The 111,710-nt window shown below is 71.8% G+C and carries 110 protein-coding genes and 1 riboswitch (2 of these 111 cut by a window edge); of the genes, 51 read left to right on the top strand and 59 right to left on the bottom strand.

All coding sequences use genetic code 11. The annotated features are described in order from the left end of the window. Positions 1–136: the 3' portion of a carbamoyltransferase HypF gene (hypF, locus tag ACFQSB_RS12020; protein ID WP_380826304.1), read on the top strand. It extends 2,249 nt beyond the left edge of the window; the window shows 136 of its 2,385 coding nt (coding positions 2,250–2,385); its start codon lies off the left edge, out of view; it ends in the stop codon at positions 134–136. 55 nt (positions 137–191) lie between these two features. Here hypF and ACFQSB_RS12015 read toward each other — a convergent pair whose 3' ends face one another. Further along, positions 192–905, bottom strand: coding sequence for a lysophospholipid acyltransferase family protein (locus ACFQSB_RS12015; protein WP_354843380.1), 714 nt, complete (start codon positions 903–905; stop codon positions 192–194). A gap of 189 nt (positions 906–1,094) precedes the next feature. Here ACFQSB_RS12015 and ACFQSB_RS12010 point away from each other — a divergent pair, with 189 nt between their 5' ends. Continuing rightward, entirely contained in the window at positions 1,095–1,856 is a 762-nt protein-coding gene (locus tag ACFQSB_RS12010; protein ID WP_380826302.1) for an alpha/beta hydrolase, read from the top strand. A 150-nt stretch (positions 1,857–2,006) separates the two neighbouring features. Further along, entirely contained in the window at positions 2,007–2,459 is a 453-nt protein-coding gene (locus ACFQSB_RS12005; protein ID WP_380826300.1) for a hypothetical protein, read from the top strand. A gap of 34 nt (positions 2,460–2,493) precedes the next feature. Here ACFQSB_RS12005 and ACFQSB_RS12000 read toward each other — a convergent pair whose 3' ends face one another. The 7 genes from ACFQSB_RS12000 to ACFQSB_RS11970 all read right to left on the bottom strand — a co-directional run bounded on the left by ACFQSB_RS12000 (position 2,494) and on the right by ACFQSB_RS11970 (position 8,883). Then, complete coding sequence (locus tag ACFQSB_RS12000) at positions 2,494–3,687, bottom strand: beta propeller repeat protein (protein ID WP_380826299.1); 1,194 nt, start codon at positions 3,685–3,687, stop codon at positions 2,494–2,496. A gap of 220 nt (positions 3,688–3,907) precedes the next feature. Further along, on the bottom strand, positions 3,908–4,627 hold the full coding sequence (locus ACFQSB_RS11995) for an endonuclease/exonuclease/phosphatase family protein (RefSeq protein WP_380826298.1): 720 nt from the start codon (positions 4,625–4,627) through the stop codon (positions 3,908–3,910). An 87-nt stretch (positions 4,628–4,714) separates the two neighbouring features. Further along, a complete protein-coding gene (locus ACFQSB_RS11990) occupies positions 4,715–5,659 on the bottom strand; it encodes an ROK family glucokinase (protein ID WP_354843394.1) in 945 nt (314 codons plus the stop codon). 16 nt (positions 5,660–5,675) lie between these two features. Beyond that, positions 5,676–6,365 carry a hypothetical protein gene (locus ACFQSB_RS11985; RefSeq protein WP_380826296.1) on the bottom strand — a complete coding sequence of 230 codons (690 nt, stop codon included), beginning with the start codon at positions 6,363–6,365 and terminating at the stop codon, positions 5,676–5,678. After that, entirely contained in the window at positions 6,365–7,549 is a 1,185-nt protein-coding gene (locus ACFQSB_RS11980; protein WP_354925067.1) for an ArsA family ATPase, read from the bottom strand. Before ACFQSB_RS11980 ends, ACFQSB_RS11985 begins: the two co-directional genes overlap by 1 nt. Beyond that, the gene (locus ACFQSB_RS11975) at positions 7,546–7,983 is read right to left on the bottom strand and encodes an SRPBCC family protein (RefSeq protein ID WP_354843402.1); all 438 of its coding nucleotides are present in this window, start codon (positions 7,981–7,983) and stop codon (positions 7,546–7,548) included. Before ACFQSB_RS11975 ends, ACFQSB_RS11980 begins: the two co-directional genes overlap by 4 nt. Before the next feature lie 132 nt (positions 7,984–8,115). Next, a complete protein-coding gene (locus tag ACFQSB_RS11970; RefSeq protein WP_380826294.1) occupies positions 8,116–8,883 on the bottom strand; it encodes a metallophosphoesterase family protein in 768 nt (255 codons plus the stop codon). Positions 8,884–9,122: 239 nt separating this feature from the next. On the opposite strand from ACFQSB_RS11970, the gene ACFQSB_RS11965 reads away from it, so the two are divergent. Together ACFQSB_RS11965 and ACFQSB_RS11960 are read left to right on the top strand one after the other, a co-directional pair. Beyond that, positions 9,123–10,922 carry an AMP-dependent synthetase/ligase gene (locus tag ACFQSB_RS11965; protein WP_380826293.1) on the top strand — a complete coding sequence of 600 codons (1,800 nt, stop codon included), beginning with the start codon at positions 9,123–9,125 and terminating at the stop codon, positions 10,920–10,922. Between the two features lie 117 nt (positions 10,923–11,039). Beyond that, positions 11,040–15,287, top strand: a complete 4,248-nt coding sequence (locus tag ACFQSB_RS11960) for a HAMP domain-containing protein (protein WP_380826292.1) — start codon at positions 11,040–11,042, stop codon at positions 15,285–15,287. Positions 15,288–15,350: 63 nt separating this feature from the next. Here ACFQSB_RS11960 and ACFQSB_RS11955 read toward each other — a convergent pair whose 3' ends face one another. The 5 genes from ACFQSB_RS11955 to ACFQSB_RS11935 all read right to left on the bottom strand — a co-directional run bounded on the left by ACFQSB_RS11955 (position 15,351) and on the right by ACFQSB_RS11935 (position 22,668). Further along, positions 15,351–17,735, bottom strand: coding sequence for an ATP-binding protein (locus ACFQSB_RS11955; RefSeq protein WP_380826291.1), 2,385 nt, complete (start codon positions 17,733–17,735; stop codon positions 15,351–15,353). Positions 17,736–17,838: 103 nt separating this feature from the next. Continuing rightward, positions 17,839–19,008, bottom strand: a complete 1,170-nt coding sequence (locus tag ACFQSB_RS11950; RefSeq protein ID WP_380826289.1) for a glycosyltransferase family 4 protein — start codon at positions 19,006–19,008, stop codon at positions 17,839–17,841. Continuing rightward, on the bottom strand, positions 19,005–20,387 hold the full coding sequence (locus tag ACFQSB_RS11945; RefSeq protein ID WP_380826288.1) for a M48 family metallopeptidase: 1,383 nt from the start codon (positions 20,385–20,387) through the stop codon (positions 19,005–19,007). The genes ACFQSB_RS11950 and ACFQSB_RS11945 overlap by 4 nt, the downstream gene beginning before the upstream one ends. 30 nt (positions 20,388–20,417) lie before the next feature. Continuing rightward, positions 20,418–21,347 carry a gluzincin family metallopeptidase gene (locus tag ACFQSB_RS11940; RefSeq protein WP_380826286.1) on the bottom strand — a complete coding sequence of 310 codons (930 nt, stop codon included), beginning with the start codon at positions 21,345–21,347 and terminating at the stop codon, positions 20,418–20,420. 721 nt (positions 21,348–22,068) lie between these two features. Continuing rightward, complete coding sequence (locus ACFQSB_RS11935) at positions 22,069–22,668, bottom strand: C40 family peptidase (RefSeq protein ID WP_380826285.1); 600 nt, start codon at positions 22,666–22,668, stop codon at positions 22,069–22,071. Between the two features lie 82 nt (positions 22,669–22,750). Further along, a riboswitch (cyclic di-AMP (ydaO/yuaA leader) is annotated at positions 22,751–22,909 on the bottom strand. A gap of 498 nt (positions 22,910–23,407) precedes the next feature. Between ACFQSB_RS11935 and ACFQSB_RS11930 the strand changes: the two genes are divergently transcribed. From ACFQSB_RS11930 to ACFQSB_RS11920, 3 genes are all read left to right on the top strand, one after another. Next, entirely contained in the window at positions 23,408–23,983 is a 576-nt protein-coding gene (locus ACFQSB_RS11930) for an ArsR/SmtB family transcription factor (protein WP_380826283.1), read from the top strand. Next, positions 23,980–25,269, top strand: a complete 1,290-nt coding sequence (locus ACFQSB_RS11925; RefSeq protein WP_380826281.1) for an MFS transporter — start codon at positions 23,980–23,982, stop codon at positions 25,267–25,269. Before ACFQSB_RS11930 ends, ACFQSB_RS11925 begins: the two co-directional genes overlap by 4 nt. 331 nt (positions 25,270–25,600) lie before the next feature. Continuing rightward, complete coding sequence (locus tag ACFQSB_RS11920; protein WP_380826280.1) at positions 25,601–26,488, top strand: class I SAM-dependent methyltransferase; 888 nt, start codon at positions 25,601–25,603, stop codon at positions 26,486–26,488. A 197-nt stretch (positions 26,489–26,685) separates the two neighbouring features. On the opposite strand, the gene ACFQSB_RS11915 is transcribed toward ACFQSB_RS11920, so the two are convergent. Then, positions 26,686–27,606, bottom strand: coding sequence for a C40 family peptidase (locus ACFQSB_RS11915; protein WP_354843435.1), 921 nt, complete (start codon positions 27,604–27,606; stop codon positions 26,686–26,688). A gap of 295 nt (positions 27,607–27,901) precedes the next feature. Beyond that, the gene (locus tag ACFQSB_RS11910) at positions 27,902–29,224 is read right to left on the bottom strand and encodes an NYN domain-containing protein (protein ID WP_354925089.1); all 1,323 of its coding nucleotides are present in this window, start codon (positions 29,222–29,224) and stop codon (positions 27,902–27,904) included. A gap of 289 nt (positions 29,225–29,513) precedes the next feature. On the opposite strand from ACFQSB_RS11910, the gene ACFQSB_RS11905 reads away from it, so the two are divergent. Further along, complete coding sequence (locus ACFQSB_RS11905) at positions 29,514–31,265, top strand: DEDD exonuclease domain-containing protein (RefSeq protein WP_380826278.1); 1,752 nt, start codon at positions 29,514–29,516, stop codon at positions 31,263–31,265. Positions 31,266–31,372: 107 nt separating this feature from the next. Here the strand turns inward: ACFQSB_RS11905 and ACFQSB_RS11900 are convergent, their stop codons facing one another. From ACFQSB_RS11900 to ACFQSB_RS40475, 3 genes are all read right to left on the bottom strand, one after another. Then, positions 31,373–31,774 (bottom strand): PIN domain-containing protein, encoded by a 402-nt coding sequence (locus ACFQSB_RS11900; protein ID WP_380826276.1) that lies wholly within the window; start codon positions 31,772–31,774, stop codon positions 31,373–31,375. Further along, positions 31,771–32,112 (bottom strand): ribbon-helix-helix domain-containing protein, encoded by a 342-nt coding sequence (locus ACFQSB_RS11895; protein WP_380826274.1) that lies wholly within the window; start codon positions 32,110–32,112, stop codon positions 31,771–31,773. The genes ACFQSB_RS11900 and ACFQSB_RS11895 overlap by 4 nt, the downstream gene beginning before the upstream one ends. 402 nt (positions 32,113–32,514) lie before the next feature. Continuing rightward, the gene (locus ACFQSB_RS40475) at positions 32,515–32,688 is read right to left on the bottom strand and encodes a DUF397 domain-containing protein (RefSeq protein ID WP_459117330.1); all 174 of its coding nucleotides are present in this window, start codon (positions 32,686–32,688) and stop codon (positions 32,515–32,517) included. Here ACFQSB_RS40475 and ACFQSB_RS11885 point away from each other — a divergent pair. Beyond that, positions 32,666–33,646 (top strand): threonine ammonia-lyase, encoded by a 981-nt coding sequence (locus ACFQSB_RS11885; RefSeq protein ID WP_459117329.1) that lies wholly within the window; start codon positions 32,666–32,668, stop codon positions 33,644–33,646. The genes ACFQSB_RS40475 and ACFQSB_RS11885 overlap by 23 nt on opposite strands. Before the next feature lie 109 nt (positions 33,647–33,755). On the opposite strand, the gene ACFQSB_RS11880 is transcribed toward ACFQSB_RS11885, so the two are convergent. The 4 genes from ACFQSB_RS11880 to ACFQSB_RS11865 all read right to left on the bottom strand — a co-directional run bounded on the left by ACFQSB_RS11880 (position 33,756) and on the right by ACFQSB_RS11865 (position 38,471). Further along, positions 33,756–35,462, bottom strand: a complete 1,707-nt coding sequence (locus ACFQSB_RS11880) for an ABC-F family ATP-binding cassette domain-containing protein (RefSeq protein ID WP_380826268.1) — start codon at positions 35,460–35,462, stop codon at positions 33,756–33,758. Between the two features lie 34 nt (positions 35,463–35,496). Beyond that, entirely contained in the window at positions 35,497–37,134 is a 1,638-nt protein-coding gene (gene abc-f / locus ACFQSB_RS11875; RefSeq protein ID WP_380826266.1) for a ribosomal protection-like ABC-F family protein, read from the bottom strand. Between the two features lie 313 nt (positions 37,135–37,447). Next, complete coding sequence (locus ACFQSB_RS11870) at positions 37,448–37,657, bottom strand: DUF397 domain-containing protein (RefSeq protein ID WP_380826265.1); 210 nt, start codon at positions 37,655–37,657, stop codon at positions 37,448–37,450. After that, entirely contained in the window at positions 37,647–38,471 is an 825-nt protein-coding gene (locus ACFQSB_RS11865) for a helix-turn-helix domain-containing protein (protein WP_380826263.1), read from the bottom strand. The genes ACFQSB_RS11870 and ACFQSB_RS11865 overlap by 11 nt, the downstream gene beginning before the upstream one ends. Positions 38,472–38,644: 173 nt before the next feature. Here ACFQSB_RS11865 and ACFQSB_RS11860 point away from each other — a divergent pair, with 173 nt between their 5' ends. From ACFQSB_RS11860 to ACFQSB_RS11850, 3 genes are all read left to right on the top strand, one after another. Continuing rightward, a complete protein-coding gene (locus ACFQSB_RS11860; RefSeq protein ID WP_380826262.1) occupies positions 38,645–39,043 on the top strand; it encodes an ATP-binding protein in 399 nt (132 codons plus the stop codon). 470 nt (positions 39,044–39,513) lie between these two features. Then, on the top strand, positions 39,514–39,834 hold the full coding sequence (locus ACFQSB_RS11855) for an NIPSNAP family protein (RefSeq protein ID WP_354843463.1): 321 nt from the start codon (positions 39,514–39,516) through the stop codon (positions 39,832–39,834). Between the two features lie 73 nt (positions 39,835–39,907). Then, positions 39,908–40,195: an Lrp/AsnC family transcriptional regulator gene (locus ACFQSB_RS11850; RefSeq protein WP_354843466.1), complete on the top strand. Its 288-nt coding sequence runs from the start codon at positions 39,908–39,910 to the stop codon at positions 40,193–40,195. A gap of 145 nt (positions 40,196–40,340) precedes the next feature. Here ACFQSB_RS11850 and ACFQSB_RS11845 read toward each other — a convergent pair whose 3' ends face one another. The 3 genes from ACFQSB_RS11845 to ACFQSB_RS11835 form a co-directional block, all read right to left on the bottom strand. Next, on the bottom strand, positions 40,341–40,760 hold the full coding sequence (locus ACFQSB_RS11845) for a nuclear transport factor 2 family protein (RefSeq protein WP_380826259.1): 420 nt from the start codon (positions 40,758–40,760) through the stop codon (positions 40,341–40,343). A 236-nt stretch (positions 40,761–40,996) separates the two neighbouring features. Continuing rightward, positions 40,997–42,073, bottom strand: coding sequence for an anthranilate phosphoribosyltransferase (trpD, locus tag ACFQSB_RS11840; RefSeq protein WP_354925103.1), 1,077 nt, complete (start codon positions 42,071–42,073; stop codon positions 40,997–40,999). Between the two features lie 12 nt (positions 42,074–42,085). Further along, a complete protein-coding gene (locus ACFQSB_RS11835; RefSeq protein WP_354843872.1) occupies positions 42,086–42,484 on the bottom strand; it encodes a response regulator transcription factor in 399 nt (132 codons plus the stop codon). Between the two features lie 182 nt (positions 42,485–42,666). Between ACFQSB_RS11835 and ctaE the strand changes: the two genes are divergently transcribed. From ctaE to qcrB, 4 genes are read left to right on the top strand one after another with little or no spacing between them, the layout of a single operon-like run. Beyond that, complete coding sequence (gene ctaE / locus ACFQSB_RS11830) at positions 42,667–43,290, top strand: aa3-type cytochrome oxidase subunit III (protein WP_354843474.1); 624 nt, start codon at positions 42,667–42,669, stop codon at positions 43,288–43,290. Between the two features lie 17 nt (positions 43,291–43,307). After that, a complete protein-coding gene (qcrC, locus tag ACFQSB_RS11825) occupies positions 43,308–44,138 on the top strand; it encodes a cytochrome bc1 complex diheme cytochrome c subunit (protein ID WP_380826258.1) in 831 nt (276 codons plus the stop codon). Next, positions 44,131–45,204, top strand: coding sequence for a cytochrome bc1 complex Rieske iron-sulfur subunit (qcrA, locus tag ACFQSB_RS11820; RefSeq protein WP_380826257.1), 1,074 nt, complete (start codon positions 44,131–44,133; stop codon positions 45,202–45,204). Before qcrC ends, qcrA begins: the two co-directional genes overlap by 8 nt. Beyond that, a complete protein-coding gene (qcrB, locus tag ACFQSB_RS11815) occupies positions 45,201–46,871 on the top strand; it encodes a cytochrome bc1 complex cytochrome b subunit (protein WP_354925105.1) in 1,671 nt (556 codons plus the stop codon). The genes qcrA and qcrB overlap by 4 nt, the downstream gene beginning before the upstream one ends. Before the next feature lie 139 nt (positions 46,872–47,010). Here qcrB and ACFQSB_RS11810 read toward each other — a convergent pair whose 3' ends face one another. From ACFQSB_RS11810 to ctaC, 4 genes are all read right to left on the bottom strand, one after another. Further along, on the bottom strand, positions 47,011–48,162 hold the full coding sequence (locus tag ACFQSB_RS11810; RefSeq protein ID WP_380826254.1) for a L,D-transpeptidase: 1,152 nt from the start codon (positions 48,160–48,162) through the stop codon (positions 47,011–47,013). Positions 48,163–48,507: 345 nt separating this feature from the next. After that, positions 48,508–48,903: a cytochrome c oxidase subunit 4 gene (locus ACFQSB_RS11805; protein WP_354843487.1), complete on the bottom strand. Its 396-nt coding sequence runs from the start codon at positions 48,901–48,903 to the stop codon at positions 48,508–48,510. Continuing rightward, positions 48,900–50,570 carry an aa3-type cytochrome oxidase subunit I gene (ctaD, locus tag ACFQSB_RS11800; RefSeq protein WP_380826253.1) on the bottom strand — a complete coding sequence of 557 codons (1,671 nt, stop codon included), beginning with the start codon at positions 50,568–50,570 and terminating at the stop codon, positions 48,900–48,902. Before ctaD ends, ACFQSB_RS11805 begins: the two co-directional genes overlap by 4 nt. Further along, positions 50,567–51,328 (bottom strand): aa3-type cytochrome oxidase subunit II, encoded by a 762-nt coding sequence (ctaC, locus tag ACFQSB_RS11795; RefSeq protein ID WP_380826252.1) that lies wholly within the window; start codon positions 51,326–51,328, stop codon positions 50,567–50,569. The genes ctaD and ctaC overlap by 4 nt, the downstream gene beginning before the upstream one ends. A 246-nt stretch (positions 51,329–51,574) precedes the next feature. Here ctaC and ACFQSB_RS11790 point away from each other — a divergent pair, with 246 nt between their 5' ends. Both ACFQSB_RS11790 and ACFQSB_RS11785 read left to right on the top strand, forming a co-directional pair. Next, the gene (locus ACFQSB_RS11790) at positions 51,575–52,711 is read left to right on the top strand and encodes a cysteine desulfurase family protein (protein ID WP_380826250.1); all 1,137 of its coding nucleotides are present in this window, start codon (positions 51,575–51,577) and stop codon (positions 52,709–52,711) included. A 92-nt stretch (positions 52,712–52,803) separates the two neighbouring features. Beyond that, complete coding sequence (locus tag ACFQSB_RS11785) at positions 52,804–53,079, top strand: sulfurtransferase TusA family protein (protein ID WP_380826248.1); 276 nt, start codon at positions 52,804–52,806, stop codon at positions 53,077–53,079. Positions 53,080–53,198: 119 nt separating this feature from the next. Here ACFQSB_RS11785 and ACFQSB_RS11780 read toward each other — a convergent pair whose 3' ends face one another. Then, entirely contained in the window at positions 53,199–54,185 is a 987-nt protein-coding gene (locus ACFQSB_RS11780) for a carbohydrate kinase family protein (protein WP_380826247.1), read from the bottom strand. A 350-nt stretch (positions 54,186–54,535) separates the two neighbouring features. Further along, positions 54,536–54,889 carry an iron-sulfur cluster insertion protein ErpA gene (erpA, locus tag ACFQSB_RS11775; protein ID WP_114031177.1) on the bottom strand — a complete coding sequence of 118 codons (354 nt, stop codon included), beginning with the start codon at positions 54,887–54,889 and terminating at the stop codon, positions 54,536–54,538. Positions 54,890–55,093: 204 nt separating this feature from the next. On the opposite strand from erpA, the gene nadA reads away from it, so the two are divergent. Further along, positions 55,094–56,281: a quinolinate synthase NadA gene (nadA, locus tag ACFQSB_RS11770; RefSeq protein ID WP_354843504.1), complete on the top strand. Its 1,188-nt coding sequence runs from the start codon at positions 55,094–55,096 to the stop codon at positions 56,279–56,281. Between the two features lie 112 nt (positions 56,282–56,393). Here nadA and ACFQSB_RS11765 read toward each other — a convergent pair whose 3' ends face one another. The 7 genes from ACFQSB_RS11765 to ACFQSB_RS11735 all read right to left on the bottom strand — a co-directional run bounded on the left by ACFQSB_RS11765 (position 56,394) and on the right by ACFQSB_RS11735 (position 64,311). Then, complete coding sequence (locus ACFQSB_RS11765; RefSeq protein WP_380826246.1) at positions 56,394–57,215, bottom strand: SIMPL domain-containing protein; 822 nt, start codon at positions 57,213–57,215, stop codon at positions 56,394–56,396. 72 nt (positions 57,216–57,287) lie between these two features. After that, positions 57,288–59,612 (bottom strand): protein kinase domain-containing protein, encoded by a 2,325-nt coding sequence (locus ACFQSB_RS11760; protein WP_380826244.1) that lies wholly within the window; start codon positions 59,610–59,612, stop codon positions 57,288–57,290. Between the two features lie 129 nt (positions 59,613–59,741). Beyond that, on the bottom strand, positions 59,742–61,571 hold the full coding sequence (locus ACFQSB_RS11755; RefSeq protein ID WP_380826242.1) for a phosphatidylglycerol lysyltransferase domain-containing protein: 1,830 nt from the start codon (positions 61,569–61,571) through the stop codon (positions 59,742–59,744). 162 nt (positions 61,572–61,733) lie between these two features. Then, positions 61,734–62,294 carry a PspA-associated protein PspAB gene (gene pspAB / locus ACFQSB_RS11750; protein WP_380826239.1) on the bottom strand — a complete coding sequence of 187 codons (561 nt, stop codon included), beginning with the start codon at positions 62,292–62,294 and terminating at the stop codon, positions 61,734–61,736. 5 nt (positions 62,295–62,299) lie between these two features. After that, positions 62,300–63,208, bottom strand: a complete 909-nt coding sequence (gene htpX, locus ACFQSB_RS11745) for a zinc metalloprotease HtpX (protein WP_380826238.1) — start codon at positions 63,206–63,208, stop codon at positions 62,300–62,302. Between the two features lie 9 nt (positions 63,209–63,217). After that, positions 63,218–63,496 carry a PspA-associated protein PspAA gene (pspAA, locus tag ACFQSB_RS11740; protein WP_380826236.1) on the bottom strand — a complete coding sequence of 93 codons (279 nt, stop codon included), beginning with the start codon at positions 63,494–63,496 and terminating at the stop codon, positions 63,218–63,220. After that, positions 63,493–64,311, bottom strand: a complete 819-nt coding sequence (locus ACFQSB_RS11735; protein WP_380826234.1) for a PspA/IM30 family protein — start codon at positions 64,309–64,311, stop codon at positions 63,493–63,495. Before ACFQSB_RS11735 ends, pspAA begins: the two co-directional genes overlap by 4 nt. Positions 64,312–64,544: 233 nt before the next feature. Between ACFQSB_RS11735 and ACFQSB_RS11730 the strand changes: the two genes are divergently transcribed. After that, on the top strand, positions 64,545–65,168 hold the full coding sequence (locus ACFQSB_RS11730) for a DUF3043 domain-containing protein (RefSeq protein ID WP_354843528.1): 624 nt from the start codon (positions 64,545–64,547) through the stop codon (positions 65,166–65,168). A 165-nt stretch (positions 65,169–65,333) separates the two neighbouring features. Here the strand turns inward: ACFQSB_RS11730 and ACFQSB_RS11725 are convergent, their stop codons facing one another. Beyond that, positions 65,334–66,482, bottom strand: a complete 1,149-nt coding sequence (locus ACFQSB_RS11725) for an SMI1/KNR4 family protein (protein WP_380826233.1) — start codon at positions 66,480–66,482, stop codon at positions 65,334–65,336. A gap of 56 nt (positions 66,483–66,538) precedes the next feature. On the opposite strand from ACFQSB_RS11725, the gene ACFQSB_RS11720 reads away from it, so the two are divergent. Continuing rightward, positions 66,539–67,543, top strand: a complete 1,005-nt coding sequence (locus tag ACFQSB_RS11720; protein ID WP_354925926.1) for an aldo/keto reductase family protein — start codon at positions 66,539–66,541, stop codon at positions 67,541–67,543. 126 nt (positions 67,544–67,669) lie between these two features. Here ACFQSB_RS11720 and ACFQSB_RS11715 read toward each other — a convergent pair whose 3' ends face one another. After that, positions 67,670–67,876 carry a hypothetical protein gene (locus ACFQSB_RS11715; RefSeq protein WP_354843537.1) on the bottom strand — a complete coding sequence of 69 codons (207 nt, stop codon included), beginning with the start codon at positions 67,874–67,876 and terminating at the stop codon, positions 67,670–67,672. Between the two features lie 358 nt (positions 67,877–68,234). Here ACFQSB_RS11715 and ACFQSB_RS11710 point away from each other — a divergent pair, with 358 nt between their 5' ends. Together ACFQSB_RS11710 and ACFQSB_RS11705 are read left to right on the top strand one after the other, a co-directional pair. Then, positions 68,235–69,338: a bifunctional adenosylcobinamide kinase/adenosylcobinamide-phosphate guanylyltransferase gene (locus ACFQSB_RS11710; RefSeq protein WP_354843540.1), complete on the top strand. Its 1,104-nt coding sequence runs from the start codon at positions 68,235–68,237 to the stop codon at positions 69,336–69,338. A 115-nt stretch (positions 69,339–69,453) separates the two neighbouring features. Beyond that, positions 69,454–70,236 (top strand): adenosylcobinamide-GDP ribazoletransferase, encoded by a 783-nt coding sequence (locus ACFQSB_RS11705; protein ID WP_380826231.1) that lies wholly within the window; start codon positions 69,454–69,456, stop codon positions 70,234–70,236. Between the two features lie 25 nt (positions 70,237–70,261). Here ACFQSB_RS11705 and ACFQSB_RS11700 read toward each other — a convergent pair whose 3' ends face one another. Both ACFQSB_RS11700 and ACFQSB_RS11695 read right to left on the bottom strand, forming a co-directional pair. Further along, positions 70,262–71,248: a hypothetical protein gene (locus ACFQSB_RS11700; RefSeq protein ID WP_380826228.1), complete on the bottom strand. Its 987-nt coding sequence runs from the start codon at positions 71,246–71,248 to the stop codon at positions 70,262–70,264. After that, positions 71,245–71,598 carry a GntR family transcriptional regulator gene (locus tag ACFQSB_RS11695; protein WP_354843548.1) on the bottom strand — a complete coding sequence of 118 codons (354 nt, stop codon included), beginning with the start codon at positions 71,596–71,598 and terminating at the stop codon, positions 71,245–71,247. Before ACFQSB_RS11695 ends, ACFQSB_RS11700 begins: the two co-directional genes overlap by 4 nt. Positions 71,599–71,706: 108 nt before the next feature. Here ACFQSB_RS11695 and ACFQSB_RS11690 point away from each other — a divergent pair, with 108 nt between their 5' ends. The 9 genes from ACFQSB_RS11690 to ACFQSB_RS11650 all read left to right on the top strand — a co-directional run bounded on the left by ACFQSB_RS11690 (position 71,707) and on the right by ACFQSB_RS11650 (position 81,701). Next, positions 71,707–73,245 (top strand): leucyl aminopeptidase, encoded by a 1,539-nt coding sequence (locus ACFQSB_RS11690; protein WP_380826226.1) that lies wholly within the window; start codon positions 71,707–71,709, stop codon positions 73,243–73,245. A gap of 174 nt (positions 73,246–73,419) precedes the next feature. Beyond that, positions 73,420–74,799 (top strand): dihydrolipoyl dehydrogenase, encoded by a 1,380-nt coding sequence (gene lpdA, locus ACFQSB_RS11685; RefSeq protein WP_354843555.1) that lies wholly within the window; start codon positions 73,420–73,422, stop codon positions 74,797–74,799. Positions 74,800–74,832: 33 nt separating this feature from the next. Further along, a complete protein-coding gene (gene sucB, locus ACFQSB_RS11680) occupies positions 74,833–76,296 on the top strand; it encodes a 2-oxoglutarate dehydrogenase, E2 component, dihydrolipoamide succinyltransferase (protein ID WP_380826223.1) in 1,464 nt (487 codons plus the stop codon). Between the two features lie 129 nt (positions 76,297–76,425). Next, positions 76,426–77,418, top strand: a complete 993-nt coding sequence (locus ACFQSB_RS11675) for an epimerase (protein WP_380826222.1) — start codon at positions 76,426–76,428, stop codon at positions 77,416–77,418. A 109-nt stretch (positions 77,419–77,527) separates the two neighbouring features. Then, complete coding sequence (locus ACFQSB_RS11670) at positions 77,528–78,262, top strand: Type 1 glutamine amidotransferase-like domain-containing protein (protein ID WP_380826220.1); 735 nt, start codon at positions 77,528–77,530, stop codon at positions 78,260–78,262. 94 nt (positions 78,263–78,356) lie between these two features. Continuing rightward, a complete protein-coding gene (gene lipB, locus ACFQSB_RS11665; protein WP_354925951.1) occupies positions 78,357–79,025 on the top strand; it encodes a lipoyl(octanoyl) transferase LipB in 669 nt (222 codons plus the stop codon). Between the two features lie 75 nt (positions 79,026–79,100). Further along, positions 79,101–80,030: a lipoyl synthase gene (gene lipA / locus ACFQSB_RS11660; RefSeq protein ID WP_354925911.1), complete on the top strand. Its 930-nt coding sequence runs from the start codon at positions 79,101–79,103 to the stop codon at positions 80,028–80,030. Between the two features lie 187 nt (positions 80,031–80,217). After that, positions 80,218–80,898: a DUF4191 domain-containing protein gene (locus tag ACFQSB_RS11655; protein ID WP_354843570.1), complete on the top strand. Its 681-nt coding sequence runs from the start codon at positions 80,218–80,220 to the stop codon at positions 80,896–80,898. Next, a complete protein-coding gene (locus ACFQSB_RS11650) occupies positions 80,895–81,701 on the top strand; it encodes a class I SAM-dependent methyltransferase (RefSeq protein ID WP_380826218.1) in 807 nt (268 codons plus the stop codon). The genes ACFQSB_RS11655 and ACFQSB_RS11650 overlap by 4 nt, the downstream gene beginning before the upstream one ends. Before the next feature lie 28 nt (positions 81,702–81,729). On the opposite strand, the gene ACFQSB_RS11645 is transcribed toward ACFQSB_RS11650, so the two are convergent. Further along, a complete protein-coding gene (locus ACFQSB_RS11645; RefSeq protein WP_380826216.1) occupies positions 81,730–82,188 on the bottom strand; it encodes an RDD family protein in 459 nt (152 codons plus the stop codon). Positions 82,189–82,332: 144 nt separating this feature from the next. On the opposite strand from ACFQSB_RS11645, the gene glnA reads away from it, so the two are divergent. Beyond that, complete coding sequence (glnA, locus tag ACFQSB_RS11640; protein ID WP_354843578.1) at positions 82,333–83,757, top strand: type I glutamate--ammonia ligase; 1,425 nt, start codon at positions 82,333–82,335, stop codon at positions 83,755–83,757. A 27-nt stretch (positions 83,758–83,784) separates the two neighbouring features. On the opposite strand, the gene ACFQSB_RS11635 is transcribed toward glnA, so the two are convergent. Together ACFQSB_RS11635 and ACFQSB_RS11630 are read right to left on the bottom strand one after the other, a co-directional pair. Beyond that, the gene (locus tag ACFQSB_RS11635) at positions 83,785–84,876 is read right to left on the bottom strand and encodes a site-specific integrase (protein WP_380826215.1); all 1,092 of its coding nucleotides are present in this window, start codon (positions 84,874–84,876) and stop codon (positions 83,785–83,787) included. Further along, positions 84,851–85,438, bottom strand: coding sequence for a helix-turn-helix domain-containing protein (locus tag ACFQSB_RS11630; protein ID WP_380826214.1), 588 nt, complete (start codon positions 85,436–85,438; stop codon positions 84,851–84,853). Before ACFQSB_RS11630 ends, ACFQSB_RS11635 begins: the two co-directional genes overlap by 26 nt. A 95-nt stretch (positions 85,439–85,533) precedes the next feature. On the opposite strand from ACFQSB_RS11630, the gene ACFQSB_RS11625 reads away from it, so the two are divergent. The 11 genes from ACFQSB_RS11625 to ACFQSB_RS11575 all read left to right on the top strand — a co-directional run bounded on the left by ACFQSB_RS11625 (position 85,534) and on the right by ACFQSB_RS11575 (position 94,711). Next, positions 85,534–85,755: a helix-turn-helix transcriptional regulator gene (locus ACFQSB_RS11625; protein WP_380826213.1), complete on the top strand. Its 222-nt coding sequence runs from the start codon at positions 85,534–85,536 to the stop codon at positions 85,753–85,755. A 111-nt stretch (positions 85,756–85,866) separates the two neighbouring features. Next, positions 85,867–88,392: a YfjI family protein gene (locus tag ACFQSB_RS11620; protein ID WP_380826211.1), complete on the top strand. Its 2,526-nt coding sequence runs from the start codon at positions 85,867–85,869 to the stop codon at positions 88,390–88,392. A gap of 182 nt (positions 88,393–88,574) precedes the next feature. Further along, positions 88,575–89,060, top strand: coding sequence for a hypothetical protein (locus tag ACFQSB_RS11615; protein WP_380826209.1), 486 nt, complete (start codon positions 88,575–88,577; stop codon positions 89,058–89,060). Positions 89,061–89,092: 32 nt separating this feature from the next. Further along, entirely contained in the window at positions 89,093–89,434 is a 342-nt protein-coding gene (locus ACFQSB_RS11610) for a hypothetical protein (RefSeq protein ID WP_380826207.1), read from the top strand. Continuing rightward, a complete protein-coding gene (locus tag ACFQSB_RS11605) occupies positions 89,431–89,781 on the top strand; it encodes a hypothetical protein (RefSeq protein ID WP_380826206.1) in 351 nt (116 codons plus the stop codon). Before ACFQSB_RS11610 ends, ACFQSB_RS11605 begins: the two co-directional genes overlap by 4 nt. Continuing rightward, positions 89,778–90,041, top strand: a complete 264-nt coding sequence (locus tag ACFQSB_RS11600; protein WP_380826204.1) for a hypothetical protein — start codon at positions 89,778–89,780, stop codon at positions 90,039–90,041. Before ACFQSB_RS11605 ends, ACFQSB_RS11600 begins: the two co-directional genes overlap by 4 nt. Next, positions 90,038–90,415: a hypothetical protein gene (locus ACFQSB_RS11595; RefSeq protein ID WP_380826202.1), complete on the top strand. Its 378-nt coding sequence runs from the start codon at positions 90,038–90,040 to the stop codon at positions 90,413–90,415. The genes ACFQSB_RS11600 and ACFQSB_RS11595 overlap by 4 nt, the downstream gene beginning before the upstream one ends. A gap of 6 nt (positions 90,416–90,421) precedes the next feature. Then, entirely contained in the window at positions 90,422–91,087 is a 666-nt protein-coding gene (locus ACFQSB_RS11590) for a hypothetical protein (RefSeq protein ID WP_380826201.1), read from the top strand. 17 nt (positions 91,088–91,104) lie between these two features. Continuing rightward, positions 91,105–91,845: a hypothetical protein gene (locus ACFQSB_RS11585; protein WP_380826200.1), complete on the top strand. Its 741-nt coding sequence runs from the start codon at positions 91,105–91,107 to the stop codon at positions 91,843–91,845. A gap of 2 nt (positions 91,846–91,847) precedes the next feature. Further along, a complete protein-coding gene (locus ACFQSB_RS11580) occupies positions 91,848–92,135 on the top strand; it encodes a hypothetical protein (RefSeq protein WP_380826199.1) in 288 nt (95 codons plus the stop codon). After that, positions 92,126–94,711, top strand: a complete 2,586-nt coding sequence (locus ACFQSB_RS11575) for a phage tail tape measure protein (RefSeq protein ID WP_380826198.1) — start codon at positions 92,126–92,128, stop codon at positions 94,709–94,711. The genes ACFQSB_RS11580 and ACFQSB_RS11575 overlap by 10 nt, the downstream gene beginning before the upstream one ends. A 61-nt stretch (positions 94,712–94,772) precedes the next feature. Here the strand turns inward: ACFQSB_RS11575 and ACFQSB_RS11570 are convergent, their stop codons facing one another. From ACFQSB_RS11570 to ACFQSB_RS11560, 3 genes are all read right to left on the bottom strand, one after another. Then, positions 94,773–95,261, bottom strand: a complete 489-nt coding sequence (locus ACFQSB_RS11570) for a hypothetical protein (protein WP_380826196.1) — start codon at positions 95,259–95,261, stop codon at positions 94,773–94,775. 197 nt (positions 95,262–95,458) lie between these two features. After that, on the bottom strand, positions 95,459–95,824 hold the full coding sequence (locus tag ACFQSB_RS11565) for a hypothetical protein (protein ID WP_380826194.1): 366 nt from the start codon (positions 95,822–95,824) through the stop codon (positions 95,459–95,461). Further along, a complete protein-coding gene (locus ACFQSB_RS11560; RefSeq protein ID WP_380826193.1) occupies positions 95,821–96,072 on the bottom strand; it encodes a hypothetical protein in 252 nt (83 codons plus the stop codon). The genes ACFQSB_RS11565 and ACFQSB_RS11560 overlap by 4 nt, the downstream gene beginning before the upstream one ends. A gap of 180 nt (positions 96,073–96,252) precedes the next feature. On the opposite strand from ACFQSB_RS11560, the gene ACFQSB_RS11555 reads away from it, so the two are divergent. Then, positions 96,253–96,513 carry a GntR family transcriptional regulator gene (locus ACFQSB_RS11555; RefSeq protein ID WP_380826192.1) on the top strand — a complete coding sequence of 87 codons (261 nt, stop codon included), beginning with the start codon at positions 96,253–96,255 and terminating at the stop codon, positions 96,511–96,513. A gap of 93 nt (positions 96,514–96,606) precedes the next feature. Here the strand turns inward: ACFQSB_RS11555 and ACFQSB_RS11550 are convergent, their stop codons facing one another. From ACFQSB_RS11550 to ACFQSB_RS11535, 4 genes are all read right to left on the bottom strand, one after another. Next, on the bottom strand, positions 96,607–98,397 hold the full coding sequence (locus ACFQSB_RS11550; protein ID WP_380826190.1) for a hypothetical protein: 1,791 nt from the start codon (positions 98,395–98,397) through the stop codon (positions 96,607–96,609). A gap of 83 nt (positions 98,398–98,480) precedes the next feature. Further along, entirely contained in the window at positions 98,481–99,221 is a 741-nt protein-coding gene (locus ACFQSB_RS11545) for a DUF2637 domain-containing protein (RefSeq protein ID WP_380826189.1), read from the bottom strand. Further along, a complete protein-coding gene (locus ACFQSB_RS11540; RefSeq protein ID WP_380826186.1) occupies positions 99,218–99,544 on the bottom strand; it encodes a hypothetical protein in 327 nt (108 codons plus the stop codon). Before ACFQSB_RS11540 ends, ACFQSB_RS11545 begins: the two co-directional genes overlap by 4 nt. A 79-nt stretch (positions 99,545–99,623) precedes the next feature. After that, positions 99,624–99,896: a DUF6907 domain-containing protein gene (locus ACFQSB_RS11535; protein WP_380826184.1), complete on the bottom strand. Its 273-nt coding sequence runs from the start codon at positions 99,894–99,896 to the stop codon at positions 99,624–99,626. Between the two features lie 161 nt (positions 99,897–100,057). Here ACFQSB_RS11535 and ACFQSB_RS11530 point away from each other — a divergent pair, with 161 nt between their 5' ends. After that, the gene (locus ACFQSB_RS11530; protein WP_380826182.1) at positions 100,058–100,258 is read left to right on the top strand and encodes a hypothetical protein; all 201 of its coding nucleotides are present in this window, start codon (positions 100,058–100,060) and stop codon (positions 100,256–100,258) included. A 305-nt stretch (positions 100,259–100,563) separates the two neighbouring features. On the opposite strand, the gene ACFQSB_RS11525 is transcribed toward ACFQSB_RS11530, so the two are convergent. After that, positions 100,564–101,682, bottom strand: a complete 1,119-nt coding sequence (locus ACFQSB_RS11525) for a Gfo/Idh/MocA family protein (protein ID WP_380826180.1) — start codon at positions 101,680–101,682, stop codon at positions 100,564–100,566. Between the two features lie 111 nt (positions 101,683–101,793). Continuing rightward, on the bottom strand, positions 101,794–102,375 hold the full coding sequence (locus tag ACFQSB_RS11520) for a TetR/AcrR family transcriptional regulator (protein ID WP_380826178.1): 582 nt from the start codon (positions 102,373–102,375) through the stop codon (positions 101,794–101,796). A 199-nt stretch (positions 102,376–102,574) separates the two neighbouring features. On the opposite strand from ACFQSB_RS11520, the gene ACFQSB_RS11515 reads away from it, so the two are divergent. Next, on the top strand, positions 102,575–103,408 hold the full coding sequence (locus ACFQSB_RS11515; protein ID WP_380826176.1) for a helix-turn-helix transcriptional regulator: 834 nt from the start codon (positions 102,575–102,577) through the stop codon (positions 103,406–103,408). 23 nt (positions 103,409–103,431) lie between these two features. Here ACFQSB_RS11515 and ACFQSB_RS11510 read toward each other — a convergent pair whose 3' ends face one another. After that, positions 103,432–103,599, bottom strand: coding sequence for a hypothetical protein (locus tag ACFQSB_RS11510; RefSeq protein ID WP_380826175.1), 168 nt, complete (start codon positions 103,597–103,599; stop codon positions 103,432–103,434). 304 nt (positions 103,600–103,903) lie between these two features. Between ACFQSB_RS11510 and ACFQSB_RS11505 the strand changes: the two genes are divergently transcribed. Beyond that, positions 103,904–104,086, top strand: a complete 183-nt coding sequence (locus ACFQSB_RS11505; RefSeq protein WP_354843592.1) for a hypothetical protein — start codon at positions 103,904–103,906, stop codon at positions 104,084–104,086. Between the two features lie 4 nt (positions 104,087–104,090). Here ACFQSB_RS11505 and ACFQSB_RS11500 read toward each other — a convergent pair whose 3' ends face one another. The 4 genes from ACFQSB_RS11500 to ACFQSB_RS11485 all read right to left on the bottom strand — a co-directional run bounded on the left by ACFQSB_RS11500 (position 104,091) and on the right by ACFQSB_RS11485 (position 110,421). Beyond that, positions 104,091–105,143 carry a polysaccharide deacetylase family protein gene (locus ACFQSB_RS11500; protein ID WP_354843595.1) on the bottom strand — a complete coding sequence of 351 codons (1,053 nt, stop codon included), beginning with the start codon at positions 105,141–105,143 and terminating at the stop codon, positions 104,091–104,093. A gap of 160 nt (positions 105,144–105,303) precedes the next feature. Continuing rightward, positions 105,304–106,326: a hypothetical protein gene (locus ACFQSB_RS11495; RefSeq protein WP_380826174.1), complete on the bottom strand. Its 1,023-nt coding sequence runs from the start codon at positions 106,324–106,326 to the stop codon at positions 105,304–105,306. Between the two features lie 249 nt (positions 106,327–106,575). Continuing rightward, positions 106,576–109,575 carry a bifunctional [glutamine synthetase] adenylyltransferase/[glutamine synthetase]-adenylyl-L-tyrosine phosphorylase gene (locus ACFQSB_RS11490; RefSeq protein WP_380826377.1) on the bottom strand — a complete coding sequence of 1,000 codons (3,000 nt, stop codon included), beginning with the start codon at positions 109,573–109,575 and terminating at the stop codon, positions 106,576–106,578. A gap of 81 nt (positions 109,576–109,656) precedes the next feature. Then, entirely contained in the window at positions 109,657–110,421 is a 765-nt protein-coding gene (locus ACFQSB_RS11485; protein WP_380826171.1) for a type 1 glutamine amidotransferase, read from the bottom strand. Positions 110,422–110,791: 370 nt separating this feature from the next. Here ACFQSB_RS11485 and ACFQSB_RS11480 point away from each other — a divergent pair, with 370 nt between their 5' ends. Together ACFQSB_RS11480 and ACFQSB_RS11475 are read left to right on the top strand one after the other, a co-directional pair. Beyond that, on the top strand, positions 110,792–111,556 hold the full coding sequence (locus ACFQSB_RS11480) for a nucleotide exchange factor GrpE (RefSeq protein WP_380826169.1): 765 nt from the start codon (positions 110,792–110,794) through the stop codon (positions 111,554–111,556). A gap of 3 nt (positions 111,557–111,559) precedes the next feature. Next, a protein-coding gene (locus ACFQSB_RS11475; protein WP_380826168.1) for an Hsp70 family protein crosses the window boundary here: on the top strand, positions 111,560–111,710 show its start. Its footprint extends 1,433 nt past the window's final position; the window shows 151 of its 1,584 coding nt (coding positions 1–151); it begins with the start codon at positions 111,560–111,562; its stop codon lies off the right edge, out of view.

Here is a 111,710-nt window from a genome sequence, read left to right as displayed (position 1 = left end):
GCGGGCGTGCGCCCTGCTGGAGGACCACGGGTTCACGGTGCTGACGCACCGCCGGGTGCCGCCCAACGACGGGGGGATCAGCCTCGGCCAGGTCGCGGTGGCCGCCGCCCGGCAGCGGCGCTCCGGCGAGACGTGACCCCCGCCGGGCGCCCCGGAAGCCGCGGTGAGCGGCCGGCGGGCGTGGCGGGTCGTCAGGGGGCCGGGGTGGAGCCGGACTTCCTGGCGGCGCGGGCCATCTCGACCTTGGCGCTGGCGGCGTACTTGTCGACGTACTCCTGGCCCGACAGCTCCATGAGCGCGTACATGATCTCGTCGGTGACGGCGCGCAGGACCAGGCGGTCCTCCTCCATGCCGTAGTAGCGGGAGAAGTCCAGCGGCTTGCCGTACCGCACGCCCGGGCGGATGCCGAGCTTGGGGAACGGCCGGCCGGTGGGCATCATCTCGAAGGTGTTGACCATCGCCCAGGGGATCACCGGCACGCGCGACTCCAGCGCCAGGCGGGCCACGCCGGTCTTGCCCTTGTAGAGGCGGCCGTCCGGCGAGCGGGTGCCCTCGGGGTAGATGCCGAGGATGTGTCCCTCGCGCAGGACGCGCAGCCCCGTGCGCAGCGCGGCCTCGCTGGCCTTGCCGCCGGAGCGGTCGATGGGCACCGTGCCGACGCCGGTGAAGAACGCCCGGCTCATCAGCCCCTTCACGCCGCGCCCGGTGAAGTACTCGGCCTTGCCGAGCGAGATGACCTTGCGAGGCAGCGGGAGGGCGCCGAAGAAGTGGTCGGCGAAGGACAGGTGGTTGCCCGCGAGGATGACCGGACCCTCTTTGGGGACGTGGTCGGTGCCCTCCGACCAGGGGCGGAACACCAGATGAAGGAACGGAGCGAGAATGGCCTTCACCACCCAGTAGAACACTCGGGCACTCCTTCTCCGGCTCACGCGGTCGCGACACGCCCGTCTCACAGGCGTGGCGTCATCTTCGCATGCCCACGGCACACCACCTACACCTCGCCGTGCGCCGTCCGCGACACCCTGGCCCGCGGATCTCGCGGGCGGGCCCCGAACATGCGACGATCAGGCGAGCCGCACCAGGAGGGAACCATCATGCCGCTCATGCCCGGTTCCGAGCCGTACGAGCACGAGGGTGGCGAGGTCGGGGTGCTGCTCTGCCACGGCTTCACCGGGACGCCGCAGTCGCTTCGCCCATGGGCGAAGCACCTGGCGGCGGCCGGCCTGACCGTCTCGCTGCCCCGCCTTCCCGGGCACGGGACGACCTGGCAGGAGATGAACCGCACGCGCTGGGAAGACTGGTACGCCGAGCTGGAGCGGGCCTTCGAGAACCTCAGGGGCCGCTGCGCCGAGGTGTTCGTCATGGGGCTGTCCATGGGCGGGTGCATGGCGCTGCGGCTGGCGGAGGTCCACGGCCGGGCGGTGCGGGGCGTGGTGGTGGTCAACCCCTCCATCGTCAACGACGTGCCCCTGCTGAAGCTGGCCCCGGTGCTGAAGTTGGTGGTGTCCTCGGTCGCCGGGGTGGCCAACGACATCAAACGCGAGGGGGTGACCGAGCTGGGCTACACCCGCACGCCGGTCAGGGCGGCGGCCACGCTGCCCAAGCTGTGGTCGCTGGTGCAGTCGGAGCTCGGCCGCGTCACCCAGCCGGTGCTGGTCTACCACAGCCCCGAGGACCACGTGGTGAAGCCGGCCAGTGTCGAGTTGTTGCGCAAAGTGCTCGGCGCGAACCTGACCGTGCGCGAATGCGCCGACAGTTACCACGTCGCCACACTGGACAACGATGCGCCTCTGATATTCGAGGGGAGCCTGGACTTCATCAGGGCCCACGCGTCGGTACCCTTGCAGAGAGACTGATCCGGCCCCCTGCCCCGGCCCGCGTCAGGCGGCGAGACGTGGCGGCGGCCCCGAGCGATGCGATCCAGGAGCCACCCACCGAGCAACGGTCAGCAGCACGAGCAATCCAGCGAGCGCGCCCATGAGCATTGGAACGAATCGAAGTGACCGGTGACGCCACAGAGCGATGAGGACGAGGTCTGGCGTCAGATCGTCGCCTCCTTCAACGAGACCGCCGAACCGACCTCGGGCGCGCAGCCGTGGCCGGATCGTGAGAACGTCCCCGTCGACGACGCCCCCCAGGCGGTGAAGGCCGAGGTCCCCGCGGAGGTCCGTGAGGACGAGCGGGACGACGCCGTCGCCGAGGACGACGACGGCGACCATTACGTTCCCCCGCCCCCTCCCCCGCTGCCGAAGATGGACTCCGGCACCAAGATCGCCTGGCTGGCGCTCTTCGGCGGCCCGGCCTATCTCCTGCTGGCCGCGCTCCTGTCGTGGCCGATGGAGGGGTGGATCATCTTCGCCGCCATCTCGGCGTTCATCGGCGGCTTCGTCGCGCTGATCGTCCGCATGGGCGACGGCTCACCGCCCGACTCCGGCTGGGACGACGGCGCGGTCATCTGAGCGGCCCCTGCCGGGTGGTGCCGCGCGGCGCCGGTCACCGCGCCGTGGGAGCACCGGTGGTGCGGACCGGCGCGGCGGCGTCGCTCTTGGCCTCCGCGGGCTGGAAGCGCTCGATCACGTCGGTGTAGCGGTCGGCCGCGTCCACGACGTGCCCGACGGCCATGGTGAGGTCGCCGACGTGGGTGACCGCCTGCAGGCGCATCGTGCGCGGCCGGGCGGACTCCTCCCCGCGGACGACCCGCCAGCCGGACCCGCCGCGCAGCAGATAGGCCTCGCCCGGGTGCGCGGGGTCGAACCCCGACACCCAGAAGTGGCCCTTGCCGTCGCCGGTGACGCCGTAGAGCTCGGCGTAGCGGTCGGGCGCCTCGGCCCGCCGCCAGCGCTTGCCGTTCCACTCGAGGATCAGCGGGGAGATCTTGCCGCCGTCGTGGTAGACCCCGCCCACGGCGACGGCCTTCTTCGGCCCTTGCATGGAGACGTCGCGCAGGTAGCCGCCGGCGATCGAGGGCGTGGGGACGCTCTTCCACGCGCCGTCCGACAGCCGCATGACCAGCGGCTGGGACCCGCCGTCGCCGACGGCCCAGCCGTCGCCCTTGCGGGTCAGCGCGACCCCGTACAGCATGCCCTTGCTCTTGCCCTTGACGGTGGTCCAGCCCTTGGCCGTGGAGGTGGCGATCAGCGGCTGGCCGCCGCGTCCGCCCACGGCGACCATGCGGCCCGGGACGGCGTCCACCCCGCCGAGCCAGTCGCCCGTGCCGAGCTGCGGCACGCTCACGCGGTCGAACACCGAGCCGTCGCCCCGCACCACGTAGGGCAGGCCGTCGTGGCCCTCGCCGACCGCCCAGATCTCGCGCGGCGTGGCCGCGGCCACCGACCTCAGGTGACCGGCGCTGGAGGCGTCGTTGCGGATGCCCACCTCGGTCCAGGCGGCGCCGTCCCAGTGGGTGATGACGCCGCGGTTCTGCCAGGCCTCCCAGACGTCCTCCTGGCCGACGGCCCAGATGTCGGTCTTGGACAGCCCTGCCACGTCGGACAGCGAGCCGTCGCTCTGGAGCCGCGCGGTGGCCGACTCCTGGAACATGCCGACCGGCCCGCGCTCGGCGGCACGCGGGCGGGGCGGTTCGGCGTGCGCGTGGGCCGCGGGCATGGTGCGGACGAGCGCACCGGTCAGCACTCCGGTCAGCAGCACGCACAACGGCAACGCACGCCTCGGCAGGCGGCGGGACATGACCAAATCGTACGTCTCCCGCCATCCCGCGCGCGGAAGCTACCCGAGTGTTGACCAAACGGTCACCTGAACACAGTCCGCCCGTCGACGCGATCACACCGCCAGGCCCCCGCTGCCCTCGCCCACGGGCCACGGCGGCGCGGTCATCCCCGGCGTTCGCCATCGGGCCGGGTGACGCGCGGTCATCCGGCGTTCGCCGCCGGGCCGGGGTGGCGCGCGGTCATCCCGCCAGGCGTTCGCCGCCGGGCGGGGCCGCGAGGAGCTCGGCCAGGACGGGCAGGTGGTCGGTGGCCGCCCGCAGGTCGGCGGCGGCGGCGTCCACTCCCCCGCACGAGCGCACGGCGACGCCGGGCGCGGCCAGCACGGCGTCCAGGCGCTTGCCCGGCCGCCGGGCGGTGAAGGTCAGACCATCGCCCCGGGGCGCCAAGGGGTAGCAGTCGGCCAGCGTGCGGGTCAGGTAGTCCCAGGTGGGCCCCCCGGGCTGCTCGTTGACGTCGCCGGCGAGCACCAGCGGCGCGCCGAAGCGGCGGGAGACGTCCTGGGCCAGGCCCATGATCTCCACCGCGTGGCACAGCCGGGCGGCGGCGCGCAGGTCCAGGTGGACCGAGGCGACGGTGAGCGCCACGCCGTCGCGCTCGACCACCGCGATGGCGACCCCGCGCCGTTCGAGCCCGGCGAACGGCCGCAGCAGGTGGCTCTCGGCGTGGACGGCCCGCGTGCCGGGGCCGGCCATCACGGCCACGCCGCCCCAGCGCCGCCCGGTGACGATGCGCAGGCCTGCGGCGCGGGCCAGCCACGCCCGCCTGCGGCGCCATCGCAGCAGGCGGGGGGCCTCCTGGACGCACAGGACGTCGGGCGCCATGGCCCTGACGACCCTCGCCAGAGCGGCGTTGTCGTCGTACATGGAACGCACGTTGTAGGTGCCGACGCGGATCACCATGGAGCGCGGACGCCTCCGGAACGGGTCTGACGGACCGGGCGGGCGGGGATGGCACCCGGCCGCGCGGGAGGCGGCCGGGTGGCGTGGTCAGGGGTGGCGGGCGAGGTCGGCGGCGCCGACCAGGCCGGCGGAGGGCCCGAGCTCGGCGGGGCGGATGTCGGCGTGCGGGCGGTGCTCGCGCCCGGTGAGCGCGCGCCGGAACGCCGCGCGGGCGTGGTCGATCCACAGGTCGGCGGCGCGGGAGACGCCGCCGCCCAGGATGAACCGGCCCGGGTCGAGGACGGCGGCGAGGTCGGCCATGCCCTGGCCGAGCCACTCGGCCATCGTCGAGAACGCCGTGAGCGCCGCGTCGTCGCCGTCCCTGGCGGCCTGGGTGATGTGCGTGCCCTCGATGCCGTCCACCGACCCGCCGGCCAGCTCGAGCAGCCGCCGGGCGCGCCCGGGCTCGGCCTCGGCGAGCAGCCGGGCCTCGTGCACCAGGGCGTTGCCGCTGGCGTACTGCTCCCAGCAGCCGAGGTTGCCACAGCCGCACAGCCGCCCCTCGGGGACGACCTGCATGTGGCCCATCTCGGCGCCCATGCCCCACCGGCCGCGGTACAGGGCGCCGCCGAAGACCAGGCCGCCGCCGATGCCGGTGCCGACGGTCACGCACACCACGTGGCTCTCGCCGCGCCCGGCCCCGAAGCGGTATTCGCCCCAGGCCATCGCGTTGGCGTCGTTCTCCACCACGACGGGGAGGCTCACCCGCTCGGCGACGGCCTTCTGCAAGGGCTCCTCGCGCCAGGCGAGATTAGGGGCGAACCGGACGATCGACCTGGTCTCGTCGACGAACCCCGCCGCTCCCAGCCCCACGGCCTCGACGTCGTGGCGGCCGGCGAGCTCGAGGACGGCCTCGGCGATCGTCTCGGCCACCTTGTCGGGGTCGTCGGCGGGGGTGGGTCGCAGGAGGTTCTCCACGATGTGGCCGTCCTCGTCCACGACCCCGGCGGCGATCTTCGTGCCACCGACGTCAACGCCGATCGTCAGCGCCATTTCTCATCCCTTCACCTCAGCCCAGGTCGATGTGCTGAACCCGGGTGTCCGTGTCGCCGGCGCCCCTCGGCGAGGCCGGTCGCGACACGGCGTCCACCGCCTGGCGGAACGCGGCGAGAAGCTCCCCGCCCGCGGTGATCAGGTGGTCGGTGACGTCGCCGCCGGCCTCGCGGCGGGCGGCCTTGAGCCGGCAGACGGGGCAGGCACGGCAGATGTACTCATCGTCATCGTGCCCCGACACCGCCTCGGCCCACACATCACCGGACGCGCGGCCGGAGCCGCCGCCGAGGGCCTGCCCGAGGCCGTGGCCGAGCCCGGCCACCGAGCCCTTGACCAGCCCCTTGCCGACCTCGCGGCCGACCCGCTGCTGCAGCGCGTCGAAGAGCTTGCGCGCCTCCTCGGCCACCGAGCCCAGCGGGTCGGCGGTCTGGCCGCGCGCGTCGCGGGAGTCCCGCGGCCGGTCGCCTTCGCGCCGCCGGAACCACTCGTCGCGCACGGCGTCGCGCCGCTCGTCCTCGCGCTCTCGCTCACGCCGCTGGAACCACTCGTCCCGCGGCACGGCGCGCGGGCCGGCGTCCTCGCCTCCGGCGGGACGCGGCCGGTCCTGTCCGCCGGGCGCGGCGGGACGCGCCTTCCGGGCGTCGCTGTCGTTCACTTCGATGCCGTCGGCCGGCGTGCCGGCGTCGCGGTCGTTCATTTCGGTCATCAGGCCCCTCCTGCCTCGAACCGTACCCGGAGGCGCCCGTCGAGGAGCACGGCGTCGCTCACGGATCTGCGGGCGAGTGCGGCGGGGAGGGCGAGGACCCTGCGGTAGGAGCCCGCGGTGATGATCAGCTCGTCGCCCTTGCGGGCCAGGCCGACCTCCGACCGGTCGGCGAGGGGCAGCGCGAGGGTGAGCTCGTGGAGATCGTCTTTGGAGCGGACGGTCAGCGGCGGCTCGCCGGAGGGCGGCGCGAACGGGTCGGTGCCGGCGTACAGCCGTTCGGCCAGGCCCGCGAGCGCCTCGGCGCCGACCGGCTCGGCGGGCAGGTAGGGGACGGTGTGGACCGGCAGCGGCGCGAACGACTCTCCGACGGCCGCCAGATGGCGGGCCTGCGCCGCCACCCAGCCGCTGCGCCAGGCGTCGCCGCCGTCCTCGGGGAACACCCGGTTGGCCACGACGCCGTCGACGCGGTAGCCGTACAGGCTGAGGGAGGTGAAGGTGCGCCGCGCCTCGGCGACGACGACCGCCTCGGGGGTCAGCACCAGGCGGACCGAGGCGCCGCCGCCGCTCAGCAGCTCGCGCACCTCCATGAGCCCGGCGTGCAGCCGCTCGCCGGCGCTGACGACGGCGTCCTCGGGCAGGCTGAGCCGGGCGACGTGCCGGACGAGCGGGGCGAGGGCGCGCAGCAGCCGGCGGCCGGCGGGGAGCAGGCGGTGGACATGCCAGTCGAGGGCCTCGGGAAGGGCCAGCAGCCTCAGGGTCTCGGCGGTGGGGGCGCAGTCGACGACCACCACGTCCCATCGGCCGGTGCGCACCTGGTCGCACAGCTCGAGCAGGGCGATGACCTCCTCGGCGCCGGGCAGCACCGTGAGCTCCTCGGAGGTGACCCCGTCCAGGCCGAGCTCGGCGAGCAGGCCCCGCGCGTACTCGCGCAGCTCGCCCCAGTGGCGCTCCAGCGCCCGCTGGGTGTCGACCTGCTGCAGGTACAGGCCGGGCTCGACCTCCGACGGCTCGCCCGAGCCGGGCACGCCGAGGGCGTCGGCCAGGGAGTGGGCGGTGTCGGTGGAGACAACGAGCGTCTTGAGCCCCCGGCGGGCGGCGAGCGTGGCGGTGGCCGCGGCGACGGTGGTCTTGCCCACTCCTCCCTTGCCGGTGAAGAGCAGGATGCGCGGCGCCTCGGCGCTCATCGGCCCTCGACGCGCTTCTTCAGACCCTTAAGAGCGGTGTCGACGATGACCTTCTCGGCCTTGCGCTTGACCATGCCGATCATGGGCACCTTGAGGTCCACGGCCAGCTCGTAGGTCACCTCGGTGGCCTCGCCCGCGCCGGCCAGGCGGTAGCTGCCGGTCAGCCCGGACAGCATCTTGCCCGACTCGACCATCTCCCAGTCGACGGCCTGGTCGCCGTGCCAGCGGTAGCCGAGGGTGTACTCGTCGGTGATCACCCCCGCGTCCAGGGCGAACCGGACGGTGTCGGGGCGGCCGTCCTCGCCCACGGACAGGACCTCGGCGGACCTCACCTGACCGGCCCACTCGGGGTAGGCGGCGAAGTCGGCGATGACGGCCGTGATCGCCGCCGGGGCGGCGCCGATCGTGATGCTGGACGTGGTGCGATCAGCCATGGGCTTACCGTACTCGTTCGCCGTTCCCCAGCGAACGCCCGAGGGGGTGATCTTCGCGGCGGCCGGGAACGCTCCCGCCCGGCGGCGCCCGGAAGCGGGACGGCGCCCCTTTCGAGGGGGCCGTCGCGCCGGTCACAGGTCGAGGGCGAAGGGGCGCCCCCGGCCGCGGAAGTGGCCGACGTTCACGCACTCGGTGCGGCCGATGCGGGTGCGCGCGGCCAGCGGCTGGTGCACGTGCCCGAACAGGGCGTACCGGGGCTGGGTCGCCCTGATCGCCTCCAGCGTGGCCTCGCTCCCCCGCTCGAAGCGCCGCGCCACCACGTCGTACAGCAGGTCGGGCACCGCGGGCGGGATGTGGCAGCACAGCACGTCGACCGCGCCGACCGCCTCGACCTTGCGGGCGAACTCCTCGTCGTCGACCTCGTTCGGGGTGCGGTAGCGCGTGCGCAGGCCGCCTCCGACGAACCCGAAGGTGAGCCCGCCGATCTCGGCGGTCTGGCCGTCGAGCACGTGGTGGCCTTCCCTGAGGTGCTCGCCCCACAGACGGGGCACGTCGACGTTGCCGTAGGTGAGGTAGGCGGGCGTCGGCATGGCGGCGAAGATGCGGGCGTACTGGGCGCGGACCGCCCGCTCGATGTGCTCGCGCGGCTCGCCTCCGAGCGCCTCCCACAGGCGGGCCGACATGCCGCGCGCCTCGTCGAAGCGACCGGCCGTGCGCAGCGCGATGAACTCGGTGGCGCGCTCGTGGCCGAACAGCTCGGCGAAGATCCCCTGGGAGTGGTCGGCGTAGTCGACGAACAGCAGCAGGTCGCCGAGGCAGACCAGCGCGTCGGCGCCGTCGGCGGCGCGGGTGAGGGCGTCGATGCGCCCGTGGACGTCGCTGACGACATGGACCCGCATGACGCACATAGTAAACGGGGCGCCCCCGGGCCGGCCGCCGCGTGGGGGGCCGCCGCGTGGGAGGCGGGCGCGGGCGACACGCCGGACGCGCCGTGCGGGCACCGGGTCCGGGGCCGCGGCCCTGATAGCGTGGTCGGGCCCTTCGGAACGCCGTCTACCGCACCGTCGGCCCGACGCGATAGCGTCCAGGGCGACCACCGGGAAACACCGCCTCCCGGCATGCGTTCGAAGGAGTGACCGTGCGCGAGTACAGCGTTCCCGTGCTGGTGGACGTCCCGCTGTCGGACAACTGCGCCGACATCGTCTTCGAGCGGGGCGAGCAGGAGCCGGGCACGGTGGTGATCAACCGTAAGTCCGGCGAGTCCTGGACGCCCGTCACCGCCGCCGAGCTGCGCGACCAGGTCGCGGGCGTGGCCAGGGGGCTCATCGACGCCGGCGTCGAGCCGGGCGACCGGGTGGCGCTGATGTCGCGCACCCGCTACGAGTGGACGGTCGTCGACTACGCCATCTGGGCCGCGGGCGGGGTGAGCGTGCCCATCTACGAGACCTCCTCCCCCGAGCAGGTGCGCTGGATCCTCACCGACAGCGGCGCCAAGGCCGTCATCGTCGAGTCCGAGGCGCACGAGCGCACGGTCCGCGAGGCGCTTTCCGGCATCGCCGGGGAGCCGTCGGTGTGGTGCCTGGACAACGGCGCGCTCGCCGAGCTGACCGCGGGCGGCGCGGACGTCTCCGAGGAGACGCTCAAGGAGCGCCGGCTGGCGCGGGGCGGCCTCGACCTGGCCACCCTCATCTACACCTCCGGCACGACCGGGCAGCCGAAGGGCTGCCGCCTCACCCACGACAACCTGCTGTTCACCGCGCGCAACGTGGCATGGGGCCCGCTGGAGGCGCTGTTCGAGCTCGACGGCCGGGCCGCGCTGCTGTTCCTGCCGCTGGCCCACAGCCTGGCCCGCATCATCGAGATCGTGCTGATCGAGACGGCCACCGTCCTCGCCCACACCCCCAACATGAAGAACGTCGCGCCCGACCTGCAGGAGTTCAGGCCCACCTTCCTGCTGGGCGTGCCGCGGGTGTTCGAGAAGGTCTACAACGCCGCCGAGCAGAAGGCCTCCTCCAGCGGCGCGCTCACCGGCAAGATCTTCCACCGGGCGGTGCAGGTCGCGGTGGCGTGGAGCCGCGCCGAGAGCGCCGGCGGGGCGGGCGCGGGCCTGCGGCTGCAGCGGGCGGTGTTCGACCGGCTCGTGTACGCCAAGCTGCGCGCGGCCACCGGCGGCCGGCTCAGCGCCGCGGTGTGCGGCGGCTCGGCCCTGGGCGAGCGGCTCAGCCACTTCTTCAGGGGCGCCGGCATCGAGATCTTCGAGGGTTACGGGCTCACCGAGACCTCGGCTCCCTCGGCGGTCAACATCCCCGGGGCCAACAAGATCGGCACGGTCGGCAAGCCGTTCCCCGGCGTGACGATCGCCGTGGCCGACGACGGCGAAGTGCTGGTCAAGGGCCGCCACGTCTTCGACGGCTACTGGAACAACCCCGAGGCGACCGCCGAGGCCATCGACGAGGACGGCTGGTTCCACACCGGCGACGTCGGCTCGCTGGACGCCGACGGCTACCTGCGCATCACCGGCAGGAAGAAGGAGATCATCGTCACCGCCGGCGGCAAGAACGTCGCCCCGGCCCCCATGGAAGACCGCATCCGCGCCCACCCGCTGGTCAGCCAGGCCATGGTGATCGGCGACGACCGGCCGTTCGTGGCGGCGCTGGTGACGCTGGACCCCGAGGCCCTCGGGCCGTGGAAGCAGGCCAACGGCAAGGCGGGCGTCTCCGACGCCGACCTGTGCGCCGACCCCGACGTCCTGGCCGCCGTGCAGAAGGCCGTGGACGAGGCGAACATCCTGGTCTCCAAGCCCGAGCAGGTGAAGAAGTTCGCCATCCTCCCCACCGACCTCACCGAGGAGAGCGGTCATCTGACTCCGTCGCTCAAGGTCAAGCGCAACGTGGTCGCGCGCGACTTCGCCAAGGACATCGAGGCCATCTACGGCTGAGCCGGGCACTCGTCGCCGCGTTCGGGCCACTTTGCCCTACCGGCGGTTGTTCTCGCTGATGAGGGCCGCTCTATACGATGGTTTGGCCCGGCACTGGACGCGAACTTAAGGGTGGACATGGTTGAGAGCGTCGGCACCGCCAAGCGCGCAAGGACCACCCGCGCGACGGCGGGCGGCCCAGAAGTGGACCTGCGGCAACTGCTGGCGGGCCTGACCGCCGTCCGCGACGGCGACTTCGGGACGCGGCTGCCCGAGGAGGGCGACGGCCTCTACAAGGAGATCGCCACCGTCTTCAACGGCATGGTCGACCAGCTCTCGCTGTTCACCAGCGAGGTCACCCGCGTCGCCCGCGAGGTCGGCACCGAGGGCCAGCTCGGCGGCCAGGCGGCCGTGCCGGGCGTGTACGGCACCTGGAAAGACCTGACCGACTCGGTGAACGCCATGGCGGGCAACCTCACCGACCAGGTGCGCAGCATCGCCCAGGTCACCACCGCGGTCGCCAAGGGCGACCTCTCGCAGAAGATCACCGTCTCGGCGCGCGGCGAGATCCTCGAGCTGAAGAACACCATCAACACGATGGTCGACCAGCTGTCCTCCTTCGCCGACGAGGTCACCCGCGTGGCCCGCGAGGTCGGCACCGACGGCCGTCTCGGCGGCCAGGCGCAGGTCACCGAGGTCGCCGGCACCTGGCGCGACCTGACCGACTCGGTGAACTCCATGGCCGGCAACCTCACCGACCAGGTGCGCAACATCTCGCAGGTGGCGACGGCGGTGGCGCGCGGCGACCTGTCGCAGAAGATCACCGTCTCGGCGCGCGGCGAGATCCTCGAGCTGAAGAACACGCTGAACACCATGGTCGACCAGCTGTCGTCCTTCGCCGACGAGGTCACCCGCGTGGCCCGCGAGGTCGGCACCGAGGGGCGCCTGGGCGGCCAGGCGGACGTCAAGGGCGTCTCGGGCACCTGGAAGGCGCTCACCGAGTCGGTGAACGTCATGGCCGACAACCTCACCGCCCAGGTGCGCAGCATCGCCGAGGTCACCACGGCGGTCGCCAAGGGCGACCTGTCGCAGAAGATCCGCGTCGACGCGCGCGGCGAGATCCTGGAGCTCAAGGAGACCATCAACACGATGGTCGACCAGCTCTCGGCGTTCGCCGACGAGGTGACCCGCGTGGCCCGCGAGGTCGGCACCGAGGGCAACCTGGGCGGCCAGGCGACCGTGCGCGGCGTGTCGGGCACCTGGAAGGACCTCACCGACAACGTCAACGTGATGGGGTCCAACCTCACCAGCCAGGTGCGCTCGATCGCGCAGGTCGCGACGGCGGTGGCCAGGGGCGACCTGTCGCAGAAGATCACCGTCGAGGCCAAGGGCGAGGTGGCCGCGCTCGCCCAGACGATCAACACGATGGTCGAGACGCTGAGCGCGTTCGCCGACGAGGTCACCCGCGTGGCCCGCGAGGTCGGCACCGAGGGCCAGCTCGGCGGCCAGGCGCGGGTGCCGAACGTCGCCGGCACCTGGAAGGACCTCACCGACAACGTCAACTCCATGGCCAACAACCTGACCAGCCAGGTGCGCAACATCGCCCAGGTCACCACGGCCGTGGCCCAGGGCGACCTGACCAAGAAGATCGACGTCGACGCCCGCGGCGAGATCCTCGAGCTCAAGACCACCATCAACACGATGGTCGACCAGCTGTCCTCCTTCGCCGCGGAGGTCACCCGCGTGGCCCGCGAGGTGGGCAGCGAGGGCCGCCTGGGCGGCCAGGCCGAGGTGGAGGGCGTCTCGGGCACCTGGAAGCGCCTGACCGAGAACGTCAACGAGCTGGCCGGCAACCTCACCCGTCAGGTGCGGGCCATCGCCGAGGTGACCAGCGCGGTGACCTCGGGCGACCTCACCCGCTCGATCACCGTCGACGCCTCCGGCGAGGTCGCCGAGCTCAAGGACAACATCAACTCCATGGTGAAGTCCCTGCGCGAGACCACCAGGGCCAACCAGGAGCAAGACTGGCTGAAGACCAACCTCGCCCGCATCTCCGGCCTGATGCAGGGCCACCGCGACCTGTCGGTGGTCGCCGAGCTGGTCATGAACGAGCTGGCGCCGCTGGTCAGCGCGCAGCACGGCACGTTCCTGCTGGCCGAGGAGACCCCCCGCGGCACCGAGCTGCGGCTGGTCGGCGGCTACGGCCACCGGGAGGACTCCCGCCGCTACGCCCTGGGCGACTCCCTGGTCGGGCAGGCGGCGCTGGCCAAGCGCACCATCCTCGTCGAGGACGTCCCGCACGGCTACCTCAAGATCGCCTCAAGCCTGGGCGAGGCGGGGCCGGTGAACCTCATGGTGCTGCCCATCGTCTTCGAGGACCAGGTGCTCGGCGTCATCGAGCTGGCCAGCCTCAACCGCTTCACCCAGATCCACCGCGACTTCCTCGAACTGCTCGTCGAGACCATCGGCGTCAACGTCAACACGATCGTGGCCAACGCCCGCACCGACGCCCTGCTCACCGAGTCGCAGCGCCTGGCCACCGAACTGCAGGTCGGCCAGGAGGAGCTTCAGCGCTCCAACGCCGAGCTGGAGGAGAAGGCCGAGCTGCTCGCCCGGCAGAACCGCGACATCGAGACCAAGAACATCGAGATCGAGCAGGCCAGCCAGGAGCTGGAGGACCGCGCCCAGCAGCTCGCGCTCGCCTCCAAGTACAAGAGCGAGTTCCTGGCCAACATGAGCCACGAACTGCGCACCCCGCTCAACTCGCTGCTCATCCTGGCCCAGTTGCTGGCCCAGAACCCCGCGCGCAACCTCACCGCCAAGCAGGTGGAGTACGCCAACGTCATCCACTCGGCCGGCACCGACCTGCTCCAGCTCATCAACGACATCCTCGACCTGTCCAAGATCGAGGCCGGCAAGATGGACCTCACGCTGGAGCCGTTCCACATCCGCCAGCTGCTGGACTACGTCGAGGCCACCTTCCGGCCGCTGACCACCGAGAAGGGGCTGCGGTTCGACGTGCAGGTCGCCCCGGACGTGCCCACCCAGCTGCTGATGGACGAGCAGCGCCTGCGCCAGGTGCTGCGCAACCTGCTGTCCAACGCGGTGAAGTTCACCGAGCGGGGCACCGTCGCGCTGCGCGTCGAGCGCACCACGATGGACCTGCCGAGCGGCGCCGGCCAGGAGGTCCTGGCCTTCCACGTGTCCGACACCGGCATCGGCATCGCCGAGGAGAACCTCTCCCAGATCTTCGACGCCTTCCAGCAGGCCGACGGCACCACCAGCCGCAAGTACGGCGGCACCGGCCTCGGCCTGTCCATCAGCCGCGAGATCGCCACGCTGTTCCACGGCGAGATCCGCGCGGACAGCACGCTCGGCGAGGGCAGCACGTTCAGCCTCTACCTGCCGATGGACGGCTTCTCCGAGGAGGAGCTGACGGTCCCCGGCACGGGCCGCCCGGCCCTCCGGCAGGCCGAGCCGGTGGAGGCGGTGGAGCCCGTCGAGTTGCCGGCCCCCTCGCCCCTGCAGGGCGAGGACCTCGACGGCCGTCGCCTGCTGGTCGTCGAGGCGCGGCCGAACGGGCTGCTGTCGCTGCTGGCGCAGAGTGTCGTGGCCGACCTGTCGCAGACGCACGGCCCGGTGCGGGTCACCACGGCGAGCAACCCCGACACCGCCATGGCCGCGCTCACGCGCGACGGCTACCACTGCATCGTGCTCGACCTCGGCATGCCGCAGGACGCCGCGGCGGAGTTCCTGCGCCGGCTGGACGACGACCCGGCGCTGCGGTCGCTGCCGGTGCTCGCCCACCACACCCGCAAGCTCACCCGGCCGCAGGAGAACCTCCTGCAGGGGCGCTCGCGCACCCAGCCGCTGGAGCGCCTGCCCAGCCTGGACGAGCTGCGCGAGCGCATCACGCTGCACCTGTCGGCCGAGGGCCCTGGTGACGTGCTGCCGCTGGTGCAGGCCAGCCCCGAGGAGACGCCCCAGGACGTCGAGAAGGTCGACAGCGGCCTGCTCGGCCGCAAGGTGCTGGTGATCGACGACGACGTGCGCAACGTCTTCGCGCTCACCAACATCCTGGAGCTGCACGGCATGCAGGTGCTCTACGCCGAGAACGGCCGCAAGGGCATCGACGTGCTGATGCGCAACGACGACGTCGACCTGGTGCTGATGGACATCATGATGCCCGAGATGGACGGCTACGCCGCCACGGCCGCGATCCGCGAGATGCCGCGCTTCGCCAACCTGCCGATCATCGCGGTCACCGCCAAGGCCATGCACGGCGACCGCGAGAAGACCCTCTCGTCGGGCGCCAGCGACTACGTCACCAAGCCGGTGGACTCCGAGGAGCTCATCGACCGCATGCAGCGCTGGCTAGAGCTCTGACCTCGTCCCTCAGACGAAGACCTCAACCCGGCGGCGGGCCCCCGTCGCCGTGCGACCCGGCGTTCATGCGCCGCTGGTGAGGTGGTTGGCGGCCCAGGAGGCGATGCCGGCGCGGGAGCGGGCGCCGAGTTTGTTCATTATCCGGTCGACGTGCCCCTCGGCGGTCCGCTGGGAGATGACCAGCCGCGCCGCGATCTCCCTGTTCGAGCGGCCCTCGGCGACGAGCGCGGCGACCTGCCGCTCGCGGGGCGTCAGCCGCAGCAGCGAGTCGCCCGGGGCGGACGGGGCCGGGACGCCGGGAAGGGTGCCGGCCGGCACTCCGGGGCGGGCCGCGCCGCCGGACGGCCGGCGCGTCTCGCCGAGGGCGTAGGCCACGGCGGCGTCGAAGGGGATCTCCGCGGCCCGCCGGCGCGCGGCCTCCACGGTGTCCTTGCCCAGCGTCCGCTCGGCCCGCTCCCGGCAGTGGACGCTCCACCCGCGCAGGGTGCCCCAGCCGAACAGCGGCGCGCCGATCGGCTCCCACATCCTCTCGCTCATGGCGAGCATGAGCGAGGCGGCCTCGGCGTCGCCGTTCGCCATGGCGATCCAGGCCAGGAACTCCACGCAGAACGGGATGCCGAGCCGGTCGGTGATGCGCCGCTTGACGCGCAGCGACTCCCGCGCGTACCTCTCGGCCGACCGCAGGTCGCCGCGGCTCCACCAGGTGACGGCGAGGTTCCACAGGGCCCATGACCGCGTCCAGCACTCCCCGTGGGCCTCGCACAGCGCCACGCAGTCCTTGCACAGCGCCATGGCGCGCTCCACGTCCCCGAGCAGGCCGACGACCATGCCGAGCTGGCAGGACACGACGGTGGTCACGGAGGTGAGCTCCCCTGTGGCCCGGTGGTGGTCCAGCGCCCGCTCCAGGTACAGCGCCGCCTCCTCCAGCCGGTCCTGGATCCACATCGCCGTTCCGATCCACTGGGTGGCGTGGGCGAGCGCGGTGTCGTCCCCGAGGCGCCGCGCGAGGTCGGCGCACTCGGTGAGCGCCCCGAGCGCGCGCTGGACGTCACCCTGTCCGGTGGCCACCCAGCCGTCCACCCACAGCGCCTTGGCGCGCTCGCCGCTGGGCGCGGTGTCCAGGGCCAGCGCCCGGTCCAGCCAGTGGCGGCCGTCCCGGACGGCGGAGCCGATCCAGTACCACCAGAGCGCGCCGGCCATCCGCAGCCCGGTGCGGGCCTCGCCGGGTTCGGTGAGGCAGAACTCCAGCGCCGTCCACACGTCGGGCTCGTCGGCCCGCGTGCGGTCCAGCCAGGCGGGCTGGCGCGGCCCGAACCAGTCGGCCTCGGCCCGCTCGGCCAGGCGCAGGTAGTGGTCGCGGTGCCGGCGGCGCACGGCGGTCTCCTCGCCGCTCTCGGCCAGCCGTTCCTTCCCGTAGTCGCGGATCGTCTCCAGCATGGAGTACCGGACGTGGGCGCCATGGCCGATGCGGCAGACCACGGACTTGCCGACCAGGCTCGCGATGCCCGACAGCACCTGCTCGCGCGTGAGGCCCGCGCCGGAGCACACATCCTGGACGGCCTCCTGGCCGGCCTGGCCGGCGAACACCGAGAGCCTCGCCCACAGGGTCTGCTCCAGGCCGGTGCACAGGTCGAAGCTCCACCCGATCGCCGCGCGCAGCGTCCGGTGGCGCGGCTGGTCGTCGCGGTACCCGGTGGCCAGCAGGCGGTAGCGGTCCTCCAGCCGGGTCAGCATCTGGTCCACCGACAGCGCCGGCAGCCGCACCGCCGCCAGCTCGATGGCCAGCGGCAGCCCGTCCAGCCGGCGGCACAGCGTGGCCACGGCGTTCTCGTTGCCCTTGTCCACGACGAACCCCGACACCGCGGCCGACGCGCGGTCCTCGAACAGCGCCAGCGCCTCGTACCCGGTGCCGGCGTCCTCGGCCCCGGCGGCCGGCTCCTGCGTGCCGGGCAGGGTGAGCGGCAGGACGCGCCAGACGTGCTCCCCGGGCAGCCCGAGCGGTTCGCGACTGGTGGCCAGCACCCGCAGCCCAGGCGCCGCCCGCAGCAACGCGGCCACCAGGTCGGCACAGGCCTCGCGCACGTGTTCGCAGTTGTCCAGGACCAGCAGCAGGCGGCGGCCGGCCAGGTGGTCGGCCAGGACGCGCACCGGGTCGCGGGTGGAGACGGTGTCGGGCGCCTCGACCGCCGCGGCCACCGCGCTCGCGACCAGCGAGGCGGTGTGCACCTTGGCCAGTTCGGCGAGGCGGACACCGTCGGGGAAGGTCCGCTGGAGCCGGCGGGCGACGTGGAGCGCCAGCCGGGTCTTGCCGACCCCGCCGACGCCCGTGAGCGTGACCAGCCGCCACCGGCACAGGCATTTCCCGATGTCCGCGGTCGCCTGCCGGCGGCCGACGAAGCTGGTGATCTCGCGGGGCAGGGTCCCCGCCTTCCGCTTTACCGCATGCACTGGCACCACGCCCGCCGGGCCCGAGGGGCTCCTGAGATGGTTCACGGCCATCTGTCGCGCGCAAGACGTCATCACGCGCCCACTGTCCGTATTATCCCATATGTCAGGTTCGCGCGGTCGGGGAGCCCGAGCCGTCCAGCAGTTCGGCGAAGCGCTCGGCGACCAGGTCCCAGCGCCACTCGCGCTCGATCCACTCCCGGCCCCGCTCCCCCATGCGCCGGGCGCGCTCCGGGTCGCGCAGCAGCCCCGTCAGGGCCGCCGCCACCTCGGCCGGGTCGCGGCCGTCGACCACCAGCCCGGTCTCCCCGGGCAGGACCGCGTCGGGCGCGCCCCCGGAGGCCCCGGCGACGATCGGCAGCCCGGTCGCGGACGCCTCCAGGTACACGATGCCCAGACCCTCCACGTCCATGCCGCCAAGGCGCGTGCGGCACGGCATCGCGAACACGTCCCCGGCGTCGTAGTAGGCCGGCAGGCTGCTCCAGGGCACCGACCCGGTGACCACCACCGACCCCGCCAGCCCCCGCTCGCCGATCGCCCGCTCGATCGCCGGACGGGACGGCCCCCCGCCCACCAGCAGCAGGACGGCGTCCGGCACCTCGCGCAGCACCGACGGCCAGCAGCGGACCAGCGTGTCCTGCCCCTTGCGCGGCACCAGGCGCGACACGCACACGACCACGGGCCGCTCGCCGATGCCCAGCGACGCCCGCACCCCCGCGCCGCCGGACCCGGGACGGAACACACCGGTGTCCACGCCGGGCGTCAGCCGCACGAGCCGGCCGGAGGGCACCACGCGCACCAGCCGCTCACGGGTGTACTCGCCCAGGTAGGTGACCACGTCCGCGCGGGCGCCGATGCGCGCGAGCAGGCCGCGCGCCACCGGGACGCCCGCCCAGGCGGCCTCGTGCCCGTGGGTCAGCATGACCACCCGCCGTGCCCCCGCCGCGCGAAGGGCGGGCGCGAGCAGACCGAGCGGGGCCGCCGCGCCGAACACGACGGTGTCGCACCCCTCCGACCGCACCAGAGCGGCCGCCCGCCGCGCCACCTCCGGGACCGGCAGCATCAGCGACCCCCCGTGCCGCACCACGCGGTACGGCTGCCGCGCGTCGAACTCCTCCCACCCGCGCCAGCGCGAGGCGTACACCACCACCGACCCGGGCGGCCGCCGGAGGGCGAGCGCGTGCACGAACGCCTGGATGCCGCCGGGCCGCGGCGGGAAGTCGTTGGTGACGAACAGCGTCCTGGCGTGCCCGGGGCCGCGCCCGTCGGGGATCACGGCTCGGGCAGGCCGTTCAGGCGGGCCCAGGAGCGCGCCAGAGCCAGACGCTGCGGAGCGGTGGGGTGGGAGGCGTACATCAGGTAGTCGAAGCCGCTCGGCGTCAGATCGGAGATGTTGGTCAGCGCCAGCCGCTTCTGCATCGCGGCGAACGTGGCGGCGTCACGGGTCAGATCCAGCGCGTGGACGTCGGCCCTGGCCTCGATCCGCCGGCTGACGAGGTTCTCGGCCGGCCCCGACAGCACGGTCGCCAGGCTCATCAGCCCCAGAAGCACGCCGACCGCCCTCGGGTCGGCCACCGAGGCGACGCCCGTGCGCCGCCTGAGCGCGGGCAGGGACACCACCAGGTACAGCAGGCAGGCCCCCGCGGCGGCGCCGAGCGCGCCGACCATCGTCCCGTACAGGACGTCCCCGCGCTTGGCGTGCCCCAGCTCGTGCGCGACGACCAGCCTCACCTCACCGGCCGGGGCGCGCAGCAGCGTGTCGTAGACGACGATGCGGCGGGTGGCGCCGAAGCCGGAGACGTAGGCGTTGAGCGCCGTGGTCCGGCGGGAGGCGTCGGCGACCAGCACGTCCTGGACGGGGACGCCGTCGCGGCGGGCCATGGCGACCAGATCGTCGCGCAGCCGCCCGGCGGGCAGCGGCGTGAAGTCGTTGAACAACGGCTCGACGACCAGGGGGTAGACGAACGACGCCGCGACGGTGAGCAGGAACGCCCCGGCCGCGGCGGGCGCCCACCAGCGGCGGGGGGCGCGGCGGGCCAGCCAGACCACCGCGAGCACCATGATCGCGATGATCACGGTCTGGACGGCGAAGCTCTTGAGCCGGTCGGCCGACCACGCGGGCCACTGCTGGGTGGACAGGCCGTAGGCGCGCAGCCGCGTCTCGTACCACATGCCGAGCGGCCACTTGATCGCCAGGCTCACCGCCGAGAGCGCGACGACGCCGAGCAGGGCGCGAGCCCACCACGGGCCCGGGAGCCGTCCCACCAGCCAGGCGCCCACAGGCGTCAGGACCAGCACGCCCGCGACGGCGAGCGTCACGGCCAGCGACAGGTACACCGGCACGTTCACGGCCGCGTCGAAGGCGTCGGCGCGCGCGATCTGCGCCGCGGTGAAGTCGCGCGCGGGATCGGGCGCCACGGCGGGCGCGGAGCCCGGCAGCGGGCGCCACGGCGTGCTCACCGCCACCACGGCGGCCAGCGCCACCCCCAGGCCCACCAGCGCGCCCCCCGCCGCCCGCACCCCGCTCACCGCTCGCTCCGAGCCGGCGCCTGGACCGTCGGATGGGCCCGTGCGGGTGTGCGCGTCCGCGCCGGCGCGTGCCCCGGCGTCGCCCGCCGGGCCGGCCACGCGGCCGGTCTCGTCACTTCGCTCCATGCTCTCCCCTGCGCCGCGCCGCCACCGTGGTCATGCGAGCTCGTCTCGGACGTACTCGCGCCAGGCGGCGGTGAACCGCTCCAGGCTCATGCGGAGCGTGCGGGACAGCGCCGCCCGCACGTCCCCGTGCCTGGACTCACGGTAGAGGCTCACCAGAGCGCGTTCGCCGAAGCGCCCCGCGACATACCGGCAGGCGAGCCAGGCCTCCTCGTACGCCTGGGCCTGCCGCGCGGAGCCGGCGGCGAACGCCTCCGGCCCGGGCAGCCGTTCGGGCGTCCGTCCGGCGCGCACCTCATCGGCCAGTTCGGCCGCGGCCCGGCGTGCCGGGATGCCGGCGTCGAGATAGCCGACGTAGTCCGCGAACCCCTCGACCAGCCATTTGGGCGTGCTCCCGTCGAGCGCCGCCCCGGTGGCGATGTGCGTGATCTCGTGGGCGAGGACGACGTCGCGGCCGGCGGCGGTCAGGCGGGCGAACGACCGCGGCTCCACGATCACCCGGTCGGCGCCCGCCACCGCGGCCAGGCCGTTCACCTGCGCTGGGGCGGCCAGCACGGCCGCCTGCTCGGTCGTGGCGGGAACGGCGATCAGCGGACGCACCGGGCCCACGACGCGGGCGACCAGCCGGCTCGCCCGGTCGGCCCGGCGCGCGAGGTCGGCGAACGCGGCTCCGGGGGCCGCGGCGGCGGCCCCGCTTCCGAGAACGGGCCCGGTCGCGGAGGTTTTCGCAGCCTGCGGGGCCGCGGTTCCAGAAGCCGTGAGGGCTCCAGGGGCGGTGAGGGCACCGGGAGCCGCGACCACGAGGGAGAGGTCGCCGCGGAAGGTCCGCGCGCCGGACCAGATCTCCGGATGCTCGCCGATCAGCGTCCGCGCCCGCCGTCCGAGATCGTCCTCGACGGCGGAGGGCCCCGTCAGCACGGTCAGCACCCCCGCCAGGACGGCCCAGAGCCACACGACGCGCATGCGGGAAATCTACCTGCTCGTCCTTCCCGGCCACATCGGCGTCCCATGGGCGGACTCACATCAGCGTCCCGGCGGCGGCCCCGTATCGCCTTCCAAGCGGTGGACCCGTATCGACGTCCCGGCGGCGGACGTGTCTCGGCTTCCCGGCGGCGGATCCGGTTCGACGTCGCGGCGGCGGACCCGCGGAGGTCGAACTCGCTCCATCCGGCCACGTCGGCCTTGCGGGACGCGGACGTGCGAAGGCCCCGTCCGCTCCGAGGGGGGAGGAGCGGACGGGGCCTTCACGACCGGCGCGAGGGGCATGTGCACCACCCGGAAACGTCTTCGAGGAGCGGGGGCACCTCTCGGAGACGCTCTCCCGGAGGAGTCCCTCGCGCCGATCGGCCTCCGGAACGGCAGATCGTCTTCCGGAACCGCCGGTCAGCTTTCGAACCGCCGGTCAGGATCCGGAACCGCCGGTCGGCTTCCGGAACCGCCGGTCAGGGTCCGGAATCGCCGGCCGGCATCCCGGGACGGCCCGGAAACCGGACCGGCCCATCGTGGGAACCGGGAGCGGATCGGCACGGGCGACCGGCGCACCGGACCCAGCGGAGCCCTGGATGGGCGGGGGTGGTTCCGCGGGTCAAGCGGGGGTCCAGCGCCAACCTGGAGCGGCAGGCGGAGCCCGGCCTGGTCATCCGATCGCTGGATGGCAGCGCCGACGCCGCGACGGTCCCGCCGGTCAGGCGCCGGGGCGGACGGCGCCGACGAAGGACGCCTTCCGGTAGCCCGACAGCTTGTCGATGCGCACCCGCGCGCCGGTGTGCGGCGAGTGGATCATCTTGCCGTGCCCGACGTACATGCCGACGTGGCCGAGTCCGTAGAAGAACATCAGGTCACCCTGCTTGAGGTTCTTCCAGGACACCTTCTTCCGCACCGTGCGGAACTGGCTGGCGGCGATGCGGGGCAGCTTCACGCCGGCCTTGCGCCAGGCGTACAGCATCAGGCCGGAGCAGTCGAAGGCCCCCGGGCCGCTGGCGCCCCAGCGGTAGGGGTCGCCGATCTGCTTCTTCGCCACCGCGACGGCCGTGTGCGCCTTGAGCTGCTGCCGGACGGCCCTGCTCACTTTGGCCTTGCTCTTGGATGTGCGGGAGGTGCTGGATGTGCTCGCCTCGCTCACCGCGGCCGTGCCGGTGGGCTCGGAGGCCCCGGTGATGCTCGGTGTCTCGATCAGCCCGGCCGGGCCGTAGACGGACGGCTCTGAGGGTCCCTGAGCCGGTGCCGCCGTGGCGGCGTCAGCCGCCGTCGCCTGCGTCGCCACGGCTCCCACGGAGGCCGTCATGGTGAGCACCACACCGCCGAGAGAGAAGCGGGCAATGCGCGACAGACGAGGGTTCTGGGTGGTGCTGGACAGGATCGCTCCTTGATTCTTCCACTCACGCCTACCGGGTTAGCTGACGGATTCGGGCATGGAAGTAGCCCTACGACGCCAAGGCGTCGATTCACCCCCTGATCCCGCGTTTAGGATCAATTGGGTCCCCGGTTCCGTGCTCCTTGCCGCACGGATTCGGCAGGTCACCGCCCCTTTGGGGTCCTGGCTCGCGCCTTACTGGGGCGACGGCGACCGCTGGATTGTCATGCGTGGAGCCGGTCGGAAGACCGGCTCCGTTCGCGACGGCATGGCGTGCTCGCCGCGGGCCAGAAGTTACACAGAACCCCAAATCGAGGCAAAGTCGCGACCAAGTCACATAGATCAAATAAGGGGCTTCTTAATCAGGAAACCCCTGCACAACAAGCGCATCCGTTACCCGTATGTGATTCCCCTCACATATCCCGAAACGGCACCTGACGCGAGTCACACAAGTCACATCAGTCACACCCGTTCAGGGATCTTGGAGAGGGAACGGTCCACCTAACCCCGCCCGGCGGACCGGGATTCGCCCCCGCATGTCACGTTCCGCACCCGAGACCCGTTACCCACGACGTCTGTTCCACAACGATCCTTCAGCAACAGTGCTTCCACAATGAGAATTACGCAATATCTGTTGTGCAATGTCCGTTGCTCATGTCAAAGTGGGCGCATGGCCGACGAAGACGTACGCACGATCACCGACTCACGGGTGCTGGCCGCCCTGTCGCATCCCACGAGGCGGCGCCTCATGGACGCGCTGAAGGTCTACGGTCCCTGCACCGCCAGCATGCTGGCCGAGCACACCGGGCAGGCCGTCGCCAACGCCAGCCACCACCTGCGCGTCCTGGCCGGCAGCGAGCTCATCGAGGAGGCCCCAGAGCTCGCCCGCGACCGGCGCGAACGCTGGTGGCGGCTGTCCTCGGCCGAGCTGCGCTGGAGCGAGTCCGACTTCGGCGGCGACCCCGCGACCGCCGCCATCGCCAGCGCGGCGGCGTCCCTCAACCTCGAACACCACGTCAGCATGGTCCGCGCCTGGTACGCCGCGAGCGAGGACGAGCGGGCGGCCTGGCAGGACGCTCCCTTCTCCACCGACAAGTGGCTGCGGCTCACCCCCGACGAGCTGCACGAGTTCGAGGCGCAGTTCCTGGAGCTCCTCAGCCGGTGGGCCACCCGGGAGATCCCCGACGACGGGCGGTCCCGCGAGCCGGTGTTCGTCTTCGCCTTCGGCGTCCCGGGCCGGCCGTGAACGGCCTCACCGCGGCGGCCGCGCCCGCCGCGTCCCGTTCCCGGGGCCGCTGGGGGCTGCTGCGCGACCGCGACTTCCGGCTGCTGTGGGTCGGCGAGACCACCAGCGGCTTCGGCAGCTCTCTCACCTCGGTGGCCCTGCCCCTGGTCGCGATCACCGCGCTCCACGCGACCACGCTCGAGGTCGCTCTGCTCACCGCCGCGGCGTGGGTGCCGTGGGTGATCATCGGCCTGCCCGCCGGAGCCTGGGTCGACCGCCTGCCCCGCAGGCCCGTGATGCTGACCTGCGACGCCGTGTCGTTCCTGCTGTTCCTCAGCATCCCGGTGGCCGCGTGGCAGGGCGTGCTGACCGTCGGCCACCTGCTGGCCGTCGCGCTGCTCACGGGCACCGCCAAGGTGTTCTTCCAGACCTCCTACCAGGTGTACCTCCCCTCGATCGTCGTCCCCGCCGACCTGCCCGAGGGCAACGCCAAGCTCCAGGGCGGCGAGTCGGCCGTCGAAGTGGTGGGCCCGGGAGCCGCCGGTCTGGTCGCCCAGGTGTTCGGCGCGGTCACCGCGCTGCTCGCCGACGCGGCGAGCTTCGTGGTCTCGGCGCTGTGCCTGCTCGGCATCAGGGCCCGCGAGGCCCCGGTGTCGCGCGAGCGGCGGGCCACGACGCTTCGACGCGAGATCGGCGAGGGCCTGCGCTTCGTCGCCCGCGACCCCTACCTGCGGGTGCTCACGGTGTTCGGGGCGGCCAGCAACCTCGGGCTCATGGGATACCAGGCCATCCTGGTCGTCTTCCTGGTGCGCGACGTCGGCGTCGGCCCCGGCGCGGTCGGCGGGCTGATGGCGGTCATGAGCGTCGGCGGCCTGGCGGGCGCGGCGAGCGCCACCTGGGTGTCCAGGCGGCTCGGCAGCGCCCGCGCCATGATCGTGTTCGAGGCGCTCGGCGCGCCGTTCGGCCTGCTCATTCCGCTGGCCCACCGGGGCCCGTGGCTGGCGGTCGCGGTGGCCGGCGGGTTCGTCCTGGTCACGGGCGTGGTGGCGGGCAACATCATCAAGGCGGGCTTCCGCCAGACCTACGTCCCCCGGCACCTGCTCGGCCGGGTCTCCGTGAGCATGCAGTTCGTCAACTACGGCACCATCCCGCTCGGCGCCCTCCTCGGCGGAGCGCTCGGCGGCACCATCGGCACCCGTCCGTCGATGTGGGTCGTCACGGCCGGGCTCGCCCTGACCGGCCTGATCCTCCTCATCGGCCCCCTCAGGCACCGCCGCGACCTCCCCGCCTCCCCCGACCACCCCTGACCGACCCCACCCACCACCGGACCAGCCCGCACACCGAGCCAGACCCGTTCAAGCGCGCCTTTCCCGCCTCCCCCGACCACCCCCTGACCCCGCGACCCCACCCACCACCAGACCAGCCCGCACACCGAGCCAAACCCGTTCGAGCGCGCTTTTCCCGGCGCCGGGTCGGCGGGACGAGGAACGGCCGATCCGGCGCCGTGTGCGGCGGGCGACCCGGTGGACCCTCGGCTCACGGCCCCGGCCGTTCGCCAGGCCACCGGTGGGCGGGCGTCCTTGCCATGTCGGCAAGAGGGTGTGCTCATTCGCGCCGCGAGCGCCTAGCCTGCCGGCCATGATGTCGCATTCACAGCACCATGATCACCTTGACCATGAAGATCAACGTGACCGCCATGACCACGATGGCGAGGGTCACGCGCACCATGACGAGGCCGGCCTGGCGGACCTGCTCGACCTGGACGCGGTGGTGCTCGGCGCCTACCTGGAGAAGGTGACCGAGTGGGCCGGGCGGCACGCCCCCGACGCGCCCCGGACCATCGTCGACGTGGGCGCCGGGACGGGCACCGGCGGGCTGGCCTTCGCACGCCGCTTCGCGACCGCCGAGGTCGTCGCCGTCGACAGGTCCCCCTTGATGCTCGGACGCCTCCAGGCCACGGCGCGCGAGCGCGGGCTGGCCGACCGGCTGCGCGTCGTACAGGCCGACCTGGACCTCGCCTGGCCCTCGGTCGGCGGAGTGGACCTCGCGTGGGCGTCCTCGTCCTTGCACGAGGTCGCCGACCCGCACCGCGTGCTCACCGACCTGCACGCCGCGCTGAACCCCGGCGGCCTGCTGGTGGTCGTCGAGATGGACGGTCCGCCGCGCTTCCTGCCCGACGACATCGGGTTCGGCCGGCCGGGCCTGGAGTCGCGCTGCCACGAGGCGATGGCGCGGGCGGGCTGGAACGCGCACCCGGACTGGCGTCCGTACCTGGAGCGGGCCGGCTTCCAGATCGCCGCCGAGCACCGATTCGGCATCGAGGTGACTCCGGCGCCGCCGGAGACCGGACGCTACGCGCATGCCTACCTGAGCCACATCCGCCGCGGCCTCGACGGCCGGCTGCCCGCCGACGACCTCGACGCCCTGGACCGCCTGCTCGCGCAGGACGACCCCGGGGCCCTCTTGCACCGCGGCGACCTGACCGTCCGGGGCACCCGCACCGCCTGGGCGGCCCGCCGCCCCTGACCGGCTCCCCTGACCGGCTCCCCTGACCGGCTCCCCGCGCCGGCCACAGACCGCGCTCCGGGTCGTAGAACGCGCTGACTCGTAGAACGTGCTGGGCCGTAAAACACGCTCGGCCGCAGAACGTGCTCGGCCGTAGAACGCGAACGCCCCCGGGCCGGAAGTCCCGGCCGGGGGCGTGGCGTGGTCCGTGCGGTGCGTCAGGGGCGGACGGCGCCGATGATCCCCCTGTAGCTGGAGAGGGGGACGACCTTGACGACGTCTCCGGTGCGGGGCGCGTGCACCATCTTGCCGCCGCCCGCGTACATGCCGACGTGACCGAGGCCCGCGGCGAACAGCAGGTCGCCCGGCTGCAGGGCGTTCAGGGAGACCCGGCGGGAGGCGCCCCAGGAGTACTGCTGGGCGGCGGTGCGCGGCAGGCTGACCCCGGCCGCCCGCCAGGACGCCTGGGTGAGCCCCGAGCAGTCCCAGGCTCCCGGCCCGGTGCCGCCGTAGCGGTAGGGCTTGCCGACCTGCGCGAAGGCGAACTGCAGCGCCGCGCGGGCGTTGCCGGAGGCGGCCCCGGTGTACTTGATGCCTGGGCTGTTCGGATTGCCGGGGTTGTAGGCGTTCAGCTTGCGCAGGAGCCGCTCCTGCTCCCCGACCAGCTTCTCGACGTCCTTCTTCTGCCGGCGCAGGTCGTCCAGCAGCTTGACGGCCTTGTCGTAGGCGCCCTTGGCCTTGTCGCGCTGACCCTTGAGCGACCGGGTGGCCTGCTCGTACGCGCTGATCGTGCGTGACTGGCCCGCCGACATCTGGTCGATGGAGGCCAGCCCGGCCAGCAGCGCCTCGGGGTCGGGCTGGGTGATCAGGTTGGACCAGGACAGGACGTCACCGGACTGGTAGGTGCTGATCGCGACCGACACCAGGCCGACGCGCAGGTCATCGACGCGGCCGAGCTCGCCCTTCAGACGGCCGTTGAGGGAGTTGTACTCCTTCCTGGCCTTCTTCCACTGCTCGCCGGCCAGGTTGTAGCGGTCCACCACCTTGTCGGCCTGGTCGTTGAGCTTGGCCAGCCGCGCCTTCGTCTGGGCGATCGTCGGCTTCGGCTTGGCCTCCGCTCCGCCCGTCTGGGTCGCCATGACGGCGACGATCAGACCGGCGGCCAAAGGTATCCGCCCTATCGCCCGGATCCCACGCACGACCACTGGGACGCCAGCTCCCTCTGCGAGACAAGTGAGACAACCTGGGCGGTGATCCTACAGAAAAGGCATGGATACCTGCACCTCTTCGCCAGTAAATGGTTTGAGAACAGTCAAGCGATGGGAAATCGCGTCGCCACGACAGTCGCGGGCGCCGGGCGCCATGGGACCACGGCCCGTCCGCGGCGGGCGGACGGGCGTCGTCACGGATGGGCGTCGCCAGGAACGGGCGTCGTCAGGAACGGCCGAGGCGGCGCAGCAGCAGCGTGGAGGGCACGGGACGGGCGCCCATGCGCCGCACCGAGTCGGCGACCTCGCGGTCGGAGGACACCACCGCGACGGCCCGGCCGGGCGGCTCGGCGCGCACGAGCTGCCGGATGAGGTCGTCGGCGATCTCCCCCGGCGCGCTGAACAGCACCCGCACGCCGCGCGGCGCCGACACCTGGACCGGGCCGTTCAGCTCGGCGCCGTCGAACACGCAGGTGACCTCGACCCTGGTCTGCACGGCCAGCCCGCCGAGGCCGGTGAGCAGCCGCGACCGCTGGTCCAGCAGGGTGAGCGACGGGTAGCCGGTCTTGGTGACGTTGTAGCCGTCCACGACGAGGTGCAGGTGCGGGATGGCCAGCAGCTGGTCCAGCAGCACCGGGTCGTCATCGGCCAGGGCACGGGCCGGCACGGCGCGCACCGAGGGCGTGCCGGGGGTCACGGCGCTCACCGAGTCGGCCGGCTTGCTGATCGCCACGGGCAGCGCGAGCTCGCTGCGCAGGCCGGCGGCCGCGTCCTGCAAGGTGTCCAGCAGGACGCGGATGCGGGCGTCCTCGATGCTGCGGCCCTCGCGCGCGGCGCGGCGGCTGGCCTCGAGGGCTCGCTCGGCGTCGGACAGGCGTTCGCGGAGTTTGCGAAGCTCGCTTTCGGCCGCGCTGGTCGCGGAGGACACCGCCGTGCGGACCTCCTGCTCGAGCGCCCGCAGCTCGGCGGCCCGCTCCTCGGCCAGCCTGCCCCGTTCGCGGGCGTCGTGCAGCTTGCGCCGCAGGTCGGCCACCTCGGCGCGGGACGCCTTGAGCTGGTCGCGCAGCCGCTCGGCCTCCTCCTTGGCGGCGGCCTTCTGCGCGGCGAGCTGCTCGCGCAGGCGCACGACGGTCTGCTCCTGGGCGCTGCCCTCGGCGACGGCCGCCGCCTGCTCCAGGTCGGAGCGGGCGGTCTCCACCAGGTCGGGCCAGCCGGGAGGGCGCGTCAGGTAGGCCGCGGCGGCGACGAGCACCGGCTCGGCCGCCGGCGGCACCGTGCCCTCCTCCAGGCTGGCCACCAGCTCGGGCCACGCCTCCTTGAGGCTCTCGGCGACGGTCTCGCGGAACTCCTTGTCGGTCTCGAGTTGCGCGGCGATCGGCGCGCTGCCCAGGCGGGCGCGCTTGCGCGGATCGAACCTCGCGATGCCCTTCAACGGAGCGGGGATCATCGCGGGCTGCATCGTGCCGAGCACCTGGGCGGCGAGCTCGACGACGTGTAAGCGGACCTGCTCGGGCAGCGGGCGAGACAGGCCTTCTCCGGCTGAACTCATCCGTCGTCCCCTAGCTGACTGGCCATTCAAATTTCGTCTATCCGACAAGGGTACGGCTGGCACGTTCGTGGTCAGCGCCGTTCCCACCCGGTTCCTGGCTCACGGCCGCCCCACAAGTGCCGTGTCAGACCCCCTTGCGCCGGACCGCCGACCGGCGAACGGCGCGTTGACGGAGTGTCGCCGCAGGTGCGCGCGGCGGTGAAGGCCGCCCGCCGCGGGGCGGCGAACCCACGGGCCGGTGCGATCGGGCATGGCCGGTGCGGAACTGTCGGACCGCGATCGTATGGTCATGGGCGTGGAGATCGGTGTTCAAGGAACTCTGGACGATCTGGGCACGCCCCTCGACCAGGTGACCTTCGTCGTGTTCGACCTGGAGACGACGGGTGGTTCGTCCGCCGAGCACGCCATCACCGAGATCGGCGCGGTCAAGGTGCGCGGTGGCGAGGTGCTCGGCGAGTTCGCCACGCTCGTCGACCCCGGCCGTCCCATCCCGCCGTTCATCGCCGTGCTCACCGGCATCACCGACGTGATGGTCATGGCCGCGCCGCGCATCGAGCAGGTCCTGCCCGCGTTCCTGGAGTTCACGCGCGGCGCCACGCTGGTCGCGCACAACGCCCCCTTCGACGTCGGCTTCATCAAGGCCAACTGCCAGGCCCACGGCTACCCTCCCCCGGCCAACCCGGTGGTCGACACCGCCGACCTGGCCCGGCGCGTCCTGACGCGCGACGAGGTGCCCAACTGCAAGCTCTCCACGCTGGCCCGGGTCTTCCGCAGCGGCACCGAGCCGTGTCACCGCGCCCTGGCCGACGCCAAGGCGACCGTCGACGTCCTGCACGCGCTCATCGAACGCGTCGGGGCCTACGGCGTGCAGACCCTCGAAGAGCTCAAGGGCTTCGTCAGGGCCCCCACCCCCGAGCAGAAGCGCAAGCGTCACCTGGCCGCGAGCATCCCGAGCGCCCCCGGCGTCTACGTCTTCGAGGACGAACGCGGCGAGGCCCTGTACGTCGGCAAGAGCGGCGACCTGCGCCAGCGGGTCAAGTCCTACTTCACCGCCAGCGAGACCCGGCCGCGCATCCGCGAGATGATCGGCATCGCCGAGCGGGTGCGGCCGATCGTCTGCGCCACCGGCCTGGAGGCCGAGGTGCGCGAGCTGCGGCTGATCGGGGCGACCAAGCCCCGCTACAACCGCCGGTCGCGGTTCCCCGAGAAGGTCGTCTGGCTCAAACTGACCGACGAGCCGTTCCCCCGCCTGTCCGTCGTCCGCGAGGTCAAGGCCGACCAGGGCACTTACCTCGGCCCCTTCACCTCCGCGCGCGGCGCCGAGGACGCCAAGTCGGCGCTGCACGAGGCCGTGCCGCTGCGGCAGTGCACCGAGCGCATCTCCACGCGCACCAGCCGTCCCGCGTGCGTGCTGGCCGAGATGGGCCGCTGCGGGGCGCCGTGCGAGGGCCGCCAGGGGGTCGACGAGTACCGGCGCCACGCCGACGAGGCCCGCGCCGCCATGGAACACGACCCGGGCCCGGTGTTCTCGGCGCTGGAGGCCCGCATGCAGCGGCTGGCCGCCGAGCAGCGCTATGAGGAGGCCGCGGTCGACCGCGACCGGCTGGCCGTCTACGTGCGCACGGCGGCGCGCATGCAGCGGCTGCGGTCGCTGACCGGCATACCCGAGCTGATCGCCGCCAGCCCCGCGTTCGACGGCGGCTGGGACATCCACGTCGTGCGGTACGGCCGCCTGACCGCGGCGGGCGTGATGCCCAAGGGCGCCCACCCGACTCCGTACGTCGACGCCTTGGTCGCCACCGCCGAGACCGTCACGCCCGGGCCTGGCCCGCTCCCGGCCGCCATCGCCGAAGAGACCGAGTGCATCCTGCGCTGGCTGGAGTCCCCCGGTGTCCGGCTGGTCCGCGTCGACGGCGGCTGGAGCCTGCCGGCCCGCGGCGCCGCCCGTCTGAAGTCCCGCATCGACCGCGCCTACGACGGCCTGCGCGCCTACGAGAACCTCCACCCCCGCCACCCCCGCGAAGGCCGCCCCCTCCGCTGACAAGATCTTCCCAGCCGACCGATCGGGCGTAGTCGAATTCGTGGGGCATCCGTCCCAGCGATTCGATTTCGAGCGCGGGCTTTCATCGGCCTGCGTGATCAGGCCCTCTACAGTTCGATCAGACGTTCCTTCGACCCCGCGCCGGCACGCAGAATGTCCTCACGATCCGACGTGATCACCACCGCGTCGCGATCCTCCCCGAGGATCGCGACGTGCACATCGATCACGTCCGCGTGACCCGAGTCGCGGATTCTCAGGCCGATCCGCTTGGCGGCATCGCTGTCCAACGGAACCTTGGCGCACTGCTCCGGCTTCAGTCCGAGCAGCGCCGCCAGACGCGCCTGACGTCCATGACCGCCCCTCCACACCTGCGCGAGAACCGCATCGGGCAGAACCAGGCGAGCCTGTCCGCGTCGCACCTGCAACAGGAGCGCCGTCATACGCTCGTCCGCCCTCTCCAGAGCGATCAACGCCCCGGAATCCAGTACGTACTCCGGATAAGGGTTCACGCTGCGTCATCCGCCGCCACGGAAGCCGCACCACGCTTGGCCTCACGGGCCTTGGCCAGCGCCTCATCCGCCCATGCCTTGGCGTCCTCACCCGGTTCACCGGTCTCGGCGACCATGCTGGCGATCAAAAGATCGAGTGGATCGAAGTCCCTAAGGCTTTCAGCGGCTCGCGTCATATAGGAGGACACAGAATCGAAGTGGCCCTGTTGCACCTGCTCCCTGATGTAGGCGACCAGTTCTTCGGGAACGGTAACAGTGATCTTCATGGTGGCCATACTGAGCATCATACCGATCACCATACCGATCCCCAAAGATCGATGTTCACGCTTTGCGATCATCTGATCACAGAAATCGCCATCGAGAGGCCCTCCGGGCGCCGTGCACTGCTCCAGCGCTCGTTGGCAGATCGCCGACACCGGTCACCCCGTTCGCCCCTTTCACAGCGCACCCACATGAGGCTCCCCCACATGGGCCACCGAGCGCCCATTACATGAGCCCACGCGCGCGGCCGGCGCGCGCGAAGGCGGTGGGGCGCCCGACACACGAGCCACCGAACACCCGACACACGAGCTGCCGGGCGTCCGACACATGAGCTGCCGGGCGTCCGACACATGGGCCGCGGGGCCCGGTGGCTCCTCCGGCAGGGGTGTCGGAGGACAGGCGCCGCGGCGGCGGGAAGGGTGTACGGCGATGCCGGCGCCTTCGTACGGCGAAGGCCCGGCTCTGGTGTACGGACGTGCTCAGGCGTTCGAGCGTCCGGACATGATCGCGCCCAGGAAGGCGGACCACTCGGTGGCGGCGATCGCGAGGATCGGACCGGACGGGTTCTTGCTGTCACGGACCCCGACCAGGCCGGGACGAACCCTGGCCACCGCGCTACACTGCCGATTCGTGCAGGAGACGCGCCTCGACACCGCTCGGATTCGGGCGGCTCGCCGGCTGATCGACCCGATGTTCCTCGACACTCCGCTGTATCCCTGCGACGCGCTGGAGCCCGGCCTGGGCTGCGCGGTGAGCATCAAGCTCGAAACGGCGAACCCGGTGCGCAGCTTCAAGGCCCGCGGCACCGAGGTGATCGCGAGCCTGCTCGCCGGCGGTGGCTCGCGAGCCGTGGTGTGCGCCAGCGCGGGCAACCTCGGCCAGGCCCTCGCGTGGTCCGGACGAGGGCGGGGGCTCGACGTCACCGTCGTGGCCTCCCGCTTCGCGCCCGCGGCCAAGCTCGGCCGCATCCGCGCGCTGGGCGCCACGCTGGAGCTGGTGGACGGCGACTTCGACATGGCCCGCGAACGGGCCGCGGACCTCGCGCGGTACGAGGGCATCCGGCTGGTCGAGGACAGCCTGGACATCGAGACCTGTGAGGGCGCGGCGACCATCGGCCTGGAACTGGTGGACTCCAAGCCGTCCTTCGACGCCGTCCTGATCGCTCTTGGCGGCGGGGCACTGGCCACCGGCGTGGGTCATGTGGTCAAGGCCCTGGCGCCCGAGGTCGAGGTGATCTGCGTCCAGCCGCTGGGCGCACCGGCGATGACCCGCTCCTTCCGCGAGCGGCGCGTCGTCACCACCGACTCGACCGACACCATCGCCGACGGCGTCGCCGGCCGTCGTCCCATCCCGGCCGTCCTGGACGATCTGCTCCTGGTCGCCGACGACGCCGTCCTGGTCCAGGAGGCGTCGATCATGGCCGGGATGCGGATGCTCCTCGACCACGCCGGTCTGGTCGTCGAACCATCGGCCGCGCTCGGCATCGCGGCGATCCTCGAAGACCGTGACCGCTTCGCCGGACGGCACGTCGTCACCATCGTGTGCGGCGGCAACGTCGACCTGGCCGCCTACCACCGCTGGGTGGGGGTGGCGCCCGGCCACGGGTCCTGACGACCGCGCCGGCTCCGGCGCACCCGGCCCACCTCCTACGCGGCCCAGGGGGACCGCAGACGGATCTCGCGGCCCGGCCAGCAGGTCACCGGCGCACCTCCCACAGGGCTCAGGGTGACCGCAGGCCGATCTCGCGGCCCGGCCAGCGGGAGCGCAGCCAGCGGTCATGGCTGGCGATCACGACGGCGCCGGGGCCCGTGCCCAGGGCCTCCTCGAGCTCGTCGGACAGGCGGGGCGAGAGGTGGTTCGTCGGCTCGTCGAGCAGCAGCAGTTCGGGCGGGTCCGCGACGAGCAGCGCGAGCGCGAGGCGGCGGCGCTGGCCGACCGACAGTTCTCCGACCCGCTTGCCGCGCTCTCGCGGGCCGAGCAGGCCGAGGGAGCGCAGCGGCACCGACTCGGCGCGCTCGGCCCCGAGCGCCAGCTCGTAGGTTTCCAGAGCGGTGCGGTCCGGTCGGTCGAACACGGTGTCCTGGGCCAGCAGGCCGACTCTCAGCGCGGGCCGCCGCCGCACCGCGCCGGAGGCGTCCAGCCGCCCGGCCAGCACCGCGAGAAGCGTCGACTTTCCCGCTCCGTTGGGCCCGGTGACCAGCAGACGATCGGTCGCCGAGACATCGAGGCGGCCGAGCGTGAGCCGTCCCGGTACGCCGATCCCCCGCATCGACACCAGAAGCCCATCGGCGAGCGGGGCCTCGCCTATGCCCGAGTGGGCGGAGTCGCCGGAGTGGGCGGAGTCGGCCGGGTCGCCGGAGGTGGCGGCGGTGGCAGAGGTGGCGGTGGTGGCGAGGGCGGGGGGATGGAAGCGCAGCGGCGCCGGGGGCGGGGGGACCTGGCTGCGCTCCAGGTCGGCGAGCCTGCGGGCGGCGTCGCGCACGCGGTGCGAGATCTGGTTCTGCACCCGGCCGCTCCGGTGGCCGTAGCCCATCTTGTCCTTGTCGCGCAGCAGACGGTTCGGCGCGACCTGGTGCGCGGCGACGGCGACCGAGCGGCGCAGCTCGGCGAGCTCCTCCTGCTCCTCGGCGAAGCGCCGCCGCCAGCGCTCGCGCTCCGCACGCTTCTCCGCCTGGTAGGCGGTGTAGTTGCCGCCGTACCGGACGGGCCCGTCCACCGCCGGGTCGAGGTCGATCACGTCCGTGCAGACGGCGTCGAGGAACGCCCGGTCGTGGCTGGCCACCACGACGGCGCCGGGCAGGCCGCGCAGCCGTTCCTCCAGGAAGATCGCGGCGTCGTCGTCGAGATGGTTGGTGGGCTCGTCCAGCAGCAGGGCCGCCGGACGCCGCACCAGCAGGGCGGCGAGCGCCAGCCTGGCCCGCCGGCCCCCGGACAGGGATCCCAGCGTGCGGTCGTGCGGCACGCCGCCGAGCCCGAGCCCGGCCAGGACGATCTCGGCACGCCGGTCGGCGTCCCACGCCTCGTCCTGCTGCGCTCGTTCAAGCCGCTCACCATAGGCGGCGAGAAGCCCGGCCGCGGCCGGGGAGTCCGGCGGGGCGTCGGCGAGCGCGCCGGCGAGCCTGTCCAGCTCGGCCAGGTCGTCGCGCGTTTCGCGCAGGGCGTCGTCCAGCACGCCGGCGATCGTGGCGGCGGCGTCGAACGGCATCTCCTGGTGCAGGAAGCCCAGGTCGGGTGGCCGGACGACGCTGCCGGCGTCCGGCTCGTCGGCCCCGGCCAGCAGCCGCAGCAGCGTGGACTTGCCGACGCCGTTCTCGCCGATCAGGCCGATACGGTGCCCGGGCGCCGCGGTGAGGCTGACCCCGTCGAGCACCCGCCTCGTCCCAAGGATGCGCACGAGATCGTGCGCGAGCAGAGCGGTCTCAGACATTCGGTATCACCAGGGGAAGAGTCGCGGGGAGGCGTCAGGCGAGCTCAGGAGCGGCGGTCTCCTGGAGGCGGGCGTCGGCGAGCCGGAGCCAGCGGTCGACCTTGATCTCGGCGAGGAAGCGTTCGTCGTGGCTGACGACCACGAAGGCGCCCTCGTAGGCGTTCAGCGCGCTCTCCAACTGGCCGACGCTGACCAGGTCGAGGTTGTTGGTCGGCTCGTCCAGCAGCAGCAACTGGGGCGCGGGCTCGGCGTACAGAACGCAGGCCAGCGTGGCGCGCAGGCGCTCTCCGCCGGACAGCACGCCGACCGGCAGGTGGACGCGGGAGCCCCGGAACAGGAATCGGGCGAGCAGGTTCATCCGCTGCGCCTCCGGCATCTCGGGCGCGGACGCGGCGAGGTTCTCCGCCACGGTGCGGCCGAGGTTCAGCAGGTCCAGCCGCTGGGACAGGTACGCCACCCGGCCGTCCGCCCGTCTGACCAGGCCGCCCTCCGGCTCCAGGTCGCCGTTGAGCAGACGCAGCAGGGTCGACTTGCCGGCGCCGTTGGAGCCGGTCAGGGCGATGCGCTCGGGCCCCCGGATGGTCAGGTCGAGACCATCGCCCGCGAACAGGGGCCGCTCGCCGTAGCGCACCTGCATCCGCTCGCCGAGGAAGACCGTGCGCCCGGCGGGGACGTTGGTGCCGGGCAGCTCCAGCGTGATCTTCTGCTCGTCGCGCAGAGCCCGGCTCGCCTCGTCCAGCTTGGACTTGGCGTCGCCTACCCGCGCGGCGTGCGTCTCGTTGGACCTGCCCGCCGACTCCTGGGCGCGCCGCTTCAGGCCCCCGGCGATGATCTTCGGTAGGCCGGCGTTGCCCAGGTTGCGCGCGGCGTTGCTCGCCCGGCGTTCGGCCCGCTCACGCGCCTGCTGCATCTCGCGCTTCTCGCGCTTGACCTCCTGCTCGGCGTTGCGGATGTTCTTCTCGGCGACCTCACGGGCGGCGCGGACGGCCTCCTCGTACTCGGTGAAGTTCCCGCCGTAGGAGCGCAGCTCTCCCCCGTCGAGCTCGGCGATGCGGTCCATGCGGTCGAGCAGCGCCCGGTCGTGGCTGACCAGCAGCAGGCAGCCGTTCCAGTCTTCGAGCACCGCGTAGAGCTTGCGGCGCGCGTCGAGGTCGAGGTTGTTGGTCGGCTCGTCGAGCAGCAGGACGTCGGGGCGTCTGAGGAGCTGCGCCGCCAGGCCGAGCGAGACGACCTGGCCGCCGCTGAGGGTGTGCAGGGGGCGGGTGAGGGCGAGGTCGCCGAGGCCGAGCCGGTCGAGCTGGGCCCGGGTGCGTTCCTCGATGTCCCAGTCGTCGCCGATCGTGGTGAAGTGCTCCTCACTGGCGTCACCGGCCTCGATGGCGTCCAGCGCCTCGATCACCGGGGCGACGCCGAGGACCTCGGCCACCGTCGGGTCGCCGAGCAGGGGCAGCGTCTGCGGGAGGTAGCCGAGCACTCCCCCGGCGGACACGCCGCCCGCAGTGGGCTGGAGCTCGCCGGCGATCAGCTTGAGGAGCGTGCTCTTGCCGGCACCGTTCGGCGCGACGAGGCCGGTGCGGCCGCCGCCCACGGTGAAGGACAGATCGTCGAAGACCGGGGTGTCGTCCGGCCAGGAGAAGGAGAGGTTGGAGCAGATGATGAAGGCATCGGACATGGATGAGACCTTGGAGTGTGCCGCTGGCGCGCGCCTCGGCCGCCCAGCGGGGACGGGTATGGGAACGACGAGAAACGGCCACCGCGGCCGCGCTCCCGCGCGCCGTCAGCCGGCCGTCGACCTCCGGAATCACCCGGAGATGTCGTCGTCACCTGCCACGTCTGGTCTCCCTAAGCCGACATACCGTGCCAGGGACTATAGCAGCCTCCCACTGCCATCCCGCTCAGCCGGTTCCACCCCCGCCGGCCCATGTTCTGTGCTCTCCGGCCCACCATGCCGCGAGCGCGGGTGGGCCGTCGTGAGGTCGTCGGTGTCAGACGGGGAATGTGCCGGTTTTGATGCCGGAGAGGAAGGCCGACCACTCAGCGGGCATGAGGGTGAGCATCGCCCCCGACCCGATCTTGCTGTCGCGCACCGCGACCATCCCAGCGGACCAGGCCGAGGCCACTTCCACGCAGTTGTCGCCTTCATCGCCGCTGTAGCTGCTCTTGCGCCACCGCAGAGCCGGAGAGTCAGGAGTCATTTCGCTGCACCACTTCCTCGATGAACCGGAGAGACTGCTGGCACGACAGAGCCTGGAAACTGATCGCGTGATACCGGCGGACCAGCCGGGCCAACGTTGCCCGGTCGTCCACGGTGCGCCCATAGGGCTGCGCGCCTACATAGGCAGCGTAGGCCGATCCGTCGCGTTCGGCGATGATGAATCCGCCGACCAAGCCGCAGTGCACATCCGTGGTGCTGGGGATTAGCTGGATGGTGAGCTGGGGTGGCCGGACCAGTTCCAGCAGGAATCGCAGTTGCTCATTCATGACGGCCACGCCTCCGACCTGGCGGCGGATCACGGCCTCATCCATGATCACATTGATCACGGGCGGCCGCTTGCGCTCCAGGATCATCCGACGGCGCATGCGCCCCGCGACGCGCTCGTCCACCTCCTCCTCGGTGATGCCGGGCGACACTACGATGATTCGCCGGGCGTACGCCTCGGTCTGCAGCAGGCCGGGGATGATCGTCGGCTCCCAGCAACACAGGTCGGCGGCGTCCTGCTCCTCGTCCAGCCACGGCCGGAAGTGCTCGGGCGCCTGCGGCCAGGTGGTCGCGGTGTAGAGCCTCGACATGGTGCCGTCGAGCCCGAGGACCCGGTCGCACAGTTCGGCGAACTGCTGGGACGGCCGGCGCTTGGTCTGCTCCACGAGGTTGACCATGGAGTCGGAGAAGCCGATGCGCTCGGCGAGTTGCCGCTGGCTGAGGTTCGCCCGGCGGCGATGGCGGCGCAACTCGAAGGCGAAGAGGGCGCGGGGGGACTCGCGGGGATCGATATCTTTCCCGGGGAACATTTATCACCTACCTGACTAAAATCGGGCCTATCGGCAACCAACTCGCCTGCTGACAGAACAGTGGGCACGAGGTCGGCCGATTCCGTCGTCGATCGTAGCCTCGGGTCGTCATTCTGATGAGGCGAATCGTCAAGAGGGACGAGATTCGACCGGCGAATGGAAAAGGCGCGCAGATGACGACAGGAAGCCTTCTTGGGGCCATCGATCTGATCGGTTCTCCCGAATCGGTCTCCCTCGCACGTGCGTACGTGCGCGAGAAGCTCGGCCGCGAGCACCCCGCGCTCCACGACGTCACACTCCTGGTATCCGAGGTCGTCACGAACGCCGTCGTCCATTCCGATTCCGGGAACGGCGGCACGGTGACGCTCGTGCTCGCCGACCGCCACGAGTTCATCCATGTCGACGTGGTGGACGCAGGAGGTGGTGACGCTCCCCGCGTGTGCTGTGACCTGTACGGCGAGGGCGGGCGCGGCCTGCTGCTGGTCCAGGAGATCTCACACCGCTGGGACGTTCTCCAGCACCCCGCGGGCCGGACCGTCTGGTTCCAGGTGAAGTACACGCGCGAGAAGTGAAACGTGGCGAGAAACGCCCGGACGATCACTCATTCCCTGTGCGGCCACGAGGGTTCCGTGCGCCGGCGCAATGAATCCCCATGAGCGGAGACGGCGGCTCGGCGAGCGCCTCAAGGATTTGGATTCGGTCTCCTCCTCGGCCGCACCGCCGTCCCGGCACGCACGGAAATCACCTTATGCATATATGAATCCAGTGGGGCTGAACGAATAAGGATCTCGGCTTACTCTCTCCCTCGAGTCCGTCGGCCGCCGATTCGCCGAGGCGGTTCACCTGGCGGAATGATCCCGTCCAGGGGGCACCCCACTCCTTGCCCTGATCTCGCCCGATCGATCATCGGAGGATCCGGCCGCACGAGATGATCGATCAGCGGATCGGCCGCACCTCGGGATCGGCGTCCTGGTCGCCGGGCATACGCTCCCGTCTCGCGCCGGCCCGGCGGTCCCGCGTCCTGCTTCGGGGAGGAAAGACGTTGTTCTACGAGATCCGCCGCTATCAGACTCGGCCCGGCATGCGGGACGAGTGGGTGGAGTACATGGAGGGGACGGTGATCCCCTACATGACCGAACGTGGCATGTCGGTGATCGCCTCCCTCGTCGACGAGGAGGACCCGGACGGCTACGTCACGCTGCGCCGCTTCGCGAGCGAAGCAGAGCACGAGCGGATCTACGCCGCCACCTACCAGACCGACCGCTGGAAGAACGAGATCTATCCGATGGTCGAGAAGTTCCTTGATCTCGAAGCCGTCACCGTCACCAGAGCCTCGCCCACCCACCACGGCCTCCTGCTCTGACAGAGCCGGATGCGGGGGAAGGCGCACGCGGCGCTAGAGTCGGGCCAAGCCGTACTCGAAGGGGAGAGCTCGTATGATCACCGCGATCGTGCACATCAAGGCTGAGGTCGACCGGATTCCCGAAGTCGCGCAGACGATCGCCGAGCTTGACCGGGTCAGCGAGGTGTACTCGATCACCGGTGACTACGACCTGGTGGCGATGGTGCGCGTCTCCGCCTACGAGGAGATCGCCGAGGTGATCCCGGGGCGGATCAACAAGGTGCCCGGCGTCCTCGCCACCGAGACCCACCTGGCGTTCCGCACCTACTCCAAGCACGACCTCGACTCCGCCTTCTCCATCGGCTTCGCCGAAGCCGACTGAGCATCCTCCGGCAGCCGGGATGCAAGATCGAACGAGCGCCGGGGCGCCCGAACGATCTAGCGGTGGGACCAATTTCAGCCGCGCCGGGCGTTCAGACGCAGGCCGCGGCGGATGTGAGCGGCCACCGTTCCTTCGTCCGTCGGTCTCAGGATCGGGTGAAGGCTCGGGCTACGGTGAGGCTGTCTTCGTAGATGTGGAAGCGGGTCACCAAGCCGTCCTGGACCGTGAGGTGGAGGGCGAACGGCGAGGTGTACGCGGCGCCGCCGTCCCGCACGGTCTGCCTGATCTCGCCGAGCACCACGGCGTGCGCACCATCGACCAGAATCCACCGTACGGACGTGCCGTTCAGTTCGGGCACATGGTGGGCTTCCAGGGACCGGAAATGGTCGGCCACGTCGGCCCGGCCGGACCGGGGCCGAATCCACGGCACCGCCGGGTGCCCCTCGGCCGGCCAGGCGAGGCCCCAGTCGACCGGCTCGGCGAACAGCTCCGAGGTGCGGTCGTGATCGCCTTCGGCCATCCGGCGCAGCAGTTCCGCCACGACATCACGGGTGTCATCGCTCATGCCCCGAGCCTCTCGCCTCAGGGCGAGGCCCGTCGATTACCCACCAGGTAAGGCGGAGCCCGCACGAGGCATCATCGGCCCGTCCGCAAAACGAGAACGGCCGGCCCCGAGGCGGGGACGGCCCGGTGCGTGGGGCCAGGCATGGCCGGCGCGGCGCGAAAGGCCGGCCCCAGAGGTGAGGCCGGCCCGTGCGTATGCCGGTCTGCCGCATACGCGGCGTCTGGTGCGTGCGCGGGTCAGGAACGTTGCTTGTACGAGCGGCTGGTCTCGACCCAGCGGGTGAGGGTTTCGGCGGCGCGGCCGGAGTCGACGGCTTCGGCGGCGCGGGTGTAGGCCCTGGTCATCGCGGCCACCAGGGCGTCGCCGGGCGGGCCAGGGTCGGGGGCGGTGGCGCCGGCGTCCAGGCTGACCAGGGCGGCGGCGGCGTTCAGCAACACCGCGTCGCGCACCGGGCCGCCCTTGCCGCCGACCAGGTCGTTGACGGCCCGGGCGTTGAACTCGACGTCCCCGCCGCGCAGCGCGTCGGCCTCGGAGCGCGGCACGCCGATGTCCAGCGGGTCGAAGGCGGTCTCGACGGCCGTTCCGTCACGCACGACCCACACGGTCGAGGTGGTGGCCGTGGAGAGCTCGTCGAGGCCGTCGTCGCCGCGGAACACCAGGGCCGACACGCCGCGCTCGGCGAAGACGCCGGCGACGACGGGCAGCATGCGCGCGTCGTAGACGCCGATGGCCTGCGCCGACGGGCGGGCCGGGTTGGTGAGCGGGCCGAGGAAGTTGAAGAAGGTCGGGATGCCGATCTCTTTGCGGACGGGGCCGGCGAACCGCAGGGCCGGGTGGTAGACCGGCGCGAAGCAGAACGCGATGCCCGCCTCGACGGCCGTGCGCGCGGTGGACTCCGGGGACAGGTCGAGGACGATGCCGAGGTGTTCGAGCACGTCGGCGGCGCCCACCGAGGAGGACGCCGACCGGTTGCCGTGCTTGACGACCCGGGCCCCGGCCGCGGCGGCGACGATCGCGGCCATGGTGGAGACGTTGACGGTGTGCGCGCGGTCGCCGCCGGTGCCCACGATGTCGACGGTGGGGCCGTCGACCGACAGCGGCGTGGCCCGGTCGAGCATGGTGCGCGCCAGCCCGACGACCTCGGCCACCGTCTCGCCCTTGGCCTTCAGCGCCGTGGCGAAGGCGGCGATCTGGGCGGTCGTGGCGGAGCCGGACATGATCTCGCCCATCGCCCAGGCGGTCTCGTCGGCGGTGAGGTGCTCACGGGCGAGCAGGGCCGTGAGCAGCGCGGGCCACGTGGTGCGCGCGTCCATGGGGTCTCCGGGTCAGTGGGAGGTGATGCGGGAGGCCGAACGGCTCCGCATGAGGCCGGCGACCGCCTCGGCGAGCGCCATGGGGTCGATCGGCTGCGCCACGACGGCGTCGGCGCGGGACCAGTCGGCGAGCCAGCGGTCGTCGCGACGCCCGATGATCACACAGATCGGCGGGCAGTCGTACACCTCGTCCTTGGCCTGGCGGCAGATGCCCATGCCGCCCGCGGGGACGGCCTCGCCGTCGAGGACGGCCACGTCGATCTCTCCGGAATCCAGGTGCTTGACGACCGCCGGCTGCGTGGCGCACTCGACGATCTCCACGAGGGGCACGTCGGCGGCGGGACGCCGTCCGATCGCCAGCCGCACCTTCTCGCGGGTGCTTGCGTCGTCGCTGTAGACGAGAACCCTCATGCTCACGGTCGCGCTCACTATCGATTGGGACGAGGTATGGTCACCACGGATGCTACCTGTCCCCGGCGACGGAAACCCAGACCAGTCACACTTAGCGCCGTTCCCGGCTTATGTCTGGTTTATCGGGGTGAGGTGGCCTTACCGGGGGGTCGTGCGCCGACCCGACCCCTCCAGCCGCAATAATGCTGGGCGTGGCGACAGCATCCGCAATTACGACGACAGCAGCACCGTCCCGCCGGCCGAACCTGGTCCAGGTCGGGACGATCGTCTGGCTGTCCTCTGAGCTCATGTTCTTCGCGGCGCTGTTCGCGATGTACTTCACCATCCGGTCGGTCAGCCTCGGCCAGGGCAAACCCTGGCCCACGCTGCCTGAAGGCGTCCACCTGGACATCCCGTACGCGCTGGTCAACACGATCGTGCTGGTGCTGTCGAGTGTGACGTGCCAGCTCGGCGTGTGGGCCGCTGAGAAGGGTCAGGTCAGGAAGCTCCGGTTCTGGTACATCATCAGCTTCCTCATGGGCGCCTGGTTCGTCGGCGGGCAGCTGTACGAGTACCACAACCTCGTGGAAGAGGGCGTGACCCTGTCCTCCAACGCCTACGGTTCGGTCTTCTACCTGACCACGGGCTTCCACGGCCTGCACGTGACCGGTGGTCTGATCGCGTTCCTGTTCATGCTGGGACGCACGTACGCCGCGAAGCGCTTCACACATGAGCAGGCCACCAGCGCGATCGTCGTGTCCTACTACTGGCACTTCGTCGACGTCGTCTGGATCGGCCTCTTCGCGACCATCTACATCATCAAATGATCGGAACGAGGATATCGGTGAACTCGATCACCGCACGGAGGCGGCATCCGCTCGCGCGATACGCCGTCCTCCTCCTTGCCCTGAGCCTCCTCGGTGGGGTGTACGCCCTGGTGGCGCCCGGAGGAGACCGAGCTGACGCGGCGATCGCCTCCGGCAAGGCGGACGACGTGGCGGCGGGCAAGGATCTGTTCGCGGCACACTGCGCGAGCTGCCACGGCCTGAACGGCGAGGGGTCCTACTCCTCCGGCGGTGCATCGGGCCCGAGCCTCGTCGGCGTCGGCGCCGCGGCCGTGGACTTCCAGGTGTCCAGCGGCCGCATGCCGTTCTCCGACCCCGGCCCCCAGGCGCCGCGCAAGCGCCCGCCGGACTGGGTGAACCAGGACACGATCCGGCAGCTGGCCGCGTACGTGCAGTCGCTGGGCGGCGGTCCGACCAAGCCCTCCCTGGAGGCGACCGACCCGTCCAAGGGCGACCCCGCCAAGGGCGGCGAGCTGTTTCGCGCGAACTGCATCCAGTGCCACAACTTCGTCGGGTCGGGCGGCGGCCTGACCTACGGCAAGTACGCACCTCCGCTGAACCCCGCCACCCCCACCCAGATCTACGAGGCGATGGCCACGGGCCCGCAGGCGATGCCGGTCTTCAACGACAGCACGATCACGCCCCAGGAGAAGCGGGACATGATCGCCTACATCGTCAGCGTCCGCCAGCAGCCCGACCCGGGCGGCAGCGGCCTCGGCCGCATCGGCCCGGTGACCGAGGGCCTGGTCGGCTGGATCGTCGGCATCAGCCTCCTCGCCCTCGCCGCCATCTGGATCACCGCGAAGAAGCGTCAGGCCAACCATGACTGAGATCCCGAACGACATCGAGCAGGCCGAAGATCGCGTCCCGAGGCGCGTCATCGGCACGCCCCCTCCGGGGGGTGAGACGTCGGCGCTCGGCGCGCCGGCCGGCGCCCACGAGGAGATCGTGCACGAGGGGGTGACGTTCCCCGACCCGGCCAAGGCCCGCAAGGCCGAGCGCGTCGTCGCCCTGCTGTTCGTGGTGTCCTTCGTCGCCGCGATCGTGTTCATCGTGTCGTACGTCGTCTTCCAGGTCGGCACCATCGACAAGACCCAGACCTCCAACTTCGCCCTCGGAGCCTCGCTGACCGTCGCCCTGCTGTCGCTGGCGGCCGGCATCGTGGTCTGGGTCCGCGGCATCATGCCGAAGTACAACCTGGTCCAGGAGCGCCACCCGATGGCGACCGGGGCGGAGGTCCGCGAGAACGTCAACGCGACGTTCCTGCAGGGCGCCAACGAGAGCGGCTTCGTCAAGCACAAGCTGCTGCGCCGCACGCTCCTGCTCGCCGCGGCCCCGCTCGGCCTGCTGCCGCTGGTGCTGCTGAAGGACCTCGGCCCCCTGCCGGGCACGACGCTGCGGCACACGGTGTGGAAGAAGGGCCTTCGCCTGATGGTGGAGGGCACCAAGCAGCCGATCCGCGCGGCCGACTTCAACTCCCCCGGCGGCATCCTGTCGGTGGTCCCGGAGGGGCACGAGGAGGATCTGAACGCGCTGGCCAAGGCCACGCTGATCCTCATCAAGTTCCGGCCGGAGGACATCAAATCGGGCACCAAGCTCAATTGGACCCACGACGGCATCGTTGCGTACTCTAAAATCTGCACGCACGTGGGCTGCCCCGCGGCGCTTTACGAGCAGACGACGCACCACATCCTCTGCCCCTGCCACCAGTCCACCTTCGACGCCGCCGACGGAGCGAAGGTCATCTTCGGCCCCGCGGCGCGTCCCCTGCCCCAGCTGCCGATCGGCGTCGACGGCGAGGGCTACCTCATCGCACAGAGCGACTTCAACGTCCCGGTCGGCCCCAGCTTCTGGGAGCGCGGGGACGCCGAAGCCGAAGTCAGGGGGAAGGCATGAGCCTGGACAGCACTCCGAAGGCCATCGCAGGACCCGCGAACTTCATCGACGAGCGCATCGGCGCGGGCAACTTCCTCAAGCGCAACCTGCGCAAGGTCTTCCCGGACCACTGGTCGTTCCTGCTCGGTGAGATCGCCCTGTACTCGTTCATCATCCTGCTGCTCACCGGTACGTTCCTGACGTTCTGGTTCAAGCCGAGCATGGGCGAGGTCACCTACAACGGCGCCTACGCGCCGCTGGTGGGCGTGCGCATGTCCGAGGCGTACGCCTCCTCGCTGCACATCAGCTTCGACGTGCGCGGCGGCCTGCTCATCCGGCAGATCCACCACTGGGCGGCGCTGCTGTTCGTGGCGGGCATGATGGTGCACATGCTCCGGGTGTTCTTCACCGGCGCCTACCGCAAGCCGCGCGAGCTCAACTGGATCATCGGCGTCCTGCTGCTCACCCTGGCCCTGCTGGAGGGCCTGACCGGCTACTCCCTGCCCGACGACCTGCTCTCCGGCGCCGGTCTGCGGATCACCGAGGGTGTGGCCATCTCCATCCCGCTGGTGGGCACGTACATCACCTACTTCCTGTTCGGCGGGGAGTATCCGGGCCACGACGTGATCTCGCGGTTCTACAGCATCCACATCCTGCTGATCCCGGGCATCCTGCTGGCGCTGATCTCGGCCCACCTGATCCTCATGTGGGTGCAGAAGCACACCCAGATGCCGGGCAAGGGCCGCACCGAGCAGAACGTGGTCGGCGCGCCGTTCTACCCGTCGTTCATGGCCAAGTCGGGCGCGTACTTCCTGTTCACGTTCGGCGTGGTGGCGCTGCTCGGCACCTTCGCCCAGATCAACCCGATCTGGTTGTTCGGGCCGTACACGCCGGCCGACATCTCGGCCGGCTCGCAGCCCGACTTCTACATGGGCTTCCTAGAAGGCTCGCTGCGGCTCATGCCGTCGTGGGAGATCAACTTCCTGGGGTACACCCTGCCGCTGAGCGTGCTCATCCCGGCGCTGGGGCCGATGGGCCTCATCATGACGGGCCTGGCGCTCTACCCGTTCGCGGAGCAGTGGATCACCGGCGACCGCAGCGAGCACCACCTCGCCGACCGTCCCCGCAACAACCCGCACCGCACCTCGATCGGCATCGCGGCCATCACGTTCTACGGCCTGCTGTGGCTGCTGGGCGCCAACGACTGGATCTCGGCGAAGTTCCACATCTCGCTCTACACCACGACCGAGGTCGGCCGCGTGCTGATCTTCGTCGGGCCGGCGATCGCGTACTTCGTCACCTACCGCATGTGCATCGGCCTTCAGCGCCACGACGCGGACGTGCTGTCGCACGGCGTCGAGTCCGGCGTCATCAAGCGCCTGCCGCACGGCGAGTACATCGAGGTGCACGTGCCGCCGGCCGAGGATATCGCGGCGCACGTGCGCGGCAAGAAGGCCATCCCGGCCATCGCCGCCGCGCCCGACCGCGACGGCATCCCGCCGAAGGGCATGCGCGGCCCGATCGGCCGGCTGCGGGCCCGGCTCAGCGAGACCTACTCGGGCGACACCGAGGCGATCTCCCTGGACGGGCACGACGGTCACCACAACGGGCACGACGGCCACGGGGCGCCGCACGCGGCGGTGGGCGCCGGGCCGGCGGACGAGACGACCAAGTCGATCGGCCACTGACACATCGGCACACCGGCCGCCACGGCGGCCGGCCGCGGAAAGGGGCCCGGGCGCACCACGCGCCCGGGCCCCTTTCCGTTTCGGCTTCCCTGGAGCCTTCCGCGGCCCCGGCACCTCCGTACCGTGCCTCCGTGCGCCGTCAGGAGGTGACGCGCCGCTTGGAGGTGTCGGTCTGCTGGGTCAGGTGGTCGCTGACCGGGACGGCCGACAGGGCCTCGGTGGTGAAGCCCGAGCGCAGCCCGCTCCATCGCAGCCACTGGGGCCAGCTCTCCTGCCAGTGTCCCCATCCGTTGCCCGGGTCCAGCTGGCGCGGCGTGCCGCTCACGATGATCGGGTCGCCGATGAGGGTGACCTCCTTGAACCACTTGGCGTTGGACGGGCTGACGTTGATGCAGCCGTGGCTGACGTTGGAGTTGCCCTGCGAGCCCACCGACCACGGGGCGCCGTGGACGTACTCGCCGGTGTCGGAGATGCGCACGGTGTCGTAGACGGTCAGGCTGTAGTAGCCGGCGCTGCCGGGGCCGGCGTCAGGGGAGGTCATGGTCGTGACGTCCTCCCGCGACATGGCCAGGTGCACGCCGTTGGTCGTGTAGTGGTTCCACTGGCCGCCGTCCCCCGCGCTGAGCGGGACGGTCCTGATGACCTCGCCGTCGCGCTTGACCGTCATCTGGTGGCTGACGGTGTCGGCGTGGCTGATCTGGGCACGGCCCACCTCGAACTCGCGGACGTAGTCCTGGGCGCCGTACATGCCGGGCGCGCCGCGCACCCCGGCGAGCTGCGCGACCAGCTTCACCTTGGTGTGGGCCGGCCACCATTTCTTGGGCCGGAAGCTCACCGACTTGTCGTCGAACCAGTGCCAGGCGCCCTCCACCGGCTTGGAGCTCTGGACCATCAGGTTGCGCTCGACCGACACCCGGTCGGTGATGCCGTGGGTGAAGGTCAGCATGATCGGCATTCCGACGCCCACGGTGAGGCCGGTGATGTCCTTGTTGGGCAGGATCTTGTCGACCGCGAAGGTCTGTGTGGCCTTCTGCGTGGAGAACTCGCTGGTCACCTGCTTGGTGGCGCCCGAGGGGCCGACGGCGACGACGGTGACCTGGTAGGTCTCGCCGGGGGCCGTGCCGCGCTTGCTGCGCCACTGGGTGTGGTCGGCGCTCAGCACGCCCGCGACCAGGGTGTTGCCGGCCTTGCCGCGCACCGTGACGCTCCTGAGAGCGCCGTTGACGGCTCCGACCATGACGGGCAGTTCAGGAGCCACCAGGGCCGCCCCGTTGCCCGGAGAGACGCTCACAGCCACGTCCTGCCGTGAGCCAGAGGTACCTTGTCCTTTCTCGGTTCCGGGGCCCGCGCAACCACCTGCCAGCAGCAGGGCCAGCGCCCCCGTTCCCATGGCGACCACCCGGATCTCGACGTGTCTCACGTTACGTCTCCCCCGCTCCGATGGATCACTCCTTGTGAGTTATTACCCGGTTACAGCGTGTCGTGTACCCGTGCAGAAGGAGAAAGGCCGCAACGACCAGCAAAAAAGCCGCGCGGGCGACCGACGCTCCCTTGACGGAGAGCTCGGCCGCCCGCGCGGCGGAAGTGGGGTGGACGGGGGCCGGACGACGGGCGCGCCGCCGTCCGGGGCCGTCTGTCAGTGCGTGAAGTGACCCCGGTAGTACTGGAAGACGAAGCCGATGGTCGCCATGATCACCGCGAAGACGCCGACGATGAACATCCACCAGCCGATGACGAAGCCCACGGTCATCAGGGCGACCGCGAGGCACAGGAACAGCGGCCACCAGCTGGAGGGGCTGAAGAAGCCCAGCTCGCCGGCGCCGTCGCTGATCTCGGCGTCCTTCCTGTCCTCCGGCTGGTCGCCGATGCGGCGCGCCGTGTAGAGCAGGTAGTAGCCGATCATGAGCGCCAGGCCCACCGAGATGGCGAGCGCGGTGGTGCCGGTGGGCTCCTTGGACCAGAACCAGTAGACCAGGTCCACGGCGGCGAAGAAGACGCCGCAGAGGAGGAACAGCCAGCCCTGAACCTTCATCGGGTTCCCTCCAGCTCCTTCTCCGGCGCCAGCCGGTGCGGGTTCTTCAGGTCGAACGCGGGACGCTCGGACCGGATGCGGGGCAGGCGGGTGAAGTTGTGCCGCGGCGGCGGGCAGGAGGTCGCCCACTCAAGGGAGTTGCCGAAGCCCCACGGGTCGTCGACGGTGACCTTCGGCGCGTGCCGCCAGGTCCGCCACACGTTGTAGAGGAACGGCAGCGTCGAGGCGCCGAGGATGAAGGCTCCCACCGAGGAGACCACGTTCAGGTCGGTGAACCCGTCGGCCGCCGAGTAGTCGGCGTAGCGGCGGGGGAAGCCCTCGGCGCCGAGCCAGTGCTGCACCAGGAAGGTGGTGTGGAAGCCGATGAACAGCGTCCAGAAGTGCCACTTGCCGAGGGTGTCGTTCAGCATCCTGCCGGTGAACTTCGGCCACCAGAAGTAGAAGCCGGAGAACATCGCGAACACCACGGTGCCGAAGACGACGTAGTGGAAGTGGGCCACGACGAAGTAGGAGTCGCTGACCTGGAAGTCCAGCGGAGGCGAGGCCAGGATGATGCCGGTCAGGCCGCCGAACAGGAACGTCACCAGGAAGCCCACCGCGAACAGCATCGGCGAGGCGAAGGTGATGTGGCCGCGCCACATCGTGCCGATCCAGTTGAAGAACTTCACGCCGGTCGGCACCGCGATGAGGAAGGTCATGAACGAGAAGAACGGCAGGAGCACCTGGCCGGTGACGAACATGTGGTGCGCCCACACCGCGGCCGACAGGCCGGCGATGGCGATCGTCGCGCCGATGAGGCTCATGTAACCGAAGATCGGCTTGCGGCTGAACACCGGCAGGACCTCGGTGATGATGCCGAAGAACGGCAGCGCGATGATGTAGACCTCGGGGTGGCCGAAGAACCAGAACAGGTGCTGCCACAGCATGGCGCCGCCGGTCGCCGAGTCGAAGATGTGCGCCCCGAGATGGCGGTCGGCCTCCAGGCCGAGCAGCGCGGCGGCCAGCACCGGGAAGGCCAGCAGCACCAGGATGCTGGTGAGCAGGATGTTCCAGGTGAAGATCGGCATGCGGAACATCGTCATGCCGGGGGCGCGCATGCAGATGATCGTGGTGATGAAGTTGACCGCGCCCAGGATGGTGCCGATGCCGGACATCGACAGGCCCATGATCCACAGGTCGCCGCCGAGCCCCGGGGAGGAGACGGCGTCCGACAGGGGCGTGTAGGCCGTCCAGCCGAAGGAGGCGGCGCCGTCAGGGGTGAAGAAGCCCGAGACGGCGATCGTGCTGCCGAAAAGGTAGAGCCAGTAGCTCACCATGTTCAGCCGGGGGAACGCCACGTCCGGCGCGCCGATCTGCAGCGGCATCAGCTCGTTGGCGAAGCCCGCGAACAGCGGGGTCGCGAACATCAGCAGCATGATCGTGCCGTGCATGGTGAACAGCTGGTTGAACTGCTCGTTGCTGACGAACTCAAGGCCCGGCTGGGCCAGCTCGGCGCGCATGATCAAGGCCATGACGCCGCCGATGAGGAAGAACACGAACGAGGTGATCAGGTAGAGGTGCCCGATCACCTTGTGGTCGGTCGAAGAGAGCCACCGGGCGATGACGGTCCCCTTGCGGGCGCTCCGCGGGGCGACGCCCACTCGGATCGGCTCGTTGATGGCGGTCACTGGGCACTCCCCGCCTGGCTGTTGACGTACTGGTCGTACTCGGCCTGCGGCACGAGTTTCACGGTGAAGAGCATGCGGCTGTGGTCGACGCCGCACAGCTCGGCGCATCGGCCGGCGAAGGTGGCGGGCTTGTCGAGGGTCATGGTGTGGATCTCGAAGACGTTCTTCACGCCCGGGAGCACGTCGCGCTTGAACAGGAACGCGGGCACCCAGAACGAGTGGGCGACGTCCGGCGAGGTCAGCTCGAACTGCACCGACTTGTTCATCGGGAGCACCAGCTCGGGGCGCTTGGCCGGAGTGCCGACGACGCTGACGGTCTTGCCGCCGCTCTCGCTGGTGAAGCGCCAGCTCCACTGGAAGCCCTCGACGTGCACCTTGACGTCGGGATTCTTCGACACCGCGGTGATGGTGCTCTCGTCACGGGCGGTGAAGTAGAAGAACACCGCGACCATGATGATCGGCACCGTGGTGTAGAGGATCTCGATCGGCAGGTTGTAGCGCACCTGCGGCGGCAGAGCGTCCCCGCTGTTCTTGCGCTTGCGGTGGAACGCGCAGGCCCAGAGGATCAAACCCCAGACGACGACACCGACGGCGAGGGAGGCGATCCAGGCACCGTTCCACAGACTCTGGATGATGCCGGCCTCTTTGGTGACGCCTTGGGGGAAGCCGGCACGATCCCACGTGCCAGGGCCCCCACACGCCGTCAGGGAAACCAGCAGCGCCGCCAGGGCGGCGGCGCCCGGCACCCTTCGGGCCAACGGACGCCGTCTAGTACGGCGGGTCGGACTCACGGATCGCCTACCCCACAGATAAAGCCCAAGAGTCCCCCTCCTGGGCGGTCGTTTCCAGGTTCACGTTGTTCGCGTTCTTGGTTGTCTCACGTCACGCTGGGGGACACATTAGCGCGCACAGGGCCCGCCCCCCTTCTCAGCCCCCGCGAACGGCGGCCCCTGGCGCGCTCACCCCGTCACGGCGACCCCGGCCGCGGGTGCGAGCATGAACGCGTGGCGTACTTCGACGCGGCCTCGGCCGAACCCCTGCACCCCGCCGCGCGCGAGGCGCTGATCGCGGCCCTGGACGCCGCCGGCGCCGACCCCGCGCGGCTGTACGGCGCGGCGCGGCAGGCCCGGCTGCTGCTCGAACGCGCCCGCGCCGAGGCCGCCGAGGTGATCGGCGCGCGTGCCGACGAGGTGTCCTTCACCTCCTCAGGAACGCAGGCCGTCCATCTCGGGGTGCTCGGGACGCTGCCCGGCCGCCGCCGCACCGGGCGCCGCGTGGTGGCGAGCGCCGTCGAGCACTCCAGCGTCCTGGCCGCCGCGGCGGCGAACGAGCGCGACGGCGGCTCGGTGGAACTGGTCGGGGTGGGCCGGACCGGCCGGGTGGACCCGGCGGAGTTCGGCGCGGCCGTCGCGGCGGAGGGCACCGCGCTGGCCTGCCTGCAGACCGCCAACCACGAGGTCGGCACCCTGCAGCCGGTCGCGGAGGCCGCCGAGGCGTGCCGGGCGGCGGGGGTCCCGCTGCTGGTGGACGCCGCCCAGACGCTCGGGCGGCTTCCCGTCCCCGAGGGCTGGTCGGTGCTCGCGGCCAGCGCCCATAAGTGGGGTGGCCCGGCCGGGGTCGGGCTGCTGGCCGTGCGCAAGGGCACCCGGTGGCGTTCGCCGCTGCCGGAGGACGAGCGCGAGCGCGGCAGGGTGCCGGGCTTCGAGAACGTCCCGGCGGCCGTGGCCGCGGTGGCAGCGCTGCGCGCCGCCGTCGAGGAGTCCGAGCGGGAGAACGCGCGGCTGTCGGCCCTGGTGGACCGGGTACGCGAGACCGTGCCGCGCGTGGTGCCGGACGTCGAGGTGGTCGGGGAGCCGGCGCTGCGGGCGCCGCATATCGTGACCTTCTCGTGTCTTTACGTCCCTGGCGAAGCGATCCTCACCGAACTGGACAGGGCGGGCTTCTCGGTATCGTCCGGCAGCTCGTGCACGGCGAGTACGCTACGACCATCCCACGTGTTGGAGGCGATGGGGGTGCTCACGCACGGCAACGTCCGGGTGTCGCTGCCCAGAGGCGCCTCCGCCGCGGACGTCGACCGGTTCCTCGCCGTCCTGCCGGACATCGTCCGGCGCGTGCGCGAGAGCGTGGGAGTGAGGTCGTAGAGATGCGCGGCGCGCCGCGGGACCTGGTCTCGAAGGCGGGCCGGCTTCCCGGCGGGACGCGCCGGGGCCGCGACGGCGAAGGTGGATCACTGATGGCAGGCTCGCAGCAGCAGGCGTCCGCCGGGGCGCCCCAGCCCCCGGCCGCGCTCACGATCGACGCCCTGGGGCGCAAGTGCCCCATCCCGATCATCATGCTGGCCGAGCAGATCAACTCGGTGCCGCTCAACGCGACGGTGGCCGTGCTCGCCGACGACCCGGCGGCCTTCACCGACGTCCCCGCGTGGTGCCGGCTGAAGTCGCACCACCACGTGGGCACCTACGAGCTGCCGCAGGGCGGCTGGGCCATCCACGTGCGCCGCAACTACTGACCGCCCCCGGCCACCGCGGCCGGCCCGCGGAGAACACGGGCGGATCGCGAAGGCCGGAAAGCGCGGAGGGCCGGACGCCGTGGGGAGGTCAGACGGCGCGGCAGGTCAGACGCGGCGGGTCAGACGTAGTGGCACGACAGCCGCGGCTCGACCTCGGCGGCGGCGTCGGCGCCGTAGGCGGCGGTGAAGCGGTCCATGAACGCCTGCTTGCCGAGCTGGTACTCCTGCCCGCCGACGTGCTCGAGGACGTAAGTGGCGGTGAGGTTGCCGATCTGGCCGCAGCGCTCGAGCGACAGGCCCCAGGACAGGCCGGACAGGAAGCCCGAGCGGAAGGCGTCGCCGACGCCGGTGGGGTCGACCTTGCGCAGCTCGGGGGTCGGCGGGACGTGCACGCTCGGCTCGCTCTCGCGGTCGATGCGGGCGCCCTTCGGACCGAGGGTGGTCACCCGCACCCCGACCCTGGACAGCACCTCTTCGTCCGACCAGCCGGTCTTCTGCTCGACGAGGGCCTTCTCGTAGTCGTTGGTGAAAAGGTAGGCCGCGCCGTCGACCAAGGCCCGGATCTCCTCGCCGTCCATGCGGGCGAGCTGCTGGGAGATGTCGGCGCCGAACGGGATGCCGCGCTGGCGGCACTCGCCGGTGTGGCGCAGCATCGCCTCGGGGTCGTTCGGGCTGATCATCACCAGGTCGAGGCCGCCGACGCGCTCGGCGACCGGGTGCAGCTCGATGTACCGGGCCTCGGCCATCGCCCCGGTGTAGAAGGAGGCGATCTGGTTGTGGTGCTCGTCGGTCGTGCACAGGAAGCGGGCCGTGTGGTGCAGGTCGGAGACGTGCACCGAGCCGCAGTCGACGCCGTGGCGCTCCAGCCACGAGCGGTAGTCGGTGAAGTCGTCGCCGACGGCGCCCACCAGGACCGGCGAGAGGCCCAGGCAGCCCATGCCGAAGCTGATGTTGGCCGCGGTGCCCCCGCGCCGGATCTGCAGGTCGTCGACCAGGAAGGACAGCGACACGCGGTCGAGCTGCTCGGCGATGAGCTGGTCCCCGAAGCTTCCCGGGAAGGTCATCAGATGATCGGTCGCGATGGATCCGGTGACGGCGATGCGCACGGGGTCGCTCTCCTCGTTGTCAGCCTCGATGAGCCCGCCAAGAATACGGCAAGGAACTCGAGCCCGAACCGAGAACCGCCGTGGATGATCTTCTCCGCGCGGGGGCCGGGCAGGGAGCCGGCGGCCTGGGCGGCGCGAGGTCCGGGCGGCGCCCCGTGTGACCTGCGGCGCGGCCCGGCGGCCCCGCCGCACCCCTACAGGTCCACGCCGCGACGCCGCTCCGCCCCGGCGCGCGCGGGACCGGCTGCGTCCGGGCTACCGAACACTGACGGCCAGGTGACACCCAAGGAGGGCGGGCAGGCCGAAACCCCGTCTGGCGGGACCGCCGGACGGGGTGGGGGCCGGCCTGCCTAGTTGAACGAGTCGCCGCAGGCGCAGGAGCCCGTGGCGTTCGGGTTGTCGATCGTGAAGCCCTGCTTCTCGATGGTGTCGACGAAGTCCACCGTGGCACCCATGAGGTAGGGGGCGCTCATGCGGTCGGTGACGACGCTGACCCCGCCGAAGTCGGAGACGACGTCCCCGTCCATCGAGCGGTCATCGAAGAAGAGCTGGTAGCGCAGGCCGGAACAACCGCCGGGCTGCACCGCCACGCGCAACTGAAGGCCCTCTTCGCCCTGCTGCTCGAGCAGGCTGCGCACTTTGGCCGCCGCCGCGTCGGTCAGGACTAGGCCCTGCTGCGTGGTCTCGCTGCTCTCAACCGTCATCTGTTGACTCCCCGTCTGCCACACGCCCCTCGGGGACGGAGGCCTGGTTCTGAGGTCTCACTCAGACGCTACCAACAGCGGGGCACCGCTACACATTCCTGTCTCAGGGGGCGGTCCGCTCCACCCCCCCTGCGCGGAGCATCTCCGGCCGTATGCCATCATTAGTCGTCAACTAGACGATAAGCCCCTTAAGAGGTGTAAGCCGTGACGACCACCGAAACCGGCCTTCCGCTCTTCGTCCTCGGTCAGGGCACCGACCCGCACAGCGAGCGCGGCGTCGACTGCCCCGGCGACCTGCCCGCGGCCTCCGACCCCGAGTTGGTCGCGCGCGCGGTCAGGGCGAAGGCGGCGCTCGGCGAGCGGCTCTTCGTGCTCGGGCACCACTACCAGCGCGACGAGGTCATCCAGTTCGCGGACGTGACCGGCGACTCCTTCAAGCTCGCCCGCGAGGCGGCGGCCCGCCCGTCCGCGGAGTACATCGTCTTCTGCGGCGTCCACTTCATGGCCGAGTCGGCCGACATCCTGACCGGCGACTCCCAGCGCGTGGTGCTGCCCGACCTGGCCGCCGGGTGCTCCATGGCCGACATGGCGACCTTCGACCAGGTAGAGGAGGCGTGGGAGGTCCTTTCCGACCTCGGCATCGCCGAGGTGACCGTGCCGATCACCTACATGAACTCCTCGGCCGACATCAAGGCGTTCTGCGGGCGCAACGGCGGCGCGGTGTGCACCTCCTCCAACGCCCGCCGGGCGCTGACCTGGGCGTTCGACGACGGCCCCGAGGGGCCGGAAGGCAAGGGCGCCGGCGAGCGCAAGGTGCTCTTCCTGCCCGACCAGCACCTCGGCCGCAACACGGCCGTCCTGGAGATGGGCATCCCCCTTTCGGAGTGCGTGGTCTACAACCCGCACCGCCCGAACGGCGGACTGACCGACCAGCAGCTCAGGGACGCCAAGATGATTTTGTGGCGCGGGCACTGCTCGGTGCACGGCCGGTTCACCGAGAGCTGCGTGGACGAGGTCCGCGAGCGCATCCCCGGCGTCAACGTGCTGGTCCACCCCGAGTGCCGGCACGAGGTGGTCACCAAGGCCGACCACGTCGGCTCCACCGAGTACATCATCAAGATGCTCGACCAGGCGCCGGCCGGGTCGGCGTGGGCGATCGGCACCGAGCTGAACCTGGTCAAGCGGCTGGCGGCCCAGCACCCCGACAAGACCGTGACCTTCCTGGACCGGACGGTCTGCTACTGCTCGACGATGAACCGCATCGACCTGCCCCACCTGGTGTGGGCGCTGGAGTCGCTGGTCGAGGGCCAGGTCGTCAACCAGATCACCGTGGACCCCGACACCACCCACTGGGCCAAGGTCGCCCTGGACCGCATGCTCGCCCTCCCGTGACGGGTCAGGGACGGCGGCCGGTCGAGGTGCCGGAAGGACGGATCCGAGGAGAGCACGCCCGGAGGAAGCGGCAGGTCATGTGCCGGTCCTGGGCCGGGAGGCGCGGCCGGGCTCAGGTGAGCTCGTAGACGACCCGCACCGTGAGGGTGACCGTGCCCTGGCCGGGGTTGACGCCGGACTTCTCGGTCAGCATCGCGAAGCGGGAGGGCGAGGTGTCGCCCTCTTCCTCCAGCTTCAGCACCCGGCCCAGCCCGCGCCCGGTCAGCTCGGCGTAGTGCCGCGCCTTGTCGTGCGCGTCGCGGACCGCGGCGGCGCGCGCGGCCTTCACCAGCGCCGCCGACTTGGAGACCTCGAAGGAGATGCCGTTCAGGCGCGCCTCCTCCCCCACCCCTGCGACGGCCTGCACCACCGCGTCCGCCCGGGACAGGTCGCGCACCAGCGCCTCGACGCCCTGGGCGGCCCGGTATCCGACGACCTTGGGGTACTTGTCGTAGTCGGCGGCGAGAGACAGGTCATTGGTGCGCAGGTCCCGCTCGGCCACGCCGGCGCCCAGCAGCGCCTGGTTCAGCTTGAGCGCGGCGGCCTTGGCGGCGGCGAACGCCTCCCCCGCCCGATCACGGCGCACCTCCACGCCGGCGGTGAGGCGCATCACGTCCGGCGTCGCCTGGACGACGCCGCGTCCGCTGACGGAGAGCTCGGCCGGATCGCCGGCGCGCCCACGGTGCGACGGCGACCTCGCGGCGTCGCGGAGGTGGGCATGGGCCGGCGCGGGGGCGGTGGAGACCGTGAGGGCGGGGGCCGGCGTGGGGGCGGCGGAGACCGCAAGAACGGGTGCCGCGAGGGTGGGAGCGGGGGTGGCCGCGAGGGCGGGGGCCGCCTGCGCTCCGGCGAAGACGAAGGCGGCGGCCGCCAGGGCCGCGCTGAACGTGGTCATGTGCACATGGCACCACCGGCCGGCCCCGGCTCCGGCGCGCCCTTCCCAGGCGCGGCCGGATCTTGACCAACCTCAGGCGGCCCTGGTGTAGCGCAGGGACAGTTTTGGGTACTCCGCCGCCCCGGCCGTCGCCAGGACGCGGCCGGCCCTGCCCTTCAGGTCGACGACCACGGCCTCGTACCCTCGGCCCTTCTTGCGCCAGGCCGCGATGTGGGCGTCGTCGTACCAGCCGATGACCCGGTCGGTCGGGAAGGCGAAGCGCGCGCGCTCCTCGCCGTCCGCCGTCCATACGCAGATCTGGCCGCGGCCGGCGCAGGAGGTCAGGAAGAGGTTCCCCGACGGCGACATGTCGTCGCCCTCGACGGTGAGCGGGCTCCCGACCCGCAGCAGCGTCTGCAGCACGGTGCCGTCGAGGTCGTAGAACCGGATGCGCCGGGTGCCGCCCTTCAGCGCCCAGGTGCCGACGGCCCTGCCGTCGCCCCGCCAGAAGTAGCTCCAGCGGCCGACGTCCTTCTCCTTCACGTGGACGATCTTGGCCTTCCTGCGCGCCACGTCGATGATCGCGTAGCCGTGGCCGCGGCTGGTGCCGCCGACCGCCTCGTTCACCGTGACCAGCACCTTGGTGCCGTCGGGTGACCACTGCGGGTAGGACGGGTACACCGGCGCCTTGGCGATCCTTATCATCGTGCGCCCGGCGCCGGCCCGGTCGACCAGGGAGACGGCGGAGTGGCCGTCCTTGGTGTAGAGGGTGTCGACGCCGAGCGCCCGCCGGCCGTCGCCGCTCACCACGTACTCGAAGTACTTGCTCGTCTTGGTGAAGGAGTTCGCGCCGTCGTCCCGGATGTAGGCGCGCGTGCCGTTGTCCAGGCTGTAGAAGGTCAGCCTGACCGGGTCGCCGTCGCTCTCGTAGATCGTCACCGTGCTGCCCGGCAGCTCGATCGTCCTGGTGGCGGCGAGCGGCGCCGTCGCCGCCGGGCTCGCCCCGCCGGACGCGGCCGGGCCGGAGGAGCGTCCGGCCCGCTCGCCGGGGCGCCCCTGCGTGCCCGCGGTGCCGTCCGCGGAGACCCGCGGGCCCGGGGCGCCGACCGGCAGCTGGGCGATCAGGTATCCGGCGCCGCCCAGGACGAGCGCGCCCGCGACGACGCCCGCCACCACCAGCGGAAGCCGCCCCTTCCCTCCGGAGGACCCTTCGGCGGGCCCGGAGGACCCTTCGGTGGGCGAGGCGGAGGGCGGGGCCGTCCGGACTTCGGTCGGGCCGGCGGAGGAGGGGTCGGTGAAGGACGGGCCGTTCAAGGACGAGTCGGTCGAGGACCGGCCGGTGGAGGACGGGCCGTTCAAGGAGGAGCCGTTCAAGGACGGGCCGTTCAAGGACGGGCCGGTCAAGGACGAGCCGGTCAAGGACGAGCCGGTGGAGAACGGGCCGGCAGGGGACGAGCCGGTGAGGGACGGACCGCCCGGCCGGGGCGGCGGTGGCCGGTACGGCCGCCCACCGGACGCCGGCGCGGGGCCCGGCCAGGAGTGGGAGAGATGGGGCTGAGCGACGGCCGACCCCTCCGCCATGATCGCGGCGGCCGGCGCGGGGCCGGTGCCGTCGTGTCCGAGCAGCCGCATGAGCACCTCGCCCGCGGCCGGCCGGGCGGCCGGGTCCTTGGCCAGGCAGGCGGCCACGATGACGCGCAGCCGCTCGTCCAGCGCGCCGAGATCCGGCTCCAGGTTCATGATCCGGTGGAAGACGGCCGGGAGGCTGTCGGCGCCGAAGGGCGCCTCGCCGGTCGCGGCGAACACCATGGTGCCCGCCCAGGCGAACATGTCGGCGGCCGGACCGGCCTGCTCCCCCGCGAGCTGCTCGGGGGTGACGTAGGCGGGCGTGCCGACCAGCGTCGAGGTCAGCGTGGAGCTCCTGTCCAGCGCCCTGGCGATGCCGAAGTCGATCACCCGGGGCCCGTCCGCGCCGAGCAGCACGTTGGAGGGCTTGAAGTCGCGGTGCACGATGCCGGCCTGGTGGATGGCGACCAGCGCCGTGACGGTGCCGATGGCCAGCCGGTGCAGGGCCGCGCCCTGGCGGGGCCCCTCGCGCTCGACCACGGCCATGAGGGTCGGACCGTCGATGTACTCGCTGACGATGAACGGCCGCTGGTCGGCCACCCCCGTCTCGATCACCTGGGCGGTGCAGAAGGTCGCCACGCGGACGGCCGTGGACACCTCCCGGACGAACCTGGCCAGCGCCTCCTCGTTCTGCGCCAGGTCGGAGCGGAGCACCTTCACGGCCACCGGCGCGCCCGCCGGAGTGCGGCCGAGATAGACGACCCCCTGGCCTCCCTCCCCCAGCCGGGCGGTGAGCTCGTAGCCCCCGACCCGCGCGGGATCACCCGGCCGTAACGGCACCGGGTCCGACATGGCGCCCTCCGTCCCCCGCTTATTGGGCTTGTCGCCCCATTGTGGCGCGGACTTGGAGGAATCTAGAACTACCGGCTGCAAGCCGTACTCGTAGCGTGACCCGGCACAAGGAACCGCCCGTCCCGGCGCTCAGCCGCCGGCGGAACGCCCACCCTCCGCGGGGCGGCCGGCGGCGGCGCGCCGGCGGCGGCGCAGCAGGGTGAGCAGGCTCGGCACTGTGAGGAACCCCTCGGCGATCGCCGACGCCAGCCCCACCCTGGGCAGGTCGCGGGTGTCGTCGTAGGCCAGGAAGCGCGGCACCCAGCGGGGGTGGTACTTGGCGTTGGCCCGGTACAGCGACTCGAGCTGCCACCACCGGGAGAAGAACACCAGCGCGCGCCGCCACAGGCGCAGCACCGGCCCGGCGCCGAGCCGCGCCCCGCCCTCGAACACCGAGCGGAACATGGCGAAGTTGAGCGAGACGCGCTTGACGCCGAGCGCCGCGGCCTGGGTGATCAGCCCGGCGACCATGAACTCCATCAGCCCGTTGTCGGCGTGCCGGTCGCGCCGCATCAGGTCCAGCGACAGGCCGTCGTCGCCCCACGGCACGAACGACAGCATGGCGGCGGGCTCGCCGGCCGCGTCCCTCGCCTCCACCAGCACGCACTCGCCGTCCGCCGGGTCGCCGAGCCGGCTGAGGGCCATGGAGAACCCCCGCTCGGTCTCGGTGTCGCGCCAGGCGGCGGCGCGCTCGATGATCTGGCGCGCCTCCTCGGCCGACAGCTCGCTGTGCCGTCGCACGCGCAATGTGAAGCCCGCGCGCCCGACCCGGTTGACCGCCTGCCGCACTCCGCGCATCTCGCGGCCTTCCAGGCCGAACTCGGCGACCTCGATGACGGCCTCGTCCCCGAGCTCCAGCACGCGCAGCCCGGCGCGCGCGTAGGCGTGGGCGGCGGCTTCACTGGGCCCGATGACGGCGGGCGCCCACCCGTAGCGCCGCGCCTCGTCCATCCAGGCCCGGATGGCCGGTCCCCACGCCTCGACGTCGCCGATGGGGTCCCCGCCGGCCAGGCAGACGCCGGCCACCACGCGGTAGGACACCGCCGCCTTGCCGCTGGGCGAGAAGATGGCCGCCCGGTCGCGGCGGGTGGCGAAGTAGCCGAGCGAGTCACGCGAGCCGTAGGCCGACAGCAGCGCCCTGATGCGGGTCTCGCTGTCGGGCGGCAGCTCGGCCCGGGCCCGCTGGGAGCGGAACAGCACGGCGAAGGCGACCAGCACCGCGACGGCGCTCAGCAGGCCGATGACGGAGTTCACCCAGAACGGCGGCCGGCCGGTGCGGTAGAAGTCCAGCGTCACCACCCCGCCGAGCGTCCGTTCCAGCGCCCAGGGCAGGTGGTCCCGGGGCCGCAGGGTGCCCGGGAACAGCATCACCAGGCCGTACCCGACGCCGAAGGCCACCGCGAGCAGCGAGCCCAGCGTGAGCAGCGCCTTGCGGAACGACGCCCGCCGCATCGGCGCGAAGAACTGGTTGTGCGCCGCCGCCAGGATGCCGAGCACGACGGCCGACACCGACAGGTTGACCTCCGAGGCCACCACCTGGCCCATCAGGGCGTACTCCTCCACCAGGTCGGGCATGAGCGACGCCGACAGCACGACGGCGAGGTTGCCCAGCACCAGCAGGGAGAAGAAGGCGACCAGCACCCAGTACGCGGCGCGTTTGTGCCGGGCCAGGGCTCCGGCGAGAATGCCGAGGAACACCGCGTAGCCCAGGTTCGGCTCGACGGGGAAGACCGCCATCTCGATCAGGCCGGTGAGCGGCCTCAGCAGGTGGCGTACCGGCGCGATCAGCGCGATCACGGCCGAGTACACCGCGGCGATGGCGATGCACACCGACATCACGCGCGGCACGACGGCGCGCAGCCGCTCCGCCGCGTGGGTCTCTGCGGCCGCCCCAGCGCGGCCATGGTCGGTCACTGCCACCTGTTTCCCCCCGGCGATGGCTGATCTGCCGGGTGGTATACCCCGCGTTTCGCCTGGCTAAGGGGCGGAACGACCGGGGTGATCGTTCTCGTACGTGCCCTTGACGCGGGGCAGGGACGAAGCAGAGGGAACAGGCGGTCGCCGGGCCGGACCGGCGCGGGATCACAGGCCCGGCGCGCCCCAGAGCGGAAACCAGCGGGACAGCTCGGGCTCGACGCGCAGCTCACCGGAGATCGCCCCGCGAACCTGGAGCTCCAGCGCGTTGTCCCTGCGCTCGCCGGCCAGCGGCGCGAACGGGTAGAAGGTGCCCTGCTTGTAGAGGTAGACGACGGCGAGGGCGCGCCGCTGGTCGTCGGTGAAGGTGACCAGCGAGCACAGCAGCGACGGGCCGAACCCGGCGCCCTCCAGCGAGGAGTTCACCCCGTGCAGGTCGGTGACCAGCGAGCTCAGGTCGTCGGCCTGGCGCCGCACCAGCAGCCAGGTGTAGCCGTAGGAGTCCTGGGAGTGTTCGACCTCGACGTCGCCGAGCAGTTCCCTGATGTCCCGCTGGAGCGTGGCGAACGCCCCGCCCTCGGCGGAGCGGAAGCACACCGAGCCAAGGCCGGTCGGCTCGAAGCCGGTGGCGGCCTGCAGTGTCACCGCCGCGGACGGCAGCGCGAACAGCGCGTCGAGGTTCGGCCGGGCGGGCTTGCTGCGGCCTAGCAGGGCGTCCAGCCAGCCCATCGGGCTCAGGCCCCCCGGCCGAGCTGGGCGGCGATCGTGCTGAGCTGCTCGAGCCTGCGCTCCAGCGGCGGGTGGGTGGCGAACAGGGTGGCCAGGCTCGCGCCCGCGCGGCCGGAGATCGCCGGGGTGAAGAAGAAGGCGTTGAACGGCTGCGCCTCGCGCAGGTCGCGCGTCGGGATGCGCGACATCTCGCCGGTGACCTTCACCAGGGCGCTGGCCAGGGCGGAGGGCCGCTGGGTCAGCAGAGCCCCGGCCCGGTCGGCCGACAGCTCGCGGTAGCGCGACAGCGCCCGGGTCAGCAGGAAGCTGATCGCGTACACGACGATCGAGACCAGCATGATGATGAGGCCGATGGGCGGGCCGTTGTTGTTGCCCCGGTCGCGGCCGAGGCCCGAGTAGAGCGCGAAGCGCGTCATGAGGCCGGCGACGATGCCCAGGAAGGAGGCGATGGTCATCACCGCGACGTCCCGGTGGGCGACATGGGACATCTCGTGGGCGATGACGCCCTCCAGCTCCAGCGGGTCGAGCCGGCGCAGCAGGCCGGTGGTCACGCACACCACGGAGTTCTTCTGGTTGCGCCCGGTGGCGAAGGCGTTGGGCACATCGGTGTCGGCGATCGCCACCCGCGGCTTGGGTACGTCCGCCATGACGCACAGCCGGTCGATCAGGCCGTGCAGCTCGGGCGCCTCCTGCCGGGAGACCTCCCGTCCGTGCATCGCGAACAACGCGATCTTGTCGGAGAAGAAGTACTGGACCAGCAGGAGGCCCCCGGCCAGGACGAGGACCACGACCGCCTGGACCCCCAGGGCGATCAGGACGCCCACGAAGACGACGTAGAGCAGGCCCAGCAGGAACATGGTCGACACCATGCGCACCGTCAGACCCCGGTCGGGGGCGTACCGGGTTTGTGTCATATCTACAAACTATCCCGGGATAAGCCCCGAATCGCCCAGCATGCCCCTCACTTCGTCGATCGAAGCGTCGGCCGGCGGCAAAATGAGCTCGGAGGGCTCCAGGGCGTCGTCGGGAAGCGGCTTGCCGATCTGGCGCACCTTGTCGAGCAGCGCGTGGAGCTTGGTGCGGAACTGCGCCTCGTCGTCGATCTCGATGGCGGCCTCGAGCTCGCTGTCGAGGGAGTTCAGCACGTCGATGTCGCCCTCGGCCACCTCGACCTGGCCCTCGCCCATGATTCGGACGATCACAGGCCCTCCCCCGGCTGGCGGTACTGCTGGGTGGGGTGCGACTGCGGCTGCTGCTGCGGCGGCGCCTGCTGCTGACCCGGGTGGCCGGCCTCGATCGCGTCACGCGGCGCGGGGCCCTGGCCCAGCTCGGCCTTCATGCGGGCGAGCTCGAGCTCGACGTCGCTGCCGCCGCCCATGCGGTCGAGCTCGGCCTGGATGTCGTCGCCGCGCTGGCCGCTGAAGTCGTCCAGGGCGCCGCTCGCCAGCAGCTCGTCGATCGCGCCCGCGCGCGCCTGCATCTGGGCGGTCTTGTCCTCGGCGCGCTGGATCGCCAGACCCACGTCGCCCATCTCTTCGGAGATGCCGGAGAAAGCCTCGTTGATGCGGGTCTGCGCCTCGGCGGCGGTGTAGGTGGCCTTGATGGTCTCCTTCTTGTGGCGGAAGGAGTCGACCTTGGTCTGCAGGCGCTGGCTGGCGAGGGTGAGCTTCTCTTCTTCGCCCTGCAGGTTGTTGTGCTGCACCTGCAGGTCGGCGATCTGGGTCTGCAGGGACGAGCGACGGCTCAGCGCCTCACGCGCCAGGTCTTCACGCCCCACGCTCAGCGCCTTGCGGCCCTGGTCCTCAAGCTTCTTCGCCTGCTGCTGGATCTGATTGATCTGCAGCTCCACCCGCTTGCGCGAGGTGGCGACATCGGCCACGCCCCGGCGTACCTTCTGCAGAAGCTCAAGCTGCCGCTGATAGGAGTAGTCGAGGGTCTCGCGCGGATCCTCCATCTTGTCCAAGGCCTTGTTGGCCTTGGACTTGAAGATCATGGAAAGTCTCTTCATCACGCTCATGCGCGTTGGCCGTCCCCTTCTTAGGTAGTGCTGTGCCTATGCTCCCGCTCGCTGCGACGCTCGCCGGCCGTATGCTCGCTTCGCTGGCATCCATGCTCCCTCGCGCCGACTCGCAACTCCACAGGCTGCCCGCTCATCGTCAGCCCCCGATTATCGCGGCAAAGTCGCGTAGGTCCACCCTACGCATAACGCACGAGGGCGTCATTAAGTTGCACCCCCGGTAGGCTGACGTCGTGTTCCGACGTCGCACGCAGGCCCCCGTGGATGACAGCCCCACTCCGTCTTCAGAGACGCTGGCGAAAACCGCGGGAAAGGGCCGGCCAACCCCCAAACGCCGCGAGGCCGAAGGCCGCCGCCGCCAGCCGGTGACCGCTCCCAGCAACCGCAAAGAGGCCTACAAGCAGGCGCGCGAGCGCCAGGCCTCAGAGCGGACGCGCGCCCGTGAGGGCATGCTGCGGGGCGACGACCGCTATCTCCCCGCGCGAGACCGCGGGCCCGCGCGCAAGCTCGCCCGCGACTGGGTCGACTCGCGCCGCACGATCAGCCAGTATTTCCTTCCCGTCTCGCTGTTGCTGCTCGTCATCCTGTGGACGGTCCCGATGTTCGGCGGCCAGACCGGGATGCTCCTGTACTCCTACGCCATCACCATCCTGTGGCCGGCGATGATCGTCGTGGTCGCGGTGAGCGCGGTGTGGGTGGCGCAGCGGGTGAAGAAGGAGGCCGCGCAGCGCCTGCCGGACGAGAGCCTCAAGGGCGTCGGCTTCTACGCGGCCATGCGGGCGATGCAGATCCGCCGCCTGCGCTTCCCCCCACCCACCGTCCTCCCCGGCGGCAAACCCGTCCCCCCCAAGAACTAGCTCCCCCACCTCCCCACCACCCGCGCGGCCGATAGGTCGGCCCCTGTCCGGTCGCGCACCGTCAGCGCCCGCGGCGCCGCGTACCCCGACAGCCGCTCTGCCCGATGACGGTCCGCTGCTCGGCGCCGGGGCGGCGGGAAGCTGGTCGGCGAAACCGGCGCCGCTCTACGACGAGGAACCCGACGGGGCCCAGCGCAGACGGCCACCTGACACCACCGGCCGCAGCCCCCGCACCGGCCGTCCTGCCTCCAGCGCCCCGGCCGTCGCCCTGAGCAGCGCGTACGACGACGTCCAGCCGTTCCGCGGGTCGCGCGTGACTCCCTCGGCGCTCGGGCGGCCGACGTCGCCCCGTCCGGGGACGATCACGGCGGAGGCTCCGGCGACGCCCGGCGCGGGCACGGCGAAAGGAATCGACCGGCCGTCCCACCGCCCTGCGGGCCAGTCGGCCGGGCCCCGCCCGGCGCACAGCGCGCGCCAGGTGTCGCGGATCTCGCGCACGCCGAGGTCGCGCAGGCCGGGCAGCACCGCGCCCCCCGCGCTGGAGCCGTCGTGGCGCAGCAGCGACGCCCGCAGGCCGGCGGGAAACCGCAGGCCGGTCTGCGCCTCGGCGACCGCGATGGCCCGCGCCCTGGCCGCAGGACGCAGAGCCGCGTAGGTCACCGGCGCGTTCGCCCGCAGCCACCTTTCGACGCGCCGCCACTGGCGGTCCACCGCCGCGCGCACACGCGGGTCCAGCGGCCGGGCCAGGACCCGGTGCCCCTCGGGCGGGCACGTGCCACCCACGGGCGTGGCGGGTCCCGCGGTGACCTCCGGTGAGGCGATGACCTCCGGCGAGGCGGTGCCGGCCACCGCGCCGAGTGAGGGGGCGGGCTGGGACGCGAGCTGGGACGGGGCGGTGGCGGCGGCCGGCGCGGGGGTGTCCCGTATGGCACGAGCGCCGAGCAGGGCGGCCGTCACGACCGCGAGGCACAACACGGCGACCGGCGCCACCCGCCGTCCCCGCCGCCGGACGACGGTCCGCTCCGGCCCGCGTTCGTCCAGGGGGACAAGAGGGACGCCGGCTCGGAGCGCGCGCGGAGCGCCGGGACGCGGCACGGGCCCGGCGAGAGCACCGGGGCGACGCGCGAGCGCCGGTTCACAAAGAGCGCCGGGACGCGGCGCGGGAAAAGCGTCGCGGCGGGGCGTGAGGGGGTGGGGCGCGGTCGGCCGGCGGGTGAGGATGCGCAGGGCGTAGGCCGCCATGGCCAGGGCCGCGCCCGCGGCGGCCACCGCGAGCGCGCGCCGTACAACCCCGCGTGTGATCAACTGCCGCACCCGGGGCAGACTACCCCGAAACAGATCACCAGTAAGCGACGGTTAGGGTCAAAAGCATGCAATATCGCCATCTTGGCCGCAGCGGTCTGAAGGTCAGCGAGATCAGCTACGGCAACTGGATCACCCACGGTTCGCAGGTCGAGGAGGACGCCGCCAAGGAGTGCGTGCGGGCCGCCCTCGACGCGGACATCACCACCTTCGACACCGCCGACGTCTACGCCGCCACCAAGGCGGAGGAGGTCCTCGGCCGCGCGCTGAAGGGCGTGCGCCGCGAGTCGGTCGAGATCTTCACCAAGGTGTACTGGCCGACCGGGCCGGGGCCGAACAACGCGGGGCTGTCGCGCAAGCACATCACCGAGAGCATCCACGGCTCGCTGCGCCGCCTGCAGACCGACTACGTCGACCTGTACCAGGCGCACCGCTACGACTACGAGACGCCGCTCGAGGAGACGCTGAAGACCTTCGACGACCTCGTGCGGCAGGGCAAGGTCCTGTACGTCGGCGTCAGCGAGTGGACCGCCTCCCAGATCGCCGACGCGCTGAAGATCGCCGACGAGATGGGCTTCGACCGGCTGATCTCCAACCAGCCGCAGTACTCGATGCTGTGGCGGGTGATCGAGGCCGAGATCGTGCCGCTGTGCGAGAAGGAGGGCGTCGGGCAGATCGTCTGGTCGCCCATCGCGCAGGGCATCCTCACCGGCAAGTACCTGCCCGGCCAGGCCCCGCCCGCCGGGTCGCGGGCGACCGACCCGTCCGGGTCGGGCTTCATCTCGCGGTTCATGGACGACGACGTGCTGTCGCGCGTGCAGGAGCTCAAGCCCATCGCCGCGGACCTGGGGCTCAGCATGGCGCAGCTGGCCGTCGCCTGGGTGCTGCAGAACCCGAACGTCTCCTCGGCCATCATCGGCGCCACCCGCCCCGAGCAGGTGGCCGACAACGTCAAGGCGTCGGGGGTGAAGCTCGACGCCGAGGTGATGTCCAAGATCGACTCCGCGCTGGGCGCGATCGTCGAGCGCGACCCGGCCAAGACCCAGAGCCCGCCGTCCCGGCCTGGGCGCTGACGGCTCGCCTTCGCCGGGCCGGCATGAAGGCGCGGCCGTAAAGGAGTCGTCTCGGGCCCCTTGGTATTTCGGTCACTCTGACAACGTTTGTCACATGGGCATCAGGAAAGCCAAGGGGCCCCGCGCTCACTCCACACGCAGCGACATCCCGGCGTACTCCACTTTGTCGTCTTCCAGCAGCGTGACCTGCTCGACTCCCGCCTCGAGCAAGGTGCGCCAGTTCTCACCGAGCCATGACTCGGCATCGGCCTGACTCGGGAAGATCTCGCGCGGAAGCGGGCCGTCCAAAACCTCACCACCGTTAGCGTTTTCATAACGCCAGCGCCAAGTCATGCCATACGCTCCTTTTCGTGGGGTTTGCCCAATGCCCTCACCAGGCTGTGCAGACCCTATCCCCTGGAGTCTGCCGCAGATCTTGCCGTGCGCGCGGCGGGACAGGCCAGAGGCCGGCCGGGCAGAACGGAGCGGACCTGCGCGACCGCGCGACAGCCGAGATTGGAGGCCGGACGATGCCGCCCAACTTCCGACTTCCGGCCCCCGCCGCCGGACCAGGACGCCCGACGGCCTCCGCCGCCGGACCAGGACGCGCGACGGCGCCCGCACGCCCGGCCGCGCCCGCTCGCGCTCCCGTGACGGCGGCCGTCGCGGCTCCCGCCACCTCCGCCGAGGCGACCAGCGCGGCACGGGCATAGTGAAGGTCCTGCTATCCGGCACCGCCGGTCCGTACGGCTGGCCCGAGCCCAACTGCGGGTGCGCGTCCTGCCGCCGCCTGTCCCCCGGCCACCGCCTGCCCACCGCCGTCGTGCTCGACGACGCGGTGCGGCTCGCTCCGCCCGCCGGCCTCCCCCTGGCTCCCCCCGCGGCGATGCCCAAGGGCTACCGGATGACCGTCACGCCGGACGGCTACGCCGTGAGCGGCCCCGACCGCGGGCGTGTGCTGTACGCCGTCTCCGCCGACGACCTGTCCGGCTCCCCCTCGCCCTCCTGGGCGGAGGACGCCTACGACCTGGTGCTCATCGACCTGCTCGACCGGCCCCAGCGCCTCGGCGACCTGCGCAGGCGCGGCCTGGTCACCGCCCGCACGCAGGTCGTGGCCGTCAACCTGGACCACCGGCTCCCCTCGGAGGGCGAGCTGCGCAGGCGGCTCGGCTTCTGGGGCGGCGAGATGGTGGACGACGGCACGATCATCGACACGCGCACCCCGGCGACGGCGCGCCCGCCCCTGCCCAGGCGGGCGCTGGTCCTCGGCGGCGCCCGCTCGGGCAAGTCCGGCGAGGCCGAGCTGCGGCTGATCACCGAGCCCGACGTCACCTACGTCGCGACCGGGCCGACCGGCGGGCGCGACGCCGAGTGGCTGGCCCGGGTCCGCGCCCATCGGCTGCGGCGTCCGCCGTACTGGACGACCGTCGAGACCACCGAGCTGGAGGCGTTGCTGCGCTCCGAGACGGGGCCGCTGCTGATCGACGGCGTCGGCACCTGGCTCGCCGCGGTCTTCGACGCGTGCGGGGCCTGGGACGATCCCGCCCATGACCGGCCGAGGGGCCGCAAGCCCGGACGGTTCGGGACGGCCCTGGACGCGGTCGCGGCGCGCTGCGACGAGCTGGTGGCCGCCTGGCGGCAGACCCGGGCGCAGGTGGTGGCGGTCAGCGACGAGGTCGGCCTCAGCGTGGTCCCCGCCACGGCCAGCGGGCGGGTGTTCCGCGACGCCCTCGGCCGGCTGAACCAGCGTCTGGCCGCCGAGTCGGAGGAGGCCGTCTTCGTCGTCGCCGGCCGCGTCGTCCCCCTCCCCCTGTGAGAGCCCTGTGAGACCCCTGTGAGACCGCGCCGGGCGAGCCGCCGATGCCGCCGTCCACGTCGTCCCTCGTTCCCTGTGAGACCTCTTCGACCGGGCTACCGATATGCCTCCTGATATGTCCCCTGACACGCCCGCGTCCTCCGCGCCGGAGGAGCCGGTCGCCGCAGGACTGCGCCTGGCCGCCGGCACCTTCACCATCTGGCCGGCCGGACTGCCCCGCACCGACCGCGTCACCGCCGGATGGGCCATGGCGCTGGCGCCGCTGATCGGGCTCGGCCTGGGCCTGGCCGGTGCGGCGGTCATGGCCGCCGCCGGGCTGCTGGTCTCGCCGCTGCTGGCCGCGGCGCTCGGCCTCGGCACCCTCGCCGTGCTCACCCGCGGCCTGCACCTGGACGGGCTGGCCGACCTGGCCGACGGCCTGGGCAGCGGCAAGCCGGCCGGGCAGGCCCTGGACATCATGAAGCGCTCCGACATCGGCCCGTTCGGCGTCGTGACGCTGGTCTTCACGCTGCTCACGCAGGCCGCGGCGGCCTCCGAGGCCGGGCCCATGGCGCTCGCGCTCGCCGTCGTCACCGGGCGGCTGGCGGTGACCTGGGCCTGCGTGACCGGGGTGCCGTCCGCCCGTCCCGGCGGCCTCGGCGCCATGGTCGCCGGGACGGTGCGGCAGAGCACGGCGATCATCGCGACGGCGGCGGTCGCGGCAGGGGCCGTCGTGCTCGGCCTGCTCGCGGGCGGCCCGGTCGTCTTCCCGGTGGCGGTCGCGGCCGGTCTGGGCGCGGCCTGGGCGGTGCGCGCCCACGCCGTCCGGCGGCTCGGCGGGATCACCGGGGACGTGCTGGGCGCCCTGGTCGAGGTCGCCACGGCGGCCGCCCTGATCGTCTGCGCCGCCGCCCCCTGACCGCGGCGGGCCGCCGCCCGGCAGGTCAGGGGGAAACGGCCGGACGGGCGGAGACCAGGGCGTTGAGCAGCGCCGCGCCGCGTGCGGCGTCGTCCACGGACACGGCCAGCTCGCCTCCGGAGGTGTAGCGCACGACGAGGCACTCGCCGCCGCGGATCATGATGGTGGACGCTCCCGGGAGGCCCCGGATTCCCCAGCCGCCGACTTCGAGCGGATGGCGCACCTCGGCTCTGGCGCTCTGGATTTTGTCGAGCGGGATCGTCCGCGTGGGCCACTGGAAGGGGCCGAACGAGATGACCAGGCCCTGCTCGCTCACCCGGGCGCCGACCGTCGACAGGGCCCAGCCGACCACCGCGACGATCACCAGCGGGACGGCGGTGTCGCGGATGCGGCCGTCTCCGGTGACCAGGCCGAGGACCGCGAGGACGGCGAGACCGGCCAAGGCTGCGAGGCACAGGCCGGACATCCAGCGGTTGGAGGCCGCCGAGACCCACACCGAGCGCCGGTCGGCGCGCAGGCGGAGCCTGGGCAGCCGCGCCGCCCCCTCCTCCGGCGGGTCGCCGGGCCCCGCCGAGGCGAGCAGCCGGCCGATCACCCCGAGCAGGACCGCTCCGGCGAGGACCAGCGGAACCCGGCCGCCGACGGCTCCGGCGTCCCGCCAGGTGGCGCGGCCGAGGTTGGCGCCGAGCGTCGTCCACTGCGTGCCCAGCGCCAGTCCGGCGCCGCCGGCGAGCATCGCGGCGGCCGCCTTCCTGCGCGCCCTGTGCCGCACGGCGTCCCCGCGGAGCACCGTGTACGCCGCGAGGCCCGCGAACACCGCCCACAACGCCATCTGCAGGCCGAGGGCGGCCCAGAAGGACGACGCGCCGTCCGGCGCTCCCGGCGGCCCCCAATGGGTGGCCAGCGGCTCGGGCAGCCGGGAGCGGAGCACGAGGGGGACCACGACGAGGGCGACGGTCACCGACGCGGCCCACGCGCCCGCCGTCAGCAGGAACCGCGATCGGTACGTCATGACGACTCCAGCTCCTTGATGATCTCTATGACGTCCGCCGGGCCGTGGCCGTAGCGTTCGGCCTCCTCCAGCAGCTCGCGCGCCATGCGCCGGACGACCTCGCCTCCGTCGGGGGAAGCGAGCACCGAGACGCCCCGGCCGCGGCGGAACTCAAGGACGCCCTCGTCGCGCAGTTGCCGCAGGGCGCGCAGCACCGTGTTGGCGTTGACACCGATGGCGGCGGCGAGCTCGCGCGCCGGAGGCAGCCGCTGACCGGGCACCACCAGGCCCGACGCGACGGCGCGCCTGATCGCTCCGGTGACCTGTTCGTGCAGCGGCCGCGGGTCGTTCAGATCGAGGGTGAGCAGCATAGTGCCATTGACACTAGCATCATTCACATCAAACGCACGATGGTACTAGCGCCAATGGCATCATCGACGCCACAGGCGGCCTCCCATACGTAGGACGAACCCGTGTTTATGCGTACGGGAGAAGCACGGCTAGCATCGGCCTACGTGACGACAGTGCGACTCAACGCCTCTGACTCGGGCCCGGTCGAGACCGGCGCCCTCGTAGTCGGCATCAATACCTCGCCCGACGGCCCCCGCCCCGCGCCCGGCGCGCAAGCCCTGGACGCCGCCATCACCGGCGGGCTCACGCCCACGCTGCAAGCGCTGGGGTTCTCCGGCAAGGCCGGCGAGATCGCCAAGTTCCCCTCCTTCGGCGCCGTGCCCGCACCGGTGATCGTCGCGGTCGGGCTCGGCGAGGCCCCCGCGCAGGAAGGGGCGCACGACCTCGAGACGCTGCGCCGGGCGGCCGGCGCGGCCGCCCGCTCGCTCGCCGGCACGACGGAGGCCGCCTTCGCGCTGCCCGCCGCCACGCCCGAGCAGGCCGAGGCCGTGGCGCTCGGCGCGCTGCTCGGCGCCTACGACTTCGCCCGCTACCGCACGGGCGAGGGCCGGCAGGCGCCGCTCGAGACGGTCACCGTGCTGAGCGACGCCCCCGGCGCCGACGGCGCGGTGGGCCGGGCCGCGACGCTGGCCGAGTCGGTCACGCTGGTCCGCGACCTGGTCAACACCCCGCCGTCCGACCTGTCGCCCGCGCGCTTCGCCGAGATCACCGAGGAGACCGCGGCCAAGGCCGGCCTGTCGGTCGAGGTGCTCGACGAGACGGCCCTGAAGGAGGGCGGCTACGGCGGCATCGTCGGCGTCGGCCAGGGCTCGGTGAACCCTCCCCGCCTGGTGCGCCTGGGTTACTCCCATCCCGACGCCACCACGACCGTCGCCTACGTCGGCAAGGGCATCACCTTCGACTCCGGCGGCCTGTCACTCAAGCCGTCCGCCTCCATGGCGTGGATGAAGTCCGACATGGGCGGCGCGGGCGCGGTGTTCGGCGCCCTGCTCGCCATCGCCCGGCTCGGCCTGCGGGTCAACGCCGTCGGCTACCTGTGCCTGGCCGAGAACATGCCGAGCGGCAGCGCCCAGCGCCCCTCCGATGTGCTGCACACCTACGCCGGCAAGACCGTCGAGGTCCTCGACACCGACGCCGAGGGCCGCCTGGTGCTGGTGGACGGCATCGCCCGCGCCGCCGAGGACGACCCCGACATCATCGTCGACGTGGCCACCCTCACCGGCGGTCAGATCGTCGCCCTCGGCTGGCGCACCAGCGGCGTCATGGCCTCCGACGACGAACTGCGCGAGGAGGTCGTCGAGGCCGCCACGGCGCAGGGCGAGGGGGCCTGGGGCATGCCGCTGCCCGAGGAGCTGCGCAAGGGCCTGGACTCCCCGATCGCCGACATCGCCAACCTCAACCCCGAGCGCTCTGGCAGCATGCTCGCGGCGGGCATCTTCCTGCGCGAGTTCGTCCCCGAGGGCGTGCGCTGGGCCCACCTCGACATCGCCGGCCCCGCCTTCAACAAGGACGCCCCCTACGGGTACATCCCCAAGGGCGGCACCGGCGTGATCACTCGTACCCTCGTCGCGCTGGCCGAGCGTCACCAGAGCGGTCACGAGGCATGATGAGCGCGGTGCGCCGGGGGAACCGGCGGCCACGCCGCCGGTCCACACCGGCGCACCGCGCGCGTCACGAATACGCGAGACAAGTGAAAAGATGCTGTTGGGCAGGCCGGGCGCGCCGCGAGAGCGGGCATGACCCGGCCGTGAGGGCCCACCGATCCGACAAGGAGCTTTCCAGTGGCTGATGGCAGCGGCCCCTACGACATCGTTGTCCTGGGCGGCGGCAGCGGCGGGTACGCCTGCGCCCTGCGGGCGGCAGAGCTGGGCAAGAGCGTCGCGCTGATCGAGAAGGACAAGATCGGCGGCACGTGCCTGCACCGGGGTTGCATCCCCACCAAGGCTCTCCTGCACGCGGCGGAGGTCGCCGACGAGACCCGCGAGGCCACGAGCGTCGGCGTCAAGGCCCACTTCGAGGGCGTCGAGATGCCGGGTGTCCACGCCTTCAAGGACAAGATCGTCAACCGCGCCTGGAAGGGCGTGCAGGGCCTGCTCAAGAGCAGGGGCGTCACGATCATCGAGGGCGAGGGCCGGCTGGACGGCGCCAAGCGCGTCGTCGTCGGCGACCAGGTCGTCGAGGGCCACAACATCGTGCTGGCCACCGGGTCGGTCCCGCGGTCGCTCCCCGGCCTCGACATCGACGGCGAGCGCGTCATCACCAGCGACCACGCGCTCAAGCTCGACCGCGTGCCCTCCTCGGTGATCGTGCTCGGCGGCGGCGTCATCGGCGTCGAGTTCGCCTCCGTCTGGAAGTCCTTCGGCGCCGAGGTCACCATCGTGGAGGCCCTGCCCCACCTGCTCCCCCTGGAGGAGGAGTCCAGCTCCAAGCTGCTCGAGCGCGCCTTCCGCCGCCGCGGCATCAAGTACGAGCTGGGCACCCGCTTCGAGAGCGTGAAGACCAGCGACACCGGCGTCGTGGTGACCCTCGAGGGCGGCAAGACCTTCGAGGCCGAGCTGCTGCTGGTGGCCGTCGGCCGCGGGGCCGTCACCTCGGGCATGGGCTTCGAGGAGGCCGGCGTCGCCATCGAGCGCGGCACCGTCGTGGTGGACGAGTTCTGCCAGACCAGCGTGCCCGGCGTCTACGCGGTCGGCGACCTCATCCCCACCCTGCAGCTCGCGCACGCGGGCTTCGCCGAGGGCATCCTCGTCGCCGAGCACATCGCCGGCCTGTCCCCCGTGCCGATCGACTACGCGGGCGTGCCGCGCATCACCTACTCCGACCCCGAGGTCGCCTCGGTCGGCATCACCTCGGCCGTCGCCAAGGAGCGCGGCCACGAGATCACCGAGCTGGTCTACGACCTCGGCGGCAACCCCAAGAGCCAGATCATCGGCACCCAGGGCGCCGTCAAGATCATTTCCGCGAAGGACGGCCCCGTCCTCGGGGTCCACATGGTCGGCAAGCGCATGGGTGAACTCGTCACCGAAGGCCAGCTCATCTACAACTGGGAGGCACTGCCCTCCGAGGTGGCCCAGCTCATCCACGCTCACCCGACCCAGTCCGAGGCCGTCGGCGAGGCGATGCTCGCACTCGCCGGCAAGCCCCTGCACGTACACAACTAAGCCCTCACAGGAAACGCGAGAGAAGACGACACCATGCCGGTTTCCGTAACCATGCCCCAGCTCGGCGAGAGCGTGACCGAGGGCACCGTCACCCGCTGGTTGAAGAAGGAAGGGGACCAGGTCGAGACCGACGAGCCCTTGCTCGAAGTCTCCACCGACAAGGTCGACACCGAGATCCCCTCCCCGTCCGCGGGCGTGCTCACCAAGATCGTCGTGGCTGAGGACGAGACCGTCGAGGTCGGCGCCGAGCTCGCCATCATCGACCAGGACGGCGCCGGGGCCGGTTCGGCCGCGCCCGCGCAGGCCGAGCCCCAGGCGCAGGCCCAGCCCGAGCCGCAGCCCGAACCCGAGCCCGAGCCGGCCAAGGCGCCCGAGCCCGCCCCGGCTCCGCAGCAGGCCCCGGTCTCCTCCATCCCGCAGCCGCCGGCTCCGCAGGCCGCGCCGCCGCGCCCGGCCCCGCAGCAGCAGGCGCCGGCCGCCGCGGCGCCGTCGCCGATCGCGTCCGGCGCCACCGGCGAGAGCCCGTACGTCACGCCGCTGGTGCGCAAGCTCGCCACCGAGCACGGCGTCGACCTGGACGCCCTCACCGGCACCGGCGTCGGCGGCCGCATCCGCAAGCAGGACGTCCTGGAGGCCGCGCGCGTCCAGCGCGAGCAGGCGGCGCAGGCGCAGGCCCAGGCCGCGCAGGCCCCTGCCCCCGCGCAGGCCCCGGCTCCGCAGGCCGCCGCCCCGGTCGCCGCCTCGGCGCCCGAGCCGGTGCAGGCCGACACCACGCTGCGCGGCCGCACCGAGAAGATGTCGCGCATGCGGCAGACCATCGCCAAGCGCACGATGGAGTCGCTGCAGACCTCCGCGCAGCTCACCTCCGTCGTCGAGGTCGACGTCACCAAGATCGCGCGGCTGCGCGACCGCGCCAAGGCCGACTTCCAGCGCCGCGAGGGCGTGAAGCTCAGCTTCATGCCGTTCTTCGCGCTGGCGACGGTCGAGGCGCTCAAGCAGCACCCCAAGCTCAACGCGGTGATCAACAGCGAGACCAACGAGGTCACCTACTTCGACCACGAGCACCTGGCGTTCGCGGTCGACGCCGAGCGCGGGCTCGCCTCCGCGGTGATCAAGGACGCCGGCGACCTCAACATCGCCGGTCTCGCCCGGAAGATCGCCGACCTGGCCGAGCGCACCCGCACCAACAAGGTGAGCCCGGACGAGCTGTCCGGCGGCACGTTCACGCTGACCAACACCGGCAGCCGCGGCGCGCTGTTCGACACGCCGATCATCAACCAGCCGCAGGTCGCCATCCTCGGCACCGGCGCGGTCGTCAAGCGCCCGGTCGTCCTGGACACGCCCGAGGGCGAGGTCATCGCGGTCCGCTCGATGGTGTACCTGGCGCTGACCTACGACCACCGACTGGTCGACGGCGCCGACGCCGCCCGCTTCCTGACCACGGTCAAGCGCCGCCTGGAAGAGGGCCGGTTCGAGAACCAGCTCGGCCTGGGCTGACCACCACGGGCCCGGCTCCGGCCGGGCCCGGCACGGCAGGGCATCACCGGGCATCGCCGGGGCTGACACGCGGTGATGACGCGCGGGGGCTGCCGGGGCGGCGGGCGGCGGCGGACGTAGGGTGATCGCATGGCAGTCGTGGTCACCGGCTCGTCCGGGCTTCTCGGTTCGGCGCTCGTGCGCGCCCTGCGCGAACAGGGCCGCACGGTCGTCAGGCTCGTCCGCCGCACGCCCGCCGCGCCGGACGAGGCGTTCTGGGATCCGCGCGAGGGCATTCTGGCGCCCTCGGTGCTCGAGGGCGCCGAGGCCGTCGTCCACCTCGCCGGGGCGGGCATCGCCGACCGCCGGTGGACGCCCGAGCACCGGCGCGAGCTGGTCACCAGCCGCGTCGACAGCACCCGCACCCTCGCCGCCACGATGGCGGGGCTGGAGCACCGGCCGCGCGTCTGGCTCAGCGGCTCGGCCATCGGCCTCTACGGGGACACCGGCGAGCACCCGGTCGACGAGTCCTGGCAGCCCCCGCCGGGGTGGCGCCCGCTCGACCCCCGCACCGGCGAGCCGGCCGCGGCCCCGGGCGGCGAGACGCCCCGGTCCGCGCAGGGCGGCCGGGCGCGCGAGCACGGGCGGTGGCTCGCCGAGCTGGTGCTCGCGTGGGAGGCCGAGACCGCCGCCGCCGAGCAGGCCGGCGTCCGCGTCGTCCGGCTGCGCACCGGGCACGTCCTCGCCCCCGAGGGCGGCTTCCTCGGCAAGATGCTGCCGGTGTTCCGGCTCGGCGTCGGCGCGCCCCTGGGCTCCGGGCGGCAGTACGTCTCGTGGATCACCCTTCCCGACTGGGTCGGGGCCGTGCTGCACATCATGGACGAGCCCGAGGTCCGCGGGCCGGTCAACCTCACCGCTCCCACGCCGGTCACCAACGCGGAGTTCACCCGGGCCCTCGGCCGGGCACTGCACCGCCCCACCATGCCGGTGGCGGTGCCCGGGTTCGCGCTGCGCGCGGCCCTCGGCGACCTGGCCGACGAGGGCGTGCTCATCGGCCAGCGCGCGCTCCCCCGCCGCCTGCTGGAGATGGGGTACCGGTTCCGGCATCCGCGTCTCGACGGGGCCCTGACAGCCATACTCTAGGGTGCCGGTCCGGTGGCAACGGGAGGGTGGCCGCGTCCGGCCCGTGCGCCTTCCAGGCAGGGTCCTCGCAGGGTCCTCCCCGCCCTTCCCAACAGGCAGCAGGAGAATCATGAGCAGGCTCGGCCAGTCCCACATCCTCGCCATCGGCGGCGGTTCGTTCGTCTCCTCGCCGCGCCAGGGCGTCATGGAGCCCTCGGGCCTGCTCCGGTACGCGCTCGACCTCACCGGCCAGGACCGCCCGAAGCTCGGGCTGCTCGCCACCGCCACCGGCGACGACGCCGAGTGGCTGCTGAAAATGTACGGCGCGTTCCAGGCGTGGGACGTCGAGGTCAGCCACCTCGCGCTGTTCCCGATGCCGAACGTCGACAACCCCCGCGAGTGGCTCCTGGAACAGGACGCCGTCTACGTCAGCGGCGGCAGCGTCGCCAACCTGGCCGCGCTGTGGCGGCTGCACGGCCTGGACGAGGCGATGGAGGAGGCCTGGCGGGCCGGTGTCGTCCTGGCAGGTCAGAGCGCCGGCGCGCTGTGCTGGCACGTGGGCGGCAACACCGATTCCTTCGGTCCGGTCCTGCGCCCGTGGGCCGAGGGCCTCGGCCTGCTGCCCTACTCCTGCGGGGTGCACTACAACTCCGACCCTCAGCGCCGCGCCCTGCTGCACGAGTCGATCGCCTCCGGCGAGCTGCCCGAGGGCTACGCCGCCGACGAGGGGGTGGCGCTGCACTACGTCGGCACCGAGTTCATCCAGGCCGTCACCGTGGACCCCCGGGGCCACGCCTACCGCGTCGAGCGCGACGGCGCCGGAGTCAAGGAAGTCCGCATCGACCCGCGCCCGCTGACCGCGTGAGCGCCTGACCTCGCGTTAGGCTTGCACCGTGACTGAGCGCGCCGACCAGACCAAGCAGGCAGGAACCAACGGCGGTGAGCCTCGCAGACTCGCGCTGGTCCGCCTCGGAGTCGACGTGCCCTACGAGCAGGCGTGGGAGCTCCAGCGTGAGGTCCACGCCCGCCGGGCGGCCGGCCTGATCCCCGACACCTGCATGCTGCTGGAGCACGCCCCCGTCTACACCGCCGGCAAGCGCACCCGCCCCGAGGAGCGTCCCACCGACGGCACCCCGGTCATCGACGTCGACCGCGGCGGCAAGATCACCTGGCACGGTCCCGGCCAGCTCGTCGGCTATCCCATCGTCCGGCTCACCGAGGCGCTCGACGTCATCGCCTACGTCCGGCTGCTGGAGGAGGCGCTGATCAAGGTGTGCGCCGACTTCGGCGTGGTCGGCGGCCGGGTCGAGGGGCGCAGCGGCGTCTGGGTCGCCGGCGACCCCGCCAGCGGCCTGCCCGACCGCAAGCTCGGCGCCATCGGCATCCGGGTGGCCAAGGGCGTCACCATGCACGGCTACGCCCTCAACTGCGCCAACGACCCGAGCTGGTTCAACCGCATCATCCCGTGCGGCATCAGCGACGCCGGGGTCACCTCGCTGTCGGCCGAGACCGGGCGGCGCATCACCGTCGACGAGGTGCTGCCGTTCGCCGAGCGGCGCCTGGCCGAGGCCCTGGGCGCCGAAGGAGTCGACGTCCAGGAGGAGGACCTGCTGTCCGGGCGGCTCTGACCGCTCTCCGGAGGGGCCGTGAGCCTGGTCACCCGATGGCCGGTCCGGCGCGGACGCGGACGTAAGCTGGAGGGCGTGACCGTAGCTCCTGAAGGCCGAAAGCTCCTCCGTCTGGAGGTGCGCAACAGCCAGACCCCCATTGAGCGCAAGCCCCCGTGGATCAAGACCAGGCTCCGCAACGGGCCGACGTTCAACGAGATCAGATCGCTCGTCAAGGACCAAGGTCTGCACACGGTCTGCCAGGAGGCCGGCTGTCCCAACATCTCCGAGTGCTGGGAAGATCGCGAGGCGACCTTCCTCATCGGCGGCGACCAGTGCACGCGGCGCTGTGACTTCTGCCAGATCGACACCGGCAAGCCCGCCGAGTACGACACCGACGAGCCGCGCCGGGTCGCCGAGTCGGTCGCGCAGATGGGCCTGCGCTACGCCACCGTCACCGGCGTCGCCCGCGACGACCTGCCCGACGGCGGCGCCTGGCTGTACGCCGAGACCGCGCGGCAGATCCACTCCATGATCCCCGGTTGCGGCGTCGAGTTGCTGGTGCCCGACTTCAACGGCCACCGCGACCAGCTCGAAGAGGTCTTCGGAAGCCGTCCGGAGGTGTTCGCGCACAACATCGAGACGGTGCCGCGCATCTTCAAGCGCATCCGCCCCGCCTTCCGGTACGAGCGTTCCCTCGCGGTCATCACCATGGCCCACGAGGCGGGCCTGGTCACCAAGTCCAACCTCATCCTCGGCATGGGCGAGGAGCGCGAGGAGATCGTCCAGGCGATGCGCGACCTGCACGAGGCCGGCTGTGACCTGCTCACCATCACGCAGTACCTGCGCCCGACGCCGCGCCACCACCCGGTGGACCGCTGGGTCAAGCCCGAGGAGTTCGTCGAGCTGCAGGCCGAGGCCGAGCAGATCGGCTTCGCCGGGGTCATGTCCGGGCCCCTGGTCCGCTCCTCCTACCGCGCCGGCCGGCTCTACCGGCAGGCCGTCGAGGCCCGCCAGACCGCCTGAGGCCCGTTCCGCATCCGTGAAGGGGGCGTCGCGCCGGCATGGCCGGCCCCCTTCCCCGGTGATCCGAGGCGGCGCGTGGGTCGCCGGGCGTAGGCGGACGATGACGGGGCGACGCCGATGGTCACGGTCCGACCGGCCATCAGGTCACGTTTTCCTTTCTTGAGCCTTGCGTTTGTATCCTTCAACCATGGCGAAGAAGCCCGCAGACCCAGAGCGCCCGGGGCGCGTCAAGCAGCTCCGCATGGTCGCTCAGATCATCCAGAAGGCCAACCCCAAGGGGATGCCGATCGTCTACGCGTCGGCGCTGGCCACGCTGGTCGTCTTCGTCGTCGTCGGGCTCGTCACCGGGCTGCTGTGGCAGCTGATCATCCTCGGCGTGATGGTCGCGATCACGGTGGGCCTGCTGGTGTTCGGGCAGCTCGCCCAGCGGGCGCAGTATTCGATGCTCGAAGGCCAGCCGGGCGCCGCCGCGGCGATCCTGCAGAGCATGCGCGGCAACTGGCAGGTCACCCCGGCCGTCGCGGTCACCCGCGACCAGGACGTGGTGCACCGGGTCGTAGGCTTCCCCGGCATCGTGCTGGTCTCCGAGGGGCCCGGCTCGCGGGTGCAGCGCATGCTCGTGGCCGAGAAGAAGCGCGTGCAGCGCGTGGCCATCGACGTGCCGGTCTACGACATCCAGTGCGGTGACGGCGAGGGCCAGGTGCCCATCAACAAGCTGCAGCGCCACCTGATGAAGCTCCCCCGCAACCTGAAGAAGGAAGCGGTGTCGGAGGTCAACTACCGCCTGCGGGCGCTGCCGCAGACGCTTCCGGTGCCGAAGGGCCCGATGCCGAAGGGCGCGCGCATGCCCCGCGGCAAGATGCGGTGACCTCCGGCTCCTCTCCGGTGACGCGCCGCGCGCTGGGCGAGGCGCCGAGCGCGCGGGCCAGCCGCCGCTGGTGGGACGCCGCGGCCGACGACTACCAGGCCGAGCACGGCGGTTTCCTGCGCGACGACGGCTTCGTCTGGTGCCCCGAGGGGCTGGACGAGGCCGACGCGCGCCTGCTGGGCGACGTGCGCGGCCGCCGGGTGCTCGAGATCGGCTGCGGCGCCGGGCAGTGCGGCCGGTGGCTCGCCGGCCAGGGCGCCGAGGTGGCCGCGTTCGACGTGTCCCACCGCCAGCTCCAGCACTCCAGGCGCATCGACGAGCAGATCGGCACCCGCCTGCCCGTGGTCCAGGCCGACGCGGGCCGCATTCCCTTCTCCTCCGAGTCCTTCGACGTGGTCTGCTCGGCGTACGGGGCCCTGCCGTTCGTCGCCGACGCCGGCGCGGTGCTGGCCGAGATCCGCCGGGTGCTGCGGCCGGGCGGGCGGCTGGTGTTCTCGGTGAGCCATCCGATCCGCTGGGCGTTTCCGGACGATCCGGGCCCGCGCGGGCTGACCGCGGACCGCTCCTACTTCGACCGTTCGCCGTACGTGGAGCAGGACGAGGACGGCGAGCCGTCCTACGTCGAGCACCACCGCACGCTGGGCGACTGGGTGGGCGCGGTGACGGGGGCGGGGCTCACGCTCACGTCCCTGGTGGAACCCGAGTGGCCGGCCGGGCACGAGCGCGTATGGGGCGGCTGGAGCCCGCTGCGCGGCCGCCTGCTGCCGGGCACCGCGATCTTCTCCTGCACCAGGCGGCCCTGAGAGGGCCGGACCGCTCGGTGCGGGCCGCTCAGAGCCGGACGACCACGGTGCGGGCGGCGCGGTCGTGCAGGCCGCGCCCGTCGCGGTCCCAGACGACGGCGGGGACCACCAGGCAGAGCAGCAGCGTGCGCAGGACGACGGCGCCGAACCCCGGCCGGCCGCCGTCGAGCGCGGCGACCCTGATGCCGAACAGCCGCATGCCCAAGGTCATGCCGATGGTGCCCACCAGCAGGACGTACTCGGCGGCGAACACGGCGAAGCCCACCCAGCCGGCGCTGCGCGGGTCGACCCGCAGCAGGCCGCCGGCGATGGCCCATGTGCAGATGAGCCAGTCGACGGTGATCGCGCCGATGCGCCGCCCGAACCCCGAGGCCGATCCGCTGCCCTCCCTCGGGAGGCCGAGCCGCTCGCCCGGATGCCCGAGGTCGACGCCGGCGGCGCGGGTGCCGCCGATCCACGTCTGCGTCCAGCGGGGTTGCTTGCTCATGCGGGTAAGATATCGGGAGGCCGCTGCGGTGCTTCCGGCGGCATACCCCCCGTCTGCTTAACATCCGTGAAACAAACGAGACATGGGGTGGAAACGGCACAGGCCTACGTTCAAGTCTGAAAGCCCGTGCCCCTGGGAGGTTGGATGTTCAGCTCCGCCGACGACGTCCTGAAGTTCATCAGGGACGAAGGGGTGCAGTTCGTCGATGTCAGGTTCACCGACCTGCCGGGCACGACGCACCACTTCACCTTCCCTGTGGAGAACTTCGGCGCCAGCGTCTTCACCGACGGCCTCATGTTCGACGGCTCGTCGATCCGCGGGTTCCAGGCCATTCACGAGTCGGACATGCTCCTGCTGCCCGATCCGTCGACGGCCGTCCTGGACCCGTTCCGTCAGCACAAGACGCTCAACATCAACTTTTTCGTCCACGACCCGCTGACCGGCGAGGCCTATAGCCGCGACCCGCGCAACGTCGCCCGCAAGGCCGAGGAGTACCTCAAGGGCACCGGCATCGCCGACACGGTCTACTTCGGCCCTGAGGCCGAGTTCTACATCTTCGACGATGTGCGGTTCTCCAGCAGCGCGAGCGAGAGCTACTACCACATCGACTCCATCGAGGGCGCCTGGAACACCGGCAAGGCCCAGGAGGGCGGCAACCTCGGGTACAAGCCGCGCTACAAGGGCGGCTACTTCCCGGTGCCGCCGATGGACCACTTCACCGACCTGCGCTCCGAGATGGTCCGCCGCCTGATCGAGGCGGGCATCGAGACCGAGATGCAGCACCACGAGGTGGGCACCGCCGGCCAGGCCGAGATCGACTTCAGGTTCGGCACGCTGCTCAAGACCGCCGACAACCTGATGCTGTACAAGTACATCATCAAGAGCACCGCGGTGGAGTTCGGCCACACGGTCACCTTCATGCCCAAGCCGATCTTCGGGGACAACGGCTCGGGCATGCACTGCCACCAGTCGCTCTGGAAGGACGGCGAGCCGCTCTTCTACGACGAGGTCGGCTACGCTGGGCTGTCGGACACCGCGCGGTACTACATCGGCGGCCTGCTCAAGCACGCGCCGGCGCTGCTGGCCTTCACCAACCCGACGGTGAACTCCTACCACCGCCTGGTGCCGGGCTACGAGGCTCCGGTCAACCTGGTGTACTCCCAGCGCAACCGCTCGGCGTGCATCCGCATCCCGATCACCGGGTCCAACCCGAAGGCCAAGCGCATCGAGTTCCGCGTCCCGGACCCGTCGTGCAACCCGTACTTCGCCTTCGCCGCGCAGCTCATGGCGGGCCTCGACGGCATCCGCAACAAGATCGAGCCGCCGGCGCCGGTCGACAAGGACCTCTACGAGCTTCCTCCGGAGGAGGCCGGGCAGGTCCCGCAGGTCCCCGGTTCGCTGCAGGAGGTCCTGGCCGCGCTGGAGGCCGACCACGAGTTCCTGCTCGAGGGCGGCGTGTTCACGCCCGACCTCATCGAGACGTGGATCGCCTACAAGCGCGAGAACGAGATCGACCCGATCCGTCTGCGCCCGCACCCGCACGAGTTCGAGCTGTACTACGACGTGTAAAGATCAACATGCGGCCTACGTGCGGACTCACGAGGCGGCCTCGCCGGTAGTCCGCACGGAGTCCGCAGCGTTGTTGATCTTGCGGTTCATGACGCGCTCTACAGCGGTCCGCGTCGACTCATCGGAGTCGGGCCACAGATGCCCGTAGGTGTCCAGCGTCGTCTTCGCCGAAGCGTGGCGAAGACGATGCTGGACCACTTTCACGTCCGCCCCCGACGCGATCAACAACGACGCGTAGAAGTGCCGAAGGTCGTGGAAACGGAAGCCGTCCGGCAGGCCGTCGACCCCGCGCCGGATCCGGCGCATGTGCCGCTCGACCTTCCAGGGCCCCAGCGCTCCCCCGTCGTCGTCGACGAGCACCGTGCCCTCCTCCCGGCCACCGACCTGCTGGGCGAGCACCGTCACCAGGGCGTCGGCAATGGGGATCGTCTCGCGGCTCATGTCCGTCTTCAGCGGCTCGGCCGGGTACTGCACGGCCGGCGCGATCTCCCGGCGGAGAAAGTGCACGTCCTCGATGCGCAGGCCGCACGCCTCCCCCAGCCGTAAGCCGGCGAACGCGCCGAGCAGGATCGCGGCCCGGTACTTCTCCTCCGCCCGGTCGTACAGCTCCCATACTTGAGCCTCCGTGGCGAGGTATGGCCGCGGCTTCCCGGCGCCCGGCGAGGTACGGCGCGAGCACGGGTTCGCCGCGACGAGGCCGTCGATGACGGCATCGGTCATCACCTGCGACAGCCGACTGTGCAGCGCGAAGACGTACGACTGCGCCGACCCTTCAGCGAGCAGGCGGGCACACCACGTCTTGACCATGCTCGGGCGGACGCCGCCGAGCGGGAGCGGGCCGAACTCCTTGCGGATCTGCGCCAGGTGCACCTTCGCCTGTCGCACGGTCGATTCCCGGCGCGACCCGTAGCCTTCGAGCCAACGGTCGCACCACTCGTCCACCGTGGTCTTCCGCGCCTTGGGGTCGACGTACCGCCCGGTGACCAGGCTCGCCGTCTCCTCGTCGAGCCAGCGCTGCGCGTCCACCTTGCGGACGAAGTGCCGCGCGTGCTCCTTGCCGGCCTGGTCGCGGTACCGGGCACGCCACTTCCCGTCAGGGCGCTTCTTGATGCTCGCCATCGTTACCCCATAGCTCGGCTACCCGATCCTTAACTTCCGTCAGATTTCGCTCGGTGAGTTCGCCAAGATCTTCACCGAACACTTCGGAGAACTTCTGGAGTGCCTCGTGATAGAGGCCTGCCAGTGCGTGGAGGTCCGCCAAACTCGCCCGATAGTCGCGGTCGGCTTCCTCCATACGACGCTTCGCCTCAGCGACTCGAAGCTGTGTATTCAGGTACATCGAGAAGGCAACTCGGTAAGCGGACTCGACCCGGTACTCCCTCGGCGTGTTGCTGGCGTGCCCGACCATGTCATTGATCGACAGGCCGAAGAGGAAGGCGAGCGCGCCGGCTTCGTCCAGTCGTATCGGGCGCGCGGCGGCCTCCGTCTTGGCCACCGTGGTCTGTCGCCACGAGAAACCAGCCATCGTCATCATCTTGGCGACGTCTTCCTGAGATAGCCCTCGCGCTTTCCTGAGTTCCCGCAATACGCGCCCGATCGACTCCTCCGGGCTATTGCCCGAGTGCCACATGCCGCCCTGCGGGCCCTCTGCGTCTGGCGTTGACTCACGTTCATCCTCCACGGGAATGAACGGTACAGCCTCAACGGGGTTGACACCATTGGCACGCGCAGGCATCCTTCACGGGAATGATCCGCACATCCCCGAGAGGGATACCAATGAGTGAGACGACTCCGCGCACGTCGGACCCATACCGGACCACTGACGACGTCGCCACCCGCTACTGCACATCGCCCAGCACGGTGCGTTACTGGCGTCACGCTGGCATCGGCCCGCGCGGGGTGAAGATCGGACGTCGTGTGCTGTACCGCGAGTCCGAGCTGATGCGCTGGGAGCGCGAGCGGGACGCCGAGCAGAACGGCGGCACGGCCGTTGCCTGACATGACGAAGGCCGGCCCCCGTCACCTGGGGAACCGGCCCACGTACGAAGCGCCCCTCAGCGCCTACGACACCGCCACGATAGCGCGCGAGCGGTGCGCGCGGGGGCCCGCGTGACCAACCTGTTCGACGCCGACCAGGTCCGCCAGGCGCTCACCACGCTTCATGGCGGGTCCGCCGGCTTCATCCACATCTGCTCAACCGGCGGATGGACGGGCGGGACGTTCACCACCGACACGTCCGGCCTCAACGCCGCTGTCGACTACGTGCGTGGGCTCGACGCGAAGGGGAAGGCCGGCATCTACGCCCGCGTCACCACCCTCAGTCGTCCCCTGAACCCGGGCGAGCGCGGCGCCGCCGACCTGTCCCTCGCCTTCCCCGGCTTCTGGACCGACCTCGACATCGCCGGGCCTGGCCACAAGACCAGCGCGCCACTGCCGCCCAACGTCGAGGAGGCCAGACGGATCGTCGCCGAGTCCGGCCTACCCGAGCCGACCCTGTTGATCCATTCCGGCGGCGGCCTCTACTCCTGGCACCTGCTCGACGAGCCGCACCTGATCACCCCCGACACCATCGCTGTGATCAGCGCGCTCTCCGAACGGTTCCAGCAGATCGTCAAGGCGTCCGCCGAGCGCCTCGGCTACGAGTACGGCCCGGTCGGCGACCTCCCCCGCGTGCTCCGCATCCCCGGCACCGTGAACCGGAAGACCAAAGACCCGCGCCCGTGCTTCATCATGGAAGGTGCTTCGGGGACGACGTACCCGCTCGCCGAACTCGCCCCGCTCATCTTCGGCATCCCCCTGCCCGAGCCGAAGACCCCGCCCGCGCCGGCCGCCGCCCTGCCGTTCACCCAGCCCCGGCCCGTCCGCGATGCCGAAGACGGGCTGAGCCCCGGCGACGACTACAACGCGCGCGCCACGTGGGACGAGATCCTCATCAACCGCCTCGGCTGGACGAAGCTCTACACCCGTTCGGGCGTCACCTACTGGCGCCACCCCAACGCCACCAGCGACGTCTCGGCCACTACCGGCCGAAACGACGGTGACAACCTGTGGGTCTTCTCCACCAACACGCAATTCGAGCCGCAGCGCGTCTACGACAAGTTCGGCGCCTACACCCTGCTCACCCGCGGGTCCACCAGCCCCGCCGCCTTCAGCGGCGCCGGGAAGGAACTGTACGCCCAGGGCTACGGCGCCCGGCGCGACCGCGACGACCCGCGCGATCTCATCGTGCCCGCCGTCGAAGGCAACCTCGCTCTAGCCACCGTCCACCAGCTCCACCCCGAGCCGCAGCGCCCCATGCCGCCGGCCGGGCTGACACCGCCAGTACTCCCCGAGGAGTTCTGGGCCGCTCGGCCCATGTTCGGCCAGATCCGGCAGGCCGCCCACAGTCGTCTGATCGCCCCCGACGGCGTGTTCGGCGCCGTGCTCGCCCGCGCGGCCGTCCGTATCGACTACCGGATCATGCTCCGCGCCATCGTGGGTCGCCCCCAACCCCTGAACGTCTTCGTCGCGCTCGGCGGTCTCTCCGGAGGCGGCAAGGGCGCCTCACTCGACACCGCGAGCGAGCTGCTGCCGTTCACCAACGTCGACGGCCACCACATCCGCGAGATCTCCGCGGGGTCCGGCGAGGGCATCGTCAAAAAGTTCTTCACCCGCGCGGAGAAGAAGGACGACGAGGGGCGCGGCGGCGGTATGGAGTGGCAGCAGACCATTCACGGCATCCTCGTGCGCGTCGACGAGGGGTCGATGTTCGGGCCGCTGATGAAGCGCCAGGGGCAGACGACCACCGAGACGCTACGGCAGGCATGGTCAGGAGAACGGCTCGGCGGCTCCTACGCCGACGAGGACCGCGGCCAGCAGCTCGCGCCGCACACCTACCGCCTGTGCGTGCTGCTCGGCATTCAGCCTGAGATCGCCGGCTTCCTGTTCGACGACACCTTCGGAGGGCTGCCGCAGCGGTTCCTGTGGCTCGCCGTGCAAGCCCCCGAGATGCCGGATCTCGACGCCATCCCGGCCTATCCCGGGCGCCTTGACTGGGCGCCGCCGGCCGTCGACCTCCGAGGCAGCGACAGGCTGTTCGTCGGCGTTGGAGAGCTGAACCGGCAGTTCGTCGACGTGGCACCCGAGGTCGAGCACGAGATCAGGGTCGCCCATCTCGCCCAGGTGACCGGCCGGGCCGCAGCCGACCCGCTCGACGGCCACGCCAACCTATCCCGCCTGAAGGTCGCCGCCATCCTCGGCGCGCTGGACGGACGCATCGCGGTGAGCGTCGAGGACTGGGCGCTCGCCGGAATGGTCATGGCCACCTCGACGGCCGTCCGGCGCTGGATGCAGGCCCGGGTGAAGGCGACCGAGGCCGAGAGCAGGAAGGCCCGGAACATCGCTCACGTCGAGCGAGAGGTGATGGCTGAAGATGCCAAGGCGAACGCCCGCGTCGTCCGCATGGCCAAGCGGGCACACAAGTACGTCGGGCAGATCCTCGACGCCGGCGAGAAGGCGACCTATCGCGCAGTCAACCGGAAGTTCGGCGGTACCGAGAAGGACGGCGTGAACGCCGCCATCGACCACGCGCTTGAGATGGATTGGATCCGTCGCGACGGAGAGGCGTTCGCGCTCGGAGAGTCGGTGCCTCGATGACCGGCCGAGCACATGTCGGAACGTCGGAAATTCCGACACTACTCCGCGTCTCACACCCTCTTATAGATCATATATCGGCACTTTTATGCCTAGATATCCGATTTCAGGGACGGAGGGTCCCTCCCTGATGTCGGAACCGTTCCGACATTCCGACATCCACCCCACGTGCTGAAGGGCACCCCGTGAACCCCGCCGCTACCGCTCTGACCGATCAAGCCGAGGCCGCCGCCATGCACTCCCTCACCGCCCTGGCCACCATCGCCCCCACCGTCAACGGAACCATCGGCGCCCGCCTCCCCGGGCCGATCTCCCTGCGCTTCCTCGCCCGCCTGGAGGCCGGCCTCCTCGGCGGCGCCATCGGCTTCTGCGACCACCTGTCCGCCACCGCCCCCCGGCCCGCGTTCTGGAGCCCATGGGCCGCCGGAAAGGTTCGGTGCGCCCCCTGCGCCGGCCGGGCGTACACGCGGATCAAGGGCACCACCGAGGACCGCCGTTGCGACCGGTGCCGCCGCCGCATGACCGTCACGAACTCCCTCGCCTGGCAACTCCCCGCCGTCGTGCTCACCCTCCCCGGCGGGGCCGCCCGCGCCATCCCGCCCATGCAGGTCCACCTCGGCCTGTGCTCGGCGTGCCGCCACGTCGACACCGAAGGAGATGACCGACCCTGACCAGGAATGTCCCACGCAAGGGCGAAAATCAGGTGCTCCTCGCCCTGGCCGGCGGGCGCAACGTCACCGAAGCGGCCCGCGCCGGTGCCGTGTCCCCGCGCACCGTCCGTCGATGGCTGGAGGATGACGCCTTCGCCGTCCAGGTCGGTGCGATGCGCGCCGAGCTGCTCGGCCGCACCGTCGGCGCGCTCATCGAAGCGTCCCTTGAAGCCGTCGCCACACTGCGCGCCTGCCTCAACGCCGAGTCCGAGGCGACCCGCGTCCGCGCGGCGACCGCGATCCTCAACGCCGTCGTCGTCATCCGCGAGTCGGTCGACCTGGAGGAGCGCCTCGCCGCGCTGGAGGCCGCCGAGACCGACAGGACGCACGGATGAGGCGCCGCGGCCTCGCCCGGCGCCTGGACGCGCTGGAGGCGAACAGGCCGGGCAAGTGGTCGTTCAGGCTCGACGACGGCTCCACGGTCTACGTGTCCATCGACGCGGTGTTCGCCGTGTTCACCGAGGGCGCCCGCTGGATGTACCCCGAATGCGGCGACCCGCCGGTGCCCTGCGAGCGCGCCGACTGCTCGCACAACGTGCCGGAGGGCCCGTTGAGCCGTGACCTCGACCTGATCGGCCGGGCCGTAGCGACCTCCGATCAGGGCATCCTCGGCGGCTCCGCGATCGAGCTGGCCCGTGCTGCGCGGGAGAAGTGGGCGCTCGTCGGGGGGCCGCCTCGGTGACCGGGTACGGCGACTCGGCGCCGCTGGTGTGGGGCGTCCTGGCCGCCGTCCTGGCCGAGGACAAGGACGGCCTCGACGCACTGCTCGCCCCGCTCGGCCGCGATGAGCTGGACTTCGTACTCACCGGTCTGATCGGCGTCGTCGGCGGCATGCTCGTCAACCTGATCAGGCGGGACGGCCACGACGAGCAGGCCGCGCGCCGCATCGCCCTCGACATGGTGCGCGCGGCAGCGCTCGACGCCGCCAGCGAGGACCCGTGACCGCCCCTGACGGGCCGCCCGTCGTCGTCCCGCCCGCGCTCGCCGAGCCGATCTGGCGCACCCTGCGCGCCGCCCTCGCCCGGCACCGCGCCGACGGCGGGCACCTCGCCCCCGGCCTCGCCGAGCTGCTCGACGAGCTGCGCGCCGCAGCGCTCGCGCACACCCTCGCGCAGGCTTCCGGACATCGCCCCCTTATTCCTGCGGACATCGGATCATCCTGTGATCAGGTCCACACGGATCGGCTCGCGGGCCTGCTCGGCGTGACGCCCCGCCACGCGCGCCGGGTGGCCCGCGCCGCCGGCTACCACCAGCCCCGCCGCGGCTGGTGGCTGCGCGCCGACGTGGACCACCTGATCGCCGACCGCAGGAGATGACCCCCGATGACCGAGCCCGCCCCGCTCCCCCCTGCGCAGGAAGACCCGGCGGTCACCGCCGGCCAGGCCGCCCAGGCCGCCTACGGCCCCCGCCTGGACGCCATCCGCAACGACCCCGGACTGTCGGATCTCGCCAAGGCCGAGGCCATCGCCGCCGTCCACGCCGAGCACAGCGCCGAGCTTGAGCGCCTCGCCGTCGACCTGCACGCCCGGCGCACGGCCCGCCTGGAACACCTTCAGGGGCAGATCCCGATCGGCCCCGGCGTTCCCCGCGACGCGTCGCCGGCCGACGCCGCGGTGATGACGACGGCGTTCCGCGCCGCCCTGGAGCAGGCCCGCGCCGCCTCCCCCGACCAGCGCCGGCAGATGCTCGCCGACGCCGTCCGGTTCGACGACAAGCCCGCGTTGCGGGCCCTGCTCACCGCCGCCCAGGACTCCGGCGACGTGAAGCTCGTCGGCGCGTGGGCCGCGGCGACCGGCAACGCCGAACTGCTCGCCGAGATCCGCGCCCTCAGCGAGGAGATCGCCGGGCGCGGCCAGGGGCGCGCGTGGGCCGCTCAGGCGTTCCGCCCGGCCAAGACCCCGGCCGAAGCCCGAAGCCTGCCCGCGCTTCGGCACAGCGCCGAGCAGGCGGCACAGGCCGCCCGCCCCGTTTCCCGCTACTTCCGCTGACCAGGAGGCAGGACCCGATGACCGTCAAGACCAAGACCGACCCCGACCTGACGATGACCGAGGAGGAGGTCGCCGCCGTCCTCGATGACGCCCGAGCCGAGGCCGAGCAGGCCGCGCGCGACCTGGAGGCCGCCGAGCGAACCGTCCGCGGCGAGGCTCCCCCGGTCGGCGCCCGCGCGATGGCCGGGGAGGTGACCCCGGCCCGGCTCGCCGAACTCCGCACCGGGGCCGAGTTCGCCGCGATGAAGGTGACCGCGGCCGAGCGGCGCACCGAGGAGATCCGCGAGAAGCGGCTGACCGCGCACCGCGCCCAGGTGGCGGCCAGGGTCCGCGAGGAAGCCGCGAGCGACCTCGACGGCGCCGAGCACCTGATCGGCAAGCTGGACGCGTTCGAGGCCGCGCTGAAGGAGCTGCTCGACGCCACCGCGGCGCACAATGCGCGCATCGCTGCCTGGCAGCGCCAGATGTCCGAGGCCGGCGTCTCCCCCTCGCACGACACGACCGGGGGCGCCGGGGGGCTCGCCTGGTCGGACGGCGAGCGCACGGTCAGCATCGACGGCAAGACCTTCCGGTACATCCGCGGCGGCCAGCTCGTCGGCGCCACCCTGCACCGCGTCATCCGCCCGTACCCCATCGACTTCCGCAAGCACGTCGGGGACTTCGACCTCGCCCACGTGGGAGACCTGGTCAGCTTCACGCCGTCCCCCGAGACGGACGGGCCGATCGACCTGCGCGCGATGATCCGGCGGGACGCCTGACCATGCCGACGACCGAGCACGAGCAGGCGGTCGCCACAGCGGCCGTCGGCATCATCACGGCGTACTACACCCTGCCCAAGGACGAGGCGACCCCCGCCACCCGCGGCCTGGTCGAGGATCTGGTCGCCGTCGCCGTCGACGACACGCACCGTGGGTTTCTGCTCGGCCAGCTCGTCGTGAGCCTCGGCGAGATCTGCGCGACCGGGGCCCACCTGCTCGACTCGGCGCGGCCCGAGCTGGGGTCGCAGTGGCTGAAGGAGATGGGACAGGGGGTGGCGTCATGGCGCTGAAGGTGGGCGAGCTGGTCGCGTTCGCCAGCATCGACGACAAGGGCATCACCTCGGGCGTCAAGAGCGTCGAGCAGGCCATGCAGCGCATGCAGGCCGACACCACCCGGGCTACCGGCGCGATCGAGCGGATGGTCGACTCGGACTTCGCCAAAATCGCTCAGTCCATCGCCGACGGCCTCGACCCTCAGGACGCCCTCGCCGACCTCGACCGGCTTGTGGCCGGCTTCCAGGACGGCATGGGCGAGATGGAGTCCGACGCACGCACCGGCGGACAGGGCGTCGTCGACGAGCTGGAGCGCGCCCTCGCCGACGCCGAGAAGGTAGCCCGCCGGGAAGGCGAGAAGGCCGGCGAAGGGTTCGGCGACGGCACCGAATCGTCGGGCAAGGGCCGCATGTCCGGCGTCGGCGACGGCTTCATGACCGTCCTGAAGGGGTTGGGCTGGGCCGCGGCCGGTGCCGCGATCGCCGAGCAGCTCATGGACGGCCTGGCCTCGGCCATGGACGCCGAGGAGGCGAAACAGAAGCTCTACGCCCAGCTCGGCGCCACCGGGAAGGAATCCGAGCGGCTCGGCAAGGTCGCCGGCGAGTTGTACGCGCAGGCGTACGGCGAATCGGTGGGCGAGGTCACCGACGCGATCAAGCACGTCGTGCAGGCCACGGGCGGGCTCGGCAAGGCCAACGAGGAGACCGTCAAGGGCATCACCGGCGACTACCTCAACCTCGCCGAGATCCTCGACGAGGACGTCTCAAGCGCCATCGACGCCGCGCGCGTCCTGGTCAACAACGGCCTGGCGAAGGACTTCACCGAGGCCGGGGACGTGATCCTCGGCATGTACCGCAAGCTGGGCGACGGCGGTGAGGACGCCCTGGACACGCTGCGCGAGTACTCCCCGCTGCTGAAGACGACCGGTGTGGACGCCAAGACTCTCGCCGGGATCTTCGTGCAGGCCGGCGCCGACTCCCGCAACTTCGACGTCATCGCCGACGCCCTGAAAGAGGTTCAGGTCCAGGTGCAGACGATGACGCCCGCGGTGAAATCCGCGCTGGGCGACCTCGGCCTGTCGTGGAAGGACATTCAGCAGCGGTTCGCCAAGGGCGACGTCACGGCCCTTGACGACATCATGGACAAGCTGCGCGAGATGAAAGACCCGGTCGAGCAGAGTCAGACCGCGGCGGCCCTGTTCGCGGGCACCTTCGAGAACCTCGGCCAGTCCCTTTTCAAGATCGACCCATCGGCCGCGGTCGACGCTCTCGGCAAGGTCGACGGCGGCCTGAAGACGGCCGGCGACACGCTGAACGACACCGCGTCCAACAAGCTGGAGTCGTTCAAACGCGGCCTTGAGCAGAACGTCGTCAACTTCATCGGCGGGAACGTCCTCCCGGCGCTGGAGCAGCTCTGGGACGGCTTCAAGGCCGGGGACCTGGACGAGCAGCTCGGCGAGCTCGGCGACAAGATCGGCGAGACGTTCGGCGGCATCGTCGAGGACGTCCGGGGGTGGGCCGAGGACAACCAGGAGACCCTCGAAGGTCTGAAGGAGAAGTACGACTCCGTCTTCTCCGCGATCGGCGAGGTCGTCAGCACGGCCGTCGACCTCATCTCGGCCATCTGGGACGAGTGGGGCGACGAGATCATGTCCACTGTCACCACCGTCCTGGACACCGTGCTCGGCTTCGTCGAGGGCGGCCTAGAGCTGGTCAAGGGCGTCTTCGAGACCGTCACCGGCCTGATCACCGGGGACTGGGAGAAGGTCTGGCAGGGGATCAAGGACGTCGTCCACGGGGCCATCAACGGCGTCCTGAACATCATCGACAAGACCATGGGCCAGATCACGAAGGGCTGGTCGACGAGCTGGGACGACCTGAAGAAGGGAGCCTCGAAGAAGTGGGACGAGATCGAGGCGTTCGTCAAGAAGATCCCCGGTCAGCTCAAGGCGATCTGGGACAACGCCGGATCGCTGCTGAAGGCCGCCGGTCAGGCGATCCTTCAGGGCTTAATCGACGGCATCAAGTCGAAGATCAACGAACTCGGCAACGTGCTGAAGAACGTCACCGACTTCATCGCCGAGCACAAGGGCCCCATCGAGAAGGACCGCGAGCTGTTGATCCCGGCCGGCCACGCCATCATGGACGGCCTCATGAAGGGCATGACCGACCGGTACCCGACGGTCGAACGCGAGCTGATCTCGATGACGATGAAGCTGAAGAAGGCCGGCGTCAAGGCGATGGGCGGCAACGAGTCGGGCAGCCTGTTCGGCGTCGACGCTGCTGACGGCGAGATCGCGCGTCTGCTCGGCGGCGCCCGCTTCGGCCTCGACGTCCAGGGCATCGCCCCCGAGGTCGCACCCCCGCCGACCGACGGCCGTCCTAAGGGTCACAAGACGCCGTGGGGCAAGAACGACGCCACGTTCGACTGGAATCCGCCGGCGAACCCGCCCGGCTCGGTTGAACCGTCCTCCTACGGGGGTGGCGGCAAGCCGGTCGTCAACGTCAATATGCCGGGCGCGGTGATCCGCGAGGAGGCCGACGCTCACCGGCTCGGCAACGAGTTCGGCTTCAAGTACCTCGCCACCCCCTGAAGACGCCTCGGCCCCGTGCAGGTGACGCTGCACGGGGCCGAGTGCTGTCCAGGGGCCGAGGCTACTTCGTGCACTTCTCCAGGACGTCAGGCTCCCCCTTGTGGTCCTGGAAGCACTTCGACAGCTCGGCGATCCCTTCCGATGCCCTCGTCTCCGGCGACTTCAGGCTGTCCGACAGGTCATTCAGCGCACCGAAGAACGTGACGGCACCCCAGATGGAGAACCCCGCGGCGAGCACGCCGAGCACCAGGCCGATGGAGCTGACGGCCTGGTTGGTCGCCGTCCCCCGGCGCACCCGCGCAATGCCGGCCAGGCCGAGCGCGATCGAGGTGAGCGCGAGCGGCCCGGCGACCCAGAACGTGAGCGGCACGAAGCCGAACAGGATGCCGATGCCGCCGACGATGACCGCGGCCAGGCCGAGACCGTTCTTCGGCTCGGGCCGGTAGCCGTATGGGGGCTGTCCGGGCGGCGGCATGTACGCCTGTTGCGGGTAGCCCTGCGGGTACGGCTGCGGGTGGCCCTGCGGCCCGTGCTGCTGCGGGTAGGTCATCGGGAGGTTCTCCTCTTGAAGGTCGGGCGACGGCTTGTGAGACGTGCGACCGCACGGCCGGGGTGACCGGTCATACCGAGACGGTTGGGGCTCCAGGTGCGACGGTGGCTCGGCCCCGTGCAGGTGGTGCTGCACGGGGCCGAGCGTTCAGACCCGCCCGGCCCGCTGCGGACGGAGGTGGCCGGGCGGGAGCATGGTCAGGCGTACCCGGTCTGATGGGCGATCTCGTCTTGTACCGCGAGTGCCATCACCAGGCCCGGAACGTCGCCGCGCTCGATGATCGAGATCAGGCCGGCGACCCGCTGCGCGTGCGTCAGAGGGATGCGCCTGACGGCTTTCCAACCGCCCGGCGTGCCGTTCGAGGCCGTCAGGCGCCAGAACCGCCACGCCGGGTAGGTCTGCTCCAGCAGCGCGAGGCTGCGCAGAACCTCCTGCATCACCTCGTCGGGCACAGGCGGGTCGGCGACCGGCGCCGAGGTGCTCGGGAAGTAGCCGCCCACCGAGATCCGCGCGTCGGGACCGAGGCCGTACGGGTCGGCCGGCTCGTCGTCCTGGCCGCTCATCCGATGGCCGCCGTGAGCTCGGCGTCGCGCATCAACTCGCGCAGCTCCTCGACGTCGTACGCCTCGACGCGCAACGGATCGGGGACCGGCCACAGGGCGATGGCGGCGAACCGGCGCGTCCCGGGGCCGTAGAAGACGTGCCATCCGGGTTCGATCTGGTCGAGCTGTGCGGCGGCGGCCCGCTTCGCCGGGTCCCACTGGTGGGGGCGGCTACCCGCAGGCTCGACAACCCCCTGCCGTCTTCTCACGCCTCTACGCTTGACCATGGGTCGCACTCCGATGCGATCAAGGGGCCCGTACGGCGTGTCAGCGCCTGCGGGCCCCGCTTCGTTGTCGTAGCGTTACCCACCGTAAGACCGGTGTACTACCCCCGTCTAGCCTCTGGGGTAGCTATGGTTCGTCAGTGCTGGTCACATACCTTGCCGCGTGTGATCGACAGGGACGCACCGATACCGCCGTACCGGCAGATCGCCAACGCACTGCGCGAACGGATCATGTCCGGCGACATCCCGCCCGGCCGGCGCATCCCGTCCCTCGTCGAGCTGGAAGCACAGTTCGAGGTCGCACGCGACACCCTGCGCAAGGCGGTCAAGGTGCTGAAGGACGAAGGGCTCGTCGAGACGATCCAGGGCATGGGCGTGTACGTCCGCCCGCGTGACCAGTGGCCCGAATCCGGCGCTGAGGGGTGAGCCCCACAAGCCTCTACCGCCCCTACCGTGCAGCTCAGTGACGGTAGAGGCGGGGTAGACCCTTCCGGGGCGGTAGAGGCCGGGTAGAGGCCGTCAGGCGCGGGTGAGAACGCCCTCCAAGTCCTGGCGTCGGTAGCCGTTCCGGTTCACTCCAGCGATCTTCACGTCGCCCGGCGCGATGCCGTACGGGCGCAGGGTCTCGGCGATCCGCGAGGCGTTCCACCCGTCGCCGAGCCGCTCGGCGAGCTCGGCGGTGTGCAGCCGATCGTCGTCGCCGAACGCGGCCAGGATCTTCTCGGCCGGGTCCTCGGCAGGCGCGTCCTGCACGTGGTCAGGCAGCGTGCCCGCGGCGGCCCGCAGCGCGTACGCCGCCTCGGCGACTTCGACCAGGTCGGTCCCCTGGTCGTCGAGGAAGTAGGACCGGACCTTGACCGGGTCGGCGCCGTCGGCGTCGAGGATGCCGACGCCGCGGTGCGAGCGGGGGATGTCGGAGGCGTTGTACCCGGCGCCGGCCGCGCCCTGGCCGAGCACCGCGTTCGAGGCGGTGGTGTCCGGGCAGCGCATCGCCCAGCGCAGCGAGCACACCCCCTTGAGCGGGCCGGGGATCGCGTCGGTGGTCATCCGCTGGGAGGCGAGCACGAGCAGCACGCCGGCGGCCGGGCCGCGCGAGGCGATGTCCACCATCGCCTCCACGATCTCGTCCCCCTGCGGGGAGGTCACGTAGTACCGGGTCTCGTCGACCACCGTCAGCTCGACGTCGACGCCGAAGCGGCGGCACAGCTCGGGCGTCAGCTTCGTCGACCCGCCCGCGGCGTCGAGCAGGTCGAACACCTCTTCCATCCGCGCCTGCATCCGCTTCAGGTGCGCGAGCAGGCCGGGCGCGTTGCGCTTCTGCGCGGTGTGCGCGATCTTCCGCCACGGCCGGTGGTCCCCAGCGCCCTTCCCGTCCCACAGGTGGATCTTCGGGGTGACCGCGAGCGCCGCCGCGCCGATGATGCCGTTGACGGCCGCCGACTTCCCGGCGCGCGGCTCGCCGGCCACCAGGAGCGAGGCGTCGACCAGGCGGAGAACCTCCATCCGGCCGCGGCCGTTGACCCCGGCCGGGATGCCCGCCCAGAAGTCGAGCGGCTGCGTCCAGCCGATCAGCGGGGAGGGGTACACCTTCAGGAACGGGTCGGACTTGGCGACGTACACCGCCAGGCGCCCAGCGTGCTCGGGCAGCAGCTCGAACACCACCTGCGTTTCCCCGACGCCGAGCGCCGAGGCGAAGTCGGCTTCCTTGCCGAGCGCCTGGCGGGCCCGCTGTCCGGGCGGCAGCTGCACGACGGTCGACCACCCGCCGGGCTCGTTGACGATCGGCGCGGCCAGCCGCATCCCCTCGGCGCGCCCCAACTTGGCGTCGATGGCAGCGCGGACGACAGTGTTCTCCGCCGGGGTGTTCTTGCGGAACCCGGCCAGCTTCAGCGGCGTAGGGCGCTCGACGATGCGCCTGCGCACCTCGACGGTGGTCCCGACCGACACCACGACGCCGAGCGACAGCAGCGGCGCCGAGGTGTCGAGCACCGCCCCGGCCGCGGTCGCCGCGAGATATCCACTGCCGACCCACCACGCGGTGCGCCGCCGGCGGGTCCGCACCCCCTCGCGGAAGATGTGGTCGTCGGTGCCCGCGTAGTCGTCGGCCCGCACCCACCGCCAGAAGTGGCGGGCGAGCGCACCCGTGCCGGACAGGGGCGCGGTCGCCGTCCGGAAGGCGAACCGGGCGCCGCGGCGGCCGTACTTGCCCTGCCGCACCTGGTGGGCGAGCAGGTGCACCCGGTCGCGCACCGGGGTGGGCTTGGTCCAGAACTCGGGCGGGGTCTGGGGCCGGTCGAAGGTGTGCGTCATGATGGTGATCTCCATTCCGGTGGGGACCCGACCCCGGGACGTCTTGGCAGGTGGTCCGGGGTCGGGTGCGTTTTCGGGTGCGGTCAGGTGCGGGTGCACCCGGCGAGGTACGCGCGCACCTGCCTGGCGTTGTCCTGGCCGAGGCGCATCTCCCGCTTGATGCGGCGCACCGACGGCAGGCGCCCGGCAGACAGCTCGCCGGCGTAGCGCTCGGCGGCCTCCAGGTGCAGCGCGGGCACGTCCTCGGGTGCGGTCTCCAGCTCGGGCAGGCGCTCGGTGACGACCACCCGCCCGGGCGCGTCGCCGGCCGCCAGGACGGCCCGCGGGAAGCCCTCGACGGGGCCGAGCACGGGCAGCGCGCCGAGGAACCCGCCCGGCTCGGGTGCGCTCTCGGGTGCACCGGGTGCGTCCTCGACGAGCAGCTCGCCGGCCACCGTCGCCGCGCGCCGGATCAACGCCATGAGCGTCTCGTATGCCAGGACGAGGGCGACGGCCGGCCACGCGGCGACGACTCCCCCGACGACGCCGTGAGCGGCCCCGTGCGCGACGTTCGCCGCCAGGGTGGCCAGGATGCCGAGACCGAGCGACACGCGCGCCAGGGCGGGCACACGGACCGCGCGCCGCGCGCAGTCGAGCAGCACCATGGATGACGCGTAGATCAGGCCGTCGACCGTCGCGGGCACCAGGTAGGCGGTGAACCCGTCCTCGCCGTGCAGGCGGACGACCTCGAGCGCGTGGCGGTAGGACACGATCCCGGCGACGACCGCGAGCAGGGTCACCACCGCGGCCGTGCTCCAGCGAATCCAGGCGTCGGCGCGGCTCACCGGCCACCACCGGCCAGCACGCGGCCCCGGCTGAGCGCCGCGGCGAAGTCGAACACCGTCGGCGTGCCGAGGCCGGTGGCGGCGCGGCCGAGCAGGACGGCCGCCTCGACGGTCAGGTCGGCGTGCGGGTAGTCCTCGCCGTAGTCGACGCCCGTCTCGGCGACGAACACCCGCACGACCGCGGGGGCGTCGCCGTCCTGGCGCAGCTCGACGGCGACGGTCACGCCGCGGCCGTCGAAGGTGTCCAGGTCGGCCGAGTGCACGGTGTGCGGAACGAGGACCTCGCACCAGGTGGGGCACCGCGGGGGCTGTAGCTTCTGCATGGGCCTGTCTCCTGTTCAGGCAGGGGAACGGGTCAAGGCCCCGGGCCGGCGTTGAGGTCGCCAGCCCGGGGCCGTCTTGCTATCGGGAACGCGCCGCGGCGACGCGGGCGAGGAGCAGCTTTCCGAGGATCTCCGCGTCGTCGAGGCTCAGCTCGGCCTCGCCGAGGACGTCGGGGCTCTCGTGCTCGAACGTGGCGATGGCGATGTACGGCCGGCCGCCGGGGTCCTGGCGAAGCTGCGTGGCGACGTCGCCGCGCGGGGTGGACAGGTCGTGCTGGTCGCTGGTGTGCTCGACGTCGACGTCGTTGTGCTCGGTGTCGCACCAGGTGGGGCAGGTCGTACGCTTGCTCATGGGTCAGGTGCTCGCATTCCTGATCAAGGACCCGTCCGAGCGTTGCAGCGCTGGGCGGGTCCGTCTTGCGCTTGTGGTAGGTAGCTTGGCCTACCGGGTTGGCATACGTCAATGAGTTTGGCCAATGGATTTGGCCGAGCATGTATGCCACCATGTGAGGCATGGATGCGAGAAAGAGGCTGGACGCGGCCTCGGCCGTGTATGCCGCGGCGATCGAAAGGGCCGAGATGGCGCGAGATGAACTGGCGCGCGCCATCGTCGAAGCCGCCCGTGACGGCGTCCGCCAAGTCGACATCGTGAAGGCGACGGGCTACACGAGAGAGCGCGTGCGTCAGATCTGTCGGGCGGCCGGCATCGAATGAGCCCAGTCCGCAGATAGTCCGCAGGACGGTCGAATGCGCTAAACGCGACCCAACGCAACCAAACGACGAATGCGCAGGTGGGACGGCATATCCGCCAAACGTCGCAGGTCGGGAGATTCCGGCACGAGTTCGAGCTGTACTACGACGTGTGACCGGTGACCGCGCGGTGACGCACGTGTTCGTCGCGCGGTCTCCGGCCGGTGCTGCCGCGAGGTGGTCCCGCAGGTCGTCGAATCGGAAGCCCGTGGCAAGGTCATGCACCTCGCCACGGGCTTTCCCTTTCCCATCTTCGGCCTTTCGCGCGGTCAAGCGGCCGAATCTGCCGGAACCTGGACGGATCCGGTGCGGGATGCCCGCTCGATCGCTTCGACGAGCCGGTGCCGCGAAAGGGCGTGATCGAAGCCGGGGACGGTCTCGGTGCCGTCCCGCACGTCCTTCGCCAGGAACGCGTAGGTCTGTGCCACGTTCTGCGGAAGCGCGGCCAGGGCGCGCGGGACCTGGCCGAAGTAGTGATCAGGAACGGTGATCTCGGCGACCGCGGTGTCGGCGCCTCGGCCGCCTTCCAGCTTCAGATCCGCCACCTGCAGGTTCCCGTTGACTCCGGCCGCGGTGAGGACGAGGTCGCCTTCGGTGCCGTTGATCTCCCACCGCAGGTTGTCGCCGCGCGAGAAGCCGCCGCGGTAGAACAAGGACAGGGCCGCGCCGCTGTCCAGCGTCCCGATGACGGACAGCTGGTCGGCCGTCGTCACCGGGATCGTCGTCCCCTCGTCCACCACCCGCACCTCCTGGCGGCCGACGACGAGGTTCGCCGAGACGCCGGCGAGGTCCCCCAGCGCGTGGTTCACCGCCTCGAGGGCGTGCACTCCCGCCGCGGTCAGGAGCGTCGCTCCGTTGGCCGCGTCGAAGATGTAGGCGTGGGCGCGGTCGGTCTCAGGTCCCCAGGAGACCCCGGACCCGGTCAGCGTCGTGCCGAGCACCCGGCCGACGTAGCCGTCGGCGATGAGGTCGCGGACATGACGGACCACCGGGGAGAAGCGCGCCTGCAGTCCGATGACGGTGCGCACGCCCGCGGCCCGGGCACGCTGGGCCAGATCGGCCGCCTCGCGGAGATCCACGCCCAGCGGCCATTCGCTGTAGACCATCTTCCCGGCCTCCAGCGCCGCCGAGACGAGCGCATGGTGGTGGGTGACCTTCACCGCCACCACCACCAGGTCGACACCGGGGTCCGCGATCAGGTCCCTGTGGTCGTCGTACGCCGCCGGGACGTCGAACTCCTTCGCGGCGAGCTCGGCGGACTCCCGCCGTGTGGTGCTGATCGCGCGCAGGTCGTAGTAGTCGGAAAGGGCCTTGAGCGCGGGGACGTGGCTGATGGCCGCCCATCCTCGCGAGCTCGCCCCGATGATCCCGACACCGATCTTGTTCATGTGCTTCCCCCCTGGTGGAGCCGGCCGCGGGTGCGGTCCGGGTGATGTGGCGCGTGAGCCGCGCACGGGCCAATTCTTGAATGCTCGTTACACTTTGAGCGCAGGGAGAACTCAGTCGAGGCAGCCCATGGCCACCTCCACGATGCGCATCAGTGACCCGCGATCGGCGGTGATCGCGCCCATGACCCGCAGGCCGTGGACGGTCGCCAGCAGGAATCCCGCCAGGTCCCTCGCATCCCGAGCGCCGGCGACCTGCCCGCTCGCCTGGGCTTGGCGGATCGCCTCGGTCAGCGCGTCATCCAGTGACGCGGTCGTCGCCCGCACGCGCTTGGCGACATCAGGGTCATGGGGCAGCCGCTCCGTCGTCGCGCTCACGATGAGACAGGACAACCGTTCGCCGTCGTGGACGATCTCGTCCACCACGCCGACCAGCACCGCACGGATCAGGTCCCGGGCGGGCGCGCCGCTGCCGAGAAGTTCGACCAGCGGGATTGCGTACCGCTCCCGATAGCGGTCCATGACCGCCAGGTACAGACCCTCCTTGCTGCCGAACGCCGCGTACAACGACCCCCGCCCGACTCCTGTGGCGTCGACCAGGTCCTGCACCGAAGTCCCCTCGTACCCCCTGCGGCGGAAGGCGGACATGGCCGCCTCAAGCGCCGCCTCGGTGTCGAACTCCCTGACTCGAGCCATGCGAGCAGGCTACGACTATCTGGAACGCACGGTCAAGTATCAGTGGTGCCGGTCGCAGAAGGGGACGTCATCGGCCTGGCGGGAGGTGGCGAGGGCTCGGCCGGCGGCGGGTACGCTGCAGACAGCCCTGATCCGAGGCGTGGGACGGCGGCGCCGGGGGCGCCCGCGCCCGGTGGGGGTCGAGGGGGTGTTCTCGTCCATGGACCGGGTCCGACTGGCCGAATTCCTGCGCACGCGGCGGGAGGCGCTGCAGCCCGAGGACGTCGGCCTGCCGCGCGGAGCGCGACGCCGCACCGGCGGGCTCCGCCGCGAGGAGGTCGCCGCGCTGTCCGGCATGTCCACCGACTACTACAGCCGCATCGAGCAGCGGCGCGGCCCGAAGCCGTCGGAGCAGATGCTCGCCGCGCTGTCCCGTGGCCTGCGCCTGTCCGCCGAGGAGCGCGACCACCTGTTCCGCCTGGCCGGGCACGCCACGCCGCCGCGGGCTCCGCGCGGCGACCAGGTCTCACCCGGCATGGCGCGCATTCTGGACCGGCTGGAGGACACCCCCGCCCAGGTGGTCACCCATCTCGGCGAGACGCTCAGGCAGACCCCGCCCGCGGTCGCGCTGATGGGCGACCAGACCCGCCACACCGGGCTGGCGCGCAGCCTGCACTACCGCTGGTTCACCGACCCCGCCGAGCGGCTGATCCACCCCGAGGACGACCATCCGCTGCACGACCGCCTCTTCGCGGCCGGTCTGCACGATGCCTACACGCGCGACGGCAGGGGGTCGCGGGCGGCCGCGATCGTCGAGGCGCTGCTGGAGGAGAGCCCGGCGTTCGCCGCGGTGTGGCGCGAGCATCCCGTGCTGGGCCCCGCCTGTCCGGCCAAGCGCGTCCGGCACCCGCGGCTCGGCCTGCTGGAGCTGCACTGCCAGACGCTGGCCGACCCCGACCGGTCACAGTTCCTGCAGGTCTTCACCGCCCGGCCCGGCAGCCCGACCGAGGACAGGCTCCGCGAGCTGTCGCCGATCGGCGCCGCGCGCACCTGAGTCGAGCGGCCCCGCCCCGGTCTCTAGTGGCGGCGCCGGGGGTCGTGGCCCTTGCCGTCGCGGATGTCGACCACCGGGCCCGGCGCCGTGGGCTTGCCGATGATGCCGGAGGACAGCCCCGAGGTCAGCCCGGCCACGGCCCGCAGCAGCTCCCGCAGCGCGCTCCCTGTGCTCTTGGGGGTGTGCGACATGGAGGATTCCTCCCGTGAACGAAGGCTCATGAACGTCATATCGTGCGACGTGCTCAATATCACGATATGTCGCGTCCACCGGCCCCGTCCAGCCGCCCTGGTCACCGCCCCGCGCCGCCCTGGTCACCGCCCCGTGCCCCCGATGGTTCCCGGGCGAGGAGGCGGGGAGGGGGCGCTATACCCTCGTGTCGTGTCCGTTCAGCCCGGTGGCGTCCGCGCCGAGGAAGCCCCCCGGCGTTCACGACGTTGACATGGTGACGGGCACACGCGAGCGATGGCTGCCCGGGTGAGGAAAGGGAGTCCATTGTTCGGTCGCAAGCCCCTCGAAGAGCGCATCGCCGAGCGCCGCGCCCAGCTGCCCCCGCTCAAGGAGGGGCAGCACTTCGAGCACGGGCCCGCGAAGTTCGTCTTCGTCTTCCTGATCGTGTTCGTGGTGTTCGCCCACCTGATCGGGCTCGTCGTGCTGATGGCCCTGGACCTGCACTAGCCGGTCAGTACGGCAGCGTGTACCCGGCGAAGCGGCTCGCGACGTACGGCGCCTTGAACTTGGGGAAGGCCACGGTCCTGATGTCCCCGTCGGAGGTGTAGCGGTCCTCGGGGTGGGCGTTGAGCCAGTCGAGCCAGGCCGTGGAGCAGAACCGGGCGCAGTCGCCGACCTTGTCCATGGCCCGGATGCGCGGGATGCCGAGCGGGTCGAAGTCCTTGCTGAACGGCGAGGCGCCGGGGGTGTACCCGGCGAGGAAGACCCCCGAGTAGTTGTACTTCACGCCACCGGCCTCGCCCCGCATGGCCCAGTCTTTGGTGCTGGGCTGGTTGCCGTAGGGCAGGGCGAGCGTGACGGGCACGTCCTTGATCAACGAGGTGATCAGCTTCTGGCCGGCGGCGATCTGGTCGGTGACCTGCTCCTTGGACTTGCCGCGCAGGTTCATGTGGTCGCGCGTGTGGTTGCCGATGTCGAAGCCGTTGTCCCGCAGCCAGCCGAGCGTCTGCGCCTGGGCCTCGGGCCCGAAGGTGCCGAACATGTCCCTGATGACGTAGAAGGTGGCCACCGGCCGGAACCCCGGATGCTTGGCGGCCACGTCCTGCAGGATGGCCACCGCGGTGTCCGCCTTGGGCTTGCCCATGCCGTCCAGCGTGAGCTGCGAGGGCGAGGAGTCGTCGAAGGTCAGCACGACCGGGTGGCGGCCCGCCGGGATGGCGATCTTGCCGGTGGTGTACTCCCTGGCCGTGATCGGGACGTAGCCGTCCTTGGCGAGGCGTTCGAGCTCCGCGCGGAACTGCGCGGGGGTGCGGTCGTCGGTGACGGTCGGCTTGGCCACCACGCGGTGATACATGATCACCGGGATCTGGCCCAGCTCGTTCGCCTTGACCTTGGCCGCGATGGCCACGGCGGCCTTGCGCGCCTCCTGCGCGGCGGCCGGCCCGGCCTGCTTGTGCGGCGCGGCCGGCTGCGCGGCGACCTTGGTGTCGCCGTGGCCGCACGCGGCCAGCGCCAAGACGCCGAGCGACAGCACCCCGATATGACCTGCCCGGAACCGCCCCATGGTCCCCCCAACCAGCGCGCGGAATGAGATATGGCTCTCCTACCCCCCGTCCCGCGCTCTCAACACGTAACGCAGCACGTCGAACACCGACAGTGACGGCATTCGCCGTGCACGACGGCATTCGGGACGGCATTCGGGCCGGCGTTCGCCGGTGCCGCGCCTACTTTCCGGACGTCTCCCCCGCCCGCACGCGGATGCCGGTGAGCCGGCGCAGGATGTCCCACCAGAACGGGGCGCCGAACAGCAGGGCGAAGAAGGTGATGAGGAATCCCGGCCAGTGCCCTGGGCTGATCAGCCGGTGCAACCAGTCGCCGCCCTTCCAGGACCACTGGGGGCTGCCGCCCTCGGGGATGCGCACCGACACCGGCGCGTGGCTGACCATCTGCACGAACGCGGGGGCCGACAGCACCTCGGTCACGCAGCCGTAGGGGTCGGCGGGGTGCTCGGGGCACTTGTCGCGCAGGGACGGAAGCGACCGCGCTCCCCCGTCGGCCGTGGTCGCGACCTGCGCCCTGATGGCGTTGTCGGTGAGGATGGCCCTGCCGTACTCCAAGGCGTCCATGCTGAACACCAGCGTCAGCACCAGCCCGAGCGCGGCGATCACCCAGCGCACGTAGCGGCGGTAGAGCATGGTGAGCCGCGACATCTCGCCGTCGAACCACTCTTCGACGGCCTTGCGGAAGGCGTCCAGGTCGCCGTGCGCGGTGTCCCAGGCGCCCTTGAGCGGCCGGTACAGCGGGCTGCCGCTCTGCTCCAGCTTGGCGAGCATGGCCGGCACGCCGCCCTCGCCGGTGACGATCTCCATCATCGCCATGGCGAAGCGGCCGGGCGGGATGGAGGCGATGCTGGTCCTGCCGTCCTTGCCGTGGTCGATCTCGCGCAGCCGCTCGTAGAGCAGACCGGTCCAGCTCGTCGCCGAGCTGCGCACCGGCGGGGGCTGGGCGCTGAACGCGGGGCGCTCGTCCCGGCGGAACGGCAGGCTCGCGAACACCTCGGCGATGGTGCTCGGGATGGACTTCCTGCCCTTGTGCCCGTCGAGGGTGTCCCTGAGGTAGGCCCACAGGAACTTGCTGCGGATGCCGAGCAGGCGCACCAGGCCCTCGTTCACGCCGCTGAGCAGGAGGGAGAACATCAGGAACGCCAGGACCAGGCCGATGGCGAGGTCGATGTAGACGGAGTTCACCGGGCATCACCGGCCGGGCCCTGCGGGGCGGCGCGGAAGTCCGAGGGGGGCATGACCGTTCCTCCACGAAGCGGTAGGTCAACGGAACGTCAACAAAGGTACTCATTGAGGTCATGGGGCGCGGGGACCTTCGCCCACGCCGCGCCGGGACGACGCCGCGCCTCGGTCGCGACACGCGGCCGGCCGCCGAGGGAGGCGTCGCCGGCGGAAGAGAACAGAGCGCGGCGGAAGAGAGCGGAACGCGGCGGGTCAGGCGCCGCCGTAGAAGACGCGCTCGGTGACCACCCGCGCCCGGCGGGTGGTCCGCAGGTAGTCCTCGACGAAGTCCTCCGAACCGTCGGGCGGATAGCCGAGGGCGCGGGAGATCAGCATGCGCTCGCGCACGTCGACCGGGATGCTGTCGCCGGCCCGGCCGCGCACCAGCATGATGGCGTCGCGGATCTGGGAGGCGAAGCGCCAGGCCTCGGCCAGGACCTCCTCGTCGGTGGAGGCCAGCAGCCCGGCTCCGACGGCCGCGCGCAGGGCCTCCAGCGTGCGGGTGGTGCGCAGCTCGGGGATCTCGCAGGCGTGGCGGAGCTGGATGAGCTGGGCGAGCCACTCGACGTCCGACAGCCCGCCCCTGCCGAGCTTGGTGTGCAGCAGCGGGTCGGCGCCGCGGGGCAGCCGCTCGGCCTCCATGCGGGCCTTCAGCCGGCGGATCTCGCGCATGGCCGCCTCGCCGATGCCGTCGGGCGGGTAGCGAAGCGGTTCGACCAGCTCCATGAACGCCTCGCCCAGGTGCGGGTCTCCGGCCGAGAAGCGGGCGCGCAGCAGCGCCTGGGACTCCCACGGCGAGGACCAGCGCCGGTAGTAGGCGGCGTAGGAGGACAGGGTGCGCACGAGGGGGCCCTGGCGGCCCTCCGGGCGCAGGTCGGGGTCGATCAGCAGCGGTGGGTCGGGCGCGGGTCGGGCGAGCAGGCGGCGCAGCTCGTTGGCGACCGCGTGCGCGGCGTCGGCGGCGGCCTTGTCGTCGGCGCCCTCCAGCGGCGAGTGGACGAACATCACGTCGGCGTCGCTGCCGTAGGAGCATTCGTAGCCGCCGAGCCGGCCCATCGCGATCACCGCGAAGCGCGTGGGGAACTCACCGCGCCGTTCGAGGGTGACCTTGTGGACGGCGGAATCCAGGGCGGCCTGGATGGTGACGTCGTTGAGCTCGGACAGGGCCTGGCCGACCTCCTCGATGTCGATGCGGCCGACCAGCCCGGCGACCGCCGTGCGCAGCAGCTCGCGGCGGCGCAGCGCGCGGACCGACACCACGGCGCTCTCGGCGTCCTGGGAGTGGCGCCGCACCGAGGCTGCGGCCTCGCCGGCGATGGCCTGCTTGGGGCGCGGCGTCAGCTCGCCGTCCGAGCCGAGCATGGCGACGGCGTCCGGCGAGTGCAGCAGCAGGCCGGTGGCGTAGCGGCTGGTGCCCAGCAGGCGGGCCAGGCGCTCGGCGACCGCGGTCTCGTCGCGCAGCAGGCGCAGGTACCAGGGGGTGGTGCCGAGCTTGTCGCTGATCTGGCGAAAGCCGAGCAGCCCGGCGTCGGGGTCGGGCGCGTCGGCGAACCAGCCGAGCATGACCGGCAGCAGCGTGCGCTGGATCGCCGCCCGGCGGGAGACGCCGCTGGTGAGGGCGGCGATGTGCCTCAGGGCTCCGTCGGGGTCGGCGTAGCCGAGCGCGGACAGCCGGGACGAGGCGGCCGCCGCCGACAGGCGGACCTCCTCTCCGGGCAGCCGGGCGACGGCCTGCAGCAGCGGCCGGTAGAAGAGCTTCTCGTGCAGGCGCCGCGCCTCCCTGGCGTGGCGCTTCCAGCGGGTGGTGAACTCCCCCACCGGGTCGACGACCATGCCGAGGCCGCGGCCGATGCGGCGCAGGTCGGTGACGTTCTCCGGCACGACGTGCGTGCGGCGCAGGCGGTGCAGCTGCAGCAGGTGCTCGATCTGCCGCAGGAAGGTGTAGGCCTCGGCCAGGGCCTTGGCGTCGTCCCTGCCGACGTAGCCGCCCCGCGAGAGGGCGGCCAGGGCGGGCAGGGTGGCGCGGCGGCGCAGCAGCCCGTCGGTGCGGCCGTGCACGAGCTGGAGGAGCTGGACGGCGAACTCGATGTCGCGCAGGCCGCCGGGGCCGAGCTTGATCTGCCGGTCGGCCTCGCCGGCGCGGACGTGGGCCTCGACCCTGCGGCGCATGGCCTGGACGTCCTCGACGAAGTTCTCGCGGGCGGCGGACTGCCAGACCAGCTCGTTGACCGCGGCGACGTACTCGCCGCCGAGTTCGAGATCGCCGGCGACCGGCCGCGCCTTGAGCAGCGCCTGGAACTCCCAGGTCTTGGCCCACCGGCGGTAGTAGGTCAGGTGGCTGGTGAGCGTGCGGACCAGCGGCCCGGCCTTGCCCTCGGGCCGCAGCGCGGCGTCCACCTCCCACAGGGAGCCCTCGGGGGTGCTGGTGGAGCACGCGCGCATCATGCCCTGCGCCAGCCGGGTGGCGGTCTGGAGCGCCTTGGTCTCGTCGACGCCGTCGCGGGGCTCGGCGACGAACACGACGTCCACGTCGCTGATGTAGTTCAGCTCGCGGGCGCCGCACTTGCCCATGCCGATCACCGCGAGGCGGACGTCGGCGCTCTCGGGGACCTCGGCCCTGGCGATGGCGAGCCCGGCCTCCAGGGCGCCGGAGGCCAGGTCGGACAGCTCGGAGGTGATCTCCGACAGCGAGGCGGCGCCGGTGATGTCGCGGGCGGCCAGGTGCAGCAGCCTGCCTCGGTAGGCGACGCGCAGGGCGGACGTGGCCGAGGTGGCCGACGTGCCGGACGTGGCCTCGGCGCCGCCGTGCGCGGCGCACGGCTCGGGGTCGTCCGGGTCGGCGCCGACGGCCGCCAGCAGCTCTGAGCGCATCGCGTGCCGGGGCGTGCGCTGGACGGCCTCGTCGCCGGACAGGAGCTTCCAGTGCTCGGGATGGCGCACGACGTGGTCTCCGAGCGCGGCCGACAGCCCGAAGACGCCGAGCAGCCGCGATCGCAGGCCCGGGTCGGCGCGCAACGCGCCGAGGACGCTCGGGTCGCGCTCGGCGAGGCGGTTGAGCGAGATGAGGGCGAGGTCGGGGTCGGCCGCGCCGACCAGGGCCGCGAGCAGGTCGAGATCGCCCACGGCCTCGGGTCCGAGGTCGTCGAGAAGCCGCTCGGCCTGGGCTCCGTCGGCGAAGCCCAGCCGGGCGAGACGCCCTGCTGTCGTCTGCATACGGGACTCGGCGGTCACATGCTCAACGTAGCCGCTTCCTCACCGATTCGTCGTTAGTGGTTTCGCTACGTAATCGCCCGGTCACCGGGAATGGACATGGGTGCCGGGCAGGTCGCCGGGCTCCCGCCCCTTCCGCGCGACGGCGGCGAAGGCTTCGGCGAGGGGGCGCCAGGTCCGCCGCAGCTCCGGCTCGGCGGCGTCCACCTCGGCGCAGAGCCGGGCGGCGTCGTGTCCGGCCGCGGCCAGCTCGGCGAGGTTCGGCCCGGTCCACGACCGGAAGATCTCCGGCGACGCCTCGGGGTGGAACTGCACGGCCCAGGCCCGCTCACCGAGGCGGAAGGCCTGGTTGGGGTAGGCGGCGCCCGTGGCCAGCGGGACGGCGCCGGGGGGCAGGACGGTGACGGCGTCCTGGTGGTACTGCACGGCCCGCGCGGTGAGCGGCAGCCCGGCGAACAGCGGGTCGGCGGCGGCGGCCGGCAGCAGGGACACCTCGCCCAGCCCGACCTCCAGCCCCGCCTCCCCCGGACGGACCTCTCCGCCGCAGGCCAGCGCCATGAGCTGGGCGCCCAGGCAGATGCCGAGGGTGGGCAGCGACGCCTCGACCGCCCGTCTGATCAGCTCGCGGGTGGCCGGCAGCCATGGCGTCCCCTCGTCGTCCCAGGCCGACGGCGCGCCGCCGAGCACGACGAGACCGGTCACTCCCGTCCCGGCGTCGAGGGAGGGGATCTCCTCGGCCAGGTACGGCCGCACGGCCTCGCAGGCCAGGCCCGCGCCGGCCAGCCACCCGGCGAACAGGCCGAGGCCCGCCTCGGCCTCGTGCTCGACGATCAAGATCCGGTTTGTCATCCCTCAATTATGAGTGTCCGAATCAGCGCCCCCGCCGGTGGAACGCAGGAGGGACGCGGACCCGCACCGGGCGGATTCGCCCGCCGGGACGAGAGGCGGCGGCGATCCCCTCTGACATCGCCCGGCGCGCAATGCGTGTAACTAATGGGACTTATGGGATCTAAGCCATATCCAACCGAGAATTCCCTGCGCCGAGCCGTGAAGGATGTATATACGGTGCAGGTCCCGCCTCCGAAAGGCCCGCGACCGGGATGACCGATCAGTCCGACATAAGGCTCATTACCGGACAGATCAATCTCTACCGGGCGGGGTCTTCGGTGGCCTACAGTTACTGACGTCAGGAATTCTTATTTCCGCCGCGAGGAGATCGATGGCGCCTCCCCCCGAAGAGCCGCGCGAGCCCGCCTCCGGCGGCACGACGCCCTCCGCGCCCTCCGAGGGGCAGGCCGACGCCGCCAAGGAGCTCTCACGCCAGGTCGAGGAGCTCACCCGCCGGCTCGCCGCCCTCGCCGAGACCGTGGGGCGCGAGCACGAGCGGGCGGCGCACCGGGAGCAGGTGATCGACCGCCTGCACGCCGAGAACCAGCAACTGCGGCACGGGGCGCTCCAGGAGGCCCTGACCCCGGTCAGGGCGGCCCTGTACCGCCTGCACGACACGGTGGCGCGCGAGGCGGCGCGCTGGCAGGGGCCGCGCGTCCCGTCGGCCGAGCTGGCCGGGCCGCTGTTGTCGGCCATCGCCGAGGAGCTCGCCGAGGTGCTCGGCCGCACGGGCGCCGAGCGCGCGGGCGTCAAGGCGGGCGACGCCTACGACCCGGCCCTCCACCGGCCGGCGGGCACCAGCCCGGTGGCCGCCGGGGATGACGGGACGGTCGTGGAGGTGCTGGGCGAGGCCTTCACCATGGGCGAGCGGGTGCTGCGCAAGGCGCCGGTGGTGGTGGGGAGGGCCGACGACCGGGCGGCGCAGCCGAAATCCACCGACCCGAAAAAAGCGAAGAAACAGGATAAAGCGGGCAGCGCGGACGACCCGAAGCAACAGCGAGGCAATCGAAAAGACGGCAAGGCCGACAATGCGCGTGACGCGGTGAACGGCGCCGCCGAACGCGCCGGCGGCGGCACGGAGAAGGGGAGCGAGTAGGGGATGGCTGTTCACGGGATCGACCTCGGTACGACGTATTCGTGCATCGCCTATGTCGACGACGTCGGCCGTCCCACGGTGCTGCGCAACCTGGAGGGCGCCGACACCACGCCCTCGGTGGTGTTCTTCGAGTCGCCCGACAACGTCGTGGTCG

This window comes from Sphaerisporangium rhizosphaerae (assembly GCF_042665155.1).
Lineage (GTDB): Bacteria > Actinomycetota > Actinomycetes > Streptosporangiales > Streptosporangiaceae > Sphaerisporangium > Sphaerisporangium rhizosphaerae.
Note: the sequence above shows the minus strand (reverse complement) of the source record. Positions and strands in the feature narration are given on the sequence as shown.

Excerpts from the sequence above, each read along its gene's own strand:
- ACFQSB_RS11850 (WP_354843466.1), top strand. The coding sequence starts at position 39,908 with ATGATCACCGCGATCGTGCACATCAAGGCTGAGGTCGACCGGATTCCC.
- ACFQSB_RS11635 (WP_380826215.1), bottom strand. The coding sequence starts at position 84,876 with ATGGCGAGCATCAAGAAGCGCCCTGACGGGAAGTGGCGTGCCCGGTAC.
- ACFQSB_RS11510 (WP_380826175.1), bottom strand. The coding sequence starts at position 103,599 with ATGTCGCACACCCCCAAGAGCACAGGGAGCGCGCTGCGGGAGCTGCTG.
- ACFQSB_RS11880 (WP_380826268.1), bottom strand. The coding sequence starts at position 35,462 with ATGTCTGAGACCGCTCTGCTCGCGCACGATCTCGTGCGCATCCTTGGG.
- ACFQSB_RS11895 (WP_380826274.1), bottom strand. The coding sequence starts at position 32,112 with ATGATCGCAAAGCGTGAACATCGATCTTTGGGGATCGGTATGGTGATC.
- ACFQSB_RS11960 (WP_380826292.1), top strand. The coding sequence starts at position 11,040 with ATGGTTGAGAGCGTCGGCACCGCCAAGCGCGCAAGGACCACCCGCGCG.
- abc-f (WP_380826266.1), bottom strand. The coding sequence starts at position 37,134 with ATGTCCGATGCCTTCATCATCTGCTCCAACCTCTCCTTCTCCTGGCCG.
- qcrA (WP_380826257.1), top strand. The coding sequence starts at position 44,131 with ATGACTGAGATCCCGAACGACATCGAGCAGGCCGAAGATCGCGTCCCG.
- ACFQSB_RS11975 (WP_354843402.1), bottom strand. The coding sequence starts at position 7,983 with ATGGCTGATCGCACCACGTCCAGCATCACGATCGGCGCCGCCCCGGCG.
- ACFQSB_RS11500 (WP_354843595.1), bottom strand. The coding sequence starts at position 105,143 with ATGGGGCGGTTCCGGGCAGGTCATATCGGGGTGCTGTCGCTCGGCGTC.
- glnA (WP_354843578.1), top strand. The coding sequence starts at position 82,333 with ATGTTCAGCTCCGCCGACGACGTCCTGAAGTTCATCAGGGACGAAGGG.
- ACFQSB_RS11915 (WP_354843435.1), bottom strand. The coding sequence starts at position 27,606 with ATGGCGACCCAGACGGGCGGAGCGGAGGCCAAGCCGAAGCCGACGATC.
- ACFQSB_RS11935 (WP_380826285.1), bottom strand. The coding sequence starts at position 22,668 with ATGACGGCCTCCGTGGGAGCCGTGGCGACGCAGGCGACGGCGGCTGAC.
- ACFQSB_RS11990 (WP_354843394.1), bottom strand. The coding sequence starts at position 5,659 with ATGGCGCTGACGATCGGCGTTGACGTCGGTGGCACGAAGATCGCCGCC.
- ACFQSB_RS11675 (WP_380826222.1), top strand. The coding sequence starts at position 76,426 with ATGGCAGTCGTGGTCACCGGCTCGTCCGGGCTTCTCGGTTCGGCGCTC.
- ACFQSB_RS11525 (WP_380826180.1), bottom strand. The coding sequence starts at position 101,682 with ATGAACAAGATCGGTGTCGGGATCATCGGGGCGAGCTCGCGAGGATGG.
- ACFQSB_RS11515 (WP_380826176.1), top strand. The coding sequence starts at position 102,575 with ATGGACCGGGTCCGACTGGCCGAATTCCTGCGCACGCGGCGGGAGGCG.
- ACFQSB_RS11590 (WP_380826201.1), top strand. The coding sequence starts at position 90,422 with ATGACCGAGCCCGCCCCGCTCCCCCCTGCGCAGGAAGACCCGGCGGTC.
- ACFQSB_RS11690 (WP_380826226.1), top strand. The coding sequence starts at position 71,707 with ATGCGTACGGGAGAAGCACGGCTAGCATCGGCCTACGTGACGACAGTG.
- ACFQSB_RS11910 (WP_354925089.1), bottom strand. The coding sequence starts at position 29,224 with ATGAGTTCAGCCGGAGAAGGCCTGTCTCGCCCGCTGCCCGAGCAGGTC.
- ACFQSB_RS11700 (WP_380826228.1), bottom strand. The coding sequence starts at position 71,248 with ATGACGTACCGATCGCGGTTCCTGCTGACGGCGGGCGCGTGGGCCGCG.
- ACFQSB_RS11735 (WP_380826234.1), bottom strand. The coding sequence starts at position 64,311 with ATGAGCGTGATGAAGAGACTTTCCATGATCTTCAAGTCCAAGGCCAAC.
- ACFQSB_RS11980 (WP_354925067.1), bottom strand. The coding sequence starts at position 7,549 with ATGAGCGCCGAGGCGCCGCGCATCCTGCTCTTCACCGGCAAGGGAGGA.
- ACFQSB_RS11625 (WP_380826213.1), top strand. The coding sequence starts at position 85,534 with ATGAGTGAGACGACTCCGCGCACGTCGGACCCATACCGGACCACTGAC.
- ACFQSB_RS11550 (WP_380826190.1), bottom strand. The coding sequence starts at position 98,397 with ATGACGCACACCTTCGACCGGCCCCAGACCCCGCCCGAGTTCTGGACC.
- ACFQSB_RS11905 (WP_380826278.1), top strand. The coding sequence starts at position 29,514 with ATGGGCGTGGAGATCGGTGTTCAAGGAACTCTGGACGATCTGGGCACG.
- ACFQSB_RS11715 (WP_354843537.1), bottom strand. The coding sequence starts at position 67,876 with ATGACTTGGCGCTGGCGTTATGAAAACGCTAACGGTGGTGAGGTTTTG.
- ACFQSB_RS11870 (WP_380826265.1), bottom strand. The coding sequence starts at position 37,657 with ATGACTCCTGACTCTCCGGCTCTGCGGTGGCGCAAGAGCAGCTACAGC.
- ACFQSB_RS11565 (WP_380826194.1), bottom strand. The coding sequence starts at position 95,824 with ATGAGCGGCCAGGACGACGAGCCGGCCGACCCGTACGGCCTCGGTCCC.
- ACFQSB_RS11985 (WP_380826296.1), bottom strand. The coding sequence starts at position 6,365 with ATGACCGAAATGAACGACCGCGACGCCGGCACGCCGGCCGACGGCATC.
- ACFQSB_RS11480 (WP_380826169.1), top strand. The coding sequence starts at position 110,792 with ATGGCGCCTCCCCCCGAAGAGCCGCGCGAGCCCGCCTCCGGCGGCACG.
- ACFQSB_RS11485 (WP_380826171.1), bottom strand. The coding sequence starts at position 110,421 with ATGACAAACCGGATCTTGATCGTCGAGCACGAGGCCGAGGCGGGCCTC.
- ACFQSB_RS11720 (WP_354925926.1), top strand. The coding sequence starts at position 66,539 with ATGCAATATCGCCATCTTGGCCGCAGCGGTCTGAAGGTCAGCGAGATC.
- ACFQSB_RS11695 (WP_354843548.1), bottom strand. The coding sequence starts at position 71,598 with ATGCTGCTCACCCTCGATCTGAACGACCCGCGGCCGCTGCACGAACAG.
- ACFQSB_RS11920 (WP_380826280.1), top strand. The coding sequence starts at position 25,601 with ATGATGTCGCATTCACAGCACCATGATCACCTTGACCATGAAGATCAA.
- ACFQSB_RS11760 (WP_380826244.1), bottom strand. The coding sequence starts at position 59,612 with ATGTCGGACCCGGTGCCGTTACGGCCGGGTGATCCCGCGCGGGTCGGG.
- ACFQSB_RS11845 (WP_380826259.1), bottom strand. The coding sequence starts at position 40,760 with ATGAGCGATGACACCCGTGATGTCGTGGCGGAACTGCTGCGCCGGATG.
- ACFQSB_RS11585 (WP_380826200.1), top strand. The coding sequence starts at position 91,105 with ATGACCGTCAAGACCAAGACCGACCCCGACCTGACGATGACCGAGGAG.
- ACFQSB_RS11940 (WP_380826286.1), bottom strand. The coding sequence starts at position 21,347 with ATGCGCGTCGTGTGGCTCTGGGCCGTCCTGGCGGGGGTGCTGACCGTG.
- ACFQSB_RS11540 (WP_380826186.1), bottom strand. The coding sequence starts at position 99,544 with ATGCAGAAGCTACAGCCCCCGCGGTGCCCCACCTGGTGCGAGGTCCTC.
- qcrB (WP_354925105.1), top strand. The coding sequence starts at position 45,201 with ATGAGCCTGGACAGCACTCCGAAGGCCATCGCAGGACCCGCGAACTTC.
- ACFQSB_RS11645 (WP_380826216.1), bottom strand. The coding sequence starts at position 82,188 with ATGAGCAAGCAACCCCGCTGGACGCAGACGTGGATCGGCGGCACCCGC.
- sucB (WP_380826223.1), top strand. The coding sequence starts at position 74,833 with ATGCCGGTTTCCGTAACCATGCCCCAGCTCGGCGAGAGCGTGACCGAG.
- ACFQSB_RS11785 (WP_380826248.1), top strand. The coding sequence starts at position 52,804 with ATGGCAGGCTCGCAGCAGCAGGCGTCCGCCGGGGCGCCCCAGCCCCCG.
- ACFQSB_RS11945 (WP_380826288.1), bottom strand. The coding sequence starts at position 20,387 with ATGGAGCGAAGTGACGAGACCGGCCGCGTGGCCGGCCCGGCGGGCGAC.
- ACFQSB_RS11860 (WP_380826262.1), top strand. The coding sequence starts at position 38,645 with ATGACGACAGGAAGCCTTCTTGGGGCCATCGATCTGATCGGTTCTCCC.
- ACFQSB_RS11490 (WP_380826377.1), bottom strand. The coding sequence starts at position 109,575 with ATGCAGACGACAGCAGGGCGTCTCGCCCGGCTGGGCTTCGCCGACGGA.
- ACFQSB_RS11605 (WP_380826206.1), top strand. The coding sequence starts at position 89,431 with ATGAGGCGCCGCGGCCTCGCCCGGCGCCTGGACGCGCTGGAGGCGAAC.
- ACFQSB_RS11575 (WP_380826198.1), top strand. The coding sequence starts at position 92,126 with ATGGCGCTGAAGGTGGGCGAGCTGGTCGCGTTCGCCAGCATCGACGAC.
- ACFQSB_RS11705 (WP_380826231.1), top strand. The coding sequence starts at position 69,454 with ATGTCCCCTGACACGCCCGCGTCCTCCGCGCCGGAGGAGCCGGTCGCC.
- ACFQSB_RS11835 (WP_354843872.1), bottom strand. The coding sequence starts at position 42,484 with ATGAGGGTTCTCGTCTACAGCGACGACGCAAGCACCCGCGAGAAGGTG.
- ACFQSB_RS11580 (WP_380826199.1), top strand. The coding sequence starts at position 91,848 with ATGCCGACGACCGAGCACGAGCAGGCGGTCGCCACAGCGGCCGTCGGC.
- ACFQSB_RS11655 (WP_354843570.1), top strand. The coding sequence starts at position 80,218 with ATGGCGAAGAAGCCCGCAGACCCAGAGCGCCCGGGGCGCGTCAAGCAG.
- ACFQSB_RS11970 (WP_380826294.1), bottom strand. The coding sequence starts at position 8,883 with ATGCGGGTCCATGTCGTCAGCGACGTCCACGGGCGCATCGACGCCCTC.
- pspAB (WP_380826239.1), bottom strand. The coding sequence starts at position 62,294 with ATGGGCTGGCTGGACGCCCTGCTAGGCCGCAGCAAGCCCGCCCGGCCG.
- ACFQSB_RS12010 (WP_380826302.1), top strand. The coding sequence starts at position 1,095 with ATGCCGCTCATGCCCGGTTCCGAGCCGTACGAGCACGAGGGTGGCGAG.
- ACFQSB_RS11535 (WP_380826184.1), bottom strand. The coding sequence starts at position 99,896 with ATGAGCAAGCGTACGACCTGCCCCACCTGGTGCGACACCGAGCACAAC.
- ACFQSB_RS11930 (WP_380826283.1), top strand. The coding sequence starts at position 23,408 with ATGGCCGACGAAGACGTACGCACGATCACCGACTCACGGGTGCTGGCC.
- trpD (WP_354925103.1), bottom strand. The coding sequence starts at position 42,073 with ATGGACGCGCGCACCACGTGGCCCGCGCTGCTCACGGCCCTGCTCGCC.
- erpA (WP_114031177.1), bottom strand. The coding sequence starts at position 54,889 with ATGACGGTTGAGAGCAGCGAGACCACGCAGCAGGGCCTAGTCCTGACC.
- ACFQSB_RS11670 (WP_380826220.1), top strand. The coding sequence starts at position 77,528 with ATGAGCAGGCTCGGCCAGTCCCACATCCTCGCCATCGGCGGCGGTTCG.
- ACFQSB_RS11520 (WP_380826178.1), bottom strand. The coding sequence starts at position 102,375 with ATGGCTCGAGTCAGGGAGTTCGACACCGAGGCGGCGCTTGAGGCGGCC.
- ACFQSB_RS12000 (WP_380826299.1), bottom strand. The coding sequence starts at position 3,687 with ATGTCCCGCCGCCTGCCGAGGCGTGCGTTGCCGTTGTGCGTGCTGCTG.
- htpX (WP_380826238.1), bottom strand. The coding sequence starts at position 63,208 with ATGACACAAACCCGGTACGCCCCCGACCGGGGTCTGACGGTGCGCATG.
- ACFQSB_RS11570 (WP_380826196.1), bottom strand. The coding sequence starts at position 95,261 with ATGACCTACCCGCAGCAGCACGGGCCGCAGGGCCACCCGCAGCCGTAC.
- ctaE (WP_354843474.1), top strand. The coding sequence starts at position 42,667 with ATGCTGGGCGTGGCGACAGCATCCGCAATTACGACGACAGCAGCACCG.
- ACFQSB_RS11805 (WP_354843487.1), bottom strand. The coding sequence starts at position 48,903 with ATGAAGGTTCAGGGCTGGCTGTTCCTCCTCTGCGGCGTCTTCTTCGCC.
- ACFQSB_RS11530 (WP_380826182.1), top strand. The coding sequence starts at position 100,058 with ATGGATGCGAGAAAGAGGCTGGACGCGGCCTCGGCCGTGTATGCCGCG.
- ACFQSB_RS11995 (WP_380826298.1), bottom strand. The coding sequence starts at position 4,627 with ATGGTGATCCGCGTCGGCACCTACAACGTGCGTTCCATGTACGACGAC.
- ACFQSB_RS11765 (WP_380826246.1), bottom strand. The coding sequence starts at position 57,215 with ATGACCACGTTCAGCGCGGCCCTGGCGGCCGCCGCCTTCGTCTTCGCC.
- ACFQSB_RS11865 (WP_380826263.1), bottom strand. The coding sequence starts at position 38,471 with ATGTTCCCCGGGAAAGATATCGATCCCCGCGAGTCCCCCCGCGCCCTC.